Source organism: Ruminococcus albus AD2013 (assembly GCF_000526775.1).
GTDB classification, from domain to species: Bacteria; Bacillota; Clostridia; order Oscillospirales; family Ruminococcaceae; genus Hominimerdicola; species Hominimerdicola alba_A.
Genome location: NZ_JAGS01000001.1, coordinates 1,557,131 through 1,672,473, shown reverse-complemented (window position 1 = coordinate 1,672,473; position 115,343 = coordinate 1,557,131). Strand labels below are relative to the sequence as shown.

At 43.7% G+C, this 115,343-nt stretch carries 89 protein-coding genes, 3 tRNA genes, 3 rRNA genes and 1 riboswitch (1 of these 96 cut by a window edge); of the genes, 73 read left to right on the top strand and 22 right to left on the bottom strand.

The genetic code is table 11. The features are described 5' to 3' along the window. Both N773_RS0107345 and N773_RS0107340 read left to right on the top strand, forming a co-directional pair. Positions 1–1,207: the 3' portion of an ABC transporter ATP-binding protein gene (locus N773_RS0107345; protein ID WP_024857182.1), read on the top strand. Its footprint begins 533 nt before the window's first position; only the last 1,207 of its 1,740 coding nucleotides appear in the window; its start codon lies beyond the left edge, outside the window; it ends in the stop codon at positions 1,205–1,207. After that, positions 1,200–2,957: an ABC transporter ATP-binding protein gene (locus tag N773_RS0107340; RefSeq protein ID WP_024857181.1), complete on the top strand. Its 1,758-nt coding sequence runs from the start codon at positions 1,200–1,202 to the stop codon at positions 2,955–2,957. Before N773_RS0107345 ends, N773_RS0107340 begins: the two co-directional genes overlap by 8 nt. Before the next feature lie 46 nt (positions 2,958–3,003). On the opposite strand, the gene N773_RS0107335 is transcribed toward N773_RS0107340, so the two are convergent. Then, positions 3,004–3,816, bottom strand: a complete 813-nt coding sequence (locus tag N773_RS0107335) for a hypothetical protein (RefSeq protein WP_024857180.1) — start codon at positions 3,814–3,816, stop codon at positions 3,004–3,006. Positions 3,817–4,208: 392 nt separating this feature from the next. Here N773_RS0107335 and N773_RS0107330 point away from each other — a divergent pair, with 392 nt between their 5' ends. The 22 genes from N773_RS0107330 (at position 4,209) to thrC (ending at position 25,622) form a co-directional block, all read left to right on the top strand. Further along, the gene (locus N773_RS0107330) at positions 4,209–4,691 is read left to right on the top strand and encodes a hypothetical protein (RefSeq protein ID WP_024857179.1); all 483 of its coding nucleotides are present in this window, start codon (positions 4,209–4,211) and stop codon (positions 4,689–4,691) included. A 247-nt stretch (positions 4,692–4,938) separates the two neighbouring features. Continuing rightward, the gene (locus N773_RS0107325) at positions 4,939–5,649 is read left to right on the top strand and encodes a response regulator transcription factor (RefSeq protein ID WP_024857178.1); all 711 of its coding nucleotides are present in this window, start codon (positions 4,939–4,941) and stop codon (positions 5,647–5,649) included. A gap of 22 nt (positions 5,650–5,671) precedes the next feature. Beyond that, on the top strand, positions 5,672–8,104 hold the full coding sequence (locus N773_RS21145; RefSeq protein WP_024857177.1) for a sensor histidine kinase: 2,433 nt from the start codon (positions 5,672–5,674) through the stop codon (positions 8,102–8,104). Positions 8,105–8,125: 21 nt separating this feature from the next. Beyond that, entirely contained in the window at positions 8,126–8,986 is an 861-nt protein-coding gene (locus N773_RS21140) for a M15 family metallopeptidase (protein WP_024857176.1), read from the top strand. A gap of 520 nt (positions 8,987–9,506) precedes the next feature. Then, positions 9,507–9,869 (top strand): hypothetical protein, encoded by a 363-nt coding sequence (locus tag N773_RS0107310; protein ID WP_024857175.1) that lies wholly within the window; start codon positions 9,507–9,509, stop codon positions 9,867–9,869. A gap of 90 nt (positions 9,870–9,959) precedes the next feature. Then, positions 9,960–12,056: a hypothetical protein gene (locus N773_RS0107305; protein ID WP_024857174.1), complete on the top strand. Its 2,097-nt coding sequence runs from the start codon at positions 9,960–9,962 to the stop codon at positions 12,054–12,056. A gap of 2 nt (positions 12,057–12,058) precedes the next feature. Next, positions 12,059–12,691 (top strand): ABC transporter ATP-binding protein, encoded by a 633-nt coding sequence (locus N773_RS0107300; RefSeq protein WP_024857173.1) that lies wholly within the window; start codon positions 12,059–12,061, stop codon positions 12,689–12,691. A 233-nt stretch (positions 12,692–12,924) separates the two neighbouring features. After that, positions 12,925–13,905, top strand: coding sequence for a MobQ family relaxase (mobQ, locus tag N773_RS19930; RefSeq protein WP_347495436.1), 981 nt, complete (start codon positions 12,925–12,927; stop codon positions 13,903–13,905). 321 nt (positions 13,906–14,226) lie between these two features. Then, complete coding sequence (locus tag N773_RS0107290) at positions 14,227–14,652, top strand: hypothetical protein (protein WP_024857171.1); 426 nt, start codon at positions 14,227–14,229, stop codon at positions 14,650–14,652. 225 nt (positions 14,653–14,877) lie between these two features. Beyond that, positions 14,878–15,066 carry a transposon-encoded TnpW family protein gene (locus N773_RS0107285; protein ID WP_043537838.1) on the top strand — a complete coding sequence of 63 codons (189 nt, stop codon included), beginning with the start codon at positions 14,878–14,880 and terminating at the stop codon, positions 15,064–15,066. A 115-nt stretch (positions 15,067–15,181) separates the two neighbouring features. Next, positions 15,182–16,267, top strand: a complete 1,086-nt coding sequence (locus N773_RS19925) for a recombinase family protein (RefSeq protein ID WP_347495410.1) — start codon at positions 15,182–15,184, stop codon at positions 16,265–16,267. A gap of 18 nt (positions 16,268–16,285) precedes the next feature. Further along, entirely contained in the window at positions 16,286–16,813 is a 528-nt protein-coding gene (locus N773_RS23400) for a DUF4368 domain-containing protein (protein WP_347495409.1), read from the top strand. A 329-nt stretch (positions 16,814–17,142) separates the two neighbouring features. Then, entirely contained in the window at positions 17,143–17,304 is a 162-nt protein-coding gene (locus N773_RS22550) for a hypothetical protein (RefSeq protein ID WP_196231608.1), read from the top strand. Further along, a complete protein-coding gene (locus N773_RS0107275; RefSeq protein ID WP_043537835.1) occupies positions 17,292–19,157 on the top strand; it encodes a TIGR03960 family B12-binding radical SAM protein in 1,866 nt (621 codons plus the stop codon). The genes N773_RS22550 and N773_RS0107275 overlap by 13 nt, the downstream gene beginning before the upstream one ends. Continuing rightward, positions 19,132–19,839 (top strand): TIGR03936 family radical SAM-associated protein, encoded by a 708-nt coding sequence (locus tag N773_RS0107270; protein WP_024857168.1) that lies wholly within the window; start codon positions 19,132–19,134, stop codon positions 19,837–19,839. The genes N773_RS0107275 and N773_RS0107270 overlap by 26 nt, the downstream gene beginning before the upstream one ends. A gap of 170 nt (positions 19,840–20,009) precedes the next feature. Continuing rightward, entirely contained in the window at positions 20,010–20,354 is a 345-nt protein-coding gene (rplS, locus tag N773_RS0107265) for a 50S ribosomal protein L19 (RefSeq protein ID WP_024857167.1), read from the top strand. A 196-nt stretch (positions 20,355–20,550) separates the two neighbouring features. Further along, a complete protein-coding gene (lepB, locus tag N773_RS19920) occupies positions 20,551–21,600 on the top strand; it encodes a signal peptidase I (protein WP_024857166.1) in 1,050 nt (349 codons plus the stop codon). Positions 21,601–21,602: 2 nt separating this feature from the next. After that, complete coding sequence (lepB, locus tag N773_RS0107255; RefSeq protein ID WP_024857165.1) at positions 21,603–22,178, top strand: signal peptidase I; 576 nt, start codon at positions 21,603–21,605, stop codon at positions 22,176–22,178. Positions 22,179–22,215: 37 nt separating this feature from the next. Next, positions 22,216–23,112, top strand: coding sequence for a ribosome biogenesis GTPase YlqF (gene ylqF / locus N773_RS0107250; protein ID WP_024857164.1), 897 nt, complete (start codon positions 22,216–22,218; stop codon positions 23,110–23,112). A gap of 1 nt (position 23,113) precedes the next feature. Further along, positions 23,114–23,728, top strand: a complete 615-nt coding sequence (locus tag N773_RS0107245) for a ribonuclease HII (protein ID WP_024857163.1) — start codon at positions 23,114–23,116, stop codon at positions 23,726–23,728. Beyond that, positions 23,703–24,080 carry a YraN family protein gene (locus tag N773_RS0107240; RefSeq protein WP_024857162.1) on the top strand — a complete coding sequence of 126 codons (378 nt, stop codon included), beginning with the start codon at positions 23,703–23,705 and terminating at the stop codon, positions 24,078–24,080. The genes N773_RS0107245 and N773_RS0107240 overlap by 26 nt, the downstream gene beginning before the upstream one ends. A 48-nt stretch (positions 24,081–24,128) precedes the next feature. Beyond that, positions 24,129–25,622, top strand: a complete 1,494-nt coding sequence (thrC, locus tag N773_RS0107235; protein WP_024857161.1) for a threonine synthase — start codon at positions 24,129–24,131, stop codon at positions 25,620–25,622. 26 nt (positions 25,623–25,648) lie between these two features. On the opposite strand, the gene N773_RS21805 is transcribed toward thrC, so the two are convergent. Further along, a complete protein-coding gene (locus N773_RS21805; protein WP_080678320.1) occupies positions 25,649–25,816 on the bottom strand; it encodes a DUF1540 domain-containing protein in 168 nt (55 codons plus the stop codon). 92 nt (positions 25,817–25,908) lie between these two features. Between N773_RS21805 and N773_RS0107225 the strand changes: the two genes are divergently transcribed. The 4 genes from N773_RS0107225 (at position 25,909) to clpX (ending at position 29,927) form a co-directional block, all read left to right on the top strand. Then, complete coding sequence (locus N773_RS0107225) at positions 25,909–26,619, top strand: metallophosphoesterase (RefSeq protein WP_024857160.1); 711 nt, start codon at positions 25,909–25,911, stop codon at positions 26,617–26,619. 72 nt (positions 26,620–26,691) lie between these two features. Then, positions 26,692–27,972: a trigger factor gene (gene tig, locus N773_RS0107220; protein WP_024857159.1), complete on the top strand. Its 1,281-nt coding sequence runs from the start codon at positions 26,692–26,694 to the stop codon at positions 27,970–27,972. A gap of 81 nt (positions 27,973–28,053) precedes the next feature. Next, positions 28,054–28,644: an ATP-dependent Clp endopeptidase proteolytic subunit ClpP gene (clpP, locus tag N773_RS0107215; RefSeq protein ID WP_024857158.1), complete on the top strand. Its 591-nt coding sequence runs from the start codon at positions 28,054–28,056 to the stop codon at positions 28,642–28,644. Between the two features lie 11 nt (positions 28,645–28,655). Beyond that, positions 28,656–29,927, top strand: a complete 1,272-nt coding sequence (gene clpX / locus N773_RS0107210; RefSeq protein ID WP_024857157.1) for an ATP-dependent Clp protease ATP-binding subunit ClpX — start codon at positions 28,656–28,658, stop codon at positions 29,925–29,927. Positions 29,928–29,981: 54 nt separating this feature from the next. Here clpX and N773_RS0107205 read toward each other — a convergent pair whose 3' ends face one another. Continuing rightward, positions 29,982–30,479 carry a hypothetical protein gene (locus N773_RS0107205; RefSeq protein ID WP_024857156.1) on the bottom strand — a complete coding sequence of 166 codons (498 nt, stop codon included), beginning with the start codon at positions 30,477–30,479 and terminating at the stop codon, positions 29,982–29,984. Positions 30,480–30,575: 96 nt separating this feature from the next. Then, positions 30,576–31,373 (bottom strand): hypothetical protein, encoded by a 798-nt coding sequence (locus N773_RS0107200; RefSeq protein ID WP_024857155.1) that lies wholly within the window; start codon positions 31,371–31,373, stop codon positions 30,576–30,578. Positions 31,374–31,750: 377 nt separating this feature from the next. Between N773_RS0107200 and N773_RS0107195 the strand changes: the two genes are divergently transcribed. Together N773_RS0107195 and N773_RS0107190 are read left to right on the top strand one after the other, a co-directional pair. Then, complete coding sequence (locus N773_RS0107195; RefSeq protein WP_024857154.1) at positions 31,751–32,707, top strand: hypothetical protein; 957 nt, start codon at positions 31,751–31,753, stop codon at positions 32,705–32,707. A gap of 16 nt (positions 32,708–32,723) precedes the next feature. Further along, the gene (locus N773_RS0107190) at positions 32,724–33,383 is read left to right on the top strand and encodes a GGDEF domain-containing protein (protein WP_024857153.1); all 660 of its coding nucleotides are present in this window, start codon (positions 32,724–32,726) and stop codon (positions 33,381–33,383) included. Positions 33,384–33,551: 168 nt separating this feature from the next. Here N773_RS0107190 and N773_RS0107185 read toward each other — a convergent pair whose 3' ends face one another. The 8 genes from N773_RS0107185 to N773_RS0107150 all read right to left on the bottom strand — a co-directional run bounded on the left by N773_RS0107185 (position 33,552) and on the right by N773_RS0107150 (position 42,829). Continuing rightward, the gene (locus N773_RS0107185; RefSeq protein WP_043537833.1) at positions 33,552–35,090 is read right to left on the bottom strand and encodes an IS1182 family transposase; all 1,539 of its coding nucleotides are present in this window, start codon (positions 35,088–35,090) and stop codon (positions 33,552–33,554) included. A gap of 165 nt (positions 35,091–35,255) precedes the next feature. Further along, positions 35,256–35,480 carry a hypothetical protein gene (locus N773_RS0107180; protein WP_002851980.1) on the bottom strand — a complete coding sequence of 75 codons (225 nt, stop codon included), beginning with the start codon at positions 35,478–35,480 and terminating at the stop codon, positions 35,256–35,258. A gap of 12 nt (positions 35,481–35,492) precedes the next feature. Continuing rightward, positions 35,493–35,948 carry a hypothetical protein gene (locus N773_RS0107175; RefSeq protein ID WP_024857151.1) on the bottom strand — a complete coding sequence of 152 codons (456 nt, stop codon included), beginning with the start codon at positions 35,946–35,948 and terminating at the stop codon, positions 35,493–35,495. Beyond that, positions 35,920–38,883, bottom strand: coding sequence for a signal peptidase I (locus N773_RS0107170; RefSeq protein ID WP_242840362.1), 2,964 nt, complete (start codon positions 38,881–38,883; stop codon positions 35,920–35,922). The genes N773_RS0107175 and N773_RS0107170 overlap by 29 nt, the downstream gene beginning before the upstream one ends. A gap of 64 nt (positions 38,884–38,947) precedes the next feature. Further along, the gene (locus N773_RS0107165) at positions 38,948–40,531 is read right to left on the bottom strand and encodes a hypothetical protein (protein ID WP_024857149.1); all 1,584 of its coding nucleotides are present in this window, start codon (positions 40,529–40,531) and stop codon (positions 38,948–38,950) included. Between the two features lie 51 nt (positions 40,532–40,582). Then, a complete protein-coding gene (locus N773_RS0107160) occupies positions 40,583–41,272 on the bottom strand; it encodes a signal peptidase I (protein WP_024857148.1) in 690 nt (229 codons plus the stop codon). A gap of 18 nt (positions 41,273–41,290) precedes the next feature. Next, on the bottom strand, positions 41,291–42,022 hold the full coding sequence (locus N773_RS0107155; protein ID WP_242840361.1) for a hypothetical protein: 732 nt from the start codon (positions 42,020–42,022) through the stop codon (positions 41,291–41,293). A 48-nt stretch (positions 42,023–42,070) separates the two neighbouring features. Beyond that, positions 42,071–42,829 (bottom strand): EAL domain-containing protein, encoded by a 759-nt coding sequence (locus N773_RS0107150; protein WP_024857146.1) that lies wholly within the window; start codon positions 42,827–42,829, stop codon positions 42,071–42,073. A gap of 505 nt (positions 42,830–43,334) precedes the next feature. Here N773_RS0107150 and N773_RS0107145 point away from each other — a divergent pair. The 7 genes from N773_RS0107145 (at position 43,335) to N773_RS19915 (ending at position 60,745) form a co-directional block, all read left to right on the top strand. Continuing rightward, positions 43,335–44,336: a hypothetical protein gene (locus N773_RS0107145; RefSeq protein WP_024857145.1), complete on the top strand. Its 1,002-nt coding sequence runs from the start codon at positions 43,335–43,337 to the stop codon at positions 44,334–44,336. A 661-nt stretch (positions 44,337–44,997) separates the two neighbouring features. After that, positions 44,998–46,107 carry a hypothetical protein gene (locus tag N773_RS0107140; RefSeq protein ID WP_024857144.1) on the top strand — a complete coding sequence of 370 codons (1,110 nt, stop codon included), beginning with the start codon at positions 44,998–45,000 and terminating at the stop codon, positions 46,105–46,107. Between the two features lie 20 nt (positions 46,108–46,127). After that, positions 46,128–46,961 carry a hypothetical protein gene (locus tag N773_RS0107135; protein ID WP_155250865.1) on the top strand — a complete coding sequence of 278 codons (834 nt, stop codon included), beginning with the start codon at positions 46,128–46,130 and terminating at the stop codon, positions 46,959–46,961. Positions 46,962–47,002: 41 nt separating this feature from the next. Next, entirely contained in the window at positions 47,003–48,076 is a 1,074-nt protein-coding gene (locus N773_RS0107130; protein WP_024857142.1) for a hypothetical protein, read from the top strand. 60 nt (positions 48,077–48,136) lie between these two features. Beyond that, positions 48,137–58,510, top strand: a complete 10,374-nt coding sequence (locus tag N773_RS0107125; RefSeq protein ID WP_024857141.1) for a hypothetical protein — start codon at positions 48,137–48,139, stop codon at positions 58,508–58,510. A 374-nt stretch (positions 58,511–58,884) separates the two neighbouring features. Continuing rightward, positions 58,885–59,040: a hypothetical protein gene (locus N773_RS22200; protein ID WP_155250864.1), complete on the top strand. Its 156-nt coding sequence runs from the start codon at positions 58,885–58,887 to the stop codon at positions 59,038–59,040. A gap of 550 nt (positions 59,041–59,590) precedes the next feature. Next, positions 59,591–60,745 (top strand): ATP-binding protein, encoded by a 1,155-nt coding sequence (locus tag N773_RS19915; RefSeq protein WP_347495408.1) that lies wholly within the window; start codon positions 59,591–59,593, stop codon positions 60,743–60,745. A 634-nt stretch (positions 60,746–61,379) separates the two neighbouring features. Here the strand turns inward: N773_RS19915 and N773_RS0107105 are convergent. The 3 genes from N773_RS0107105 to N773_RS0107100 form a co-directional block, all read right to left on the bottom strand. Continuing rightward, complete coding sequence (locus N773_RS0107105; protein WP_024857139.1) at positions 61,380–63,461, bottom strand: elongation factor G; 2,082 nt, start codon at positions 63,459–63,461, stop codon at positions 61,380–61,382. Between the two features lie 224 nt (positions 63,462–63,685). Further along, the gene (locus N773_RS23255) at positions 63,686–63,820 is read right to left on the bottom strand and encodes a hypothetical protein (protein WP_278245331.1); all 135 of its coding nucleotides are present in this window, start codon (positions 63,818–63,820) and stop codon (positions 63,686–63,688) included. Further along, on the bottom strand, positions 63,817–65,022 hold the full coding sequence (locus tag N773_RS0107100; protein WP_024857138.1) for a cation:proton antiporter: 1,206 nt from the start codon (positions 65,020–65,022) through the stop codon (positions 63,817–63,819). Before N773_RS0107100 ends, N773_RS23255 begins: the two co-directional genes overlap by 4 nt. A gap of 43 nt (positions 65,023–65,065) precedes the next feature. Further along, positions 65,066–65,141: riboswitch (Fluoride riboswitch) on the bottom strand. A gap of 143 nt (positions 65,142–65,284) precedes the next feature. Between N773_RS0107100 and N773_RS0107095 the strand changes: the two genes are divergently transcribed. The 7 genes from N773_RS0107095 (at position 65,285) to aepY (ending at position 71,705) form a co-directional block, all read left to right on the top strand. Next, on the top strand, positions 65,285–65,725 hold the full coding sequence (locus N773_RS0107095; RefSeq protein WP_024857137.1) for a MarR family winged helix-turn-helix transcriptional regulator: 441 nt from the start codon (positions 65,285–65,287) through the stop codon (positions 65,723–65,725). A gap of 28 nt (positions 65,726–65,753) precedes the next feature. Then, positions 65,754–66,845: a radical SAM protein gene (locus tag N773_RS0107090; RefSeq protein ID WP_024857136.1), complete on the top strand. Its 1,092-nt coding sequence runs from the start codon at positions 65,754–65,756 to the stop codon at positions 66,843–66,845. Between the two features lie 27 nt (positions 66,846–66,872). Continuing rightward, positions 66,873–67,022 carry a hypothetical protein gene (locus N773_RS22195; RefSeq protein ID WP_155250863.1) on the top strand — a complete coding sequence of 50 codons (150 nt, stop codon included), beginning with the start codon at positions 66,873–66,875 and terminating at the stop codon, positions 67,020–67,022. A 24-nt stretch (positions 67,023–67,046) separates the two neighbouring features. Then, positions 67,047–68,171: a cation diffusion facilitator family transporter gene (locus N773_RS0107080; RefSeq protein ID WP_024857135.1), complete on the top strand. Its 1,125-nt coding sequence runs from the start codon at positions 67,047–67,049 to the stop codon at positions 68,169–68,171. A gap of 174 nt (positions 68,172–68,345) precedes the next feature. Further along, a complete protein-coding gene (locus tag N773_RS0107075) occupies positions 68,346–68,540 on the top strand; it encodes a hypothetical protein (RefSeq protein WP_024857134.1) in 195 nt (64 codons plus the stop codon). 14 nt (positions 68,541–68,554) lie between these two features. Beyond that, positions 68,555–70,594, top strand: a complete 2,040-nt coding sequence (gene aepX, locus N773_RS0107070; protein ID WP_024857133.1) for a phosphoenolpyruvate mutase — start codon at positions 68,555–68,557, stop codon at positions 70,592–70,594. Beyond that, complete coding sequence (gene aepY / locus N773_RS0107065) at positions 70,584–71,705, top strand: phosphonopyruvate decarboxylase (RefSeq protein WP_024857132.1); 1,122 nt, start codon at positions 70,584–70,586, stop codon at positions 71,703–71,705. The genes aepX and aepY overlap by 11 nt, the downstream gene beginning before the upstream one ends. Positions 71,706–71,707: 2 nt before the next feature. Here the strand turns inward: aepY and N773_RS0107060 are convergent, their stop codons facing one another. After that, positions 71,708–72,250 (bottom strand): alpha/beta hydrolase, encoded by a 543-nt coding sequence (locus N773_RS0107060; protein WP_024857131.1) that lies wholly within the window; start codon positions 72,248–72,250, stop codon positions 71,708–71,710. Positions 72,251–72,424: 174 nt separating this feature from the next. On the opposite strand from N773_RS0107060, the gene add reads away from it, so the two are divergent. The 11 genes from add (at position 72,425) to N773_RS0107000 (ending at position 84,245) form a co-directional block, all read left to right on the top strand. Further along, complete coding sequence (gene add, locus N773_RS0107055; protein WP_024857130.1) at positions 72,425–73,435, top strand: adenosine deaminase; 1,011 nt, start codon at positions 72,425–72,427, stop codon at positions 73,433–73,435. Beyond that, on the top strand, positions 73,432–74,754 hold the full coding sequence (locus N773_RS0107050; protein ID WP_024857129.1) for an ATP-binding cassette domain-containing protein: 1,323 nt from the start codon (positions 73,432–73,434) through the stop codon (positions 74,752–74,754). The genes add and N773_RS0107050 overlap by 4 nt, the downstream gene beginning before the upstream one ends. Continuing rightward, positions 74,754–75,692 (top strand): ABC transporter permease, encoded by a 939-nt coding sequence (locus N773_RS0107045; protein ID WP_024857128.1) that lies wholly within the window; start codon positions 74,754–74,756, stop codon positions 75,690–75,692. Before N773_RS0107050 ends, N773_RS0107045 begins: the two co-directional genes overlap by 1 nt. Before the next feature lie 552 nt (positions 75,693–76,244). Further along, positions 76,245–77,711 carry a DUF1846 domain-containing protein gene (locus N773_RS0107040; RefSeq protein WP_024857127.1) on the top strand — a complete coding sequence of 489 codons (1,467 nt, stop codon included), beginning with the start codon at positions 76,245–76,247 and terminating at the stop codon, positions 77,709–77,711. 67 nt (positions 77,712–77,778) lie between these two features. Further along, on the top strand, positions 77,779–78,453 hold the full coding sequence (locus N773_RS0107035; RefSeq protein ID WP_024857126.1) for a metallophosphoesterase: 675 nt from the start codon (positions 77,779–77,781) through the stop codon (positions 78,451–78,453). A gap of 660 nt (positions 78,454–79,113) precedes the next feature. Continuing rightward, positions 79,114–80,624: ribosomal RNA gene (locus tag N773_RS0107025) — 16S ribosomal RNA — on the top strand. A 127-nt stretch (positions 80,625–80,751) separates the two neighbouring features. Continuing rightward, a tRNA-Ala gene (locus tag N773_RS0107020) sits at positions 80,752–80,827 on the top strand. Positions 80,828–80,907: 80 nt separating this feature from the next. Further along, positions 80,908–80,981: transfer RNA gene (locus tag N773_RS0107015), tRNA-Ile, on the top strand. Between the two features lie 142 nt (positions 80,982–81,123). Continuing rightward, positions 81,124–83,955: ribosomal RNA gene (locus N773_RS0107010) — 23S ribosomal RNA — on the top strand. A 64-nt stretch (positions 83,956–84,019) separates the two neighbouring features. Then, positions 84,020–84,136 (top strand): 5S ribosomal RNA (rrf, locus tag N773_RS0107005). The 16S, 23S and 5S rRNA genes sit together here with 3 tRNA genes alongside, the layout of an rRNA operon. 36 nt (positions 84,137–84,172) lie before the next feature. Further along, positions 84,173–84,245, top strand: a tRNA-Asn gene (locus tag N773_RS0107000). A 330-nt stretch (positions 84,246–84,575) separates the two neighbouring features. Here the strand turns inward: N773_RS0107000 and N773_RS0106995 are convergent. After that, positions 84,576–85,442 carry a hypothetical protein gene (locus N773_RS0106995; protein WP_024857124.1) on the bottom strand — a complete coding sequence of 289 codons (867 nt, stop codon included), beginning with the start codon at positions 85,440–85,442 and terminating at the stop codon, positions 84,576–84,578. 740 nt (positions 85,443–86,182) lie between these two features. Between N773_RS0106995 and N773_RS0106990 the strand changes: the two genes are divergently transcribed. The 5 genes from N773_RS0106990 to N773_RS0106970 are packed head-to-tail and all read left to right on the top strand — an operon-like array spanning position 86,183 to position 89,277. Continuing rightward, the gene (locus N773_RS0106990; protein ID WP_024857123.1) at positions 86,183–88,144 is read left to right on the top strand and encodes a carbohydrate binding domain-containing protein; all 1,962 of its coding nucleotides are present in this window, start codon (positions 86,183–86,185) and stop codon (positions 88,142–88,144) included. 44 nt (positions 88,145–88,188) lie between these two features. Continuing rightward, on the top strand, positions 88,189–88,467 hold the full coding sequence (locus tag N773_RS0106985) for a hypothetical protein (protein WP_024857122.1): 279 nt from the start codon (positions 88,189–88,191) through the stop codon (positions 88,465–88,467). Beyond that, a complete protein-coding gene (locus N773_RS0106980) occupies positions 88,460–88,834 on the top strand; it encodes a hypothetical protein (protein ID WP_024857121.1) in 375 nt (124 codons plus the stop codon). Before N773_RS0106985 ends, N773_RS0106980 begins: the two co-directional genes overlap by 8 nt. 3 nt (positions 88,835–88,837) lie before the next feature. Further along, positions 88,838–89,074, top strand: a complete 237-nt coding sequence (locus N773_RS0106975) for a hypothetical protein (protein WP_024857120.1) — start codon at positions 88,838–88,840, stop codon at positions 89,072–89,074. Positions 89,075–89,076: 2 nt separating this feature from the next. Beyond that, on the top strand, positions 89,077–89,277 hold the full coding sequence (locus N773_RS0106970) for a hypothetical protein (RefSeq protein WP_024857119.1): 201 nt from the start codon (positions 89,077–89,079) through the stop codon (positions 89,275–89,277). 139 nt (positions 89,278–89,416) lie between these two features. On the opposite strand, the gene N773_RS0106965 is transcribed toward N773_RS0106970, so the two are convergent. Beyond that, the gene (locus tag N773_RS0106965) at positions 89,417–92,065 is read right to left on the bottom strand and encodes a glycoside hydrolase family 48 protein (protein ID WP_024857118.1); all 2,649 of its coding nucleotides are present in this window, start codon (positions 92,063–92,065) and stop codon (positions 89,417–89,419) included. Between the two features lie 724 nt (positions 92,066–92,789). On the opposite strand from N773_RS0106965, the gene N773_RS0106960 reads away from it, so the two are divergent. The 7 genes from N773_RS0106960 (at position 92,790) to N773_RS0106935 (ending at position 102,874) form a co-directional block, all read left to right on the top strand. After that, positions 92,790–93,746: an ABC transporter ATP-binding protein gene (locus N773_RS0106960; protein WP_024857117.1), complete on the top strand. Its 957-nt coding sequence runs from the start codon at positions 92,790–92,792 to the stop codon at positions 93,744–93,746. 18 nt (positions 93,747–93,764) lie between these two features. Beyond that, complete coding sequence (locus N773_RS0106955) at positions 93,765–94,496, top strand: ABC transporter permease (protein ID WP_024857116.1); 732 nt, start codon at positions 93,765–93,767, stop codon at positions 94,494–94,496. Positions 94,497–94,512: 16 nt separating this feature from the next. Then, entirely contained in the window at positions 94,513–96,018 is a 1,506-nt protein-coding gene (locus N773_RS0106950) for a Gldg family protein (RefSeq protein ID WP_024857115.1), read from the top strand. After that, the gene (locus tag N773_RS0106945; protein WP_024857114.1) at positions 96,015–97,424 is read left to right on the top strand and encodes a DUF4340 domain-containing protein; all 1,410 of its coding nucleotides are present in this window, start codon (positions 96,015–96,017) and stop codon (positions 97,422–97,424) included. Before N773_RS0106950 ends, N773_RS0106945 begins: the two co-directional genes overlap by 4 nt. Positions 97,425–97,904: 480 nt before the next feature. Further along, positions 97,905–100,664, top strand: a complete 2,760-nt coding sequence (locus N773_RS21135; RefSeq protein ID WP_024857113.1) for an endo-1,4-beta-xylanase — start codon at positions 97,905–97,907, stop codon at positions 100,662–100,664. 746 nt (positions 100,665–101,410) lie between these two features. Further along, a complete protein-coding gene (locus tag N773_RS23485; protein WP_080678386.1) occupies positions 101,411–101,530 on the top strand; it encodes a transposase in 120 nt (39 codons plus the stop codon). Positions 101,531–101,548: 18 nt separating this feature from the next. Next, positions 101,549–102,874 carry an IS200/IS605 family element transposase accessory protein TnpB gene (locus N773_RS0106935; protein WP_024857112.1) on the top strand — a complete coding sequence of 442 codons (1,326 nt, stop codon included), beginning with the start codon at positions 101,549–101,551 and terminating at the stop codon, positions 102,872–102,874. A 125-nt stretch (positions 102,875–102,999) separates the two neighbouring features. Here N773_RS0106935 and N773_RS0106930 read toward each other — a convergent pair whose 3' ends face one another. After that, a complete protein-coding gene (locus tag N773_RS0106930; RefSeq protein WP_024857111.1) occupies positions 103,000–104,421 on the bottom strand; it encodes a GGDEF domain-containing protein in 1,422 nt (473 codons plus the stop codon). Positions 104,422–104,612: 191 nt separating this feature from the next. Between N773_RS0106930 and N773_RS0106925 the strand changes: the two genes are divergently transcribed. The 4 genes from N773_RS0106925 (at position 104,613) to N773_RS0106910 (ending at position 107,906) form a co-directional block, all read left to right on the top strand. After that, the gene (locus tag N773_RS0106925) at positions 104,613–105,272 is read left to right on the top strand and encodes a response regulator transcription factor (RefSeq protein WP_024857110.1); all 660 of its coding nucleotides are present in this window, start codon (positions 104,613–104,615) and stop codon (positions 105,270–105,272) included. A 78-nt stretch (positions 105,273–105,350) separates the two neighbouring features. Beyond that, complete coding sequence (locus N773_RS0106920; protein ID WP_024857109.1) at positions 105,351–106,268, top strand: ABC transporter ATP-binding protein; 918 nt, start codon at positions 105,351–105,353, stop codon at positions 106,266–106,268. Beyond that, entirely contained in the window at positions 106,261–107,025 is a 765-nt protein-coding gene (locus tag N773_RS0106915) for an ABC transporter permease subunit (protein WP_024857108.1), read from the top strand. Before N773_RS0106920 ends, N773_RS0106915 begins: the two co-directional genes overlap by 8 nt. A gap of 8 nt (positions 107,026–107,033) precedes the next feature. Further along, on the top strand, positions 107,034–107,906 hold the full coding sequence (locus N773_RS0106910; protein ID WP_024857107.1) for a sensor histidine kinase: 873 nt from the start codon (positions 107,034–107,036) through the stop codon (positions 107,904–107,906). A 150-nt stretch (positions 107,907–108,056) separates the two neighbouring features. Here N773_RS0106910 and N773_RS0106905 read toward each other — a convergent pair whose 3' ends face one another. Next, positions 108,057–108,653 (bottom strand): haloacid dehalogenase-like hydrolase, encoded by a 597-nt coding sequence (locus N773_RS0106905; protein WP_051454266.1) that lies wholly within the window; start codon positions 108,651–108,653, stop codon positions 108,057–108,059. A gap of 308 nt (positions 108,654–108,961) precedes the next feature. Here N773_RS0106905 and N773_RS0106900 point away from each other — a divergent pair, with 308 nt between their 5' ends. After that, positions 108,962–111,835, top strand: a complete 2,874-nt coding sequence (locus tag N773_RS0106900; RefSeq protein ID WP_024857105.1) for an ABC transporter ATP-binding protein/permease — start codon at positions 108,962–108,964, stop codon at positions 111,833–111,835. 307 nt (positions 111,836–112,142) lie between these two features. Then, the gene (locus N773_RS0106895; RefSeq protein WP_024857104.1) at positions 112,143–113,162 is read left to right on the top strand and encodes a hypothetical protein; all 1,020 of its coding nucleotides are present in this window, start codon (positions 112,143–112,145) and stop codon (positions 113,160–113,162) included. Between the two features lie 192 nt (positions 113,163–113,354). Here N773_RS0106895 and N773_RS0106890 read toward each other — a convergent pair whose 3' ends face one another. Together N773_RS0106890 and N773_RS0106885 are read right to left on the bottom strand one after the other, a co-directional pair. After that, positions 113,355–114,524, bottom strand: a complete 1,170-nt coding sequence (locus N773_RS0106890; protein ID WP_024857103.1) for an FprA family A-type flavoprotein — start codon at positions 114,522–114,524, stop codon at positions 113,355–113,357. 90 nt (positions 114,525–114,614) lie between these two features. Further along, complete coding sequence (locus N773_RS0106885; protein ID WP_024857102.1) at positions 114,615–115,277, bottom strand: hypothetical protein; 663 nt, start codon at positions 115,275–115,277, stop codon at positions 114,615–114,617. Between the last annotated feature and the right edge of the window lie 66 nt (positions 115,278–115,343).

The following is a 115,343-nucleotide window of genomic DNA, read 5'->3' as shown; positions in this document are numbered from 1 at the left end:
ACCGAGATATAAGCATATCCAGAAGACCCTTGACCGCACTAACCTGCTTACGGGAGAATCCCTTTCGGGCGCAAGAGTGATACGTGCTTTTTCAAGACAGCAGGACGAGGAAAAGGACTTCGATAAGCTGACAGAGGAACTCACAGACCTGCAGATAAAGGCCGGCAGGATAAACGCCCTGATGAATCCCCTGACCTACGTTATCGTGAATCTCGGTATAGCCGTGCTTTTAAAGGCGAGCGCACATCAGGTGTATAACGGCGTTATCACTCAGGGTGAGGTCATTGCACTTATAAACTATATGAACCAGATACTGCTGGCACTACTTGCCATGGCGATACTCGTCACCAATATCACCAAGATGCAGGCTTCCGCAATGCGTATCAACGATGTTTTCGATATCGACCCCACCGTGACCGACGACGGCAATACCGAGGTGACAGCAGATACCTCAGCACCCGCGGTCGAATTCCGCGGAGTAAGCTTCTCATATCACGACAGCGAGGAATATGCCCTTGAGGATATAAGCTTCACAGTGAACAGGGGAGAGACCATCGGTATCATCGGCGGTACAGGTTCTGGAAAATCTTCCGTAATAAACCTTATACCCAGATTTTACGACGCTTCAAAAGGCGAGGTTCTGGTGGACGGCGTTGACGTCAAGAGATACCCTTTCAGACAGCTTCGCCATAAGATAGGTATCGTGCCACAGAGGGCTGTTCTTTTCAAGGGCACTGTCCGTGATAATATGAAATGGCGCGACAGTTCCGCCGACGATGAGGAGATAATCAAGGCTTTGAAGCTTGCACAGGCTTACGATTTCGTCATGGAAAAGCCCGATAAGCTTGATGAGATGATACATCAGGGGGGCAAGAACCTTTCAGGTGGACAAAGACAGCGCCTGACCATCGCAAGGGCTTTTGTAGGTCACCCCGAAATAGTTATCCTCGATGATTCGGCTTCCGCCCTTGATCTTGCCACCGATGCAAGGCTTAGAAAAGCCATCGCCGAACAGACAGGGGATATGACCGTGTTCATCGTTTCACAGAGAATATCTTCTATCAAAAATGTGGATAAGATAATCGTCCTTGATGACGGAAAAATAGCTGGGACAGGCACTCACAGGGAACTTTATCAGTCCTGTGATATCTACCGCGAGATATGTCTGTCACAGCTTTCCGAAAAGGAGGTGAGGGAGATTGGCTGATACTAAAAAAGTACAAAAACCTGTACTCAAGCCCCTGCTTTCCTATGCAAGACCCTATATCGGTCTGTTCGGAATTTCGATGCTGCTGGCAGTTATCACGGTAGCCACCACCCTTTATGCGCCCATACTTATCGGTCAGGGCGTTGACCTTATAGTAGGCGAGAAAAACGTCGATTTCGGGGCGCTTGTGCCGATAATCATAAAGCTGTGCATGACCGTTTCCCTGACAGCTTTGTCACAGTGGCTTATGTCCCTGTGTACCAACAAGATAACCTTCAATGTGGTGAGGGATATCCGCCGCAAGGCTTTTGCAAAGCTTGGCAGACTTCCTCTTTCCTACATCGATTCCCACCCTCACGGCGATATCATAAGCCGTATCATCACCGATATCGACCAGATATCCGACGGTCTGCTGATGGGTTTTGCACAGCTGTTTACGGGTATCTGTACAATAATCGGTACAATTGTTTTTATGCTGACCATAAATGTAAAGATATCACTGGTCGTTATCCTGCTGACACCCCTTTCGCTGTTCGTAGCGAGGTTCATAGCGAAGAACACATTCGACCTTTTCAGAAAGCAGTCCATAGCCCGCGGCGAAATGACCTCACTGGTCGAGGAGATAACAGGCGACCTGAAAACCGTTCAGGCTTTCGGCTACGAAGACGAGGGAGAAGCGAGGTTTGAGGTCTGCAACAGGAAATTGCAGGAAGTCAGCGTAAAGGCTATATTCTTCTCCTCACTGACAAATCCATGTACCAGATTTGTCAATGGTCTGGTTTATACCTCTGTTGGTATACTGGGTGCGCTGGCGGTGTTCAGCGGCAACGGATTTACAGTGGGAAATCTTTCCAGTTTTCTTTCATATGCAAACCAGTACACCAAGCCTTTCAACGAGATATCGGGTGTTATAACCGAACTCCAGAGCGCACTTGCTTCGGCGGGCCGTGTGTTTGAACTCATCGATGAGACCGAGGAGATACCCGATGCACCCGATGCGGAGGTACTCACCGAGGTTGACGGCACTGTCGATGCTGAACACGTTTATTTCAGCTACGACCCCGAAGTCAAGCTTATCGAGGATTTCAACCTCCACGTAAAGGCAGGCGAGCGCACAGCGATAGTCGGCCCCACGGGCTGCGGAAAGACCACCATGATAAATCTGCTGATGCGCTTTTACGATGCCGACAGCGGCAGTATAAACATAAGCGGCAAGCCCATAAAGAACTGCACCCGCGATTCCATGCGCTCCATGTACGGCATGGTATTGCAGGAAACGTGGCTGAAGACCGCCACTATCCGCGACAATATCCGTTACGGCAAGCCCGATGCCACCGATGAAGAGGTAGTTGCGGCGGCGAAGTCAGCCCACTGCCATGGATTTATCAAGCGTCTGCCAAAGGGCTACGACACGGTGATATCCGATGCTTTCAGCACCTTGTCACAGGGGCAGAAACAGCTTCTCTGCATAGCAAGGGTGATGCTGTCACTTCCGCCAATGCTTATACTCGACGAAGCTACATCTTCAATAGATACCCGTACCGAGATAATAATACAGCGTGCTTTCGCTAAGATGATGAAAGGCAGAACGAGCTTCATCATAGCCCACCGCCTATCCACCATCAAGGAAGCGGAGAATATCATAGTGATGCGTTCGGGTCACATCATCGAACAGGGCACCCACGAAAGTCTTATGGCAAAAGGCGGTTTTTACAGCGAACTCTACAACTCCCAGTTCGCGGCGGAATAACAAAAAACGGCACGCCCGAGTTTTTCAGGCGTGCCGTGACTTTTTATTATTCAAGTGTATCGATGTTGTAGATGTAGGGCAGGTAGCTGTCAAGCCAGATGGTGATAATGCCGTGGTTCTGGTCGATGCTTAATTCTATAACTTCGCCGTTGTCGAACATCTTCTGTGCCAGAGCGGAAGCTTCTTTGAGAGCGGCTTCTTTCTTGTCATCGGGGATGATGCCTGTATTATCCCTGTACTTGGCATCTATCTTCATGAAGTCGTCGGTGACTTTTCTCAGCTTGTCGAAATCGTCGTTGTCAAGTTCGTCATACAGGCGAACTCTGACGGTTTCGGTCTCGATAGCGCCTATCTTGGCGGTCAGATCGTATGTAGCCGCTTTTTTGCTCTTGGGTTTGAAGAAACAGCTGTAGATATTATCACCTGCGGTCTTGTCGGGCTTGCCGCTGCCGTCATCAAGCATATCAGCGACCTTTTCGCCCTTATCATCATATAGGGCAACATTTATTCCCGAATCAGCCTCGGTGGGAGATAACTCAACTTCAAAATAAAAACCGTTCTTGTCATCAAGGGCAGCGAAACGCTGGCTGCATTTCAGTATGTGTATGCCATCTTCCTGTTCAGCGTTGGGGTCGGCTACTGTTTCTTCATCGGTAACGGCAGATTCCTCGGCTGTGGTCTCAGTGTCGGTAGTTTCGTCATCTGTCACAACATCGTCGATGTCATTGCCTTTCTCACCCGAAACAGTTTCCTTGGGAGAAACAGATCTGTCGGCAGTTGTTTTTTCGGATTCGCTGCATCCGCAGATACAGGTGCTCATTGTCAGTGCAAGAGCTGCAGCAAGAATTCTCTTATTCATGATAAAATCTCCTTTTATTCTTATCGGCAGTTAGATTAAACGATATTCCGTACTCACAACGGTAATTATTATATCAGCCTGTGTCGGATATGTCAATGAATCGCAGGATTTTTCGACGTTTTGCATAAATGGCAGTAATACTGAAAAAGTCGGATTTGTATCCCGCGTTGTGACCTTATTAATATATTAAAGCATGGCTGTTAAATTTATGTGATATGATGTGACGGAGATTTGAAATACTTATAAAGCCGAACTGAAAATACTGTGTATCCGCCGCGGGGATTGATTTTGGGGAAGAAATATGGTAAGATAAGAAAGCAGGATATGTTTATACCTGAAAATGCACATTTTCTGAATGAGGGAACTCAAATGAGTTTGCGGTGGGGTGCGGTATGAAAAGTGACAACAGATATATTACTAAAGCTGAATACGAACTTGGTTATGCAAGGCTTGGTATCATATTTGCGGTTATACTTATTGCAGTCAGATCAATAATTGCGATAGTATGCGGATATGATATATTGGAATATGCTGTGACATCTTTTGGAACAATATTTTTACTAACTGCAATAAGTGGAACTTTGATCTTGTTGAGTTGTGTAACTAGCGGAAGATACATAGTTCGCAAGTATATTGTATTAAGAAAAGGTGTATGTAAAACGGGGCAGATAGTTGGCAAAGAATTAAAACGTGATTTCGGCATTTATGATACTTACACTTTTACGATCAGCGTAAAAGACGATGACAGCGGTGAAGATTTTACGTTTAAAAGCGTGCCTTATATGGCTAGAATGGTTATAGATTTGTCTTCTGTGAAATATTGTGACGTATACTGCTACAAAGGTAAATACATACTTGATAATTTCAGAAGTTAGTTATGTTAAATTTCGGATTTTATTTTTGGATAGGCGGCTCGGCTTGGTGTCGGGCTTTATTTTTTGTTTATATCAAGCTTTTTCAGCATTGCATTTTCGGTTAAAATATGTTATTCTTTTATATAGTATAGGTGAAGATGAAGTATTGGTTTAGTCTGGAAAATTAAGCTAATCTTAAGAATTACATTCACCTGATTTTAAGAATGATGTATTATCATATATGCATACAAGGAAAGGACATAACGTTATGGAAGATATCACAGCAACTATTCTTGTAGTGGACGATGACAGAGACATCGTGGCAGCTATCGCGAAGCTGCTTGAACTGGAAGGCTACAAAACGGTCAGGGCGTATGACGGTATAGAAGCACTGGAGAAGCTTTCGGAGAACGACATACAGCTTATACTGATAGACGTTATGATGCCGAGGCTTGACGGGCTTTCGGCTATAATGAAGATAAGAGACAGGCGAAATATCCCGATAATAGTGCTGTCGGCAAAATCCGAGGATACAGACAAGATACTCGGGCTTTCGATGGGGGCTGACGACTATATCACAAAACCATATAATCCCATGGAGCTTACCGCCCGTGTGAAGAGCAGTCTGAGGCGGTATATGCAGCTGGGGGATATAGGGAACATCAACAAAACGGACGTTATAAAAATAGGCGGTCTGGAGCTTGACAAGGGTGCGAAGTCAATTACGGTGGACGGCGCACCCGTAAAACTGACCGCAACGGAACTGAAGATACTTGAACTGCTGATGGAGAACGCGGGTCGGGTATTTTCGGCAGAAGAGATATACCGCAAGGTTTGGAACGAAGACGCTTACGCGGTGGAGAACACGGTAATGGTACATATAAGGCATATTCGGGAGAAGATCGAGATCGATCCGAAGGAGCCGAGATATCTGAAAGTGGTGTGGGGCATTGGGTACAAGATCGAAAAAAATATCTAAGTTATTTCCGAAGGCTGTCAGGGTGACGGCCTTCATCACGGCTTGTGTGGCGGCGGGTATAGCGCTGTTCGGTGAGATGAATGTGAGCCGCGTAAAAGGCAGACTTTCGGATATGGGCGGAACGCCCTGGGAAGGATTTGGGCAATCGGAGAAATACCGCACCGAGCTGAAAAATATGTATGAACAGCTTTGCATACTTGGCGTGTGCGAGCTTGCGAATATGGACGAAAACGGTAAATACACGGGAAATAAATATGTGCAGTCCGATCTTTTGTACTATTTTGATTTCAACGAATACCGCTACAAAAAGACAGGCGAGGGCATAGTGCCATATTCAGATATATTCGACTACTATGTTTCCTATACTGTTCCCGAAGAAATGGCGGATGAAGTCCTGACCGATGATGAAACGACAGCAGAGGAGGAAAGGGCTGAGAGGACGGTAACACATTTTGTCACGAATATATCGGAGGATATCATAAATGATAAAATGACCGAGCAGGAGCGTATAAATGCGCTGACTTCAAATAAATACGGAGGATATATCCTGCGCTCGGAAGATGTGATATCATCGAAGTATGTATCATCGGGGGTGATGGATAATTACAGTTATCAGGTAGCGGAGAAGAACGGAAAACTCAGGAATGTGAATGAATCCTATCCCGATAACTATCTGCCTCTGGGCGGCTGGTACAGTGATAATTACGGAAGGCACGTTTTCAGTTTCTGCAATGATTCGCCGATAAAGTTTTATGAATATCCCGAAAATACCGAGGAAGGATTTACGGCAAGGCGGGAATGGGTGGATATAGAGTCAAACACAGCAGAAGGTTCCGGTATATATTATTCTACTCTGCCTATATGTGATATGCCCGACTATAAAGCGACAGCAGGGGATACCGAGGGGCTGACGGTATATATTGAACCGGAGGATTATTATTTCGATTCGATATACAGGGAGTACGAGGATCTGTATAGCGAGTATCACGAAACAAGATCGTTATCTTTGCAGTGCGGGATACTGGCACTGGTGCTGATAGCTTATCTTATCGCGGGGGCTGTTGTGAGAGGGCTGGCAGGAGAGCATGAAAGTTCCTTTGCTGATAAGCTGCCATTTGAACTGTACATTGGGGCATGGCTTCTGATACTTTTGGGGACAGCAGTGATAGGTCATATGTATTGGGGTATGGTCTACTCCGCTGATGAACGGGCAGAGGAGACGGCTTACTGGTATCTGACATACGGTGCTATATTTGCGGTTATGACAGGTATAGCTGTACACAGCATCATTCACGGTATAAAGCTGATATCACTAAGGAAATTCGGGAGCAGTTTCCTGCTGCCTAAGCTGATGGGCAAGCTTAGTGAGAGATACCGCACTACTACACTTTACGAGACACGGAGGAACAGACCTGCGGGAAGCGGTCTTATGTGGCGCTCGGTGAGAAGCCTTGGGGCATTTCTCGCGGCGGTGTTAATGCTTCCAAGCTCACTTTATGGAAACAAAGATGCTTTACAGATAGCTGCCGTTGTGATATGCGTGGCGGCATCGGTATACTTTATATATTCACAGATAAGGGCGATATTTCTCGCACGTGACCTTACTAAACTGGACAGGCGTATCACGGCACTAAACCGAAACACGCCCTTTGAGGTAGAGATATCACCTCTTTCGGAGCTGAGCAGACCTTCGGATATGCTGAAAAATATATCCGATACCGTCAGTGATGCGGTGGAGGAACAGATAAAGTCCGAGAGAATGAAGATAGAACTGGTGGCGAATGTATCTCACGACCTGAAAACTCCTCTGACTTCAATAATAAGCTACATCGACCTGCTGAAAAAGACGGAGCTGGACGATGAGGCTATGGGCTATGTTCAGATACTGGATAAGAAATCACAGAAGCTTAAAGGCATAGTTGCCGATGTTTTCAGCCTGGCAAAGGCGACCAGCGGCATAGATGTGAACATGGAAGAGCTGGACTTTGTAAGGCTTTTCAACCAGAGCCTTGCAGATGCGGACGACAAGATAAAGGGAAGCGGAAGGACGTTAAAGATAAATGTCACCGAGGATACCGCACCTGTTATGGGCGACGGAAACAAGCTTTACCGCGTACTGCAGAACATCATAGACAATGCGCTGAAATACTCTTTGGAGGGTTCGCGCATATTCCTGGAGCTTAAAAGTGACGGCGGGAACATAGTATTCACCGCCAAGAACATTTCTTCTTACCCTATCGACTTTACCGCGGACGAGATAACAGAAAGATTTGTCCGCGGGGATAAGTCGAGGACGGACGGCGGAAGCGGGCTTGGGCTTTCAATAGCAAAAAGCTTCACGGAAGCCTGCGGCGGAGGGTTTGAGATAGAATTGGACGGCGATATGTTCAAGGCTATCATGACCATGCCTATCATCAATAAAGAAAAAAACGAAGAAAAAGAAACGATAGAATAACATAGAAACGGAGACAACATTATGAAAAAAAGAAGATCGGCTGTGACACCTTTAGTTACAGTCCTGATAATTGTACTCATTGTGATATCGGCGATGGTAGTTATCATCAAGCCCGACAAATTCAACATTGCAGGACAGGTGACCGCGCTTTTCCGCGGCAGGGTGGAGTATCACCTTGACGAAGTGCCTGCCGATGAACTTTCGCTCAGGACTGCATCTGTGGGAGATCTGAAAATAGGGACGACGATGGTGCTTGTTAACAAAGATCACCCGCTGGATCCGTACTTTGAGCCTTCAATATGCGAATACAAGGATTCAGGGGTGATGATGTCAACGGCTTCGGTGGACAGCTATGCGGCACTGTCGAAAGCGGTGATGGACAACTGCGGAGAACCGCTGTACGTTATGTCATCATACCGCACGCCCGAGGAACAGCAGGAACTGTATGAAGATCAGGGCAGCAGCGAGGCTATGCCGCCCCACTGTTCGGAGCATGAAACTGGTCTGGCACAGGATCTGTATTTCAGCGGGTTTGCGGGCAAGAATATCATCGATTGTCCTGCGGGAAAATACCTCACGGAACACGCACCCGAGTATGGTTTTATTGTGAGATACCCATCTTTCGGCAGAATGGTGACCGGTATAAAATACGAACCCTGGCATTTCAGGTATGTGGGTCAGCCCCATGCAGAGATAATAACTGCGAACGGTCTTACTTTTGAAGAATATATCGACGGTCTGGAGTACGGCAGTTTTTATGCATATGAGGATTACATCATATCAAGACAGAAAGGAGACAGCCTGCTTCTGCCCGAAAACTGTACCTGTGATATCTCGACAGATAACTGCGGCGGGTATATCATCACGGCAAAAAAACAGTAAATACGATAACAAAGCGGCGGGTTTTTAATTCATAATTGTTGGCAGGGCAACCACGTAGTGTGGTAAGTATGCCAAGGAGGGGAGCTTTATCTGACTAGCGCTAAAGAAGTAATCTATCCATACCAAAACAATTGATACAGACGACACAGCGGATCAGTAGTAATATTTTTGATATAATCCCTTTAGAGTTGACACACTTAAAAGAGTGTCAAAACTCTAGGGGGTATTTCAATCATTAGGATGTGGATATTATTATGTGTTAAATTTTCTTTAAAGTTTAATTGTTGATATTGACTCATTAGCCAATATATGATAAACTTAAATATAGCTAATTATTCAATTCAATTTGTTCAAGTGTTAAACATCAATTCAATTTTCATATTCATTACAATGTCATCGAATGACGTTTGACATAATGCATACTGCAAAATAGGGGTGGTAATAGTATATAATATATCTCAAACGGATATGCGGTACGAATTGAACATTTAGTTCAAAAAACATATAAGGAGTAATTAAAATGAACAAACTCGGAAAGAAAGTATTAACATTTGCAGTAACAACTATAATGGCAACAGCAACAGTATTTGCAGCATCAGCTGACTATATGTCTGGTATTGGATTAGGTCATAAAGCCGATGAATGGGAATATGGCAACCAATGGGGTTTGAACGGAAACTACCAGTATTCATATTTTTATTGTAAAAATGAAAGGCATACCGCTACTGCTATTATAAGAAGAGCTGGAGGTCCTGGAGTTGGAAAGATTGATGATACTGTCAGAATAGAGGGTAAAAAGGGAAAATGGGCAAAAGCAAAGACTAAAAGACATAATAGCTATGATGAATGGCATTCACATTATAATCATCCAGATATGAAGTAATATAATAATTTGAAAACAGAATACGAAATTTATACAGTAAAGAGCGATTAAAATTCGCTCTTTACTTTCTGTTTTAGTAAAGGGAATGAAATGAAAAAAATAGTATATTTTCTATTGTTTATAATTATTACTTGTACTGTATTTATTAACAATTATGTGCAAGAGAAAAATGCTTATCTTCTTGAACTTAACAAAATAGGCGAAAAGAATACAACTGCCTGTCATGTCTTTTTATCTTCAAAAGAAGATAAAAAGACTGTATATAGCACACTTGATGATGCACTGAAACAATATGTCGGAAATTTATATTGCAGCAGTGTTGACAAAGACGGTATTTACACTAAAAACGTTCTTGTATATAACTATAACGTTTTTGAAGACATTTCTCTAGCAGAAGGACACTTTTTTGAGGATGCGGATCGTTCTTCAGACAAGTATCTCACGACCCTAAAAACAGATGATCCGAACTGTATAGGCAGGATCAACATCTTCGGAAAAGATATGTCATTCAGTATCGGAACAATGAAAACATATTTTGATAATTCTGCAGATCCGTTAAATAAATCCTTTATTATATGTATGGCTAATTATGGCGATTATGAAAACTTTAAAAATCACCTTAATGCTAACGGTATTAAAGTAACTGAAGACACGTCTGAACAGGGTGAAGCGGGCGAAACAAAAAGTATAATGATAATAGTTTACATTACTATAATTATTCTTGGTGTTCTGACATTTTATGACATTATAATGTCTTCAAAAAATTTTGCAGTAAAAAAATTACTTGGATATAATAATACAGATCTTTGTATTAGCAGTATTACAGCTATTGCATTGTTTGAGGTGTTGGCTTTCGCATTATCTTCCATTGTTTTATCAATAATGCTTTTTTCTGAAATAAACAACTTATATCGGGATTTTATCCTGCATATATTAAAAAGTAATGGCATTGTGCTGATACTTACAATTATTCTAAATGCTGTTCCTTTTATTTATTTAAGGTGCATTTCTATCAGTGATGCCATCAAAAACAGACTGCCTATTAAAATCATAAATCGTTTCAATATTATTATAAAAAGTGTACTCAGCATTGTTGTCATAGGTTTTTCTATCGGTGTTATTACGCAGATACACTCATATTATAATCTGAATCATAACAAATATGATGATTGGGAAAAGATTCATGACTACGCGTATATTACGAATTACGAAATATATGATGGAAATTCTTGGACAGGCGAAACAGATGAGGATTATAGCAATTTCAAAGAACTATATAAAGAACTGAATAGTAAAGGCGGTATATATGCAGATTTCAGCTATTTTTCACCTTTGTACACAGAAGAATTCAAGCAAACGGATTTTGTTCCGAGAATGAGTGTCGGAGTAAACACCAATTATCTGAAAATGTTCCCTGTTAAGGACGAGAACGGGAATAAAATAGAAATATCCGAAGAAGAAATGGATACAGTGGTTATCGTTCCGCTAAAATATAAGGACATGCTTGATGAGATAACCGAATATTACAGCTCCGACTTTTCGCCGACAAATAAGTTCAAACTGATATGGGCAGAAAACGATCAGGCGTACTTTACAATGCTTGTTGATACAGCTGTAGATAATTATAACAGGATCAAAGATCCAATACTGTATGTATTGACCGAAAACAATGGCATTGATTACGATTATCAGATAGTTGCACAAAGTAATTATTTCATTCACGTCGATGATTACAAGGATAGCCAGGCTGAGATAAATAATATTTTCGGCAAATACTATAGCCTTGATGAAGTTAAGTTTGTTTCATGCAGTGTTTACCAGGCTGTTGAAGACCAGGTAGCACAGAACAGCCTGATGATAAAAATATATAGCATGATGTTACTGTTGACACTTATAGCAGTGATAATGATAACTATTCAGAATATCACTATACATATAAAATACTATGTAGTTCATATAGCAGTTAAAAAGACTCTGGGATTTGGATTTATCAGTCGGTACTCGGATATTTTTATGGATATGATTATGTCAAATGTCGGTGTTATAATTGTATCAATAGCACTATTCAGAAATTGGCTTGTCCTGCCGATCGGTATCATAATGATAATTCTGGATGCTTTACTGACTTCTATATTTATCAGTTATAAGGACAAAAAAAGCATAGTTGAATATACAAAGAGAGGATAGTTATGATAGTATTAAAAAAGATATGCAAGAAATATGGCAGAAAAGTGATCTACGATAATTTCTCACTAACAATAAATGACGGCGAATTTGTTGCAATAATCGGTGCAAGCGGAAGTGGTAAAAGTACACTTCTTAATATTATAGGTCTTCTTGAGCCCGTCGATAAAGGTAGGGTGTCAATAGATGATTTCACGGATATTACTCCTCAAAGTAATAAAGCAATATCAATAATACGATATAAATTCAACTATCTTTTTCAGAATTATGCGTTGATAGACGAGGAAACCGTAGAATATAACTTGAAACTAGCCTTACGTTTTACAAAAGGAAACAAAAAAGAATTAATCAGGAATGCGCTTAAAAGGGTAGGTCTTGATGGATATGAAAAGGCGAAGATATATCAGCTCAGCGGTGGCGAACAGCAACGAGTTGCCCTAGCGAGAGTTATTCTTAAGCCTTCCAAATATATTCTGGCTGATGAACCTACCGGCTCCTTAGATCCCAATAATAGAGATATCGTAATTAAAACATTGAGAAAGCTCAATAAAGAAGACGACAAAACCGTGATAATAGTTACTCACGATATGTATGTTGCAAATCAATGTGATAGGATCATCAATATCGGAAATGAATAACTGTTCCAGATAAAATTTTACGTGCGTGCAGCAGACAAACATCTGCTGCACTTTTGTTATACCCGAGAACGATAATATCGGCTCCTAATAAATCGAGTTCATACAGAATTGAAATTGTAAATTTCAAACAAACGTTCCGAAAACTATCGACAAATCAGAACATCTGTGCTATAATCTATTATGTAATCGAACGTATGTGCATATTAAGATTGATCCAAACAGAAAGAATGTAGATAAAAGCAATATATCATTTCAACGTCAAAATGGTCACTAGAACGAGTGGCGGAAGTTGTGTAGCTAGTGCCGCGTACATCGCAGGTGAAAAGATCAAGAATGAGCGTGACGGTAAGATCCACGACTACCGTAATAAGCATGAAGTTGTCCATAAGGAGATATTGCTACCTGCAAATGCGCCACCCGAATACAGCAGCAGAGCCAAACTATGGAATGCTGCCGAGTGTGTCGAAAAGCGCAAGAATTCCCAAACCGCCCGGAGTATCAATGCGGCATTACCGAGGGAGCTGTCGAGAGAAGACCAGATTGATTTGGTCAGACAGTTCTGCGAGCAGTGTTTTGTCAGCAAGGGAATGTGCTGTGATTTTGCTATTCATGATAAGGACGATGGAAATCCCCACATCCATATTTTGCTGACGACGCGAAAGGTCAACAAATCTGGTTTCACCCAAAAGGAACGAGCGTGGAATGTCCGAAAGCTTTTGTTGGAGTGGCGGGAGCGTTGGGCGGATTGGTGTAACCACAAATTATATTTCGTTTCGGATGCTCGTGTCGATCATCGAAGCTACAAGGAGCAAGGAATTGACCGCCTACCGCAGATACATCTGGGTGTCGAGGTCTGCGCTGTTGAGCGAAAGGGCTTCAAGACCGACAAGGGAAATAAGAACAGAAGAATCAGGCGGCGCAATCTTGAAGTCGAGATTCAAGAGCTTGAACAGCAAATGCGGGCTATTCGTGCAGAACATAAGCAGGATACTATTGACTATATCGAATCCAATATCGGCTGCAAGGTGTCTGATGCTTTCGCAATACATGACAAAATGCCTGTGCTGGAACAATATGAGAAATACTTGCAGGAGCGAGGTGTGCCGTGTGAGTTTATTTTCTACAATAAGGACAAGTACGAATTGTTCATACCGAAGTCCGAAAAGGAAAAAGCTATTGGTCTGCTTACCCAGTTTCGGAAACAGAACCCTTAAAGGGACGACCGGAGTAATACGCAACAGAAATCTGCACCGTCCAAAAAGCCGAAGCGGTAATTATAGCAGCATATTCAAACACGTGCTGTATGGCACCCCAGCGGTATCGCTTGCATAAGGGAGAGTCCAGAGAGGGAGTTTTCCCTCTTTGGCGCACTTCAAACTCGAAGAGTTTGTATAAGTGCGCCCTACGGGGTTATGGTGGGTAATGACTATCGAATAAAAAATTCGCAAAACTTATCGCCCTGTCAAACTTTCGCGTATGCGAATAGCTGCGTATGCAGCAGGGGCAGAATTGCCATCAAGGAAAGGAGAATGCCATTGAGTAACAAGAAGCTGACAACAGAAGAAAAAATTGTGAAGTCAAAAGAGTATGAAGATGAGATGACACGGCTGCAAAATAAAATGAAAACCATGCGGACAGCTAAAAAGAAGCTCGATGCCGAAATTGCCGATGAACTGGAGAAAGCCGAAATAGTGACTAATCAGGCAGTCGGCAAGAAGTTCAGGAGCAAAATGACTGTTGATCTGCCGCTGGACAAATATGGTGAGATCATCGATTTCATGTTCATGCATGAGGACTGCGTTGAGTTCATCGATGATATTATTGCCAAGCACCGGAAGGAACAGGAAGCTGCTAAAGCTAAAAAGCAGGAAGAACAGTCTGCCGAAGAAAATAGTAATGCGGCTGAAACTGCATCAGCGGACGAAGTCGTTCATTCAGACGGCAGCAGCGAATCAGCGTAAATAAATGAGTAAAGGAAAGGTCGGGTGATACCTATGCACAATTATCCGCTGTCGGCAGGAGCCGTTCGTCCATGCTATTGCTGACAATGTTTCGGGAACAGATTCGGGGTCTCATCAGCCTTGATAATTATTTGTAAAATCTTCAAATACCTGCCGTCACTCCTTACGGCAGGAAAACGGATCCACTTCAAAAACATCATCTTCTCAAACGAGAGGAGAATGAATTTGAAAACAACATTTACAAAAGAAGAACAGAAGAACCCGAGCTACGAGCTGAATTTGGTGCGAGAGTACAAGATCGGTCACACGACCTACATCGTCAAGACCTACTTCGATCTTGAATGCGGAGAATCACTGGAAGATCTGCTCCAGCGTTTGGTAACAAAAGAGATATGCAAAGCGATGTCGTCTTAACGGCATATAATAATCCGAAGGAACAGCGGGTCATTGCACATTTGGTATTGACAATCACGAACATTTGTGCTATAATTAACATGATCCGCTGTGATCGTCGGAAAGAGAGGAATGAATGAAAGACAAGATCACAGCATTGTATTGCCGCCTTAGCAACGACGATGACTTGCAGGGCGAGAGCAATAGCATAACAAATCAGAAAGCCATGCTTCTGGACTACGCAAAGAAGAATGGTTTCCATAACACCGAGTTCTATGTCGATGACGGCTGGTCGGGAACGAATTTCGACAGACCCGATTTTCAGAGCATGGTCAGAGATATGGAGAACAGAAAAATAGGTACGGTTATAACAAAAGACCTTTCGAGATTAGGCAGAGATTACCTAATCACGGGTCAATATATTGAAATGATATTCCCTGACCATGATGTGCGATACATTGCCATCAATGATAATGTAGATACTCAAAAGTCCGAAAATGACATGATGGTGTTCCGAAATGTTTTCAACGATTTTTACGCTAGGGACACTTCTAAGAAGATTAAGGCGGTATTCAAGGCGAAAGGTATGTCAGGTAAACCTTTGTCACCTATCGCACCATATGGGTACAAGAAGTCTGAGCATGACAAAGATCAGTGGGTGATCGATGAAGAAACCGCACCTGTTGTGAAGAAGATATTTCGTTTATGCATCGAGGGCTACGGTCCGATGAAGATCGCAAATATCCTGACAGACGAGAAGATACTTCGACCAACAGCTTATAATGAGCTGAGATCGACAGGTCAGATAACCTGCGAAAAGCCTTATCGCTGGAACTGTAAGTCGGTTGTGGGAATACTTGAAAGGCAGGAATATCTTGGCAAGATCGTGAATTTCAAGACACGCCAGAAGTCCTACAAGTGCCACAAGACGCTGACAAATCCGGTTGAAGACCGAATGATTTTCGAGAACGCCCATGAGCCGATAATCAGCCAGCAGGATTTCGACGTAGTTCAGGAGATACGCAAAAACAGAAGGCGCAAGCAGAAGACTAATCAAATAAACCCGTTTTCAGGGATAGTCTACTGTGCCGACTGCGGCAAGCTGATGTACATCTGCCGCCACTCGAAAGAGGGCAAAAGCACCGAGCATTTTAAATGCGGGAGCTATTCGTATGACAGCAAGGTATGCTCCGCGCATTACATTCGCACTGTAGTGCTCTAACAGGTCGTCCTCGCTGAAATGAACAGCATTCTCGACACAGTCACCAAAAACGAAGAGGAGTTCGTTCGCACAACTATTGACAGCAGAAATGCCGAATATCTGAGCGAAGTCAAGAATGCGAAAAAACTTCTTACTAAGTCTGAAAAGCGCATAGCTGAGCTGGACAGGTTTTTTACAAGGCTCTACGAGGACAATGTTTCGGACAAGATCAGCGATGCTCGATTTGAAGTGATGTCCAAGAACTACGAGAATGAGCAGGAACAGCTCAGGATCAAGGTCGCAGAGCTCACTAAGTTCATTGAGGATAAAGAGCAGAAATGCTCGGATATTCACGATTTCATCGAGCTAGTCAAGAAGATAAAGCACATCGACGAACTGACACCTAAAAGCTTGCGTGAAATGATCGAACGGATAATAGTCCATGAGCCAGACAAATCCAGCGGTCACAGGACGCAGGAGATCGAGATCATTTTCAGGTTCAATGTCGTTAAATCAAGGTTAGTCCTTGACGGCAGAGATTTCGACAGGCGCAAAAAAGCCGCATAAGGCGGTATTCGTGCTTTATCGCTAGTGAACATTGGCTCAAGCCTTTCGCGAAAGGCTTGCGGGGAGCCACAATCAGCGAAACTTCCCGCCTAAAAAGGCGCGGCAATAAAGACATTCAGAGCGTGGACAAAATGACTGTCCACGCTCTTTCTATCTGCGTAAATTATTGTCGCGCCCGAAATCGGACAGCGATAGCGAATCCGATTTCTCGACCCGAGGGCGCTGCCGACGCAGTCGCAGCTGAGGGGCGAAAACACGCAAACCAATGAATACGGCAAATATCCGACTATACCAACAAAGTCTGCGAAAGTATAAATGACCCTCATATCATGCAGATGTTTATTAATATCTCGCAGTTGATTTTGGGGGCGGAGTATGTTATAATTATTTTTAATATCAGGCTTTCATCGGACAGAAAGCCACAGACCGCCATGTTCTGTGTGGTGCGGTTGGTCATGACTGCTACGGGAGGTAATATATGGAAGAGATAAAAAACAAACTCGAAAAGATACTGCTTAAAGCCACCAAACCCGCACGCTATATCGGCGGCGAGATAGGCAGTGTTGTCAAGGACAGGGACAAGGTCGATGTGCGATTTGCGTTCTGCTTTCCCGATACCTACGATGTGGGTATGTCTCACCTTGGTATGAAGATCCTCTACGGGCTGAAAAATCAGGTGCCCAACTGGTGGTGCGAGAGAGTGTTCATGCCCGAAAAGGACTTTGAGACTCTTATGCGGGAGAATGATATACCGCTGTACGGGCTGGAAAGTCTTGACCCCATAAAGGATTTCGATTTCATCGGGTTTACTTTACAGTACGAATTATCGTACAATAACGTTTTGCAGATGCTCGACCTTGCAGGTCTGCCTGTGCTGGCAAAAGACCGTAAATCACTGACACCTCTGGTTGTGGGGGGAGGCCCCTGCGTGTGCAATCCCGAGCCTATGTCGGATTTCTTTGACCTGTTTATACTGGGTGAGGGCGAGGAAGTCAACCTTGAACTTCTGAGACTATACGAAAAGATGAAGCCCTCAAATCCTACGAAAGAGGAATTTCTGCGGGAGGCTGTGAAGATAGAGGGCATATATGTGCCGAGCTTTTATGACGTTGACTACAACGAGGACGGCACGGTAAAGAGCATAACCCCGAATGTGCCCGAAGCACCTGCACGTATAAAAAAGCGCATCATCGCGGATTTTGACAAGGTGTACTACCCTGATAGCTTTGTTGTGCCTTTCAGCGAGATAGTACATGACCGCTCGGTGGTGGAAGTGCTTCGCGGCTGTATCCGCGGATGCAGGTTCTGTCAGGCGGGATTTATTTACAGACCTTTCCGTGAGAAGAATATCGATACGATAAAGAATGAAACTAAGTCGCTGTGTGAACAGACGGGGTATGAGGAAGTGTCGCTTTCGTCACTTTCCACCAGTGACCATACCAAGATAAACGAGCTCCTTCTCAGCCTTTCGGAGTATACCGACGGCGAGAATGTTAATCTTGCTTTGCCGTCTTTAAGACTTGACAGCTTTAACGAGGAACTTCTGGAAAGGATACAAGCTGTACGAAAAAGCGGACTGACATTCGCTCCCGAGGCGGGAACACAGCGTTTGCGTGACGTTATAAACAAGAACATCACCGAGGACGAGATAATCAATACCTGCAAGATGGCTTTCGAGTGGGGGTATACTCAGGTGAAGCTGTACTTCATGATGGGTCAGCCCACGGAGACAGACGATGATATCCGCGGTATTGCGGAACTTTCGGATAAGATACTTCAGCTGTATTTTGAAACGCCCAAGGAGAAGCGGGGACGGTCGGTGCAGATAGCGGTATCGACCGCGACTTTTGTGCCAAAGCCTTTCACGCCCTTTGAGTTTGAACCTCAGGCGACGGAAGAACAGATAAAGCACAAGCAGGAGATACTGAAATCCGCTGTGACCAGCAAGAAGATAAAACTTAGCCTGCACTATTCAAATACCTCGGTGCTGGAGGCTGTTCTGGCAAGGGGCGACAGGCGTGTGTGCAAGGCGGTGTATGCGGCTTGGAAAAAGGGCTGTTACATGGATAGCTGGGACGAGCATTTTCAGTTTGACAAATGGCTGGAAGCCTTTGAGGAAACGGGCATAGATACGGCGTTCTACGCTAACAGGACGAGAAGCTACGATGAGGTGGCGCCCTGGTCGCATCTGGATTATCTGGTATCTCACGAATTTCTTGTGAGAGAGAACAAAAAAGCCCATCTTGCACAGACTACAAGAAACTGTAAGGAAGGCTGTTCGGGCTGCGGAATAAAGCCCGAATGCGGAGGTGTTTACTGTGGCGGAAAAAAGACTTCAACCTAAAAATGTAGACCTGCGCCCCGACAGGTATGACAAGCGGGTGGTATATGAAAAGTGCGGCAGGGCGAAGTATATCTCACACCTTGACCTGATGCGTGCCATGCAGAGGGCGATAAAGCGGGCGAAACTGCCGATATGGTATACACAGGGCTTCAACCCGCATATATATATAATGTTCCCCCTGACCCTTTCGCTGGGGTTTGAAAGCAGGGTGGAAGTCATGGATTTCGCGCTTCTGGAGGATCTGCCCGATGAAGAGGTGCTTAAAGCCCTTGATGCCCAGATGCCCGAGGGCATGAGGATAGTCAGCTGTTCGGCACCTGTACACAGCCATACGGAGATAACCCATGCGGAGTACATTATACGAATATCGGCGGATAAGACACCTGCGGAAATGGCAGAGATGTTCAAGGATTTTATGGGCAGGGAAGTAATAGAGATACAGAAGCGTACAAAAAAAGGTACATATAAACCTGTGGATATAAGACCGTCGCTGGAACTTATCTCGATGGAAGCGGGGGAGAAGTATCTTGAACTCACCATGAAGCTGCCTGCGGGGGGAAGCTTCAACCTTAATGCAAATGTGGCGGCGGAGGCTTTTCTTGATATGTATGGCATGACTGCCGATGAGATTTGTGTGGAACGCACAAAAATACTTATTGAGAATGGTGAAGATTTTTGCTGAGAGGTACTTGAAATCCTGAGCGCGATATGGTATAATATTCAAGCATGAATACCGTCGGTATCCCCGACGAGAGTTAATGCCAGCCAAAAGGCACGACATTAAAGAGACGGTCCACTGGCTGCCAAAGCGGCAGTGTATGAACGTCCGGAAAATCAAAGGAGGAATTTAAAGTGGACGCTTTAAAACAGATCGCACAGTCAAGCATGAAGGAAAACGCACCCGTAGTTAACGTAGGTGATACCGTAAAGGTACACGTTCTGATCACAGAGGGTGACAAGTCCAGAATCCAGGTATTCGAGGGCACAGTTATCGCCAAGAAGCACGGCGGCATCAGCGAGACCTTCACTGTAAGAAGAGTAGCACACGGCTGCGGTATCGAGAGAGTATTCCCCGTACATTCACCTGCTGTATCTAAGGTAGAGATAGTTAGAAGCGGTAAAGTTCGCAGAGCTAAGCTGTACTATCTCCGCGACAGAGTTGGTAAGGCAGCTAAGGTCAAGGAAGCAATCAGATAATTCTTCTGATAAAAGAGTCGGCGCAAGTCGGCTCTTTTTATTTATATAAGTAAACAAAATAAGTATAAAAATAATTTTTTTTGAAAAAACCCTTGTAATTTCGGAACATATTTGCTATAATATAGTGTATATGAGTAGTCGCCAAAATAAAGTATCATCGCGATTACAGCATCTATCACGAAAAGAGGTAGTATCTATGAGTGAACCAAACGAAAAGACAACAAATGGAAATATCAGCGGGGCTGATGATGATCTCGAAAGACTTCTGAACGAGACCGACCCCAATGTTACAGGCGGATCCGACGCTGATGAGAGCGGCGAGGATTTTAATGTATTCGGCACCACCGATGAAGATATCACGGAAGACGCAGCAGAACTGGAGCAGATACTGAATGAGCAGTTCCCTGATGGCGTGGGCAGTGTTCATGTTGTGACACCCGGCGATGATGAGGGCCCCATCAATGTTGAGGCGCTTGTAAATCGCGGTGAAACCGTGGCTGTGACTGCAGAAGATATCAAGAGAGTTACGGAAGCTTCAAAGGCAGTTGAAGAAGATATCAAGGATGTTTCGGAAAAGGCTGAAACGGCAGAGGAAGATGCCGAGGAAGAAACCGAGAAAATATCCGAGACTGCAGAAGTCAGTGAAGAGGATATCGAAAAGGCAAAGGAAGCCGAGCCTGAGGATATAAAGGAAAAAGAGCCTTTCAATATAGGCAGGGAGATACTGGAGTGGTTTGAATCGCTGGTGTTCGCACTGCTTATCGTTCAGCTGGTACTGACATTCCTGCTGAGGATCGTAATGGTTGACGGCGAATCCATGACAAATACTCTGCAGAACGGCGATAGACTTATAATGACTCACGTTGCTTACGAACCTGAAAGAGATGACATCGTGGTGCTTGACAGCGAAGCTGCCAACAAAGTACTTATCAAGCGAGTTATCGGTATAGAGGGTGACAAGGTCGTTGTTGACTACAATAAGAACCATGTATATGTAAATGATGAAGAGATATCAAATGAACATATCAGGGAAGTCATGTTAGACAGCTTCTATTTTGACCCTCAGTACAGTGTTGACGCAGGCGTATACGAATATGAAGTGCCCGAGGATACGGTGTTCGTTATGGGCGATAACAGAAACGATTCAAAGGACAGCCGAAGCATCGGTTTTATTCCCAAGAGCGAGATAATGGGCAAGGCGATATTCCGTGTATACCCATTCAAAAGTCTTGGCCGTGTTGACTGATAATGGCTGAAAAGAACGGGGATATTCCCCGATTTACAGATAACGTTCTGGAATGGGCGCTGGTCATAGTGAATTCGGTAACGGCGGTACTTATCGCTACAACACTTTTCTTCAGCCGTGTGGGCGTTGAGGGAGAGTCAATGGAGAACACACTGTTCGACGGCGATAGACTGGTGATATCCTGGTTTATGTATCAGCCCGAAAACGGAGATATAGTTATCTGCGACAGCAAAGCGCTGGGCAAGCTTATCGTCAAGCGTGTGATAGCCGTGGGCGGACAGAAAGTCACGGTGGATTACAATGCAGGCACTGTAAGTGTTGACGGCGAAGTGCTTGATGAACCTTATACGAAGTATCACGCTCTTGACTATATGGGCGGGTATGATATGGCTTATTACGACCCCGAAAGGGACGTGTACGAATATGATGTGCCCGAGGGAGAAGTTTTTCTTCTGGGGGACAACCGGGATCATTCTTCGGACAGTCGATTATTCGGTGCGGTGCCGGAAGATGATATAATCGGAAAAGCAGTTTACAGATTCCGTTCAAGCGAAGCAAAGACGGGCTTTGTGAACTGAAAACGATACTTACAAATAACGAAAGGAGGCGGCTGATATGAGCGAAGCTGCCAAGGTGCAGTGGTTTCCGGGACATATGGCGAAAACAAGGCGTATAATGGCTTCAAACCTGAAGCTTGTTGACGCGGTGGTTGAGATAACCGATGCGAGGATACCTTTTTCAAGCCGCAATCCCGAGATAAAGAAGATATGCGGCAGCAAGCCCAGGCTTGTTCTGCTGAACAAGGCGGATTCTGCCGACCCGAATGTAACTTCAATGTGGATAGAGTACTACAAACAGCAGGGAGTAGCCGCACTCGCCACGGATTGCAGGAGCGGCAGGAACGTGAATAAATTCTATCCCATGCTGAAAGAACTGCTTTCTGACCAGATAGAAAAATGGGATACCCGCGGAATGACGGGACGCCCCATAAGAATGATGATAGTGGGAATACCAAATGTTGGTAAATCCTCATTCATAAACAGGATGGCCGGTGCAAAGCTGGCTAAGGTTGAAGACAGACCCGGCGTTACCCGAGGAAAACAGTGGGTAGCACTGGAGGACGGTTTTGAACTTCTGGATATGCCCGGTGTTCTCTGGCCGAAATTTGATGATAAGCTTGTGGGTGAAAGACTTGCATTCACAGGTGCTGTCAAGGACGTTATACTCGATGTTGAGTATCTGGCGTGCAGACTGCTGGAATATCTGGCGGAGGATTATCCCGAACTGCTTACCGAGAGATATGGGATATCTCTTGAAGACCTGCCCGAACCTATGGACGATATGCAGGGCTGTGTAAAGGGATATGAACTGCTGGAAAGAGTTGGTAGAAAGCGCGGCTTCCTTGTATCGGGCGGCGAGATAAATACCGAAAGGGCGGCTAATACCGTGCTTGACGAATTCCGCGGCGGCAAGCTTGGCAGACTTTCTCTTGAAAAGCCGAAAGGTCGATGATATGACGCTTAAAGAGTTTGACGATAGCTACCGCGATAAGTATGAGGTAGTCTGCGGCTGTGATGAAGCGGGCAGAGGACCTCTTGCGGGCGATGTTTTTGCGGCGGCAGTGGTATTCGATAAGGATACGGTCATCGAGGGCATAAACGACAGCAAAAAGCTGACCGCAAAAAAGCGCGAGAAGCTTTTTGATGAGATAATCGAAAAGGCGCTGGATTTTTCCATACAGTGCGCTACGGTGGCGGAGATAGAGGAGATAAATATCCTCAACTGCGCGATGCTGGCGATGAAGCGTTCGGTGGAAGCCATGAAGATAAAGCCGAATGTCTGCCTGATAGACGGCAATAAGACTCCCGACCTGGAATGTGATGCGATAGCTGTTGTAAAGGGCGATGCACAGTCACAGGCGATAGCGGCGGCTTCGATACTTGCTAAGGTCGCAAGGGACAGATATATGCTGCAAATGGCTGAAAAATACCCCGAATGGCAGTTTGAGAAGCACAAGGGCTACGGGACTAAGCTTCACTATCAGATGATAGATAAGTACGGGGAAAGTCCGATACACAGACCCAGCTTTCTGAAAAAGTATTATGCAAAAAAATCAGAACAGCCGTAGTATCGGGGATATCGGCGAGGACTATGTCTGCGGATATCTGAGAGAGAATGGCTATGAGATACTCGAACGCAACTTCACAGTAAGGGGCGGCGAGATAGATATTATAGCTTCACAAGGCAATAAGATAGCTTTCGTTGAGGTCAAGACCCGAAAAGTCGGGGCGCTGACCACAGGCGAATCAGCCATCACATATACGAAGAAGCAAAGGCTGATAAAGACAGCAAGGATATACCTTGCAAAGAAGAATATCAGAGCCTTCTGCCGATTCGATGTTGCAGTCGTGCATCACGACGGCGGTAATGTGGTATTTTTCAAGTACTACAAGTCCGCATTTGATGCAAGCAGTAAGTAAAGTAAAAAAATACCCGTATGGGGAATAAAATAGAAGGGTTGTTGTTTTATGTTTTACAGAAGTACAAGAAACAGCGGTGTAAATGTTACATCGGCACAGGCTATTGCACAGGGCATTTCAGAGGACGGCGGTCTGTTCGTTCCTTCCGAGATACCTTCCATATCCATGGAGGATATCAAAAAGCTGGGAGATATGACCTATGCAGAGAGAGCTTTCTTTGTTTTCTCAAAGTTCCTTACCGATTACACAGAGGCTGAGATACGCTACTGTGTTGAGGGCGCTTACAATACCAAGAACTTCGATACCGAGAATATCGCTGAACTGGCACACCTGTTCGACGGCACTTATATGCTTGAACTGTGGCACGGTCCTACCTGCGCATTCAAGGATATGGCTCTCCAGATACTGCCTTATCTTCTGACAACAGCAACCAAGAAGATAAACCTCGATAAGAAGGTGGTTATCCTCGTTGCTACTTCGGGCGACACAGGCAAGGCTGCGCTGGAAGGCTTCAAGGACGTTCCCGGCACCGAGATACTGGTATTCTATCCCGATAACGGCGTATCTGCTATGCAGAAGAAGCAGATGACCACTCAGGAGGGTCAGAACGTTGGTGTTTGCGCTATCAAGGGCAACTTCGACGATGCACAGAACGGCGTTAAGGCTATCTTCACAAACAAGGAGATCGGCGAAAAGCTGGCTGAGAACGGCATGATGTTCTCCTCTGCAAACTCCATCAACTGGGGCAGACTGGCACCTCAGATCATCTACTATGTATCCAGCTACGCACAGCTGCTGAAGGACGGCGAGATCAAGGAAGGCGACAAGATCAACATCGTTGTTCCAACAGGTAACTTCGGCAATATCCTTGCAGGCTACTATGCAAAGAAGATGGGTATCCCCGTAAACAAGCTGATCTGCGCTTCAAACTCCAACAACGTTCTGACAGATTTCATCAAGACAGGCGTTTATGACAGAAACAGACAGTTCTATGCAACTATCTCACCTTCTATGGATATACTGATCTCCTCCAACCTTGAAAGACTTCTCTATCACCTCTGCGGCGAAGATGATGCACAGATCAGAGAGTGGTTCGGCAAGCTGGCAAGCGAGGGCAGATATGAGGTAACTGACGCAGTTAAGGCAGTTCTCGCTGACGAGTTCTATGCTGGCTGCTGCGACGATGCAAAGACAAAGGCTACCATCAAGGAGTATTACGACAAGTATTCCTACACCTGCGATACTCATACCGCGGTTGCAGTTTCCGTTTATGAGGAATACGTAAAGGCAACAGGCGATAAGACCAAGACAGTTATCGCTTCCACCGCAAGCCCCTACAAGTTCTCGGGTTCTGTACTCAGCGCACTTGGCAAGGATACAGGCAGCGACGAGTTCACTCTCGTTGAAGAACTGGGCGAAGCTTCGGGTATGCCCGTACCTGCTTCTCTGGCATCTCTCAAGAACAAGGAGATCCGCTTCTCTGAAGTTATCGCTAAGGACGAGATGAAGGACTTCGTATTCAAGGCACTTAATGTAAAATAATATGTACCGCCCGAGGGCGGCACAGTTCAGTGGCAGCCATCGCAGGGTTTGAAAGTCTTGCAGATGGTCTCGTCACAGCAGTTCGGGTCGGAACAGGTGCTGCACACCTGTATGCTGTCTGCGGTGCATTCGCAGCCCTTGTGGTTGTGGACACAGTTTTCAACATCGCAGCTGATACCTCTGATCTTATCCATTTTGTATCACTCCTTTTCGTCTTGTGAGAATAGTTTTTGCAGTACGATGGCTGATATTACCGGAAATATATACCAATAGACTGGAGCGAGATATGAAGCTTTACACCATAGCCGATCTGCATCTTTCCTTTGGTGTCCATAAGCCGATGAATATTTTCGGCGGCTGGGACGACCATGTGCAGAGGCTTGAAAAGAACTGGCAGGATAAGATATGTCCCGATGATATAGTAGTTCTCCCCGGGGATCTTTCGTGGGGGATGAACTTTGAAGAGACCGAAAAGGATCTTGCTTTCCTTGACAGTCTCAACGGCACCAAGATAATATCCAAAGGCAACCACGATTACTGGTGGAACACCGTGTCGAAAATGCAGAGATTTTTTGATGAAAAGGGCTTCAAAAGCCTGAATATACTTCATCTGAACCACTATCAGTTCGGCAGTATCGGTATATGCGGCACACGCGGCTGGGTAAATGATAATTCGGAACCCGCAAGCGCAAAGGTAATAGCCCGCGAAGCCATAAGGCTGGAAATGTCGGTGAAATCTGCAATATCGGCAGGGCTGACACCCGTGGTGTTCCTGCACTATCCGCCTGTATTCGGGGAGAGCAGAAATTTCGAGATACTTGATGTACTGTATAAATACGGCGTGAAAAAGGTCTTTTACGGACATCTTCACGGCAAAGCCCACGGCTATGCCGTAAACGGTATGTATGACGGTATAGAGTACCGGCTGATATCAAGTGATTTTTTGCATTTTGACCCATTAGACATCACTGGAATTGTGCAAAGTGACAATTATTGAAAAAGTACTGGAAATACAGGTAAAAGTGTGCTATAATATTAAAGATATATTTTATTTTGGAGGAATTAGAAAATGAGTTTAAAAGCTACAAATAATGTTGGCACTAACAGCTACGAGCTGGAGATCGAGATACCCGCAAAGGATTTTGAAGATGCACTTCAGAAGGCATACATGAGAGCAAGAAAGAACATTGCTCTGCCTGGTTTCCGTAAGGGTAAGGCTCCCAGAAAGCTGATCGAGAAGACCTACGGTGAAGAGGTATTCTTCGAGGACGCTATCAATCTGCTGTACGCTCCCGTTGTTAACGGTGCTATCGATGAGTCAGGTCTTGACCTCGTTTGTCAGCCTACTATCGAAGTTACCGAGATCAACAAGGAGAACGGCGTTAAGCTGACAGCTAAGTGCACAACCAGACCCGAAGTTGAAGTTAAGGATTACAAGGGTATAGAGGTTGAGAAAACTGTCAATGCTGTAACTGACGAGGATGTTCAGAAGAAGCTTGACGAGCTGAGAGAGAAGAACGCAAGGATCGTTACTGTTGACGACAGAGCAGCAGAGAAGGGCGATACCGTTAAGATCGACTTCGAGGGCTTCAAGGACGGCGTTGCATTCGACGGCGGCAAGGCTGAGGACTTCGATCTTGAGCTGGGCAGCGGTCAGTTCATCCCCGGTTTTGAGGATCAGATCGTAGGTCACAGCACAGGCGAAGAGTTCGAGATCAACGTTACTTTCCCTGAGGAGTATCAGGTAAAGGATCTCGCAGGCGCTCCCGCAGTATTCAAGATCAACCTCAAGAGCATCTCCAAGAAGGAGCTGCCCGAGCTGGACGATGATATGGTAAAGGATTCCACAGATTTCGATACCGTTGACGAGTACAAGGCTGACGTTAAGACCAAGCTGGAAGAGGCTGCTGAGAAGGCTGCTGACGCTAAGGTCGAGGGCGATCTCTTTGACAAGGTAGTTGAGAACATGACTGCTGAGATCCCTGATGTTATGTATGACAACAGAGTAAACGAGATGGTAGCTGAGCTGGAGCAGAGAATGGCTCCTCAGGGCATCTCTCTGGATATGTATATGCAGTTCACAGGTCAGACTATCGACACCATCAAGAGAGGCTATGCTGAGCAGGCTGAGAAGCAGGTCAAGCTGAGACTGGCTCTTGAGAAGATCGCTGAGGTAGAGAATGTAGAAGTTACCGATGAGGATCTTGAGAACGAGTTCAAGAACCTGGCTGAGACTTACAGAATGGAAGTTGAGCAGGTAAAGAGCTACATACGCGCAGAAGATCTGAAGAAGGATCTGGCTGTCGGCAAGGCAGTTGATCTTATCAAGGAATCTGCTGTTATCAAGTAAGTAAAACATACATCGCCTGCACTAGTCGGGGTATCCCGACCTTTGCGGGCGAATACTTATATTTGTTTAGGAGGCATTACAATGGCACTTGTACCTTATGTAGTAGAACAGACCAGCAGGGGAGAGAGAAGTTTTGATATATTCTCCCGTTTGCTGAACGACAGGATAATCATGCTCTGCGAGGCCATAGACGATCATGTTGCCAGCCTCGTGATCTCACAGCTGCTTTATCTTGAAAGCCAGGATCCCGAGAAGGATATCGATCTGTATATCAACAGCCCCGGAGGTTCCGTAACCGCAGGTATGGCTATATATGATACCATACAGTATATCAGATGCGATGTAAATACCATCTGTATCGGTATGGCAGCATCTATGGGTGCGTTCCTGCTTTCAAGCGGTACAAAGGGCAAGAGATTCTCACTGCCCAACAGTGAGATCATGATACACCAGCCTCTTATCGGCGGAAACGGTATTTCGGGACAGTGCACCGATGTTAAGATACACTCCGATCATCTGGTCGCTACAAGAGAAAAGCTCAACAGGATACTTGCTGAAAACTCAGGCAAGAGCATAGAACAGGTAGCAGTGGATACCGAGCGCGATAATTATCTCACAGCTCAGGAAGCACTGGAATACGGACTGATCGACAAAGTTATCACTAAAAGGTAGGTTAGATCTTAATGGCTAATGATACTATGAAAAAATGTCTTTTCTGTGGTAAGCCCGAAAACAAGGTAAGGAATATGTTCTCTGCAGGTAATAACCATATCTGCGATGAATGTGTCCTCTTCTGCTATGATATCCTTGAAGAGCAGGGCAGCGTTAGCCCCAGGGCTAAGGTCACTGAAAAGAAAAAGAACAAGACAGCTGATAACGGCGGTATCACTCTTAAAAAGCCTGCCGAGATAAAGGCTGTACTTGATGAATACGTTATCGGTCAGGACGACGCTAAGATCGCGCTGTCCGTGGCTGTGTACAATCACTACAAGCGTATACTGACCCTTGAAGACGATAGCGACGACGTTGAGATACAGAAGAGCAATGTTCTGCTGCTGGGACCCACGGGTACAGGCAAGACACTTCTTGCACAGACACTTGCCAGACTTCTGAATGTTCCTTTTGCTATCGCTGATGCTACCACACTTACCGAAGCAGGTTACGTGGGCGATGATGTTGAGAACGTGCTGACACGTCTGATACAGGCTGCCAACTACAATGTTGAGGAAGCTTCCCACGGTATCATCTATATCGATGAGATAGATAAGATCGCCAGAAAGTCCGAGAACACCTCTATTACAAGAGATGTCAGCGGTGAAGGCGTTCAGCAGGCTCTGCTGAAGATAGTTGAGGGCACAGTATCCAACGTTCCTCCCCAGGGCGGAAGAAAGCATCCTCATCAGGAGTTTATCCAGATAGATACCAAGAATATCCTGTTCATCTGCGGCGGCGCATTTGACGGACTTGAAGCCGTTATCAAGAAGCGTACAGATTCTTCATCTATGGGCTTCGGCGGCAAGGTAAAGGATAAGAGCTCCGATTATAATATACTCAAAAAGGTCGTTCCTCACGATCTGGTAAAATTCGGCATTGTGCCCGAGCTTGTTGGTCGTCTGCCTGTTATCACAGTACTTGACGAGCTTGATGAGCCTGCACTTTGCAGGATACTCACCGAGCCTAAGAACTCGCTTATCAAGCAGTACACCAAGCTCTTTGAGTTTGATAATATCGACTTCGAGGTTACACCAGAAGCACTCACCGAGATCGCTAAGGTTACTATCGAGCAGAAAACAGGCGCAAGAGGTTTGCGAGCAGTTGTTGAGAGCATTCTCACAAAGCTCATGTTCGATGCTCCCTCCGACTCCAGCATCACAGGTATCAAAATTACTGCTGAGTGCGTAAGAGGCGAGGCAGAACCCGAGATCACCAGAGGTCAGGAAAAAGACGTGGTTTGATATTTTGAGCAAATAAATGATCCCGAAAGCAGTTGACGCTTTCGGGATTTTTAGTTAATTGAAATTTCTGTTCCCCTGAATTTCGGCAAGTTTATCGAAGAATCTTGTCATAGCTACTGTCTGATCGGTTATCTGTGAGCGGTCGATCTCCATTTCAAAGGATATGCCGTTTTTGAAACCGCATTCGCTGTTCTTGAACTTTCCTCTAACAGTGCATCTGCCCGATTCATCGAAGGTGAAAACAAGTTCACTTCGGCAGATATCGCCGTAGTTCCTAAGCACGGCTTTGGCATTCCTGCCGAAATGTATATCCCACGCGGTGTCGAGGTCGTAGTTAAAATAATATAGATTCCCGATGGTGAGGTCGATGTCAAAACAGCAGTTCATACCTCTGCATTTGTATTCGGCTTTGAAGATTCCCGAAAGACCGTTGTTTTGTATCGAATGTTCGGTCTGTCCCTCGTCAAACCTGTCAAAGAAAAGCTTGAAACTTTCGTCGCTGTCACCTATATCTATCATCGTGCATGGAAGTTTGATAATATCAATATTCATTGTGCTGACCGCCTCCTTATTTAGTGTTTGTTCTGACAAGAAAGCGCCGCAGTACCAGACCACGGCGCATTATCCTATAATATTGCAGACCTCTGTTTAATCCTCATCGTCATTGTTTCTGTTGCAGATAGCCCTGATTACGCGGAGATAATCGTCGGTCTTTCTTACCGAGTAAGTAAGATGACCCTCACCCCTCAGCGTCTTGAAGTTCGCAGAAGGATAAGCCTCAATCAGGTGCTTGAAACACGATTTGAAGTTCTTCTCATCCGAAGCATAAACAAAGAAGATGTTCTCCTGCATCTCATCGGGCAGGTAAGGGAAGTTGAAAGTATATCTTGCCTCAGTCTCGTTCTTGATACTGCCGTCAGTAATAACAGGGGCAGTCTTTACCATTGATTCGATAACAGGGCGCATAGTTGCGGTGTCGTCCTTAGTGAACTGGTCAACCGATTTCCAGTTGACAACTTCATCTACGCTCTGATTTTTCATCTTATTCATCATGGACTTGTGCTTGAAGTTCATGATAGCCTTGTAAAGCTTGGGCTGTTTCAGGAAAGTACCGCCGTCAAAGAAAGCGGATTCGATGGTGATGTGCTGTTTGAGACACTGTGCTATCAGTACCATACCTATCTCAGCACCCATAGCCTGTCCGTAGATCAGGCACAGATGACCGATACCGTTTTCTTTGAGAAATCCGACAATCTCCTTAGCCTCCTGCTGGCTTGTGGTGAAATCACTGCTGCCCTCGTAGTGACCGTTGTATTCGGGTACGATTATATAATAATCGTTCGTCAGTTCTTCATAAAGATATGACAAAGAATCCGCAGAACAGAAAGAACTTGTTAGCATGATTATTATAGGATTACTTCTGTTGCCATAGGTATTAAAACGCATATTCATTCTCCTCCATCAATAGTATAATTTTTTAGCTTATTTATATGTTATAAAATTGAAGAAATAATCAAACTATATGTTGTATATATTATACCATAAAAACACAGATTAGTCAATCACCGGGATAACTTTTTATAAATTTTTGGGCATATTTTTTTGGCACGGAAAGTACTGTTCTTGTGAGAACAAATAGGCAGAAAAACGCGTATTATCGCTTTTTATGATAAAAACACCATTTTTATTTCGTGAAATGAATTTGTAATTATTCTAATTAATTACAATAAAATTTTCAAAAATCTATTTAAGAATTTGTGATGATATGTTATAATATATATGGGATATTATATTTTAATTCTGTCCGAAAAGGAGAGTACCCTATGAAATTTCTGGAAAAGAGGTATATCGGACTATATCTGTTCAGTATAATGATAATAGTGTTGATACTTGCTTTTTCTATCGATAAAGATGTTCCTGTGGGTAAAGACTTTAATGTAAAAAAAGTTGACGCTGATTGGACATATGAGCGTGCAAAACATGAAGATGAAGATGGAAATAGTACTCTTCGTCTTGTTATGCGGCATCCTGTCAGCGAGGATATAAATGGTAAGGTCTTGTCTTTCAAGACTTATGATTCCTATGTTGACGCTTATCTCAGCAATGAGCCGGGCGGTACATCGGTAATGAATGTATACCATTTTGGTGAAAAACCTATCTTCGGAGATTCTCCGGGAACATATACCCACTTTATACACCTGCCGCCTGACAGCGGCGGAAAATACCTGAACATCGTCGTTGATACTGTTTATAACCATAAATATATGCCAAGTTATCAGGTGTATTCAGCCGAAGAGAACGAGCTGGTGTATTTCTACCTTAAAAAGGAATTTAAGCTGTCACTGATGAATATCATAATGGTGGCTTTCGGCATACTGCTGATGGTCATACACTTTGTGGGTTCATTCAAAAAGATAGACACCCCCGAGACTTTCTCACTGGGTTCGCTGTCGCTGCTTTTTGCGGTATATCTGACGTGTCCGCTGTTTTTCCACCAGTTTATTTGCTGTAACCCCGTGGCGCAGTACTACATGATATATTTCTCGCTGTATATGCTGCCGCTGGCTGCTATGCTGTACTTTGAGGATATAGTTCCGACCCTGAATATGAAATGGATGTTCTACGGCTTTGTAGCACTGGAGTTAGGTCTGTCCGCATTACATTTTATTGGGATAGCTTCCTATACCAGGACGGTTGTAGTATTTACAGCAGCAGTCGGTTTTTTTTGCAATAGTATCAAGCTTCCTGATAATACAGCGTTTCAGGCTGATAGACATTGAATACAGGATAGGTTTGATGTGCCTGCTGGGCTTTGCATTTGCAAATGTTGTTTTCTATATGTTCATATCCACCACCGGAGACCAGTCTTTCCTTATCAGGATAGGTTTCATCATCTATCTTGCATTTGAGATAGTCAACGGTCTGCGAAAGATAATGAACGAAGTTAACCGCGAGCGCGAAACTCAGCTGCTGCATAATCTTGCTTACACCGACCAGCTTACAGGTCTTGGCAACAGGTACGCACTTGAAAGAGATGCCGAAGCTATACCGCTGGAGAATATCAGCGTTATGTCTATGGATCTCAACCTGCTGAAGACCACCAACGACAGCTTTGGCCATTTCGGCGGAGATATGCTGCTGGTATCGGCGGCAAAGTGTATGCTGTCTGTTTTCGATAAGGTTTACAGAGTCGGCGGTGATGAATTTATCGCCCTGCTCAGTGATAAGAGCGAAGATGAACTCAAAGAGCTTCACGCAACTCTCCACGATATGATGGATAGGATGAATATCGACCGAAGCGAGTACGGCGAGTTCGCATACGAAAAAGAGTTCCTGCTCAGTATAGCAGTAGGCTACGCTTCATTTGCCGAGGGTGATGAGAATTTTGAGCGTATACTGTCCCGTGCAGATAAAGCAATGTACAATGAAAAAAAGCGCATGCACAGCAGTAAGTAATTTATGATCACATAATTTGAGGGGGTGTTGCAATCGCAGCACCCTCTAACCATATCCGAACATCAGAGTAAAAAAACATATTTATTGGTGAAATAAGCTGTTTCAGTGCGCACACCCCCAAGCCCTCTTCAAAAAAGAGGACTCGGGGGTGTTATGTTCTGCTGGTTTTTATGCCGTTTTCAGTTCAAAAAGAGAAATTCCAAGTCGGTTTTCTGAGATCTTAGCAAAAAGCTTCTTTATGTTGTATGCAAGTCCCAGCAAAAGGAACTCAGTTCTGATGTTATTTTTGCCCCTGCACAGGAATCTTCTGAAGCCATGATCCTGTTTCAGCACTCCGAATACGCCTTCAGCCTGTATGCTTCGGTTCATTCTGAGCTGTTTTCCGAATTCGGTCGTTATATTTTCCAGGCTTTCTGTTCTCAGTTCTTTGAACTTATGCGATATAGACAGCGTCTTGTTTCCTTTTGCTTTTGTACAGTTCTGTTTGTAGGGACAACCTTCGCAGCTTTCACATCTGTACATAGCTTTTTCGGAAACGAATCCCGTCTTGCTTTTTTCGTGTTTAGTCCCTACTCTCCAAAGTATCCTGCCGGCTTTGCATACGAAAATATCGCCCATTTCGTGGTATTCCATATTCTCGGGTCTGCCGTATTTTGTACGATAATTCCGCTTTTTGCTCTGCTCATAATTTACGGGTTTTATGTATGAGGTCATGTTATGTGATCTGAGATAAAGATAGTTCTCCTCGCTCTCATAACCCGCATCACAGATAATGTTTTTCAATACAAACAACTCAAGACTGTTAAGCTTTTCAAGAAACGGGATCAGCGTATTTACATCGCTTCGTTCGCTTGAAACGTCTATACCTACAATATACTCACCTTCCACCGCTGCCTGTATGTTGTATCCGGGTTTCAGCTGACCGTTTCTCATATGGTCTTCCTTCATGTGCATGAATGTTGCATCGGTATCTGTCTTTGAAAAGCTGTTTCTTCCGTCAAAAAGGCTGTTATATTGTTCGTACTGCTGTATTTTCTGCTGATATCCCTCAAGCTTTTCAAGTGCTTTCTGATATACTGATTTATGATGTCCTTTTCCGTAAACTCGTTCAATACCGAATTTTATTATAAGAGATGACAAGGTCGAGATCATATCCGATACTCCTGTATTTTCGGGGAATCTCACACCATAAGCATAATTTATCTCATCAAGTATCTCAGGCAGTTTGGTACGAAGTTTCAGCTCGTTTTTTGAGACCGCCTTTTTCCAGACGAATGTATATCTGTTTGCATTAGCTTCGATCTTGGTGCCATCAATGAACAGGTTCTCACCGCTTATCTCTTTCATATTCAAAAGATACTTTACAACAGCGTAAAACACACGCTCGATCTGTTCTCCCATTTTCTGTCGAAATCTTGAGATAGTGCTGTGATCCGGAGCTCCAAAGCCATCGAGAAGCCACATGAAATGGATATCCCTTTTGCAGAGCTGTTCAATCTTACGGCTTGAAAAAGAGTCGTTCATGTAGCCGTAGATGAGTATCTTCATCATGATATCCTCGGGTATGGCGCCATTCCACTTGCTTACTATCGTGTATTCTTCTTTTTGATAGATCTCATCTATAACATTGCTCAATACTCTGACAGGTGAGCTTTCTTCGATGTAGATCTCATAATTCATGTTAAGACGCACTTGACAATTTCTCATTTTTGTGGTACAATCCTTTCGTTGGTTTGATGTTATATTTGCAATTACATTATACCACAAAATGAGACGCCTGGCACTACCTTTTTGGTGTGTCAGGCGTCTTTTTCTTTGTTGGGGCTGCAACAGCCCCTCGATTTTTTATATACTGACCTGATATACATTCTGTTACAGAGAATTAAGCTTCTTCTGCAGTTCGATCATGTGATTTCTGCAAGCGGTGATCTCACCTGTATACTTGTTGAACCACTCAACGTCGTTCTCATCGGGTTCTTCCTGCAAAAGCACTGCCTGTACAAGTGCCGACTGAGATCTTGAACGCTTGCGCTCTATTTCCTCGATAGTCTGTCGGCATATCTTGATCTCACGTTTGAGTTTTCTCTTTTCGTTCATATTTGACCACTCCTAATTACCTAATTTGTCCACAGAATCGACTACTGCCTGAGCTTCCTCATAGCCTTTGTCAAGGTTTGCGCCTATGTCATCAAAAGCCTGTTTAAGGTCTTCCAGCTTAGTACCCATTTGTTCGGGATACTTTATCAGGCAGGTGTTGACCTCATTTATGACTTTCTGCTCCTCGGCAAAACCTTCGTCGATGAGGAACGCGAAGGAACTCGCACAGGTAACATAGCTGGTTATGCGCTTGTAGCGCAGTGCTGTATCGCCCTGATTCAGCAGATAGGAATCTATCTCCTTGCTGGCATGGCTGAGCTCCACCTTATACTGTTTCCTGTACGTTTCCTGTACACGCCTTGTTTCATCGATGTATAGTCCGATAAATACCAGAAGACCGATCAGCGTGATCATCCAGAGGATCAGAAATGTCAGTACTCTACGTTTCAGTATCTTCTCTTGGTTCATCCGCTGTCACCTCTTCCTCGGGCTGATAGTTTTCCTCTGCCAGCCTTAGTTTTTCTTTCTCGATAGCTTCTCTGATAAGCTCCTGACGGCGTTCCTCGTAGGATACATTTTCTGCCTCGCTGACTTTCTTGCTGAGTTTGGCAAGGCTCTTCAGTTCATAGATGAAGATCGCAAATACAGGTATGATGACAAGTATCATCAGCAGTTTCCTCGGGCTTGCAAATGAGTTCACCCATATGAAAAATCTCGCTTTGCCTGTGTATTTTCCTACTATCCTATCGGGCTTTACAGCAACGCTGTCCTCAATGGGGTTGGCATCGCCCTTTGTTATGAACGTTCCGTCTTCCTGTATATCGACTATCCTGTGGGTCACGAGCATACCGTAGATATCGGTCTGCTCGGAATAGAAAGATATGATATCTCCATTTTTGAGAGCTGATCTATCGACCTTTTCCACCACGATGTATTCGCCAACATTTATCGAAGGCTCCATACTTCCAGTGACGACTTTCAGCACGCTCTTTCCGAATACATCTACTGCCTTGTGCCTTGCCGCACATATCATCACATAAGCCGTGAATACAATTGCTGCAATAAGTATGATGCTTGTAATGATGTTAGCAGCACGGCGTAAGCCGCTTTCTTCATTTTCATTGATCTCACCGCCGTTGTTTATGCGTTCCATAAGCTCATCTGATCTTGCCTTGCGCTTGTTCTTATGGGTGAGATCGTAATTTCGCCTGCTTTCTTCAATATGCCTGCGGAGCTTCTCGAAAATGCTTACGTGGTACTCCTTGTACAGACGCTTCATCTCTGTATCGATAGCATTCTGTTCTTCGGGAGTACGCTCAGGCGGTGTGTATACGGGTTTCGGCTTGCCCTTCATTTCAAGACGCTTGCGCTTCTTGAACTTTCGGTCTGCCAGCTTTCTCATGAAGCGGTACTTGAAGGTCTGTGCATACTTCTTGTAGTATGCTTCCATCTCGTTGTGCTTTTCCAGCTCTTCCTGTTTCTGGCGCTTCTTCGCTTCTTTCTCGTTGCGCCTGCGCTCGTAATCTGGATTATCTGTATATTTCGGGATTATGCCGAACCATATGACCAGCAGATAGGTGATAAATCTCGGTATAACGTATATCGGGTTCCTGGAGTATTCTTTGTATATAGTCCAAAACGGCTTGCTCTCGAAGTACTCTCGCTCCGCTTTGAGTCTTGCGGCACGTTCAGCTTCACGTCGTTCTTTTTCCCTTTGCTGCTGTTCCAGTTTGAGCCTTGCAGCCACTGCACGGGGATCTTCAAATTCAGCCGACTTTTCTTCGTCTTCCTGCTCTTCCATAGCAGCTTTGACTTCTTCGATCTCTTCTTCGGTGACTTCAGCATATGCCTGTTTTTGCAGTTCTTCTTCACTGGGACCGTTATTTATCTCGCTGCTGTCAAGACCTTCAGCCTCGCCCAGCTCGTTGAGCATCTTCGTTTTGTTCAGGCTGATACGCTCACGCTCAGCGGCGGCACGTTCTTCTTCCTCGCGGCGCTTCCGCTCTTCTTCTTCGCGTCTGCGCATATCTTCAAGACGTGCCTGACGTTCGGCTTCCTCAGCCTGCCTGCGGCGTTCTTCTTCTTCCTGCTCACGCCGCTTCTGCGCCAGCATCTCTTCCAGTCTTCGGTCTTCCTCTTCGCGGCGCTTGCGTATCTTTTCCAGAGCTTCTGCCCTTGCCGCCTCGATACGGCGCTGTTCTTCCAGCCTTGCTTCTTCTTCAAGACGCTGCTGCTCGGCTTTCTGTCTTTCAGCCTCCAGCTGTGCGATGAAGGCTCGCTCGATGTCGATAACATTGTTTACCTCATCGAATACCTTTCGTATATCCTCGGGCAGAGATTTCTTTACCTTAAATTCACCCTCGGAAGCCACAAAACCCGCAACTCCCTCGGCGTAAATATTGTAATCCCCTGAAAGTTCGCTGTTGAACCGCTTGACCACTTTAGGTGCGGCTTTTTTCAGCTTCTGTGTCTTCAGTTCAGGGAGCTCTCTGCCTTTTTCGTCGGTATAAGACCTGAAAAGCAGAAGATTGAGTATCACCAGCTTGTAGAAATCCTCAATGTAATTATCCTGAGGCTTTACAGCTGTATCCTCAACGTTTATCTCATAACCCACCTTTTCATACCCTACTATGTACTGCCAAAGGGTAAGGCAGGCTTTGAGGTCAACGTTTTTCATTATTGCGTTGGTACGCATTATAGGCGGTCTGACGAAAGTGTTTCCAAGTGCCTGACATAGTTCGGAGCCTTTATAGCCCTCGATTATCTTTTTAAGCTTTTCAACTCTCTGCCATACGGTGTAACCGCTTTTATTGTAGCTGTCAAGACTGGAAGTTGTTTCCAGCTTGACCTGTATCTTCATTTTCCCTCCTGCGCCGTCATCAATGGAGGTATCGTACCCCAGTGTGAAGACTTCCTCATCACGGGCTACCTGCGCAAGTTTTTCATATCTGGTGGTAATGAATATGTATAGCCTGTCAACAAGCGTATTCACGAACTTGTTCTCGTAGGTCATAAGGCTTTCTTCCTTATGTACATTCAAAACCTTTGATGGCGTTACTTTGCCTGTCTTTTTGTCGAAGCTCTGTATAAGGTCGGTGTGCTGTGCCAAATGTTTTACCGATTCAACGGTTATTTTCCTTGAAAGGGCTATGGGCACTATCTCCTCAACGTCCTCTATGGTACGTCTTGGATTTCTGAGCACATTGTCAAGATGTACAAGTCCGTTTTCGATAGCCTCTACCCAGCTGACATCTATCGCTTTTGCCATGAGCTTTTTGTTCATCGCAAAGGTGTTCCTGCTGGAATGTAACAGGGTATCCAGCGATCCGAAAAGCTCATCATCATCAAAAAGTCCCGTGGACTCCTTAAAATCCTCATACCACTTGCCGTACAAGCTATCCAATCGCCTCACCTGCCTTTGCATGAATGATAATTAGTGACTGTGCAAAAAGTACGGGAATAAGCTGTCAGAACAGCTTCTGCAGTCTTTCAAGATATTCGATGGATTCTTTCATCTTGTTCTTTCCGAAGGACTTGTTCATATAGTTTACCAGTTCTCTGAGTTCATCTCTGAGCATTGCAAGGTTCAGCGATTCAAATTTTCTGAATATCTTGGTAGCCAGAACGTAGTCAACGCCTTCAAGTTCCTCACCGCCGCAAGCGACGTAAACAGGAACGAACAGACCCATCTGCTTGAGTATACGGTTACCGAAAGCCACACGCAGCTTTTCAATTACCCAGAGGTCAAGCTGCTGTATCTTTTTGAGAGTTTCCTGAGATATGGGGTACTTGTCGAAAGCTTCCTTGAAAAGCTGATCGAGATGATCGAAGCCCAGATCGATAGGACCTGTATCGGGTGCATCAAAAGCTACGCCCTTAGCGTCCAGATTTATAGGCTGAGCACGGTCGTATACCTTATCGGATATAGCATAGGTCGAGTCATCGTTGTTCGCTGTACCGATGTACCATACGTTCTGAGGTATTTTCAGTTTGCCTCTGTTGAGGTTTACAGGGTCGGTGCTCCATACGTTGGGAACAAGGTCAAGCTCCCATTCATCTGCGTTAGGCATTTCAAGTATAGAAAGCATCTCCGCGAAGTAGTACTCGACACGGGCGATGTTCATCTCATCGAGAAGCACCAGGTTGATGTCGTTGTTGTAGCTTGAAGAGTATATCCTTTTAAGAACTTCCGTCTCGTTGAAGTTCTTTGTGAATTCGTTGAAGTATCCGAAAAGCTCTGTTCTGTCACGCCATGATGGCTGTACAGAAGCGATGGTGGTATCATGCTGTAAAAACTTACCGAAAGAGTAGGGAAGTGACGTTTTACCTGTACCGGAGATACCCTGCAGGATTATCAGCTTTGTAGAAGCCATGCCCGCAATGAAAAGTCTGATAGTCTTAGGCTCATAGAACAGGTGCATACGCGAGCAGGCGAAATTCCTGTAGGTATCGCAAAGCTCTTCCAGCGTGATGGTGTTGTTGTACTCGGGAGGAGTGTATGAGCGGTAGAAGCTGTCCACTTCCATAAGTCTCGAGAATCTTCTGTCGGCTGTCTGGATAACACCGTCGTCTCCGGTCTCTCCGACTGCCGCCACCGCAGCATCGCCGCCCTCCATGCCAAGGGCGGGCATACCATCTGCCCCGGCAAGAGACAGCGCACCCGTAGTAGGTATGCCCATCTGTGCCACCTTCATCGCCATGATCTCGTCCTTTTCCTTAGTCATCTTCAGTACCTGTCTCTGAAGATCTGATATCTCTTCCAGCAGATCTTCATTGCTGACGATGGAATGCCTGAACCTGATGTACTTTCTTATTGCCAGCACTATCATCAGACCCAGCAGCACGAATACGCCAGCCACCAGGATTATCGCAAGTATAGACAGTATCCAGCCCAAGGCACCGAAATCGGTGGAATAGGTCTTGAATATCTGAATGTAATTCTTTATGTTGAAGATCTGTTTTATGCCGTTCCAGAGCCCTTTGAAGATCATGGAAAAGCCTTTCAGCATCTCTGTCATAAATACAAAAAACCATTTGAGAAATCCTGTCATAGCCTTTCTCCTTATCGATTAATAAGCTTAGCTTTTCATGCTGTACTATGTTTACTTTTCAGCTGCGGCGGACTTATCCTCGCCGCTTACAGACTGCTCAGCTTTATTCTTGTTTTCTTCTTCCTGTTTCTGTGTCGCAAGGTATTCCTCGATAGCACGTTTCTTGATCTCTTCTTCGTCCTCATCGGTAAGCGCGGGCTTTTTAAATTCCACAAGTGTAACGATGAATTTGTAAAGCTCTACCAGGAAGAACACTGCCATAGGTATAACTATACATATAAAGAAACCTGTCTTTGTTCTGAGAAAGTTCATCACCTTGCCAAAGCCGCCAAGCTTTACATCTGTCCATTTGCCGATGATATCGTTGGCAGAAGCAGGTACTGTATCGTCCTGAGGGTTGTTATCGCCTCGTGTAACGAAGCTTCTTGTGTTGTCGATCTCGTTTATCGCCACGATACGGTGGGTATTTTTTACTCTCTGACCGTCGATTATCGTCCAGAAAGTGATGACATCGCCTTCCTGCAGTGCGTATACGTCGTCAACTTCCTTGCAGATTATCAGGTCGTCTTTCTTGAATGTGGGTTTCATGGAGTCCGATTCAACAGTCATGGGGATATATCCCAGCAGATTTGCCACACCGTTGTTTCTTCCCGATGAGAATACCATTATAGTTACCAGCAAAGCAAGGATAAGTATTATCCAGACTAATACATTTGCAGTGATCTTAAGAACTTTTTTCATATATCTTTTCTCCTAACATTAAGTAGTTTCAACTATCTTGAAGTCCATGCCAAGCTTGAGAGTGCCGCCGATAAGTTCATCTGTACAGTCGGGGTCGTTGCCCTCCAGCCAGATGACCACAGTATACTTATCTTTAGCCTTAGGCTCGAACTTTTCACGCTTATTTCTCATTACCACGGTGGCTGACGTAAATTCACTGTCGCAGTCACTTTCCTTGCCCGTGCCGTTGGATTTCGTCTTACCGTATACCGTTTTTTCACCGTTTACGTAAAGCGCAACTCTTACGGCTTCGTCAACGTTGTTGGTCACATTTTCTATCGACATCTCACCCTCATAGCTTATGGTGTCATCACCGCCATTAATAAGGTAGAAGGTGTAGGCTATGTAACTCTCACCGTTGTGACTTCCGTTTATCATATCCAGATTATCAGGAAGATCATCGCCGCTGATGTTGGTCATGTCGTAGACTATATTCGCATTCAGTACCGAGTTCGTTTTGTCGTATTCGGGAGTCTCGGAAAGTGTTAGACCTTGACGCATCATATCGTATTTATTGATCTTTACTGTAAAGCTCCCATACTTGTCGTAGAAGTACGATATCGCATAGGCGATGGCTATGATAGCGACCAGTATTATCACCAGAAGCCCCAATACCCTCATTACAATGACGTGCCGTTTAGCTTCCTTGGCAGTACGCCGAAGTGTCAGCACATCTATAACTTTGGTATTATTGTTATTATTGTCTGCCAAATCAGATACCCCATTCCTTTATAAAAATGTAATATAATATATTGAATGTCAATCTTCTTTGCTCTTGCGCCTGATATACCTTTCAGCCATGTACTTTCCCGCAAGCTCGCCTGCGCAGTAGTGACATTCAAACTCGTAAAGTATTTCAGCTTGATGCACATTTGAGATGCCGTCTGCCACAGGTTCTGCACCAAGACCCGTCACAAAGTCGATAAGGGATTTCACCGCACTGTCCGACCTTTCGCCCTTGCCGATATACTGCGTGAGCTCGGGGCTGAGCATTACATAATCGACCTCATACTCCGAAAGCTTCATTATCGGACTGCTTATACTGCCAAAATCCATCAGCATAAAATGGAAACCTCTGTTGCGCAGTTTTTTGATGTTGTCAGCTACGATGTGCTCAGTTTCCTCGAAAAGCTTCTCCGAAAGTGTAAAGCACAGCTGAGAGGAATTCACACCCATCTTTTCGCTCGCTTCCATTATCCTGCTCTCCGCATCGATATCACGCAGATACTTCGCCGGCATATATACCGATATCCAGTTGAACAGCAGTTCGCGCTCATTAAATGTAGTCACCGCCTGCATCGCCTGAAAGAGTTCCAGCTCAAACAGGTTCAGGCACTGCTGAGTTATCTCGGAAACGTCCCTGAAATTCTCGGGCATCAGCACCCCCAGACCCGGTGAGTTCAGCCTTGTCTGGGACTGATAAAAGGCGGTGTTTCCTGCGGAAATATTCCTTATCGGTCTGTAATAAAGCTCGACAGCACGCATACCGCCAACAGTAGTTTGAACATTGGATCTCATTACGCCGCCCTCCTTGTGTCTTTTATTCTATTTTATTATACAACATATTATGAATAATGTCAATTGAAATTGGGTATTTTTTATAGATTTAATTAATTATTATTTAACAGCTGAGTTAAAACAATATTTAATGAATACGGGCGCAGAATACAATAAATTTAATTGTTAATATTTATTAAACGACGATATATGGCGCTTAACAATTTCTGTCTCGGCTGATCATAGGGCTCACGAGGTTAAATTCGGGGTAAAATTACGACATTTTGTAGTTAGATAACATTAATTTAAGTTATTAACCAGTAAAAATGCACAAAGCGAAAAATATCATTTGTGCACTTGACTGATTTTCAAAGTTAAAAATATGAATAAAATCCAAAACTCTTGACAGGTCAAACAAAATCATGTATAATAAGTTCAAGTTAAGAAACAAAAACAATCTATTTCGTGGAAGTTTCGAGTCATCGGCGAGATTCACGCCGAAATTTGGTATGAAAGGAAAATGCATATGAAAAATACAAAGAAAAAGGGAAATCCCGCAAAGAAACTAATACCCGCTGCCGGCTCGCTGATGGTTTCGGCAGTAATGCTTGCAACATCGACTTATGCATGGTTTACGATGAATAAGACGGTTACGGTAACAGGAATGGAAGTTAAGACTAAGGTTGGATCGAACCTGCTTATCTCTGAAACACCGAGCGATTCAGCTTTTGCAAAATCCCTTTCGCAAACTAGACAGGCTTTATTGGAGCCTACCTCTACTGTAGATGGCATTCAGTATTTCTATACTGTTAATGCAGGTTCTAATGGTGATGCTTTGGAAGAAAACTATACAGCCTATAATGAAGCTAATGGCACATCTCAGAACGACACTGCTGCTGCTAAAACCAAGTACGATGCTGCATTTAATACAGCTTATGGCGCTTCTCCAAGCACTACCGCATTTGATACAGCATATGGTTATATTGATTATGCTTTTTATCTGAAAGCTACCAATACTAATGGTTCAGATACTGGAACTCTTGTAATGTCAAAGTGTAATCTCTTATACAACACCACTGGTGATACTTGGGCTGCTCCGACAGATAAGGCGTGGAGAGTTGCAATGTTTGTTCAAGAGTTAGGTTCAAGTGTTAGTGCAGGAACAGCTCCTACAGTTGATACTTCCGGTCAGACTCCGTCATATAGTGGAGCGCTTAAAAAGACCATTCTTAGAATAAGTGGTGCAGGAAATCAGAGTGGAACAAATGCGGTTGATTCAACAAATACATTATCTGCTGCTACCTATGACACAGCTGCAACCGTAGATTCTACAATTGCCAGCAATGCAACAGAATACTATTATGTTGTAATTAGATTGTGGCTTGAAGGTGAAGATACTACTTGTACATCTCAGACATATGCTGCACTGACCAATAAGTATAAGCTTGATCTTCAGTTTGATCTTAACGGCGGTGATGGTACAACAGCTGCGACAGCTGCAACGAATATTACTACTGCTACTTCATAATCAAACCTAAGAAATTAACAACTAACTAAACAACCACATTCCCCAATCTCATAAAATAGAAATATTAACCCCTATCATTAAATAAAACCCTCTCTAAAAACTCCTTTCCCCCCACCCCACCCAGGTGGGGGATTCTTTTTGTCCGATCACTTTTGTACAGCGGCAATTACGCATATCGACGCTTATCTGCATGAAAAACACGGAATGACAGGTCAGGAGATTCAATTCTAACTTTATTCAAAAACAATATTAACTAACTGTAAACTAGATCTTTTTGCAAAACTCGGATTTTCTATTATTGTGACTTAATTAACAATTGATTATTCGGATAACAATTTCCGGGACCAGTCAATTTAAAAATGGAAATACACTGGAAAATACGCTGTAATTTCAGAAGGCGATGTTCTTTTTCTACATGACCGATCTGTATGTGCTTTTGATTAAATATTTATTTATCTTTCTAATTTATTAACGGATTTTAATGTCAAAACAATTGACATCACCGTGGCGTTGTGATATAATAAAATAGGAAAGATATATGAACTTTTATTTTATATATTATTACTAAAACACATTAATTTAAACATAACACCATCGAATAGTCCTGAAAACAACGTCTGTATTATAGTATCAAACGGCCGACAGCAAGGAGGTGAAGCAGATGGAAAACAATGTTTTTGATGTGAAAAAACTATTGGATACAGGCGAATCTGCTTCATTGACAGCTGAAAATATAATCGCCGTAGAAGAACAGCAGCGCTCGAAAAAGACGAAGCTTATAAAACTGGGTACGGCATCGGCTTTTAGTGCAATTATCCTTATCTTTGTGACGATCGCGTGGTTTACTATGAATAGGGAAGTCGGGACAGGGGGGATGTCTGTAAAAACTGCTACAATGCCGTTTGAAATCGCCGTTAAGGGTTCGACTGTGCGTAATGACACCGAGTTCATTAAAGCGGACAACACATACACATATGGTGACGATGAAGTTATTTCCGGTTATTATTTGACCGGTAGTAACGATACCCAGATTAAAATCAGGTATACTCCATCTGCTGAAGAAGAAACTGATTTTGGGCCCGGCAGTAGCGGAATAATTGAATTCTATGTTGTTCCAAAGCAGGATGGGGATCTGACAGTTCAGATCGATCTCAATGTGATAGGTTTTAGGGAACTGGGTGAAACAAACACTACAATAAAGCGTGTTTCGGAGCTTACGGTAGCTAATTCTGGACTGGAACAATCGGTTATTGATCAATACCAAGAAGCAGAGAATTATCTTAAAGGACACATAATGTTCTTTGAAGAAGAAGGCGATACTGATGAGAATACTCTGGAGGGTTCTCGGTATTATTATGAGAAGCCGATAACCACCAGAACATTAAATAAGACTTTTTTAAATGCAAGAAAAAATGTTCCGAAGAAGGTGACTATATACTGGATGTGGACGAACACTTTAGGACAGATAGCATTAAGAAATAATACGACAGGATACAGAAGCGATTATCCAATAGTCAAGGATGTTGCTAATGGAACTTCGGATATTTCAAATACGGATAAAGGCAAAGTAATTCAGTATCTGAAAGACAATAAGAATCTTGTTTTTACGAACTATTCTGAAATAACTGATGCCATAATAGATGATGCGAATAATGCCGGAGATAAAACCAGCTTCAAGAAATTGAGCGACGGCTATAACGATGCGGATTTTTTGATCGGATCCAGTCTGAGTTATTTTATTGTTGATATAAATGTTGGATTGCCCGACTGAATGTTTTAGGAGTGTGGCATATGAAAACTTTGTTTAGAAAATTTAATAATATGCCAATAAAGAGAAGGATAGCCTTAATAACAGCTTTTAGTTTGACACTGTTGTTGTTTTGCTCTATTCCGGTTCTTGCATGGTTTTATATGCAAAGGAAAACAGCGGAAATGTATAAGATCGAATTCCCTAATTCATTGTATCTCAATGCGGCTCAGCGTGAGGATCGAATGTATTTTAATATGAATGCGATCAGCCCTTACAAAACTGATCCTGTGACCGGAGGATTGGTACATGATGATGATGGAAAGCTGATTCCTGTAACAAGGCAGTTATATGTTTTTTCAGTTTCAGGATCAAACACAAAGAGTTATAAACTTCAGATGGCTCATACAAATAATAATCAATTCACTTATACTATATACCCTGCTACTCAATACGATGATCAGTCAAGTATTCCTGCCGGTACAGATGAAAACGATATTGTGCTATATGCTATGCATGCTGGTAGTCATACCGAAAATACTATTCCGGTTTCTGATGACATGTACAGTGAGAGTGGTTCGAAGTATTATGTGAAATCCGCAACAGCGTTGAGCGGAGAATACAAAAATAATGAAACAAGCAATCCTATGAAAGCCAAAGATGACGATGCGTTTTATGTTGAAAATTATGGTGATAAAACAAATGTTGAGGAGAATGATATCCCATCTTACTGGCACTCGGATTCAATATCTGTTTCTTTGGACTCAAATAAAAAATTCTGCGATTATTACATTATTGAAGTAACGTGGGAAAAAAGAGCAAACAGAACGTTTGAAGATAAAGAAACGGACATGATATACATAACAGCATCAAGATAAACCAAATGATATAGATTATTTAAGGAAAGGAGCGACTGAATATGAAAAACAGAATAATAAAATTCATGAAAAGACAGTGGCTTCTTGTCTGGATAGTCTCTGTTACACTGGCGCTGTGCACGATTGTTGCATTTGCTGAGTATCCTGGAACAAATAACTTTGTTAAGAGAGTTGTTCTGTTTGATGATTCAAGTGATTCGATGTTCTCGTCAAATCTTCTGACTTATATTGAGAATAACAGGATTTCATTTCAGCCTTATTATGTTAAGGAATTGACTGTGAATGATTTGGCTCAGACTTATGATGTTGATGTTTTTGTGTGGAATTATGATATAGACGGTAGCGGAGATTACTATAAAAGACAAATTGAATATGATCTTGAAATTTCCGTTGTTGATAACCAAGGCAATGTAATCAGCAGTATGGATGCCGGAAAATATATTCAAATTGCTAAGAATGACAGTTCTACTGCATTGGTTACTTTTAACAGTGGTAGCGCTTCTTATACCTATTCCAGTCCTCAGGTTGAAACACTTGCGACAAATGCAAGAAGCCAGAACAAGTATACCATCAAGTTTTCAAAAAACTGGGATTTAAAAAATGATGCAAACAAGCGTGTGATGATTAAAGCCACTCCGACTTCGAGTTTTCCCGACCTTAAGCCTCTTGCAGCAGCAATTGGTTTGAAGGAAGAGCAGGGGTCTTCTTCGACAGGATGGAAATACTATATCAATGAGCAACGACTTAATACATCAGCGCTACCTTCCGCATATGATGCATATAACCTGGTGTTAACAGGTACGGGCAGTGAAACTATTGAAATAGAATGGGATCCAACCAAGATTGCTCTGAATAAAGATTTTTATGAAAGTAATGGCGCGTTTCCATTTGTATCCGGTGAGGTTGTATATACTCAAGGCGGAGGAACAACAACTGGGTGGAATAAGCTAGTAATAAATGCTGATTCGTACAGTTCAACGAAAGAGTATAGAAACAGATATGATATACAGTTGTATAAAATCAACGGAGAAGTGAGTTCGTCGTGGAACTTCATAAGCGATACAGTTTCGGGTAATGTATGTATAAAGATAAATATACCTGCCGACTCGGACTAACGAACCTTTAGCTAACATAATATATTGGACATAATTTCATACTTCAGGAGATCGATGCGTATGAAAAACAGAAACAGAAATAAAATCAAAATAGGAAAGCGTGTGGTAAGTGCCTTTATGGCTCTTGTCATGCTTCTTTATGCTTTCCCGATTACAGATATAGGCAATAAGATGGGTGTGAACAATCCGTTCGTTCTTAATGTTCAGGCAGCTGATAATGATACACCACCGGAGAACTATGAGTTTTTACATGATGAGAACGGGGAAATTTCACTTACAATTGAGGAATTCTATAAGTATTCTCAGAGCTATAGTAGATACCCTGGTTATCATCAATATGATAAGATCACAATTAAAACGTCAAGTGGCGGAACCGCTTACTATGAAAGGGGCTTTAAAGGGCTAGGAACAAGCACAAAGCCCTTCGCCGGTTCTATTGAGATAGAGGCAAATAAAGATATCATTCTTAATCTTGATGCACCTCTGTTTAGCTATGTTACTGATACTGCTGTTTTAAACAATGAGGATACTTTAAAGATAGCTCGATTCTATGGCTTTAAAATTCCGAGTGGTGAAACAATCAATGATACAACACCGCTCGTAGCGGAAAATGTTGTCCTTGATTCAGAGAATCCAAGTAAACCTAAGGCAACTTGGAATATTTCTGTTGTAAAGCCATCTGCAACTGACGATGAGTTGCTTGACGGTACTCTTGGTGCGTTTGGTGGAATGATAGGAAAAATGGCTGCCAATACCCAGCTTACACTGAACGTTACTATGGATCAGCAGACTGGTGATACTGATTCCATAGAAATGAAATCAAAATCCAATCTTGGATTAGCTTGTGGTCTGATTAAGCAGAATGCTATTCTGAATTTCTCTATCGGAGCATCCGAAGGCGGCACAATTAGAAATATCAGCAAAATTGGAACATCTTCTGGCAATGTTGGCGGTCTTGTTGGCGAAATGGAATCCGGGTCGACATTCAACTATATTGGAACTAACATCCAGGAGGATAATACTGTCATTGAGACTGCTAAGAGTGGATATGCAGGGGGACTTGTTGGTAAAATAGACAGTGCCACTATCACTTTTTCTGACGCTACATATAATATAAAGCAACATATATCTGGAACTATAGGCGTTGGAGGAATATATGGTTATTATAAACCTGGTTCAAATGAAAACACTATTGATTTAGGAAAATATAGTATCGATGGACAAGTAAATTGTTCTGCTAAAGCTAATATTGGCGGTCTGTTCGGAGAATTTGTTTGTAATCATAGTTATACCATTGATACAGACACGACTGTTAAATCCAAACATGCAAGCGGTGAAGCTGCTTCTTATGGTGGTCTTATTGGAAAGTACACGAATACATCCCTTTCGAACACATTGACGATTGGCGGTGTTACCACAGAAACTAAAAATGAGTCCGGTAAGGGAGTAGTATATGGTGGTGCGATAGGTATTGCTGATGATACAACTGCAAACTATATCAAGTTCGATGGTTTTAAAGTTGATAAAGCATATAATGCAAACGCATTGACCTTTGGTGGGCTTGTTGGCTTTGCCAAGAAATCTTTTGTCGACGCCAATGATGTAACTATAAAAGTGAATGGGACTTTTTATGGCGGCGGTCTAATTGGCGATCTTGGAAACGGTTCTTTAAAAATGACCGGTACTACAGATCTCTCAAATGCAAAATCAGTTGCACCTACCAGTGATGCATATAAATATGGCCAGATAGTAGGAAACAGAGATAACGCAATTGTTTTTTCTGAAACGGGATGGGTATTAAAGCGTAGCGAAGCAGTAGAGGCTGATGACATTGGTGCCTGGGGCGAAGTTATTAGATTTGATTCAAAAGATACTGATCAAGAAACCGATGAAGATATAACCTATGATCTTACATATGAGCAATTTGACAGCTATACAGTTTTGACAATTAATGAGACTACCCACACTATTTCAATCGCCGATTCACCTGATACCATAAGTACTACTGCAGATTTTGCTGCAACTGCACTGAGTTTACAGATAAGTAGCGGCAGTATAGTTACTTCTGGAGCTGGTGTTGATAACATTACTCTGGAGGACGATATATCTTTATCAGGAACAGGATTAACTGGCTTTACTAGAGATAATAATGCGGGTTCGAGTCTGGATTTATATGATACACACTGTGTTTTTGATGGATCGTTTAGTGCTTCGGGGTATACTGTTACCTTGGCAATAGGTGAGCCGTATGGTTATAGAGGAGAAAGTAATCTGAAAGATGCTGAGACCAGAACTAGCGGTGATGGAAGAATCTATAATCACAGATTCAATGGTTTGTTTGGCATTTTAAAGGGTACGGATGATACTTCTTTTGGTTCTGTTGATGATGACGCAATAACTATTGACGGAACATGCAGTGTTTCACCGAAGGCAAACAGTATTTATGTTGGTGCAGTTGCGGCTGTTGCTAAAGAAAAAGTCAATGTTTATAAGACTGATGTAAGTACAACATTTGATTTTGGCGGAAGTGAAAATGTATATCTCGGAGGACTTATTGGCGAGATTAACGACCCGACTGCAATTGAAGATGAGGGAACGTCTGAAGTAGAGATTACTGACTGCATTTTCTCAGGTTCAATATCCGGTGAAAATAACAGTGATGGGACTTGTTTAGGCGGCATTGCCGGAAAAATCTACCACACAGAAAATGAAGAACAGTATTGGGCTATCAGAGAGATTTCTGTTTCAGGAACTGTTGAAAACAAAGCTACAAAAACCGAACAGATGGTTGGCGGACTGATAGCCGTGATTGCAGGATACTCTGCAACTAGTAACTATAATAGTAGAACATTAGAACTCAGTAATGTAACAACCACAAATCTGGAGATAAAAGGTGGAGCAGCTACCTCTATGGGTGGACTGCTTGGTTATCGTTGGCAAAATACAGACGTTGTGCTCGGTGTGGTTGATGAAGATACCAATGTTACTATTGGTAGTGGCTCCAAAGTAACCGCTTCCGGTACAGTTAAGGATATGGCAGGTCTGGTCTATAATGCTACAGGCAAGTGGACAGTAAATGACCTTGACATAACTGCTATTAATATAGCTGCAAATAGTCCCAGATCATTTGGTATGATTGTCAATAAGGGTTGGTATTGCGATAGTGGAAAGAATTATAAAAGTGATGGTAGTTCTTCGGCAATATATCTTATGCTTACTTCAACTGAATGCTACGAGATTTCATCTGCAACGATCAGTTCTCTTTCGTCTGCCGCTGTTTTTGATGAATTGGTAGCTTATAGTGCTTATTACAGAGATGAAGGCAATACTAGGAATGCAACCGATGACGATGGAGATGAGTATATTCTCAAAAACGGTAACGGCATAGTGTCGATACATATTGCTGCAGAACCTGAAGAAGAGGGTGATGTACCTACTCTCGGTCTTGTTATGGAAGAAGGAAGTGAAAGTAATAGTTACAAGGCACAAACCTCTCTCGGTGCAAAACCAAATCCATGGACAAGATATTATTATGACCTTGATGTAATTACCAATACAGAATATGGTTATTCTGGGCAAAATGCTGGAAAACTTATGCTTTGGGGACTGAACAAATATGCGCATCAAAGCATTAAATCGAATTTTGTAGATCCTTTTACTAACAATAGCATTAGTGTAAATAATGTGGATTATGACATGACAGGTTATAGCTGGTATCCTGTTGATGTTGATTTTTCTGTTTCTGTAAAAGGAAATTTCAAATTTGTAAACAAAGAATTTGAACTAAGCGAAGCCGAAAATGCTGGAACATACAATTCGCAGAAGTCTTCTATTTCAACAACGTACGATAACGTAGACTACAAAACACAGCATTATCTTATGCATTGCGGTTTGTTTCGAAATGTTTACAGCGGAAAGACAGTAACGATAAATGGTAATACAAAATTACGAGGAAATGTTGCAAAAGTCGATAAGTATTGTGGCATGCTTATTTGCGGTACTGTTGATGGGAGCTCGGATACCAATAAGGCTAATATCACCATTAATAATCTCGAATTACAAGGTGCGTATATTCATAATATCGAAAACTTGACTGGTGATTCCGTGACTTATGCGCCACTGCTTATCAATAGGATTACAAAATATACAAATCTGACGGTGAAAAATGTTAAGACAAGTACAAGTTCTCCATATAGATATATAGATAGTATTCCATATATCCAAATGGATAGTGGCGGTTTTCCAAAAGCAGGAAGCAGCCTTATTGGTGAAGTGGGTTCGTCAACTGCAAAGGGTTTAAACCTTGTCTTTGAAACGATACAACTTGACGGCAGAACGGCAGCTCTTGCAACAGGTGATAGTAAGCTTAATGAAAAATATAGAACAAACCGTACAATCTTTACCAAAGCAACATTGCTTGATAAGTTTGAATTTGAATCCGGTTCTAAAGGCAAGTATACTTATACATGGACACATGACTGGGGTTCAAGTTCTCAGAAGAAAGTCACCTATGGTAAAGAAGTAGGCTATATAACCGAGGGTGAGTTTCCAAATCAAGAGCGTCAATATTTTGAAGGTTCAACTGCAGATGCGGAAGAATACACCAACCCGGGTGTTGATAATGATGCTGATGGAGCAACTGTTTCTACCATACTGAAAAACAGTTTTCTTCCGTACGTAGCTACGCCGTATGATGCTGATGGTACAACCCATCAGCTTGAAGTAAACCACAGAACATCGAATGCTGAAGGTTGCGGCACATATAATGACCCATATATAATAAAGAAGGCTTCTGAACTTCAAAATATTGCGCTTATCATTAATGGTGGGGCAACAACCGGAACTAAAATTACTCTACCAAATTCAACTGAAAGAACAGCTTTTTGGTGTGATGATAAATCAGGAAAAAGTCATCACATGGTTTTTGAGTGTAATGGTTCAAATTTCGTTAATGGTGATATTTCATTAACAACGCAAGAGGTCAGAACGTATTTGGCAAGTGCTTACTATAAGCTTGGTGATAATATAACTCTTGATAGTTTTGATGGTATAAGTAATTTTACTGCAATAGATAGCACAAACAACTTTGCAGTGTTCAGAGGCGTTATTGACGGGGGCGAATTAACGATAATAAACAAAAGCGCATCACCGTTAATTGTTAACAGTTATGGTTGCGTGATTAAGAATCTTACGGTAAGTGTTGAAAAAGAGTCACAGCCTATTTCTTTGACTCAGGCAAATGCAACTGACACTTTTCCGACTTGTAAAAGCTATGGAGGACTTATAGCAAATGTTCTTGGCGGGGACAATATAATTGATGGGACATCTGTCAATTATAGCAACATGAAAAAAGGATTTACAATAGGAAACAGCACTTATGGCCATCTTATCCCAATTGGCGGTTATGTTGGTGTTGTAGTTAATGGAGCGGTTGTCTTTAAGAACATGACCAATAGCACTCAGGGTCTAACTACGATATCGAGCAGTTATTTACCGCAACTTACTAATCAAAAATACCTTTATGTCAACCCGATCATAGGCAGGGTTATAAATGGTTATGCAGTGACCGAAAGCTCGAGTTATAAAACATCGGAAAATGACGTAACTATGCATAACGGCAGGAAGAATTATTCTATTGCTGATATAACAAAGAGCAACGACATTGCTATGCTTTCCACCGGAGCATATACTTCGATTGGTACATCATCATATAGCACTGACGTTAGTATCCCTAACGCACAGGCTTTGTTCGTTATGTCTTTATTGACACAGAGTAGTACCACGGTTGGCGATCCGAGCACTTTGGCTCTTGGTTCTAGTGACAGTTATGGAGGAACATATCATAGGATGCGTTGTGCAGATTATAGTGCCGTAGGTACAAACGCTGCAAATGACAATAAGCCTGCAGATTATACAGTTGCTGTTGCGGACCACACTTCAACCAGTGTTCCGTTCCTAGTAAAGAACTATACTAATGTTATTAGCGGAACGACAAACTATGGCGTTCTTGCTTTGACCAATAATAACACGGTCTGCAATTTCAATCTTGGAGGAACAGAAACTGAATGGACTCTTCCTGATGGTTTCAGAGGCATCGGGTGTATTGGATTTAAGAGATCAAATCTCACCAACAGAACTATCAGCCTGCATAAGTTTAATGGTAAAAATAATTATGGTGAAGGCGATGAAGTTACCATTAAATTGAACATGTCACTTCAGCATTATGAGAGAGACCAAAAGAATTCAGTTGACTATGAGAATTACTATCCTGTCAACAATGGTCAGGGCGGTTTTGGTTTGTTCAATACCCTTCATCATAACAGAGCTGATCAGGGAACAATAGAAGATGAATATAAGATTAGTAATCTGAATATCACAGGTAAAATTGATTACTTTGTTTTTAAACATAGCGATAATAATGGCGTGATGACATATAATAAGACATACATTCCATATGCTTCATATTTGAATTGTGGTGGCATTTCTGGCTATGCGGGCTTTGGCGGTGATGATAGTATTACTGTAGAAGCTATAGGTGTTTCAGGGCTTACTGTAAATGGTTTTGAAACGGCTGGCGGTTTCTTTGGCAATCTTCAGCTCTCTGCTAATAGTGCGACATCGCATCAGGTGTCCATATCAGATATTGATGCGCAAGAGGCCTTTACAGTTCATAGCAAACGCTATGCTGGAGGAATAATCGGATACTTTAAACAAGGGAATCTGAGCATCAGTGATGTAAAAATATTATTGCCAACGGTGCTTAATGAATACGTCGGAAGTAGTATAACTGATTTTGATAATGGTGTTGGTGGATTAATAGGCTATTGTCAAAATGTTAACGGAAACAGTCCTATAGTATTAACCGATATCCAGCTTGGTCAATTAAGCAGTAATGTTACATCACGAATAGGATATATTGATGGATACCCTTGCACATCTGCTACCACGGCAACTGTTGTTGCTGGTGGTATAATCGGAAGAAATAATACGTATAAAGGAAGTAATGATTACTCCTTAAAAATAGAAAATTGTAACGTTTATAATATCAGTATTTATGGTCACAGAGTCGGTGGACTGATCGGAAGTGATGCCGCAGATAATAATACAAATACTCAGTCGAAAATACTTATTTATAACTCTAATGTTAAAAGTAATAATGAATCTGAATTATATGGTTTATTTCCATCTAATTCTAATTCCAATAATTTAAAGCACAGAGCGTGTGGAGGTATTTTTGGCGGTGCACGAGCTGCAAATGGAGTTATCATAGATACATGCAGCGTAGAGGGTTATACTTTACAAGGATACCAAGACACTGCAGGAATATGTGCTAATGTTGATGGTGGTGGTTTTGGTGTTCGTAATTTTATGATTAAGGACGTTGTTTTAAAGTCTGATTATTCTGCTGCATTATTTGGATGGCTACCTAAGCCATTAACTGGATATAATATTCTTTGTGATAATGTTCAATTTCAGGATAGAAACGGCGGAACAAGCTACAATTCTGCTCAGCATGGATACTTGGTTTCCAAAAACAATGGTAATAGTATTAAGATAGCAGGACTATCTATACAGAATGCCACTCCAAAATCATTGGCATATTTTATTCCGCCAAGATTATCAGGAACAAACGATTATAATGCTAATGCTGGATATGTTATATTTGCAGACTATAAAGGCACCGCATCTAGCGGTAATAAGGTTTTCTCTAATATAAATAGCTCTGCGAACGTTAAGGATTATAAAAACCAAGATGTTACAGATAACAATCCTTATGTAACTTCAAGTCCAAAGTTGTTTATTGGTGATAATCAGTTTTTAACTGGAGATGCAGTTAGTTCGACAACATACGATGGATCCGCATTTGAGCAGATTATTCTTGACAAGCAAGATACTCAAAAAAGCCAGAATGGTGCGCAATCATACCAGACAGCTCCTGCTGTAAATACGAATCAGCTTAAGGATGTAACCGATCATCTAAAAACAACTAGGGAGGAGTTTGGATCCGCATTTCCTTACAATTTCCCACTTCTTGAGGTTGAGGATTCGGATAGAACTAAGGTGACTAACTATATCAACTACTATCTGAGAAACCTGACGAACACCAATTATGATTTTTCTTTGGCTTCGAATAATAGTGCAATAAAGGATATATTCAAAGTAACACTTCACTCATGCGTTTATGACAAGACAACACGAACGTTTACAGTAGATCCTGCTGAAAATTCTGGATCCTTAAAACACTATGCAGGGGCTTTTCAGATGGAACCGGGGAGTATTGATAATGCTGACCCCTCCACTCCACAGTTTACACTGATGGATGTTCAATTCTTTGACCCGGATGATAAAACAAAGATTGCTTATCATCTTTATGTGCCTATATACGTTAAAAAGGAGATTAACTATAAGTTTAATGCTCAAATAGCTTCCGGAACCAATTACTATGAAGATGCCTATACAGGTATTAGCAGTAAGACTCTTTTTGAGAATCTCGGTAATCCTGTTACTGCTAGAATTGAATACACTTATGACAGAACTGCTACTGATTGGGCAGATGCTATAAACGGTGGTGAAAATGTTCTCTATGGTTCAAACTATTTTAAAGAGCTTAAGATGTCAATGAACAGTAACGGCTGGGCTCCTGATTCCAGACTCGTTCTTGTGGATGCAAATAATAATGATAAACATTATTATCTGGATTCTTCGATTGTAACGGCGGATTCAAATGGCATTTATCACATTCCTTTTGACAGCTTTACTGCAAACGGTGCATCAGGTGGAGCAGCATATAAGCCGGTTGCGATGAGTTCGTTACTTGAATACACTGTCTCGGCGACGAATAATGGACCACTTGTTGTTACGACAGATGCAACTAAGGCTACAGTTAAATCTCCTGATGGTAACACAATGTATATGCCGCGCCCGGAAGGGAATTCCGCTCAAGGTTATACTGTGGATGTAACCGAGGTCAACCCGGAAGTATACTATCTGAGCTTCTTCACAAACAAAAACTCCGGTAATGATAAGGTCTATCATTATGAGATTAATTCTGTGGAGAGATTTGAGCAGCATAGTACAGATAATGATAACTGGAAGCCGAATAAGATTATCAGAAGTTATAATAATCCTGTTCACCTAATAATTGGTAATCTCTATACGAATAATAATCTTGAGTTGTCTGTTACTCCTCGTGTGGCAAGTACTTATGAAATGACCAAGAGTAATAATGTGCTGACCATCACTATGACATCTCATATCAGTCTGACACAGGCGGCAAAGGATGAAAAGATTCCGCAGAATCTAGCTCAAAACGTGAATTCTACCATCTACCAGACATTCCTGATGAATTATGACATGATGGAAAAGGACGCACTGACATCCAAGATAGGAGTTGATACATCAGCGATTCAATCTGTTACTATTACAGATTACAAAATTTACTATGGATTGACGGTTCCAACCGAAGCAGCGGATATTGAAGCAAATCCTGGTGAGGACGTACGGTCAAATGCATCTGATCCTGAGGATCTTATGAATAGCAACTATATTGAGTTGAGAAACAATAAAAATCTGAATGAGTACTTAAGAAACTCTACTGCAGGGCATGATAATGCAGCTACTATTCATGTTACCTTTGCCATTGAATATTCTGAAAAGAATCTTTCTAAGCAGTTTCCTGAAAGAAAAGATGAGAGTGACTCAACCATCGGCTCATTGGTACGTGGGTTCTCTAATATCTCTTCAGTGGCCGAAAGCGGAGCATACAGTGCGATTTCTTTACCGGCGAGTGATACTCACAGATACTATACCAAAAATATTTCATCAGCTAAGCTGACATATACTGCTAATAAAACACCAAGCAGTCCTAACGGTCAGTATAGTTCGCTTGGTATTAATCCGTTTGATGAACAAACCGCTAAAGTTGTAACAAACAAAGGCCATATTGATTCAACGGCGATATATAGCTATGTGGATATTGTGGATCCCGGAGAGTACATTGAGTTTAATCTGACACTTACATGTAAGAATGATGGTGGTTACGATAAAGTACCACTTGTTATAAGTGATTATCTGAATAACTTAACCATAAAAGCGAATAATACTACTTTGTTTACGCAAGGCAGCTCGTCAGATACCGCACTGTTAAAAGCATATACGAGTGTTGACGGAACGATGATTACTTTAAGGGCGCATAAGAGTAAATTGAAAGAAATAGCTGATAAGATTTACACTATTGATATTTCCTATGACATATTGACCGGTGAGGTTAATGGCTTTGGAAAAACAAAGGCTTATTCGAATTATAAAGTATCGCTGACAGCAGATCTTTATGATGCCATCGGTACCACGGTTACTCCGGATAATCCAACGCATGCATGGGATCACATCATTTATACGAACTCAAAGCTTCAGTATAATATGATATCGGAATAGGGATGCGAGTAAGAGAATATCATACAAACACAATAATGAACCCCATAAGACGTTATTAATCTAATAGCGTCTTAGGAATCATTCCCAATCATCTCAAAACAAGCAAACGCCCCCACCCACCTTTGAACACACCCAATGTGGTTAGAAGGAAACGGGCTGGGGGTGATAAGAGCATAAGTTTTGGTGATAAAACCATGCGATTATTGATTGTAACCACAGGTTTGGGGATTGTCAGTAAAGTGATCAAAAAGATAACACCTTGGATTAAGATATTAATCTGAGGTGTTATTTCTTGAAATGAGCGCTTTAGAAATGTAAAGTGATGAAGCAAACGGCGGAAGTGTGGCTGTATAGCAGGAGTGTGGCTGGGAGCTGTGAGAGACTGCGGTAGCGTGAATGAATACTATTGTTGCCTGTTTTCCTATCAGGCTCTTGATGCCCACGGTGTGGAGGGCAGTAGTGTTGATGCCCACAGTGTGGGTGGTAGTAGATCGGGAACTGGTTTCTCCGTAGTAATCGTAAAGGTTTGATGTGCTATAATTGTATAAAAAAACATCAACAGGATAGGTGCTGGTGTTTCTAGCTTCGCCAGTATAAGCAGATACATATTTGGCTTGATAGTTATTATCTCCATTTGGTATAAGGTAGTTTGAAGAAAACATCTGTCCTTGATCTGCAGTTGCACGACTACCTTTTTCATACAATGCTGAATACCAGGGATTTCACAAGCTCCCATCTGATAGACGGCGTGAATTACGAGGGTGCAGGTGCAAGGTGAATCTGCTCCTTAGTCACTGTTTGTGCATAAAACATCTTGCTTTATATGCAGAAAAGAAATTGTATATACATATAAATTGATGTAAAAATGTGCAGATAACCGATGAATAGGATTATTTGGCATGGTTCTGCACATGATATTTATATGTAGTCTGCTTTCTCTGATGATATGAGATGTAAAAAAATATGTCCATTCTGCAAAAATTTCACGAGAGAACTTGGCTTTCACTTTTTACATGGCTATAATTAAATAGCAGAAGTGAAAAATGCGTTCCATCCTGCAAAAAAATCAGAGGTGATAAGATGCTGCCAAGAAACCAGTATTTAAAAAAATTGATTGACCTTAAGGATAATGGTCGTGTTAAGATTATAACAGGTCTTCGCAGAAGCGGAAAGTCTGTACTGTTACTTGAAATATACAGGGACTATCTGATCGGTGAAGGCATTCAGCCGGAACAGATTATCAGTGTTGCACTTGATGATTTGAGTAATGCCAGGTATAGAAATCCAATGGAACTCGATGATTTCTTCCGAAAAAAGATTACTGATGGTACAAAAAAATACTATCTGTTTATTGATGAAATACAGATGGTATCGGAAATCCAGAATCCGTACGTGGATGATCCTGATGCTAAGATCGGGTTTGTAGATGTTGTGATCGGACTGATGAAAATCCGTAATGCTGATGTTTATATTACCGGAAGTAATTCCAAAATGCTTTCATCGGATATCCTTACTCAGTTCAGGGATAGAGGAGATGAAATAAGAGTATTTCCATTATCATTTGCAGAGTTTTATGATGCTTATGAAGGTGACAAGCGTGAGGCATGGCAGGACTATTATACCTACGGCGGAATGCCGGTTGTTCTTTCTCTGGATACTCATGAAAAAAAGAGTAAATATCTGCGTGATTTATTTGAGAGAACTTATTTGAAGGATATTATTGAGAGAAACAAGATTCTGAACAATGAAGAAGTTCTTGCTACCCTGCTGGATGTGATTGCATCGGGGGTTGGTGCCCTTACAAACCCAAGCAAGCTGTCAAATATTTTTAAAAGTGAAAGAGGTGTAACTGTTGCACCGGATACTGTCGACAGGTATCTCGGATTCTTTATAGATTCGTATTTGATTCAAAAAGCTGTAAGATATGATGTGAAAGGAAGAAAATATATCAAAACCCCTTCAAAGTATTATTACACAGATCCGGGGCTGAGAAATGCCAGACTTGGGTTTCGTCAGATAGAGGAAACACATCTGATGGAGAACGTCCTTTATAATGATCTTATTAGAAGAGGATATGATGTGGATGTCGGAGTAGTTGAAATTGCTACTATGGAGGATGGAAAGAAAGTAAGAAAACAGTTGGAAGTTGATTTTGTGGTCAACAGGGGAAATGACAGATATTATATTCAGTCTGCGCTTACCATTGCAGATCCAGAAAAGAAAAAAAGGAAATAGCGTCATTGTTGAGAATACCGGATTCTTTCAAGAAGATTGTTGTTGTCAGGGATTATCTAAAACCTTATAAAGACGAGAACGGAATTCAGTATGTAGGCATTGAACATTTTTTAAGAGATGAAAGCATTTTGACCGGCTGAAAATGAAAATGCTGTTAGATTTGATACCTCACTGGTAAATCAGTGGGGTGTTTTTTTGCCCTTTTTCAGCTTCACGGTGATTATATTTCTTTGTCGGATAACTACAAATACAAGGGCTTTATCCTTTCAATATTTCTAACGGGAACAGGGGGAATGTTATCCGTTTATTCGTTGACTTACGGGGCTAAAAGAGTGATGTATAGACTACCCTATTCAGCAACACAGCCAACGGAGCGAAAGCAAGTGCAGTGCTGTACTCGATCATTTCAACCGCACAGGCAAATGGTCTTGATGCGGAAAAATATCTGACCGAGCTGTTTTCACAGCCGATGTGATGAGGTCTTATTATTATAGCATATCATTTCCTATTGTTAGCATTATACCACTTTTCAAAAAAATAAGTCAATTCTTTGAGTACAAAAATATGTACTTAATTTTTTGACTCAAAAAAAGCCGCAAGCTATTGCTTACGGCTCTCTTTATCATATCATAAATTAATCACTAACAGCGTTCTTAGCGATAACATCAGCTACCAGATTTGCGGGGAGGGGCTCGTATCTCACTTTCTCAAATGTGAATGAACCTCTGCCCTGGGTCATCTGTCTCAGTGTCAGCGTGAAGTCCTGCATCTCTGCCATGGGAACTTCTGCAACTATCTCGGTAAGTCCGTGCTTGTCGGTGGGGTTCATGCCGAGAACTCTGCCGCGGCGCTTGTTCAGCTCGCCCATCATATCGCCTGTGTTGTCATCGGGAACGATAACGTTCAGCGCACCGATAGGTTCAAGCAGTATAGGCTCAGCCTGTCTCAGACCTTCCTTGTATGCGATGGAAGCAGCCATCTTGAATGCCATTTCCGAAGAGTCAACAGGGTGATACGAACCGTCTACCAGTATAGCTTTAAGTCCCACAACAGGGAAGCCTGCCAGCACGCCCTTCTTTACGCTCTCCTGAAGTCCCTTTTCAACTGCGGGGAAGAAGTTCTTGGGCACAGCACCGCCGAATACCTTCTCCTCGAATATCAGTTCGTCTGATACACAAGGCTCGAACTCTATCCATACATCACCGTACTGACCGTGACCGCCTGACTGTTTCTTGTGTCTGCCCTGTACCTTGACTTTCTTGCGGATAGTCTCGCGGTAGCTTATCTTAGGTGCGGCAACTTCCATATCAACGCCGAAATCGCTCTTCAATCTGCCCTGTACCGAATCCAGATGCAGACCGCCCAGTGTGGAGAGTATCATCTCATTGGTAGAAGTATCCATCTCGTAGCTGAGGGTCAGGTCTTCTTCAAGCAGTCTTGCGATAGCGGCGGATATCTTGCTCTCATCACCCTGCTTTGTAGCCTTTACAGCCATCCTGTAGCAAGGCTTCGGGAATTCGATAGCACTGAACTTTACAACTCTCGATGCATCGCATATGGTGTCGTTTGTGTTGACGTTCATCTTGCTTGCAACAACGATGTCGCCTGCGCCAGCTTCGGTGATATCTATCTGCTTCTTGCCCACAAGGGTCATCAGCTTGCCGACTTTCTCGGTGCTGCCTGTGGTAGCGTTGACTATCTCCATATTAGGCTTGAGTACGCCTGCAAATACTTTGATGAAAGACATCTTGCCAACGAAAGGATCGGCAACGGTCTTGAATACGAATGCAGCCAGAGGATCGGACTCTTTACACTCGACTTCGATCGTATCACCGTTAGCGGTCTCACCGATCATAGCGTCCTTCTCAGAGGGAGGAGGCAGCAGCAGGTCGATCTCTTTCAGAAGCATATCAACACCCGAAAGATCAGTTGAGGATACACAGGTAACAGGTGTGATAACGCCTGCATTCATACCTCTGTGTATGCCGTCGATCAGTTCTTTCTGTGTGAAGGATTCGCCCGAGAAGAACTTGTCCATCAGTTCCTCATCGGTCTCTGCGACCGCTTCCGATACAGCCTCGATCAGACCGTCGATACGGTATTCCATTTTTTCGGAAACTTCTGCAGTAGGCATATCTGTCTCAACAGCCTTGCCGTCAACGTATTTGTATGCTTTCATCTCAATGAGATTGATGTAGCTTACTATCTTTCTGTCGGCGATAACGGGTACAACAACAGGGCAAACTGTAGGACCGAATTCGCTCTTTAACTGTGTCAGCACGTTGTTGAAGTTAGCGTTCTCGTCATCTATCTTTGTTACAACGAACATGGTGGGCTTGCCGAATTTCTTTGCGCACTCGTAAGCCTTGTGAGTGCCGACCTTAACGCCCGACTTAGCCGATACGGTTATCAGCACACAGCCACTTGCGTAGATGCCCTCTACCATGCCGCTCTCATAATCGAACAGACCGGGAGTATCCAGAAGGTTAACTTTCAGATCGCTTGTTTCCATAACGGAAAGGGAAGTGTATACAGAACACTTTCTCTTTATCTCGTCAGCAGTGTAGTCTGATACCGTTGTGCCTTCAAGCACCTTGCCAAGTCTGTCAACTGTTCCGCTCTTATATAACAAAGCCTCTGTCAGTGAGGTCTTACCTGACCCTGCGTGACCTGCAACGGCAATATTCTTGATCTTTGTACTGTCAAACTTTTTCAATGTGATTCGCTCCTATCTGTGACCTTAGTCTTTATATTTTCAGCAGAAGTTTCGTGATGGTAATTATACACAAAAACCTCAACTGCATAACATAATTATATATTATTTTAGTCAAAATAGCAATAGCATTATCGAAAAAAGTTTTCGTGATTATGAACAAAATTTAAAACAGATATTTTACGTTTAAGTCAGAAACGTGTCTTTTTGACATATTTTCAGGAATTTCACTCTCCTGAAAGCAGTTTTTCATAAGTTCGTTCTGACCTGACAGCACCCATCTGCAAGGTCAGTATCATGCCCAAAACCGCCGCTAAACTCACCGCACCTCCGTGCTGTTTGTCAGTTTCGACATATCTCAAGATTTTCGGTCATCTGTCAGCAGTTTTTCACAACTCATATCGATACCTATCGCCCCAAGAGGTGCAGTCAGTATTATACCCAACACAGCCACCGAAAGCACTGCCTTTCCACAGGCAAGCCCTGCCGCCAGCGGCACCGAACCTATCGCCGCCTGTACAGTTGCTTTCGGCAGGTAAGCGATAACGCAGAATAACCTTTCTTTGAAGTTCAGCTTTGTTCCAGCCATGCATATCACTACGCCCAGCGCACGGAATATCAGCGCAATAAATATCATGCACACCGCCGATACCCCCGCCGAAAGCGTGTACCTTATATCAACAGCCGCACCGACCATCACAAAAAGTATCACCTCAGCCGCTATCCATATTTTACCGAACTTCTCCGAAAGCCGATTTGAAACTTCCACATTGCTCTTTTTCTTTATAACACAAGCCATCGCGATAACAGCCAGCAATCCCGAAACAGCCACGTAAGGCTTTACCGAACTCTCCAGAGTCATCAGCAGAAACGCTGCCGAAAGCATTATGATCAGCTTCATGCTGCTGCGTATCTTCTTTCCGTGTCTGAAAGCCACTTCAAACAGACCGTATACCAGAAATCCGGATATACCTCCGATCATCAGCCCCAGCACTATCGATACGGGGATATTGATCAGCCCAGAAAGTTCAGCTTTTCCACCCTGCGCCATAGTCAGAAAAGTTGAGAACAGCACCAGTACGAAGACATCATCGCATGAAGCCCCCGCCAGTATCATCTGCGGAACACCTTTTTCAGTGCCCCGATTTTTTTCGATAAGAGATACCATTCGCGGCACCACCACAGCAGGGGATACCGCACTAAGCACAGCACCCATCAAAGCTGATTCTATCCGCGAAGTCCCCAGAAGCATCGGCGCGAACACCATGTACCCCGACATCTCAAAACAAGCAGGAAGAAAACTCATCATCACCGCCGAACGCCCAACTTTTTTCAGGTCTGAAAGTTCCAGTGCCAGTCCAGCTTTGATAAGGATTATTATCAGCGCCGTCTGACGAAGTTCCGACGATACCGACAGCACCTTGTCATCAAGAAGTCCCAGTGCAAAAGGCCCCACGACTATCCCCGCCGCCAGCATACCTATCACCCGCGGCAGCTTCATCATCTGAAAAAGCGCTCCCGCACCAAGTCCTGCAAGAAATATCACTGCAAAAGAAAATAGCATAACTGCACCTCCGAACAAAATAAAAAAAGCCGACAGCATCTGCGTAAAAACAGACGTCATCAGCTTGAAATAAGCGGTTCAGGTAAAAACCTCGGGAGATCATCATTCCCATAAATTATTCTTTTCTGTAAATACTATAACATAGCTGTGCCCTTTTGTCAAGTATAAAAATATTTTGTGAACTTTCATTTTCCTCTTGACAAAATAGTTTATGTGTGATAAAATATATTTGTACACAAATAATATGAGAGGAGGGATATCAATGGACATAGATTGCAGTGAACTTCTCAAACTTGATAATCAGCTCTGTTTCCCGATATACGCCGCTTCAAGGGCGATCACTTCTCTATATACCCCCTACCTTAAACCACTGGGGCTGACCTATACCCAGTACATCTTCTTCCTTGTACTGTGGGAAAAGGACGGAATTACAGTCGGTGAGATATGCAAGCGTCTTATGCTGGACTGCGGCACACTTTCACCGATAATCAAAAAACTCCGTCAGCAGGGGTATATCGAAAAACATCAGAGCCTGATGGATGAACGTTCATTCATCATAACTCTCACCGATAAGGGCAGGGAACTCCGCCAGCAGGCAAAGGATATCCCGCTGCGGATCGGGAAATGTGTCGATATCGCACCCGAAAAAGCCATACAGCTTCGGGAACTTCTTTATGAACTACTGGATAACACAAACCGTTAACGATGTTTATTATCATGGGGTGATAATTATGAACGAAGGATTTGATTTACAAAACTATCTGACCGCAGGCGTTGAACGTATAGTTTCCGAAGCGGTAAAAGCCACTCTCAAAAATCCGAAGGAAAGTGTGTTCATGCTTCGCTTTGCTGCTGCCAGCAGTGCAGCTTCAAAAAAGCGCCGCAAAGCCGAGGATAACGGCGAGCATATCCCGCCATTCATCATCGCAAGTATAACCAGCAGCTGCAATCTCCACTGTGCAGGCTGTTATTCCCGCTGTAACCATGCAACTGTCGATGCGGAGCCCGTTAAACAGCTCACCGATGAGGAATGGCAGAAAGTGTTCGATGAAGCCGAAGAACTGGGTATAAGCTTCATTCTGTTAGCGGGCGGTGAACCCATGCTGCGACGCGGTGTTATCGAAGCCGCAGGCAGAAAGCCGAATATACTTTTTCCTATATTTACCAACGGCACTTACCTTGATGAAAGATATCTTGAACTATTTTCAAACTGCCGCAACCTTGTGCCGATAATGAGCATCGAGGGCGACCGTCAGCGGACCGATGAAAGGCGTGGCAAAGGCATATACGATAAGCTGATTTCCAATATGGACGAAATAAAAAAGCGGGGTCTTATATTCGGTGCTTCCGTGACTGTGACCACGAAGAATTACAAGGAAGTTACCTCTCGGGAATTTCTCGACAACCTTTCGGAAAGGGGCTGTAAAGCTGTTATATATGTTGAGTACGTCCCCGTTTCCGAGGAAAGCAAAGATCTCGCCCCGACTGATACCGAGCGTGAATTCATGCAGGCTGAGATAAAACGCCTTAGAGAGACTCGACCGGAGATGGTATACGTATCATTCCCCGGTGATGAAAAAAGTTCTGGTGGATGTGTTGCCGCAGGCAGAGGATTCTTCCATATAAATTCCCACGGCGGTGCAGAACCTTGTCCCTTCTCGCCCTTCTCTGATATCAACGTCAGGGATTCATCACTGCGTGAAGCAATGGATTCACCGCTGTTCAAGACTCTCCGTGATGAGGGATATCTTCTGGAAGACCACGACGGTGGCTGTATACTTTACGAAAAACGTGAGCTTATCCAGCAGCTCATAAACGCTTAAACTATATATCATAAGGAGGAAATGACCATGAAAGGTACTGTTGTTCTGTTAGTTGTCATCGCAGCTGTCGGATGCTGTTGTTTTACTCACCGTCGGGTGATAAAAGCACTTATCAGGCATGAACCCATGCCACCTGCACCCAAGTGGCATTTCTGGTGCAAAAATCGAAGGAGCTGATCTCCGAAGAAAGGTCGTGAGCATATGACTCAGGATACAGATAACCGAAGTAAGGTAATAGTACGCACAAGCATAACAGGGATAGTAGCAAACGTCTTCCTTGCCGCTTTCAAAGCAGTGATAGGTGCTCTGACCCACTCAATAGCTATCGTACTAGATGCAGTAAACAATATCTCCGATGCGGGAAGTTCGCTGATAACCATAATCGGCACAAAGCTTGCAGGTCGTCAGCCCGACAAGAAACATCCTTTTGGCTACGGGCGTATAGAGTATCTCAGTGCTATGCTGATATCGGTGATAGTTCTCTATGCGGGCATAACTTCATTCGTTGAATCCGTGAAGAAGATAATCAAGCCTGCTACCCCTGATTATAACTTTGTATCCCTTATAATAGTAGGTGTTGCGGTAGCAGTCAAGATAGTTCTGGGCAGATATGTAAAAAGCGTTGGCGAAAAGGTCAACTCTGATTCGCTGATAAATTCGGGCGAGGACGCTACTCTCGATTCTGTTATATCCGCATCGACCCTTGTTGCCGCTATAATTTTCATGGTCACCGGGCTTTCGCTTGAAGCTTGGCTGGGTGCTGTCATATCCCTTGTAATAATCAAGTCGGGCATCGAGATGCTGAAAGATACCATGTCACGTATTCTCGGTGAACGCAGTGATCCTGAACTTGCGGCAAGCATCAAGAAGACCGTCACCGAATTCGACGGAGTGCAGGGCGCTTACGACCTTGTGTTGAACAACTACGGTCCCGATGCATGGAACGGTTCTATCCATATTGAAGTACCCGACACTTTTTCGGCTGACAGGATAGACCGCCTTATCAGGGAGATACAGATAGCCGTGAACAGAGAACACAGGGTGATACTCACAGCAGTAGGTGTGTACTCTGTCAACACTAAGGACGAAGAGGCAAAAGCGGTAGAGGAGAAAGTCCGCGAGATAGTTTTCTCTCACGACCATGTATTGCAGATGCACGGTTTTTATCTTACCAAGGAGACCGATACTATCCGCTTTGATGTGGTAGTAAGCTTCGATGCCAAAGACCGCGGTGAAGTATATAAAAGTATAAAAGCTGATGTACAAAAAGCTTTTCCCAATCATAAACTCCAGATCGCTCTTGATACAGATTTCTCTGAAGAATAGAAATAATCATCCCCTGTGTAACAGCAGTAACGCTGAATAACAGGGGATGTTTTTGTCTGAAATATTACCTGCCATCAACACACAGCACACACTTTCCGCCCTTGATTTTTTGACAATTATGTGCTATCATAATGTAGAAGTTATGAACAAAATTTTCATAGGGAGAGATCATTCATGATGCATAAAATAACCGACCTCATCGAACCCGATAACGGATGTGAGGGCTTTGCAGAGGGCGAAGAACCAATGGTAACACTTATCCTCGATGATGGCAGGAGTGTGAAGATACCCGATATGACCGCCTATAAAAAGGGCTGGGATACGGGTGCGGAGATATCCGACGAGGATATCGCTGAGTTTGCAAAATAAGACGGAGAGAATATATGACACTGCTTATACTTGATTCGGGCAGAGGTTCACGCATGGGCGATATCACCGACAGTCACCCGAAGTGCATGACGGAGATATCCGCTGGTGAAACTATCCTCAGCCGACAGCTTGCCCTTGCGGTCTCGGCGGGGCTTAAAAATGTGGTGATAACCACGGGATATCTGGGAGAGGTGCTGGAAGACTACGTCAGAAGCCTTGATATGCCACTTGATATCACCTTTGTACGCAATGATGAGTTTGATAAGACAAACTATATATGGTCGATATACCTTGCAAGACATATTCTCGATGACGATATAATACTTATGCACGGTGACCTGGTTTTTGACAGCCTTGTTCTCGATGAAGTCATAGCCCATGAGGGCAGCTGCATGACGGTATCGGCATCTGCGCCATTGCCCGAAAAGGACTTCAAAGCTGTAATTGAAGATGGGAAGATAGTCAAAGTCGGCATTGAATTTTTTAATAACGCCGCGGCTGCACAGCCCCTTTATAAGCTGACGAAGCAAGACTTCCGCACATGGCTTGATAATATCATAGCCTACTGCGAAAGCGGTATTGATGAAAAGCGCACCTGCTATGCGGAGAAAGCCCTGAACGAGATATCGTGTGAGTGCGAGATACGTCCCCTTGATGTGGGTGAACTGCTTTGCAGTGAGATAGATAACGCCGATGATCTTGAAGAAGTGTCCCGAAAACTGGATAGCATAAAACACAGAAGCGTTTATATGTGCTTCTCAACCGATGTTATTCACAGCGGACATATCGCCATAATCAGAAAAGCCGCAAACCTTGGCAGGCTGACCATAGGTGTGCTTTCAGATGCAGCTGTTGCGGGATACAAGCGGTTTCCGCTTTTGCCTTTTGAGGAACGAAAGACGATGTTCGAGAACATAAGCGGAGTATCCCGCGTGGTAGATCAGCAGGAACTTTCTTACAGGGAGAATATCATGCGTTTGCGCCCCGATATCGTTGTACACGGAGATGACTGGAGAAGCGGTGTACAGCGTACAGTCCGTGAGGAAACTATTGCCCTGCTGAAAGAATACGGCGGCAGACTTGTGGAGTATCCTTATGCTTATGATGAAAAATATATCGAGTTGGAACGGCGTTCTCTGGCTGAACTTTCCACACCCGCTATCAGGCGAAGCAGGCTGAAAAAGATGCTTTCCATCAAAGGGATTGTGACTGCAATAGAAGCCCACAGTGGACTTACGGGTCTGATAGCGGAAAAGACTGTGGTATACGAAAATGGCGGTGCAAGGCAGTTTGATGCCATGTGGATAAGCTCTCTCTGTGATTCTACTGCGAGGGGCAAGCCAGATATCGAGCTTGTGGATATGACCAGCCGATACAGGACTGTTGATGAGATAATGGAAGTAACTACCAAGCCCATAATATTCGACGGCGATACGGGGGGACTGACAGAACACTTTGTGTATAATGTACGTACATTGGAACGAATGGGCGTATCAATGGTGGTGATCGAGGACAAGACAGGTCTGAAAAAGAACAGCCTTTTCGGAAATGAAGTCGTACAGACACAGGCTGACATCAAGGACTTCTGTGCAAAGATAAACGCGGGAAAGCGGGCGCAGAAGACTTCCGATTTTATGATATGCGCACGCATAGAAAGTCTTATACTTGAAAAAGGTGTTGAGGACGCGCTTGAAAGGGCTTTTGCCTACACCGAAGCGGGTGCTGATGCCATAATGATACACAGCCGAAAAAAAGACCCCGCCGAAGTTTTTGAGTTTGTTGAAAAATTCAGAGCGCAGGACGCTGACACTCCTATCGTTGTAGTGCCTACGGCTTTTGATTCTGTTACGGAGGAAGAATTCAAGGCGAGAGGCGTGAACGTTGTGATATATGCAAATCAGCTGACAAGAAGCAGTTTTCCCGCAATGAAAAAAGCGGCGGAAATGATACTGAAAAATCACCGCGCACAGGAATGTGATGATATATGTATGCCCTTCGGGGAGATAATCAGGCTGATACCCGATGATATAAAGGAAGATAATTATGGACGTTAAAATACTTGATCGTATAATAGGCGCAGACTTCTATACAGGAGTACCTGACAGCCTTTTAAGACCGCTTTGCGACTATCTTATGGATACTTATTCCACCGACCCCGCACACCATATAATAGCGGCAAACGAGGGCAACTGTACCGCCTTAGCCGCGGGATATCATCTTGCCACGGGGAAAGTGCCTGTGGTGTATATGCAGAATTCGGGGGAGGGGAATATCATCAATCCTGCCGCAAGCCTGCTTAACAGAAAGGTATACGCTATACCAATGCTTTTCATAATAGGCTGGCGTGGAGAACCGGGAGTTCATGATGAACCACAGCACATATATCAGGGAGAAGTAACGCTGAAACTGCTTGAAGATATGGATATAGAAAGTTTCGTTATAAGCAGGGATACCACGGAAGATGAAGTGCGCGGCGCTTTTGCGGAGTTTGAAAAAGCCTTTTCAGAGGGCAGACAGGCAGCCTTTGTTATACGAAAAGGCGCACTCACCTATGAGAAGAAAATATCCTATAAAAACAGCTATGCCATGTCCAGAGAGGAAGTCATAAGGCATATAGTATCCTTTACCGCTGATGAGCCGATAGTATCCACCACGGGAAAAGCAAGCCGTGAACTATTTGAGATAAGAGAACAGAATGGTCAGGGGCACAGCAGAGATTTCCTGACGGTTGGTTCAATGGGACATACTTCATCTATCGCACTGGGGATAGCCCTTAATAAAAAGGAGAGAAAAGTCTGGTGCATAGACGGCGACGGTTCAATGCTTATGCACATGGGAAGTCTTGCGGTAACAGGGCAGATATCTCCCGATAACCTTGTGCATATCGTGATAAACAATTCTGCCCATGAGACTGTGGGTGGACTGCCGACAGCTGCGGGGACGGCGGATATAACAGGTATAGCCCGTGCCTGCGGTTACGGCAGGGTGTTCGCGGCGGAGAATTATGATGACCTTGACAAAGCGCTTGCAGAAGCCCGTGATGGCAGTGGGCTGACATTCATCGAGGTGAAATGTGCATTGGGGGCCCGCGATGATCTGGGCAGACCCACAACCACTGCTATTGAAAACAAGGAGCATTTCATGGCACATCTTGCAAAGGTATGATATCAGAGCAATTCGGCTATTTTTTCGGTAACATCAAGTACGGTTCGGATATCGGTGAAAGTATCGCCTGTTTCGAGGGAATGGTTAGCGTTTTCATACTCATGCAGGGGGACTAAATGCTTTCTGCAAAGCTTGCGGATAGCTTCGGTTTCTGCCCATTGGTCGGCAGTGCCGTGGAAAGCTGTACAGCGGTGAGAAAGGCTATCGAAAGTCATTTCAAGAGGTGTCAGCAGTATGCAGGAGGCATTGACGCCCGATGTTTCGCGGTAAGCAAGGCAGGCTATCGTGCCTATGCTTTTGCCGATGAATACTACTTTTTCGTACTGAGAAAAATCGATATCGGAAAGCTGTTCCGCGGCGAGGGCAATAGCGTGCCCTGCCGCGCGGGACATTTTTTCTTCGTTGCCCTTTGCTGAGTTATCGAACCCCGAAAATTTAAGAGGTATCACATCATAGCCCTTGCTTTTGGCGAGTTTTGCCGGATAATAAAGCAGGGGCTTTTCACAGTGATAGCCTATGCCGGGGAAAAGTACACATAGTTTCATATAAGTTATCTCCTTTCGGTGTGTTGATGATATAATGATTATAGCACAAGCATTATAGCAAGTCAATCTTAATATTTGGTAACAATGAGCAAAAACTGTGTTGACAAACCTTGAAAGTGGTAGTACAATATAATAAATGACATTTGTTTTAACTAATGAAAGGGAGTCATTTAAATGGGAAAAACTGAAAGGATATTTCCGGATAAGTATATAGACCTTCATCTTCATCTTGATGGGGCTGTAACTTCTGATATAGCGAAGCATCTTGCTGATATGCAGGGGATAGAACTGCCTGCCGAGGGTGAAGCACTTGAAAAACTGCTTTCGGTGGGTGATGATTGCAAGGATCTCAACGAGTTCCTTGAATGTTTTGAACTTCCGCTGAAGCTTTTGCAGACGGCTGAAGCTTTGGAGGAGTGCGCATTCCTGGTGGCTGAGAAAATGCGTGAACAGGGCGTGATCTATGCCGAAGTAAGGTTTGCGCCGCAGCTGCACTGTGAGAAAGAACTTACTCAGCGCGACGCTGTAAAGGCTGTCATCAAAGGACTTTCGCGCAGTGAATTAAAAACAGGGCTGATACTCTGCTGTATGCGGGGCGAGGGTATAGAAGAAAAAAATCTTGAAACGGCTGAACTGGCGGAGGAATATCTCGGTAAAGGAGTATGCGCTCTTGACCTTGCAGGTGCGGAGGGACTTTTTCCGACGGAGAATTTTGCGGAGCTTTTTGCTAAAGTGCGGGAAAGCGGTGTGCCTTTCACGATACACGCAGGAGAAGCAGACGGTGCGAAGAGCGTCAGAAAAGCGATAGAATTCGGTGCGGCGCGTATCGGTCACGGGGTAAGGATATACGAAGACCCTGAGCTGGTATCTATGATCGCCGAACGCGGCATACCTCTGGAGATGTGCCCTAACAGCAACAGGCTGACCCATGCGGTGGAGGATATGGAAAATTATCCCTTTACGGAATATCTCAGACGCGGTATAAAAGTTACTATAAACACCGATGACCCTGCAATCGAGCGTACCGATATCGCGGCAGAATTCAGGTATATGGAGCGTCGTTTTGGACTGACTGCGGAGCAGAAGCGTCAAGTTCTGCTTAATGCGGCTGATGCTTCTTTTGCAGCCGAAGATATCAAAAAAATGCTCAGAGATCAGATCGCCCCGGGGGTGAATGAAAAATGATGGAGTATAAAAATACCATAATTGCCGCAATTGCGATATCCGAGATCATCGAAATGATAGGTGCGTACGGGATATTCAAAAAATGCGGCAGACGTCCCTGGCTGGCGTTCATACCTTTTCTGAGACACGACCGAATGGGCAAATGCGCGGGCAGAGTACAGGAAGGACGCTCGCTGGCTCTTATAAGTCTGGGTATCGTTGTAATGATAACGACGATATGTATGTTTAAGCCTAACAGCCTGCAAAGCATGATATCAATGTTTTTGCTGATGCTTATGATGATACCGTGTGTGATATACAGCATACGTGTATATTTCGGGCTTGCAGATGCTTTCGGGCGGAACAGGCTGTGGGTAATACCATGGCTGATACTGAGGTGTCTTTGTGCGCTGCTGTGGGGCTGTTCAAAGAGGTTCAAAACAGCGGAGGGCTATCCCTTTGACGAGGAAGAAGCTGCCCCCGAGGTCAGCGGACTTGAAGCTGAATCTCTTGATGAGGGTCTTTCGATAAACATAACAAAGCGGACGGCTATGAATTTTTTGCAGAGAAAGGTACTTCTCAGGGATATACACCTCAGCATACCCAAGGGGCATATGGTGCTTCTGCTGGGCGGTTCCGGTTCGGGAAAGACTACTTTTCTCAATGCTGTGACGGGATATGAGAAGGCTAAGGCTGTTATAACGCTGGCGGGAAGCAACGTCTATAAGGACTATAAAAGCATGAAGTACGATATCGGATTTGTACCTCAGCAGGACCTTGTACGCGGAAGTGACACGGTATACCGAACCCTGTCGGATGCGGCTCTGCTCAGACTTCCATCAGATATGAAAGGCGATGTAAGGCGGGACAGGATAAACGATGTTCTGGATACTTTCGGACTTACGCCTGTTAAAAGCAGTCTTGTGGACAAGCTTTCGGGCGGTCAGCGTAAAAGGCTTTCCATTGCGATAGAGTATATTTCAGACCCTACACTTTTTATATTGGACGAGCCCGATTCGGGACTTGACGGAGTAATGGCGAGAGCGCTTTTTGAGAAGCTTCGTGCTATTGCGGACAGCGGAAAGATAGTAATAGTTATAACCCATACTCCCGACCGTGTGGCTGACCTTTTTGATGATGTGATAGTTGTTGCAAAGGACGCAAACCGTACAGGCAGACTTGCTTACTATGGTGCGAGAGAAAAGTCTTACGGATTTTTCGGGAAGAAATCGATGGAAGAGATACTTATGTCAGTCAACCGCCGCGAAGAGGGCGGCGAGGGCAAGGCTGACGAATTTGTCAGAAAGTACACGGCTGCCGTGGCAGGAGGTGAGCTTTGATGGATACTGCTGTAAAGCACACAGGCAGGGTAAAGCAGACTTTTGTATACCTTGGCAAGCTGTTCAGAATGTTTATATTCAGAAACGACTGGAAGGTCATGCCGATGGCGGCTGTAATATCGGGGCTTGTATCTTTTGTTGTGGGCAAGAAGATGAACGTTTCGATGGAGGGCACGCTCAGAGGTGCGTTTGCATTCTCATGCATATGCATATGGAACGGATTTTTCAATTCGATACAGGTAATATGCCGTGAAAGACCTATAATCAAGCGTGAACACCGTTCGGGTCTGCACATGACGGCTTATGTGTTCGCACACATGATATATCAGGCGTTTTTGTGCGCCAGTCAGGTCATAATCATGATATTTGTTATGATAGTTGCCAAGGTGCGTATGCCTGAAAACGGTCTGGTATTCGATGCGGGTTTTGATATGTTTGTGACCATGTTCCTTATAACCTATGCGGCGGATATGATATCGCTTTTCATATCCTCGGTGGTTAAGAACACGACTACTGCTATGACATTCGTGCCATTTCTGCTGATATTCCAGCTGATATTCTCGGGAGGATTTTTCTCTCTGGAGGGCAAGGCTTACAAGATGTCCTATCTGACGGTATCAAAATGGGGTCTGACCTCACTTTGTGCTCAGGGACATTACAACGACCTGCCTATGACCTCGCTGTGGACTTCAATGAGCAAGATGCGAAGTCTTGAAGTCGAGGGGGAGAAACCTGTTGATGATATGCTGGACTACATAACAGCTTCAAACCGCAAGGACGAGCTGATGCTGAAATGCGGAAGCAACAATCAGGAGAAAAAGTACGAATCATCGACAAAGAACGTTTTGAAATGCTGGGGAAATCTCGGTATATTCATAATTGGATTTGCATTCCTTTCTATAGTATCGCTGGAGTTTATCGACCAGGACAGAAGATAGTTTTATTACAGAGAACGGCGGCAGTCGTTCTCTGTTTTTTGTTGTTTTGTCATGGGGCTGGCAGAGATGTTCCGAATTACTGTTTCTGTGAGCCACATAGTGATATTTAACTTTATGCAGTATGACACGCCGCCTCATATCCCGTAGTAATAGTCGGCGACTGCCTGCCATCGTGCGCATAATGATAAATTATCCTGATGGTGCTCGGGTGGATTGGTAATTTTTCGATCGGATGAAAAAGGTGCTTTCACTATCACCCTTTTTGGGGTCAAAAGTTGTACGTTTTTGTACAACTCTTGCAGAAATATGTCTGAGTTAAATTATAAAACGTATGTTTGCATAAAGTAGGATGTATGGCGCTGTGGATATCTCACAAAGGGTGATGTGCCGATGCAGGTGAGTTGAAAGGTATGATTTTTTATGGGTTTCTTTATTGACAACACGGGTTTCGCGTGGTATAATTAAAAAGTATGAAAATCAAGGTAATTTGAAATCTTACAGCGAAGCGGCTGCAAAGTGCGGTCGCGGCTGGAGAAGGAAAAGGGTTGTTTTATGAGTAATAAGATAGGATTCGATAATGACAAATACCTGAAGATGCAGTCGGAACGTATCCGTGAGAGGATAGCAGATTTCGGCAGCAAGCTGTATCTGGAATTCGGCGGAAAGCTTTATGATGATTTCCACGCTTCGAGAGTTCTCCCCGGTTTTAAGCCTGACAGTAAGCTCCAGATGCTTTTACAGCTTAAAGATGAGGCTGAGATTGTTATTGTCATCAATGCAAACGACATCGAGAAGAACAAGATAAGAGGCGACCTCGGCATCACTTATGATGTTGATGTTATACGTCTGTATAATGTGTTCACAAAGATAGGTCTTTATGTAAGCTCCGTAGTTCTGACAAGGTATGACGGTCAGCGTTCGGCTGTTGCTTTCCAGAAGAGACTTGAAGCACTGGGCGTTAAGGTTTATCACCACTATGCTATCGAGGGTTATCCTGCTAATCTTCAGCTTATAATGAGCGATGAGGGTTACGGAAAGAACGACTATATCGAGACTACACGCAAGCTGGTAGTTATAACTGCTCCCGGTCCCGGAAGCGGAAAGATGGCTACCTGCCTTTCTCAGCTTTACCATGAGCACAAGAGGGGCGTAAATGCGGGCTATGCAAAGTTCGAGACATTCCCGATATGGAACATTCCGCTGAAACACCCTGTAAATCTGGCATATGAGGCTGCTACCTCGGATTTGAACGATGTTAACATGATCGACCCGTTCCATCTTGAAGCATACGGACAGACAACAGTCAACTACAACCGTGATGTGGAGATATTCCCTGTACTGAATGCGATGTTCGAGAATATCCTGGGTTCTTCGCCCTACAAGTCACCGACTGACATGGGCGTTAATATGGCAGGCAACTGCATAATCGACGATGAAGCAGTACGTGAGGCTGCAAAGCAGGAGATAATCCGCCGTTACTATGTTGCTCTTTGTGACAGAAAGAAGGGCACTTGCTCCGAGGAAGATACATACAAACTTGAAATGCTGATGAATCAGGCAAAGGTAAGTCCTGCTGACAGAAAGGTAGTGGCTGCGGCTCTTGCAAAGGAGCAGGAGACAGGTTCTCCCGCGGCAGCTATGGAACTTCCCGACGGTACTATTATAACGGGCAAGACTTCAAATCTGCTGGGTGCCTGCTCGGCGCTGATACTCAACGCACTTAAATACTTCGGCGAGATAGATGATGATACTCTGCTGATGTCGCCCCATGTTATTGAGCCTATACAGAATCTGAAGACAAATCATCTCGGAAACAACAACCCAAGGATACATACAGATGAGACACTGATAGCGCTGTCTATCTGTGCTGCGACCGACGAGAATGCAAAGCGTGCCATGGATCAGCTTGAAAAGCTCCGCGGCTGTGAGGTACATTCAACGGTAATACTCAGCGCGGTAGATGAAAGGATCTTCAAGCGTCTGGGCATCAATCTCACCTGCGAACCTAAATTCAGCTAAAGAGGCATTGAGAGGACTGTGGAATGCAGTCCTCTTTTTTATACATACTATATAAGGAGGGATCGAGATGATATTTGTCACGGGTGATACTCATGGTGAATATAATGATACGGTGAGACGATTTGCGGAAAACGGTGTCGGTAAAGGTGACACCGTGATAGTGTGCGGAGATTTCGGCTTTGTGGGAAGGATAGGCGGCAAGCATCAGTACTATCTGAAACAGCTGGCTAAGGAAGAATTCACGATACTGTTTGCGGACGGTAATCACGAGAATTTTGATGTTCTGGAAACATATCCAGTGGTGGATTACTGCGGAGGTAAGGCGCATAAGGTGGCGGATAATATATATCATCTGATGCGTGGGCAGATCTTCGACATAGAAGGGAAGAGCTACTTTACATTCGGCGGCGCTTATTCGATAGATAAATATATGCGTAAAGAGGGAAGAAGCTGGTGGAAACAGGAGCTGCCGACAAAAGAGGATTATGATGAAGCGGCAAAGAATCTGGAAAAGGCTGGATATAAGGTGGACTATGTGCTGACACATACGATACCCGATTCGATGATATACCGTATAGGAAAGAATACAGATGTACATGATGCTGAATTGACAGGGTATTTTGAATGGCTGTATAGAAACCTTGAATTCAAGAAGTGGTTTGCAGGGCATTGGCACGTAAATAGGTGCTTTGATGATAAGATATATATATTGTATGATGAGATGTACAAGCTGATTATTTAGGTTCAGAAATTCTAATTGTCAAAATGCATATAATATTGTCGAAACATCGAAAATCGTTTTACGTCGAAAAGTGTTGACAAACGGGCCAAAAGGTGCTATAATAATTAAGCTGTCAACGAGAGAGCACGAAAGAACGAATAAAGCGCGGGAAACTTAGGGATAAGAGAACGAGGACCGGAACAGTTCAGAAGAGCGAAACTCAGAAGCAGCAAAAATTTATCACGAAAAGCACTTGACAAAAGAGCAAAAAAGTGATATAATAAAAAATACCGCACAAGAGAGAAGTTCAATAAAAAAGAACTAAGCTCGGAAATAAAACTTCAAAAAAGTTCTGAAAAGGGCTTGACAAACGAAGAAAAATGTGGTATAATAAAACAGCTTATAACGCACAAAGAACTCTGAAAAGAGTTCAAAAAAATCTTCAAAAAACTTCTGAAAAGGGGTTGACAAACGAAGAAAAGTGTGGTATAATAAATGAGTTGTCTGACAAAGACAGACAACGAAAAGGCATCTTGAAAATTGAACAACCAAGAATACGAAAACCCTTGAAAATACTTTGAGGTAATCGAAGTAAGAGTCAAGCAAAGACTATAAAATGCAAACGTTCAGTGAAACGAAACTGAGATCATAATTACTCTGAAGAGAGTATTAGGATACAACTTAATTAAGAGTTTGATCCTGGCTCAGGACGAACGCTGGCGGCACGCTTAACACATGCAAGTCGAACGAGCGAAAGAGTGCTTGCACTTTCAAGCTAGTGGCGGACGGGTGAGTAACACGTGAGCAATCTGCCTTTCGGTGGGGGATACCAATTGGAAACGATTGTTAATACCCCATAACATAGATAAGCCGCATGACCTATCTATCAAAGATTTATTGCCGGAAGATGAGCTCGCGTCTGATTAGGTAGTTGGTGAGGTAACGGCCCACCAAGCCGACGATCAGTAGCCGGACTGAGAGGTTGAACGGCCACATTGGGACTGAGACACGGCCCAGACTCCTACGGGAGGCAGCAGTGGGGAATATTGCACAATGGGCGAAAGCCTGATGCAGCGATGCCGCGTGAGGGAAGAAGGTTTTAGGATTGTAAACCTCTGTCTTTGGGGACGATAATGACGGTACCCAAGGAGGAAGCTCCGGCTAACTACGTGCCAGCAGCCGCGGTAATACGTAGGGAGCGAGCGTTGTCCGGAATTACTGGGTGTAAAGGGAGCGTAGGCGGGATTGCAAGTCAGGTGTGAAATTTAGGGGCTTAACCCCTGAACTGCACTTGAAACTGTAGTTCTTGAGTGAAGTAGAGGTAAGCGGAATTCCTAGTGTAGCGGTGAAATGCGTAGATATTAGGAGGAACATCAGTGGCGAAGGCGGCTTACTGGGCTTTAACTGACGCTGAGGCTCGAAAGCGTGGGGAGCAAACAGGATTAGATACCCTGGTAGTCCACGCCGTAAACGATGATTACTAGGTGTGGGGGGACTGACCCCTTCCGTGCCGCAGTTAACACAATAAGTAATCCACCTGGGGAGTACGGCCGCAAGGCTGAAACTCAAAGGAATTGACGGGGGCCCGCACAAGCAGTGGAGTATGTGGTTTAATTCGAAGCAACGCGAAGAACCTTACCAGGTCTTGACATCGTACGCACAGCATAGAGATATGTGAAATCCCTTCGGGGACGTATAGACAGGTGGTGCATGGTTGTCGTCAGCTCGTGTCGTGAGATGTTGGGTTAAGTCCCGCAACGAGCGCAACCCTTACTGTTAGTTGCTACGCAAGAGCACTCTAGCAGGACTGCCGTTGACAAAACGGAGGAAGGTGGGGATGACGTCAAATCATCATGCCCCTTATGACCTGGGCTACACACGTACTACAATGGCTGTTAACAGAGGGAAGCAAAACAGTGATGTGGAGCAAAACCCTAAAAGCAGTCTTAGTTCGGATTGTAGGCTGCAACCCGCCTACATGAAGTCGGAATTGCTAGTAATCGCGGATCAGCATGCCGCGGTGAATACGTTCCCGGGCCTTGTACACACCGCCCGTCACGCCATGGGAGTCGGTAACACCCGAAGCCTGTGTTCTAACCGCAAGGAGGAAGCAGTCGAAGGTGGGATTGATGACTGGGGTGAAGTCGTAACAAGGTAGCCGTATCGGAAGGTGCGGCTGGATCACCTCCTTTCTATGGAGAACCGAGAAGTAAAATTCTCATAAAAAAAATCTCCGGTCAGCAAGTGGTGGAAACAGTCGGTTGTTCAATTTTGAAGATGTCTAAAGCATCTTTAAAAGAGCATAAGAGTCCCTTAAACGGGGGTGTAGCTCAGCTGGGAGAGCACCTGCTTTGCAAGCAGGGGGTCAGGAGTTCGATCCTCCTCATCTCCACCATGGGACGAGGACGCAATCACACAGCTGAACTAAGACGAGAACTAAAAGCTCGTTGCCAAAACATCGCTTTAGCGATTTTTGGGCGCATAGCTCAGGTGGTTAGAGCGCACGCCTGATAAGCGTGAGGTCGGTGGTTCGAGTCCACTTGTGCCCACTGAGGACGAAAGTCCTCTGACAGTAACTTGAAAATTGAATAATGAAGCAATATTAAAAGTAATGCAAATGAGGAAAACGACTAAAAGAAATTAGTCGGGAAAACTACAATCAGCATAACATTAAGGATAACATAATTCTAAGGTTAAGCTAATAAGAGCGTAGGGAGAATGCCTTGGCATTAGGAGCCGATGAAGGACGTGATAAGCTGCGATAAGCTGCGGGGAAGAGCAAGTATCTAGTGATCCGCAGATTTCCGAATGGAGCAATCCGCATGAGTATGCTCATGCACTGTACAGTGAATAAAATAGCTGTATGGGGGGAACCGCCTGAACTGAAACATCTAAGTAGGGCGAGGAAGAGAAATCAACCGAGATTCTGTGAGTAGTGGCGAGCGAAAGCGGAAGAGGCTAAACCAGAGGTAGCAATACCTTTGGGGTTTTGGACAGCATTTAGCATTGTAATGATTTAGTTGAATCGTGTGGGAAAACGAACCGTAGAGTGTGAGAGTCACGTAAGCGAAAAGTCAGAGCAGCGAGCTGTATCCGGAGTACCGCGGGACACGTGAAACCCCGTGGGAAGATGGGGGGACCATCCTCCAAGCCTAAATACTACCTAATGACCGATAGCGAATAGTACTGTGAAGGAACGGTGAAAAGAACCCCGGGAGGGGAGTGAAAAAGAACCTGAAACCCTATGCTTACAAGCACCGAGAGCCCGTCAATGGGTGATCGGGTACCTTTTGTAGAATGGTCCGGCGAGTTATTGTATGCGGCAAGGTTAAGTGCTTAAGGCACGGAGCCGAAGCGAGAGCGAGTCTGAATAGGGCGAATAAGTCGTATGCAATAGACCCGAAACCGAGTGACCTAACCATGTCCAGGCTGAAGTGGAGGTAAAACTCCATGGAGGGCCGAACCCACGTCCGTTGAAAAGGCCGGGGATGAGGTGTGGTTAGCGGTGAAATTCCAATCGAACTCGGATATAGCTGGTTCTCTCCGAAATAGCTTTAGGGCTAGCCTCATGACAGATTACCGGAGGTAAAGCACTGAATGGGCTAGGGGTCGAAAGATTACTGAACCTTATCAAACTAAGAATGCCGGATAATCGATTCATGGGAGTCAGACTGTGTGAGATAAGTCTCACAGTCAAAAGGGAAACAGCCCAGACCCACAGCTAAGGTCCCAAAGTACATTTAAGTGGAAAAGGATGTGGGGTTGCATAAACAACCAGGATGTTGGCTTAGAAGCAGCCACTCATTAAAAGAGTGCGTAATAGCTCACTGGTCGAGTGACCCTGCGCCGAAAATTCAACGGGGCTAAAATGTACACCGAAGCTTGGGATTGTCAGTAATGACAGTGGTAGGAGAGCGTCGAATAAGGGGTGAAGTCAGAGCGGAAGCGCTGGTGGACTTTATTCGAGTGAGAATGCCGGAATGAGTAGCGAGAATTATGTGAGAATCATAATGGCCGAAAATCTAAGGTTTCCTGAGGAAGGTTCGTCCGCTCAGGGTAAGCCGGGGGCTAAGGTCAGGCCGAAAGGCGTAGCCGATGCACATACGGTTGAAATTCCGTAGCCACCGAAAGATTTAAGTATAGGGACGCTTCGAAAGTGATGAAGCCGGGCGATGGTTGACCCGGTCGTAAGGGATCGAAAATAAGTAGAGAAGTCATCATAGACGGAGACAAGAAAAGCTATATGTATATCTAAGGTGCCCGTACCGCAAACCGACACAGGTAGATAGGAAGAAGATTCTAAGGCCAACGGGAGAAGGGTTGTTAAGGAACTCGGCAAGTTGACCCCGTAACTTAGGGATAAGGGGTGCTTGAGTGATCAAGCCGCAGAGAATAGGCCCAGGCGACTGTTTAGCAAAAACACAGGTCTCTGCTAAATCGAAAGATGACGTATAGGGGCTGACACCTGCCCGGTGCCGGAAGGTTAAGAGGAGATGTGAGAGCATCGAATTGAAGCCCCGGTAAACGGCGGCCGTAACTATAACGGTCCTAAGGTAGCGAAATTCCTTGTCAGGTAAGTTCTGACCCGCACGAATGGTGTAACGATCTGGGCACTGTCTCAACAACCCGCCCGGCGAAATTGTAGTACCGGTGAAGATGCCGGTTACCCGCGACTAGACGGAAAGACCCCATGGAGCTTTACTGTAGCCTAATATTGGATTTCGGTATTTCATGTACAGGATAGGTGGGAGACTGGGAAGCATTGGCGTCAGCTGATGTGGAGTCACTGTTGGGATACCACTCTTGAAGTGCTGGAGTTCTAACCTGCGGCTTTGAATCAAGTCGGGGGACATTGTTAGGTGGGCAGTTTGACTGGGGCGGTCGCCTCCTAAAGAGTAACGGAGGCGCTCAAAGGTTCGCTCTGCATGGATGGAAACCATGCGTCAGAGTGTAAACGCAAAAGCGAGCCTAACTGCGAGAATGACGGTTCGAGCAGTAACGAAAGTTGGAGTTAGTGATCCGGCGGTATGTGAATGGAAATGCCGTCGCTCAACGGATAAAAGCTACCCTGGGGATAACAGGCTGATCTCCCCCAAGAGTCCACATCGACGGGGAGGTTTGGCACCTCGATGTCGGCTCATCGCATCCTGGGGCTGAATTCGGTCCCAAGGGTTTGGCTGTTCGCCAATTAAAGCGGTACGCGAGCTGGGTTCAGAACGTCGTGAGACAGTTCGGTCCCTATCTGTCGTGGGCGTAGGATATTTGCAAGGAGCTGTCCCTAGTACGAGAGGACCGGGATGGACGCACCTCTGGTGCACCAGTTGTCACGCCAGTGGCACAGCTGGGCAGCTATGTGCGGAACGGATAAACGCTGAAGGCATCTAAGCGTGAAGCCGCCCTTAAGATAAGATATCCCATCTTTATGAGTAAGACCCCTTGAAGACTACAAGGTTGATAGGCACAAAGTGTAAGTGCAGTGATGCATTAAGCTAGCGTGTACTAATTGGTCGAGGGCTTATCCTAAATTATGTTAATCCTTAAATTACCCTTCATTATTCAATTTTGAGGTTATTGTCCTCAATTAATAGTCGGTGATCATTGAGATGAGGTCACACCTGTTCCCATGCCGAACACAGAAGTTAAGCTCATCTTCGCTGAAAATACTCGGCGGGCGACCGCCCGGGAAAATAAGTTGTCGCCGGCTCTCCCAAAACACTCTTCGGAGTGTTTTGGCATATCTGCCTCCTTAGCTCAGTCGGTAGAGCATGCGGCTGTTAACCGCAGGGTCGTTGGTTCGAGTCCAACAGGTGGCGCTTAGTTAATAGCTCTGAAATGACGTTAATCCGTTGTTTCAGAGCTTTTTATTATGCATCGTTTCTTCGCTTGGTCTTTGTTTGGTCATTATTATTGTTATTGAAATGAATAGTTTTTAGCTTATCGATACAGATAAAATAATCATTGCCGCAACGGCGTGATCGTCTATGGAGTTCGATCTGCGAGTGGTGAATTTTAAAACACCCAGTGGACTTTTTCAATTAAATAAAGAGTGGACGCCCTTAAAAGGATCGTCCACTGAATATGGCTCATTATTAGTTTTCAACAGACTGAACAGCCGTATTTACACGACCGCTCTACGTTTTGTTTTACAGATCCTGAACGCTGTCTATCTGCCAGCTGTCAGTACCGTTTACCTTCTTCAGTGTTATCACACACTTTCTGCCCTCGCCTGAAATATTCATAGCGTCCTTGTGCATAGCATCTACAGTATAGGTATCAGCATCTATCACATTGATGCTGCCTTCGATACACTCGAACAGATCATAATTGCCTGTTCCCATATAGTTAGCATCATAATAATACAGACCGTCATGTTCTACTATAGCGTTCTCTGCTTTGTACAAGCCATATGTGTTGCAAATGTTCTCACTCAGATATCCGCCGTAGAGATTATCTCTGATTGTCTGCAGGTAATCTGCACCATAATCACCTATATTATAATATCTAAACGAACCGAGAATTCCTTCACAAGGTTCAAAATTCTCGTCACTGGTTCCATTAGCCCACCTTACCTGAAGTCCGCTGGCATTATAGCCTGCAGAATTAAGTGCTTCCACTGCTGTGGAAGCGTACTGATAAAGTACAGATGTATCCACATCAGCAGTATTTTCCTGCTCGATTGTAACTTCAGGTGTTGTCTCGTTATGTTGCTGAACAGGCGCAGGGCTGTCCTGAACAGGGTGAACGGGTACAGAGCTCTCCTCACCATTTGAAAAGTTATTCTCTTCCGCTTTGTCCTCGGTTGCCGATGATGTCTCGGCAGTAATCTCTTCTTTCACATCCGCATCATATGCAGGAGTTGACTGCGCTGCATTTTTTGCCTCTGCAGGGCTGATGTTCACAGCGCCTGTTTTTTCATCTACCGAATATGTACCGCTGCATCCTGTTAATGCTGCCATTGATACTACTGCTATTGCAGCTGCGATGATAATTCTTGTCTTTTTTGTCTTCATTGTGATTTCCTCCATTTTTTCGAGTCATTTCATTTTACCCGGGTCATTGTTTTTGTCTTACATATATTAGACGGTACATCTCATACCAAGGTTACATTTTATTGAAAAAATTTTTTTTACTCTTGAACCCGAAATTCTGCCGCTTCTTATGTGTTCATTTTTGACTGTTACGCTCACTTGCTTCATACCGATTAATACTGGATGACCGGTTGAGCAGTCTGTACCAATCCTGATATTATCCGTCGTCAGTTTTTATTGTCGCAACGTTAACTTTGTGAAACAGATGAGAATGTGTATTTGGAAACATTGTGAGTTCCGATTTGAGTATTATAGGAGAGCATTTACGCCGTGATCTTTTATATGAGGAGTATTTTTATGTATAGTAATATATTTATATATAGTACTGAGGTTGAAATGTGTTAATTGATTTAACACAAATCAGGTTCATTTAAAAAGATAATATATTTATCATTATTTCGCAAAATATTTAACCAAATATTGCGATATACATATCAAATATTGCGGCGGTAGAAAACTCCTGTTTACTTTTGTTGAAAAATATTGTATACTTACTATAAGAGGCTATGTATTTATGTTATGTATTAGTTAATATTACATATTTTGGAAGAATGAAATTTTTAAAAGTCTCGTATTCCTCAGTTATATTTCAGAGGAACTCGTCCTGTTTCTTATTTTTATATTATCGTTTCAGGACTACAATTTTAAAAGGAGTGATTGGAGTGAAACTTTCAAAAATGAAGAGGGTGCTCAGTGCTACTGTTGCATTGATGATGATCGGTACTTCATTACCTTTTACCGTTAATGCTGCGGGCAGCTCTGCGAACAATTCTACGCTGTACGGTGACGCAAACACCGACGGTGTAGTTGATATATCTGATGCAGTTCTTATTGCTCAGTATGTCAAAAACCCCAGCAAGACTTATATTTCTAAGCAGGGACTTGTTAATGCTGATGTATTCAACGTCGGAAGCGGGGTCACTATAGATGACGCTAATACTATCAAGAAGTACCTTGTCGACCTTATATCCGAACTTCCTGAGGAACCTTCCATTAATGTCACACCTCAGAAAGCTCTTCTGAATTATGATTTTAATTCAGGTTTGAGTTCATGGACAGGAAGAGGACCTGCAACTGTTACAGCTACAGATACTGCATATTACGGTACATCGGGCAAGTCAATGTATGTTTCAGGCAGAACTGCGGAGTGGAATGGTGCGGCAGTAAGCCTCGGTTCTGATTTCAAAGCGGGTCAGACTTACAGCATAAGCTGTGCGGCTCTCCAGACTTCAGGCGGCTCGGCTGAAATACAGATATCTCTCCAGCAGGGTGGCAGCAACGGCACGACTGCTGTATATTCACATATTGCTTCGGCTACCTGCAAGAGCGGTGAATGGACAAAGCTTGAGAATACGTCCTTTACTATCCCCGATAATGCAGGTGATATGACACTTTATGTCGAGACAGTACAGTCTACAGGCGACCTTATGGACTTTTATATCGATGATGTAGTTATTGCGCCTATGGGCACAACGTCTTCTGTTAAGACAGGCGGCACAGGCAAAGTCCCTGCATCTTCATCAGGTGATCCTGTTGATGTTGATCCTACAAAGTGGGACAACTATCAGGAGACAGCTTCTTCGCAGTACATTGATTTCTATAAGAGTTCAATAAAGCACATGGGCAACACATACAGACTCAATCAGAAACTTGCTGCTGCTGAGCAGGGTGCACCTCTGACCGTTGCTTATCTGGGTGGTTCTATCACTGAGGGCAAGAACTATACCACACCATTCTCCAACTATCTGAAGAACACCTTTGCCAAGGGAAGCTTCAGGGAGATTAATGCAGGTCTTTCGGGTACTTCATCCGTTGTCGGACTTGTCCGCAGTGAAGCACAGATAGTTTCTCAGAAACCTGATATCATCTTCCTGGAATTCTCAGTTAATGACCATGAGGATATAATGTACAAAAAGTGCTTTGAGAGCTGTATCAAGAAGTTCCTGGAGATGCCGAATGCTCCTGCGGTAGGTATCATAATCACTCGTGCAAAGGGCGGATTCTCCAGCCAGAATCAGATGTATCCCATCGGCAAGAACTTCGATATCCCCGTTATTAGTATGGACGATGCTCTTACAAAGGCGTTCAACAGCAGATTCCTCAATACAAGCGATTACTATACCGACGAGTATCACCCTCATCAGAAGGGAGGTCAGCTGATAGCTGATTGTATGGCATACTATGTTCGTCAGGCATTAAAGAGCCGTAACCAGTCTTCGGGCTATACTCTGCCTTCTTCTTACGTATATGGCGCAGAGTACTCTGACACTGTCAATGTTGATCCCAAGAACCTGAATAATTTCAGCGCAGGTTCATGGACATCTGGCTACGGTTACAATAACTCGGGTCTGAACTATTCATATACTCTCAACGGTGGAAATCCCATGAAGTTCAAGACACAGGGTAAGGGTCTGATAATCGTATTCAAGGCTAACAGCTCGGGCATGGGAAGCATAAATGTTACTGTAAATGGCAAGACTACCAAGATCAGCGGCAACAAGCAGTATACATGGGGCGGCCCTGATGCAGAGCTTGGCTACTATCAGAACACATCAGGTGATCTTGATGTTTCCATCAGCGGAAGCGGTCAGTTCACCATCTGGGGCGTAGGTCTCATTAAATAATTGTTGTTATAAAAGCTCCGACTTCAGGGTTGGAGCTTTTTTGTATGGGGATATACAGGGGTAAGATCAGCGATGATGATATCGTTTCGGCGGTAAAGACGGAAGTTATACCTATCATCGAGCAGATGGAGCAGGCTTTCAACGAGGGTAACTTCATGCAGGCTGATGAGATACGCTACAAGGAAGATATGTCCGCACTCGGTCTGAACTTGATCCGTCTGGGGCTTGAGGATGTTCTGTATGACCCGAAGTCAAAGTCCATATACACATCGAATACCAATGCGTCCGTCAAGGTGAGCGCGGGGTGGTATTGCGGTGAATGATGAACTGCGGTACAACGAAAACCACGACGACAGAGGGCGGTTTACATTCGGGTCAAGCGGTGGAAACGGTTCTGCTCAAAAAGATTGGCACGCTGATGTGTATGGCAAAAAGGGTGCATCTCAAAAGTCCTTGACAAAGTACGAAAATGGTGTTAAACTTGACAGTAACGGAAACCCGTTCAGGTATCCCGAAGTCAGACTTAACGACCCGAAAGATTATGCTGCTTTTATGGATCAGGTAGATTTGAGGTACGATACTCACTATAAAGGCAAGGAATTTTGTCATATTACTTTTACCGATAGAAAAATTCTCTTTGAAAATCACGGTAGAGGGGATTGTAACATTTATTCGGTTTTGGAGGACTAGCTTATGAACAGCATTATGACTGAATTAAAAAAAGCTTTGGAAAATGTTTCGGATTCGTATGAGGATTTTGTAACAGGAAGCCTTCACATGGTAAAGAATGCGCCTGATAGGGCGAGTATGCTTCTTGCTTTTATAACAAAACATCCCGAAGCCAACAGTTCAGACATTACTAAGTTTGAGACAGAACAAATACTGGGCATAAAGCCCGTAATACCCGATGAACAGCCCGAAGGAGAATGAAAATGATAGATTCAATTGAATTATATGAATGCTATACGAAAAGAGTGAAACTTACTACAAACGACGATTACGAATTTACAGGCGTTGTGGATTTTTATGAATCCGAATATGATAGCGGCAGCGGGGTTGCTGAAATAGGTCTTAACAATGTATCAACCATCTTTAGAGCTGATGAGATTAAAAGTATTGAAATATTAGATTAACCGTCTGAATAAGGCGGTTTTTTCATGCCCGAAAAGAGGTGAAAAAATTACCGATATAAAAAATAATAAAAGAAAGAACCGAGATGACCAAAATCATCTCGGTTCTGTTTATGCTTACTAAACTATGTAATTCAATAAATTACTTAACAGTTACAGTGATAGCATTCTTGATAGGATCAGTTGTATTCCACTTACCGTTAACTCTTGCAGCAACTGCTACCTTGTAGGTCATGCCGGGAGTCAGGTTCTTAGGAGTTACATAGCTGTTTGTAGTGATGTTGGAAGTCTGAACTCTCCACTTACCAGCCAGGTATACAGCGATGCCGTATCTGTCAGCGCCACTTACCTTATCCCAAACGAACTGGATCTGGTGATACTGAGTATTGTAATTAGCCTTTACATTCTTAGGATAATCTGTCTTTGTTGTATCATCATCGTGATGATCATCATCAATAATACCAGGCTTCATATCAGGATACAGTGTAGCCATTACACCCATAGCCATCATGTCATCGCCAGCGTGCCAGAATCTGTGGTAGTTCAGGTCAACGTTTGCAATGTTCTTGAACTTAGCAAGCTCTGCCTGACCCTCAGCGTCGGATGCAGAGTACTTGTTGCTCCACTTAGCACCGTTAGCAACGTCCTTCTTGTATGCAGCTCTCAGCTCTTCAACAAGCTTTATGCACTCCTGAGAAGTCTCTGCACCTGCGCAGTTGCCGGTGTACATTGTACGGATGCTCTCGAATGTAGCACCATTCTGCAGCTTGTCGCCGTTAGGCATTGTTCCGTTGTAGCTCTCGGGGATATAAACTTCCTGGCTGAAGAAACGAGCCATAGAACCGTTGTGCTCAGTTCTGGACATACCAAGGTTATCACGACCCTTATTCCAAGCACGGTCGATGAGAGACTTAGCAAGGAACAGAGAAGCCTTAGGCAGAGCAGAATCCTTAGCAGTGTAAGTCTTGGTGCCAGCCTTAGCATTTGAAACGCCGTCGATCTTGTAGTTGAAGGAACCGCCAACAGAGCTTGCAGTCATACCGCTGATATCGCTAGCCTTAACGCCCTTAGCCTTAGCATAGTAAGTAAGAGTGTTTGCCAGAGAAGAGATACAACCAAGGTCAGTGTTGCCGTAGCCTGTGATCTTGCAGGTCAGGCCGCTGTTGCTTGTAGCAGAGCCGTTCCATGTATCAGGTGCACCGCTCCAATCGAGGTTGGAAGGCATATAGAAGTCGCCATCATCAGTGAGGATGGTGTTGTTAACGAACCATGCGCACCACTTGTCAAGGATCTGCTCCAGAGCAGCTTCCATGGTCATTCCGCCGGGTCTTACGCCGGTGTTGTCGCCATTCTTCTTAACCCAGTAATACAGTTCAGCAAGTCTCTGTACTGCCCATACCTGGTTACCAGTCCAGTGGTTGGAACCGGGGTCAGCATATACAGGATGCTCAACGTACATCATACCATAGAAGGTAGGTACGCCGGAAGGATAAGTAAGATAACGGCCCTTATAAGAGTTGGTAGCACCACCAGCGATAGGACCATTAGAGGACTGCAGCCACAGATAGAATTCCAGCTGTCTCTCCAGAGACTTGGTGTAATCCTGCTTAGCGCCGTCAGCCTTCATGTTCATGCTTGTCAGCAGGCCGTAAGCAGCCAGGGGGTTCTGATAGAACTCGTGAGCGTGTGAGCAGCCGATCTGCCAGCACCAGTTCTGACCTGTGCTCTTGAGAGCTCCGCCCCAAGAAGTGTACCAGTTCATCAGATAGTGCTTGGACTTGTCACCAGCGTTGCCGTTGGACCAAGAAGTGTTAGTGGAGATCTCCTGATAGTACTTATCGTACATATTGTTACGGAGTTCGTCACCCATCTCGGAAGCCTTAGCAGTAACGGAAGAATCAGCGACCTTCCACTGGATAGCGTCATATACACCCTGGATAGCTCTGTCTTCTGCGTCAGGAGCGTTGGTGTAAGCCCACTGAGCTGTTACGTTTGAATCACGGTTGAAGATACCCTTCAGACCCTGCTGAGAGTTACCATACTTCTTCTCTTCAACGCAGGGGAAAGGAACAGTTTCCCAACAGGACTCCTGCTCACCACGCTGGAATGTGTTGATGAAGGTGAATTCGGTACCGGAACCGAAACCATACCAGTTATCAACGTCAGCCAGCCAGTGCATCAGATATAGACCGCCATTGCCGTTCTTACCCTGATATACGCTTGTGAACTTGTTGAAGATGGGGTTTTCAGCAGTCTTGCTGGACTCACCTGCCCAAGCATTGGGGCACTGATCGGGAGTATCGTACTCACCGCAGTACTGTGAGCTTACGCTGCTTGCCTGCCAGAAGTTATCCTGAACATCAGGGATCATAACTTCCATTGTCTTCCAAGCCTTAGCAAGGTCGTTAGTGGAAGCGCCGGAGAATTTCTCACCGGAGTTCTTTACGATGTTATCGTGCATTGCTGCAACCCATACCAGATAGGACATAGCCTCGGATGTTGTCTCGTGACCGTAGTCAGGAGCCTCAACGATCAGTTCTTCTCTTGCGTGGTAAGGTACACCGAAGGAACCGGAACCACCGTCGTTCTTTGACAGATAGCCGTTTGTCTGTCCGTTGGTGATAACATCATCATACATGGACATGAAACGCTGTGCATAAGTTTTATCGCCGTACTTGTTTGATTTTGTTCTTGCTGCAGATGCAGGAACTACTGTTGCTGCGATGACATTTGTTGTCATTGCTGCTGTAAGAATACTAGCAACAACAGCCTTTGTTTTCTTAGGAAGCATTTAATATTCCCCTCTCGTAGATAGTTGTGCCGGCATTGTCAGCCGAGCATTGTCTGCAGGTCAAGCCTGCGCTATTCTTTACGGTAACAGTGGTACTGACCATTGTTAACTTCCATAAACAGTTAACCAGAAAAACTTTAACACCCGTGTGTTTCTGCTGCCCACAAAAGCCACACAATTATATCACTGTTTCCACAAATTATTATACACGTTTTTTTTTATTTTTCAAGCTTTTTATCTCACTTAATCGATTAAAAACTTTATTTTCAGCGGTTTGCCTACCTAAAATAAACGGCATTTGTCTATTTTATCTAATATCCTGAGTTTTTGTTCTTTTTGGGGCACTTAATCGTTTACTAACAATTTTTCGGCGCTTTTAACAGCTACTCTGATTATTAATTATTTATTTTATCTGACAATTTCCAAAGAATATGAAAATATAATTAAACCAATATTACAAAAGCTCGATAAAGTCAATTTTTATGAAGAATTTGAAAACAATACAAATCTGAGTACACTCTTCCTACTTTTTTTCGGCTCTGTCGGTTAGGTTTATTAATTCTTACCAAGTGTTATTGAAATGTGCATATTTTGTACATTCCAAGTTCATCTTTATATAGGATAATACAAAATAACGTGTGTTCGTGTTAAAAGGTGTACAGCGGCACATTGACAAACCGGTCTTTTTTGACCTATTTTATAATGAGATGAAAGGAGCCTTTTAATGGTTGAAGTTAAGAACCTGACAAAGCATTACGGTCATGTTACAGCGGTAAATGATCTGAGTTTTGAGATCAGGGATAATGAGATCCTGGGATTTCTCGGACCCAATGGTGCGGGCAAATCCACCACGATGAATATCATCGCAGGCTATCTCCCATCTTCCGAGGGTACTGTGACCGTCTGCGGACACGATATTAAAGAGGATGCGAGAGCCGCAAAGAAATGTATCGGCTATCTCCCCGAGATACCGCCCCTTTACCCCGATATGCGAGTTGAGGAGTATCTGCGCTATTGTGCAGGTATCAAAGGTGTCCGCAGAGGAGAGATCAAAAAGGAGATCGAGAAGGCTATGGAGCGCCTGCAGCTCACTGATATGCGCCGCCGTCTGATCGCTAACCTTTCTAAAGGTTATAAGCAGCGTGTTGGTCTGGCACAGGCTATCATAGGTGATCCCGAACTGCTTATCCTCGATGAGCCCACTGTTGGTCTTGATCCGTCGCAGGTAGCCGAACTGCGTAATTTTATCCGCGAACTGGGAAAAGATCATTCTGTTATACTGTCTTCGCATATCCTTGGTGAGATAAGCGCCGTCTGCAACCGCGTTGTTATCATCAACAAGGGTGAGCTCTGTGCTGTGGATACTATTGAAAATCTTGAGCGCAAGGCAACCGAAGCAGCTGTTCTCAGTCTGACTATCGAGGGTGATCAGCTCGCAGCTTCCTTTGCTCTTGAAGGTATCAGCGGTATTAAAGAAGTCAAGGATATCATTGATATGGATGATGGTACATTTATATTCAAGATCGCTCTTGAAGATGAAAAAGTACGTCAGGATATAATGTCTGCTATGATTACAAACGGCATAAATGTTGTTGAGATGTCGATGGATAAACCCGATCTTGAAAAGGTATTCCTTGATCTCACTCGCAAAAAGCGCAGCCGTTCCAAGTCCGACAAATAAGTAAAAGGAGTGTGCAAAATGTTTTCTTTATATAAAAAGGAGATCCAGTCGTTCTTTTACTCGCCGTTTGCTTATGTACTGTCGGCTTTGTTCATGCTGATCTTCGGATTTGCTTTCGTGAACAGGATCGCAAATATGCAGACCAGCGTGTTCCAGTTCTCCTTCCCTGATATGTTCTATAACAATTTCTTCTATTTTGTGTTTATTATACCGCTTCTTACCATGCGTTCATTTGCTGACGAGCGCCGCGGCGGTACTGAAGTTCAGCTGCTCACCAGCCCGCTGACCATTCCGCAGATCGTATTTGCGAAGTTTTTTGCGATAGTTACAGTGTTCGTATTTATGCTGGTGCTCTCGCTGTTCTTTCCTATATATGTTGCAAACCACGGAACTGTTATATGGCCGTCGCTCATATGCGGATATGCAAGCTTTTTCCTGTGGGGAATGGTCTGCATTGCCATAGGTATGCTGATCTCCGCTATGCAGAGCAGTGCAATAATCGCTGCTATAATCGGTGAGATAGTTATGGAAGGCTTCCTGGCTATCGATCAGTTCGGCGGCTCAAAGATGGTTGAGAGTTATCCTCACCTCAATTCTGTTGTTACATGGTTCTCGATGCAGCGCCGTTTCGTATTCTTTGCGCAGGGTATGTTCCGTCTTGAAGATCTTGTATTCTTCCTGAGTCTGACCGTTCTGGTGCTCTTCTGGATCATACTGCACATCGAAAAGCGCCGCCGCAGCCATCACTGATTGGAGGGAATGATACATGGCACAGAATGAAACCAAAAAGACGAAAAAGTCACACGGCTTTACTGCCGTTGCACTTGTTTTTGCTGCTATATCGCTGGCGATAGTTGTCCTTATCAATCTGATGGTATCACGTCTTAATATCACATGGGATATGACATCCAGTGGTATGTACAAACTCACGGATTCCACCAGAGATTATCTTGATTCATTGGACAAGGAGGTAAATTTCTACTTCCTGTTCGATATGGACGTGCTTTCGACTGATACTGACAGTATGCCGCTCTACAATGCTATGAAAGAGTATTCAAAATACGATTGCATCAATTTTCAGGCTTTTGATCCCGATGATGATCCCGACAAGATCAAGGAGTTTAAGGATATGGGCTTATCGGTCAAGCAGGGTGACGTAGTGATCGAGTGTGATGGCAGGGTCAAGCGCCTTGCCGCAAACTCCATGTTCCAGACTCATATCGATGAAAACAAGTCCACGGGAACTATGTATTTCACCGGTGAGAACATCATCACAGGTGCGATAAATGCTGTTGTGACAGGCAGAGAGATAAAGATGTATTTCCTGACAGGTCACGGCGAAAAACAGCTTGACACAGATTACACCAAGCTGAAAAGGGATCTTGCGGCACGTAACTATATTGCCGAGACTCTTGACCTTACCAGCAGTAATTCCGTACCAGATGATGCTGCTATCGTTATACTGGCTGCTCCCAAGAACGATATTTCCGACAGCGAGCTAAAAGCTCTGAACGACTATCTTGACAAGGGCGGAAATATATGCTTCTGGATGTCACCAAACGAAGCTGAACTCGATTATGTCAATATCGAGAAACTTTTGAAGGATTACAACATCGGCATGGATTATGACATCGTTGAAGAAACTGATCAGCGTCTTACTATTCCAAATTATCCAACAAGCTTTAAATGCGCAATCGTTGTTGCAGATGAGTCAACTGATATCGATATTACAAGTGAACTCAGACAGGTCGAAAGTCAAGGCGCTACTCCTATAATGACAGATACCAGAAGTTTTGTACAGATCTACGGAGAAGGCAATAACAGCACTCACGTTTTTGCAGGCGGTCTTCTTGAGACTATCGACATGATAGGCGACGGTTCTTCAACTGCTATAGGTAAGCCTGTGGGCGGTGCAAAGCCCCGCGAAACTCTGGGCAACAGTGTTCTTGAACTTGCGATGTATTCTACCGATACGGCACGTGCGGATTCAAAGGTAATGGTTATCGGTACCGCTGAGTTCATAGATGATGAAAATTATGATCAGGCTTATTCAATCGTGCCTGTAAATCTGCAGCTCTCTGTATTCTCATGGATGTATGATTCCGAACTGGCACTGGATTTCGGTATCGCCGGCAAGGAGCGTACTTTTGATGAGATGAGCATTGAGTCTGCTTCAAAAGCTACTCTCACCAATATAATCTTCATAGCTGTACCTGTTGTTGTCGGACTTATCGGCGGCGCAGTATGGCTCAAGCGGAGGTATACAGAATGAACCGCAGATCAATGATCGCAACAGGTGCTGCACTTGTGCTCCTCCTCGGAGGTGCGGGCGGTGCATATTACTATGTTGATCACAAGAAGTCTTCAGAGGAAGCCGCTGAAAAGGCTGAGACTGATTCACTGAAATTGATGGAATTTGATTCAAATGACGTAAATGCGATAGATATCACCACTGCTGAGGGCTATTTCAAGATCAAGCAGGAAGAGAACGGTGAATGGACTATCGAGGATTCGGATTATCCTTATAAATTCACTCCTTACAGCTATCAGATGAACGTTATCGCATCTGCTATGAGCAGGCTTAAAGCTGATCACAAAGCTGATGTGAAGAAAGAAGATCTGGGCAAGTACGGGCTGGATGATCCTGTTACGGTGGTATGCCACGCTGCTGACAAGGACTATACTGTATACGTCGGCAGTAGCTCGGTAACTGACGAATTCTGCTATGTGATGCTTCCGGACGATGATACTGTATACTGTATCGACAATGCTACGGGTCTTGAACTCAGCGGCGATATCGCCAAGCTGTGCGATCCCTATGTACTTGAATGTGTTGACAACGATATAATGCGTTTTGCACTAGTTCATAACGGCGAAGTTGTTTACGACCTCTCACGAAACGAGGATAATACTGCTATATGGTCTTTCAACGGCCCTGTTACAGATGTTTCCATCGACGCTATCACGGTAAATACTATTCTTACCAATATGGTAAGGATAGAGAGAGCTGATTTTGAGTGTTTCACAAAGGACGAAGCTGAGCTGGCTAAGCATGGGCTTGATGATCCTGCTTACACTTTCACAGTGGAGACCTCTGATAAGACTATCACTCTTGAATTTCCTGAGATAAGCGAGGACGATGAAAAGGTATGGTGCTATGATGCCGATACCTACGAACTATGCACCATATCAAGCGGCAATGCGGCTTTCCTTTCAGGAAAGTGGCAGGATCTTACCACTAAGCAGGTAATGTCTGTTTCGTTCTATGATGCGAAAACCCTGGAAATAGATGTTGACGGTGAGAAACATATTCTGGATATCGACAGAGAAAATTCCGCTTATACATTCGATGATATCGATGTGATGTCCAAGGGAAACGAAGAAGCAGCTAAGGATTTTGAGTACCTGTATGCCTCCGTATCCGAGATCAAACACGGTGATTTCAGGGAGGATATACCCGAAAAGATGGGCGAGCCTACCTGCACATTCACCTATACCCTTACCGATGGCACAAAGCGCAAGCTTGAACTTGTGCCCATAGACGATAGTAATTACTGGGCGTATACTGACGGCAGATGTATCGGTATGACAGTTGAAAGAAGTGCCATTGACGGCACCAACGGCTGTCTGAGTTTCATTGAGAAGCTAAATGCTGATCTTGGAATTGAAAACAAGTAAGCGAACGAAGATTTCCGTTATATGATCAATTATATGATCCCTCTGCTGATGCAGGGGGATCTTTTTTACAGAATAAATCAAATACAATGATAGGATATGTTAAGCGCGGTACTTTAGTACGTTTATGGACAAAACGGCAATAATAAAAATATAGTGAAATTGTACAATGATATAATGAAATTAGATAATAGAAAAGAACAACATTTAGTTAATTACATGACGGAATATGTTACAAAAAAATTAAAAATACGGTTAGAAATATAGTAAAACTGCAATATAGCAATTTTTGAATATTGGAAGCTGATATATAGCAAAAAACGATTTGAATTTATCTCTTAAAAAATATAAAATATTAACAAAAGAAGGGAAGCGGAGTCCGGAGCCGAAAAATGGGGCTTTCGACATTATATAATTGGACTCTGTTGAATTCTTTTGATTTGTTCTTTTAATCTTTAACTATAGGAAAGAGAGGAATTGCTTATGAAAAATTTTGTTCCGAAGCGTGCGGTAAGCGCTCTTATCGCAGGTATGATGATCACTGCACCTGCTGCACCTATGATCAGCAGGACGGTTATAACAGTTTCAGCAGCTAAGCAGCTGACTACAAGCCCTTCTCATACACAGGAAGTAGGCTGGTATAATGATTACCATCACGAGATCTGGCAGGCAGATACTCCTAATTCTTCTACTATGACACTGCACGACAATGACGGCGGTTTCAGCACATCATGGAAGTGCGGTCCTAATAACTCGAGAGGTAACTTCCTTGCTCGTCGTGGTCTGTACTGGGGTCTGAATAACCCTAAGACTTACAAGAACTATGGTAATTTCTACTGTGATTACGATTGCAGCTGGTATGCAGGTTCATCCGGTAACTCCAGAATCTGTATCTACGGCTGGGCTCAGAATCCTCTGGTTGAGTACTACATCATCGAGGACTGGAAGAACTGGTCTCCTGCACAGGATCCCTCTGCACAGTACAAGGGTTCTGTTACTATTGACGGAAGCCAGTACAAGATATACACAAGTGCAAGAAATTCCTACACCATCGAAGGCAACAAGAATTTCACACAGTATATAAGCATACGTCAGAACACAAGAACCAAGGGCACAATAAGCGTTACCGAGCACTTCAAGGCTTGGGAGTCCATGGGCATGAAGATGGGTAACCTGTACGAAGTTGCTTTCAACGTTGAAGGTTGGGAGTCCGACGGTCAGGCTGATGTTAATCTGAAATTCCGTGAAGGCGGAAGCAGCGGCTCAGGTAGCACAGGCGGCACAGGTTCAACAACAACTGTTCCTAACCCCGATTCCAACGGCGATTATTTCACCAGCACATTTGAGAATGGTGCAGGTAACTGGGAAGGCAGAGGTGCTGCATCTGTTGCTGTTGACAGCAAGAACTACTACGGCGGCAGCAAGTCACTGTATGTAAGCGGCAGAACAAGCAACTGGCACGGTGCATCTATCCCCCTGAGCACTTCCACATTCGTTCCCGGCAATTCCTTCAGCTTCAGCACAGGCGTTCTGCAGAAGAGCGGTTCCTCCACAAGCATGAAGATGACTATGCAGTACACTGATTCTTCCGGTACTGAGCAGTATGATGAGGTAGCTTCTGCTACTGCACAGAACGGCAAGTGGACAAAGCTTGAGAATACATCTTACAAGATCCCCAGCGGCGCTTCCAATCTTGTTCTTTATGTTGAAGCTCCCGACAGCCTGACAGATTTCTATATCGACAACGTACAGGCTTCCAAGGCAGGCAAGTCTTCTTCTGTTACCACAGGCGGCGGTAAGGTAGATTCTTCTTCTTCCGGTACCGGTTCAGGCACTGGTTCTTCTAATGTTAATACTTCGGATGCAGGTCTGAAGGACGTATTCTCTACCGAATTCAAGGTAGGTACTGCTGTAAGCTCTTATGAAGTTAGCTCACACCCTGACTTTATCAGAAAGCACTTCAACAGCATCACTCCCGAGAACGAGCTGAAGCCCGATAACATTCTTGACCAGAATGCAAGTAAGTCCTACGGCAACAACGTAAATCCTCAGGTAAAACTGCCCAGCAACTTAAAGACTATCCTTGACTTTGCTGTTAAGTACAATATACCTGTAAGAGGTCATACACTCATCTGGCACAGCCAGACTCCTGACTGGTTCTTCAGACAGAACTTCGACAGCAACGGTTCAGTTGTTTCTCAGTCGGTAATGGATCAGCGTATGGAAAACTTCATCAAGAATACTTTCAAGATGATCAAGGATAATTATCCTACTCTGAAACTCTATGCTTATGACGTTGTTAACGAAGCATTTGAAGTAAGCAACGGCAACCTCAGACAGGCAGGTATGAACGGCGCTTATGGTCAGTCTCCTTATATGGCTATTTACGGCAGCGACAGCTATATGCAGAAGGCATTCGCTTATGCAAGAAAGTATGCTCCTTCTGACTGCAAGCTGTTCTACAACGACTTCAACGAGTATGACGATGGCAAGGTAACTTCCATCTACAACTTCTGCAAGAAGGTTCACGAGGCAGGTAACCTTGACGGTATCGGTATGCAGTCTCACCTGGGTACAAACTATCCTGATGCTTCAAGATATAAGAACGCACTTGATCTGTTCTCTTCTATCCCCGGCATCGAGATCCACGTAACTGAGCTGGACGTTATGCAGAAGGGCGCAAGCGACTCCGCATTTGCTAGCTACTACAAGGGCATCGTTCAGAACATCGTTAACTGCGACGCTGTAACTTCACTGACATGGTGGGGCACCAACGATGGCATGAGCTGGAGAAAATCCGATACTCCTCTGCTGTTCGATTCAAGCTACAAGCCTAAGCAGGCATACAGCTCTGTTATCAGCATCATTCCTACAAGCCTGTGGGGCAAGACCAACGGCAACGAAACCGGTAATGGTAACGGAAATGGCAATGGTAACGGCAACGAAACCGGCAACGGAAATAGCAACACTTATCCTACAAACATCAAGGTAAATTATGATTCTTATTACCATCAGGTACAGTTTGTATGGGATAAGGTACAGGGCGCTGACAAGTACGGCATCGCTGTATACCTGGCTGGTAAGTGGAGAGTTCAGACTTCCAACATCTCTTCAAACAGCTATGTAACTCCTAAGAACCTGACTCCCGGTATGAGCTACAAGGTAGCTATCGCTGCAAGAGTTAACGGTCATTGGGATACCACAAGTGCTATCAATAATGCTGTAAATGTTACTATCAGATAATAGCAGTTTATAAGTACATCAATAGCATAAACAGATACGGGATGACCTATGTGCCATCCCGTATTTTTGTTGGTGCTTTAGCGTAAATAAACCCCCGGTTCTACCGGGGGAGATAAAAAAGCTTTAGCATGAGTGTTTCCCGAAGGGAAACATATGGCGAAGCCAGAAAGTAAAAGCATACCAAAGGATTTACGCATACTTTGACTGATAAATATATTACCCGTTTACGGGTGGCGGTGCAAGTAATGCAATGACAATAATTCAGTACCCACTTTGAGTGGGTTAGCCAGTAATAGCCCCTTTTAGGGGCAGAGCAAACCACCACTTTAGTGGTGGTTCTGATTTATCATATCGGATATACCATAAAGACCTCCTGTGATTTTTTCATACCACGGGAGGTCTTATCTTTTTTTGACGATTTTGCCGCCGCACGCTCGTGACTTTAGTCATGAGTTAGGCGGCATTTCTAGACATTCTGTTGTGCATGGTCGAGGGTATGTATATTCATTGTAATACCATATCGTAAGAACTACCAAATACAGGAAGTCTTGATCATATACTTCGTCTTGTAAACTGTAAGCCTCAATTAAGAATGTCAGATACTATAATTCTTAAGTGAAAGACAGCTAAGTGAGTAAGATTAGCTGTCTTTCTGCATCTTAAACCTCATAAAAAGAAAAATTGAATTCTGTTTGTGTCACGCGTGACACAAACACAGCAAAACTTTTAAGTATATAAAATTTTAAATTCTTAAAAAAATCTACTATAATAAATATATATGGAATCCATCGTATTTTGTAGCAACTGTAAGCGACAGAAGTCTTAAACAGGTAACAGATTACATTAATTCTCAAAAAACCAAGTAGAAGGAGGGAGTCTGCAGTATGCAGATATATACGACTTACAGCGTTAAGATCAAGCATTACAACAACATCTTTAAAGATACCGTTATCGAATACAGACATGCTGTAGATTACCTTATCAGCGTTTGTCTGGATCATTGGGATAACATTGTTACATTCAAAGGGGTGAGTAGACTCACATATATCGAAACACTGATCCATGCTACAAAAGATAATCCCGATCCAATTTATGATTTTGATACAAAATTCTATAAGATGCCAAGCTATCTGCGCCGTGGTGCTATTAACGAGGCTATAGGCAAGGTATCATCTTACAAAACCAATCTCGATAACTGGATCAAAGATCCGGTCGGAAGAGAACCATCGTATCCAAAAGCAGGTTATTCATTCCCGTCTATGTATCGTACAGTAATGTACAATCAGACCGGTGATTATACTGCCCAGATCAAAGTCTACATCCGTAATACATGGGACTGGATAACGATAAACCTTAAAAAGTCTGATATGGATTATATATACAGACATTGCAATTTTCGCAAGCAATGCGCTCCAACACTTCAAAAACGAGGCAAGGAGTGGTTTTTGGAATTTCCATTTGAGGAAAAGGTCAAACTTGCAGATATATCTGTGTATGAACAGACCATTGTTACTGTAGATCTTGGAATAAACACCGCTGCTACGATTTCCGTAATGCGTTCAGATGGCACTATTCTTGGAAGGCATTTTTATAAGCTTCCCAAAGAAACAGACCATCTTATGCATTGTGTTAACCGTATAAAAAAAGCTCAGCAGCATGGTAACTATAAAACACCAAGACTTTGGGCAAAAGCCAAAGGAATCAATCACGACATTGCCACTAAAACTGCTGCCTGCATCGTAGATATAGCCGTTCTTTATAATGCAGATGTTATTGTATTTGAGCATTTAGACAAGAACGGTAAGGTCCGCGGTTCTAAAAAGCAGAAGCTCAAGCTGTGGCGCAGTCAGGAAGTTCAGTCTATTGTAACGAATAAAGCTCACAGACTAGGTATGAGAGTAAGCCATATCTGTGCATGGAATACGTCACGCCTTGCCTACGATGGCAGTGGTTTTGTACTTCGTGGTAAATTCGGTGGTTTCAATACCTATGAGCTATGCAAATTTCAAAATGGCAAGACCTACAACTGTGATCTATCTGCTTCGTATAATATAGGGGCAAGATACTTCATACGTGAAATATTAAAATCCTTGGATGAGAATTCAAGGTTGTTCATTGAGGCTAAAGTACCTCAATGCAGTAAGAGAAGCACCTGCACGTTCTCTACCTTAGTTAACCTGAATGCGGAATTTATTGCTCAAACAGCATAATTTTCTGAGTTCAGGCTTTATGGTAGAAACGTAGTCCACCTGCCTAAAGTGGGCGTGTCCGCTAGGACACTATTGGAAGTACGCGACTTTAGTCGTGTGAGGCTTCACTATGATGATCGATGATATCAAAGATTATTCCGCCAGTTTTTCTCCGGGTGCAAGCGGTAAAAATCTTCCTTGTTCTTATACATACTCAGGTCGGCTGCCTGCATTGCGGTGAAAATGTCGTAGTCGCCATTGAACCATTTTGCACCCGCTGCGAAGCTTACGTTAGGTGTATTTTCGGCAAGTGCGTGTAGTCTTGCAACACATCCATCCAGTTTTTCGGGTGAGATATCAGGGCATAGTACCACGAACTCATCCCCGCCTGAACGGTATATCTCGTATTCATCGAAAGCTATTTTAAGAAGCGCTGCTGCATTCTGTAAAAGTTTGTCTCCCGCAGCATGACCGCTGCCGTCGTTTACCGCTTTCAGACCATTCAGATCGGCAAATACAATGCCGATACATTCCGGCTTTGCAGACTTGTCGTTTGTCAGCTGATCAACACGTTCGTTCATTGCATTGCGGTTCAGCAACTGAGTAAGGCTGTCCGTTCTGCTCATGACTTTCAGTCTGCTGACAAGGTGGTGGTGAGAGATGCTCGCGCCAAGCATGAAAGTCGTCAGCTCCAGTGTTTCTTTGATCTCCATTGTTCTTTCGGTATCGAAATTTATCGCCCAGATAAATCCCACAAGTTCATTATCGTAGCGAATTGAAGTCAGCATAAGGTTTTTAACGTCAAAGTTTACCAGCGATCTGTACCATACAGGGTCGCGCTCTTCGATTATGCTCAGGTCATCAAGCAGCAGACAGTCTGAGCCATTCAGATCCTTTTCCCAGGCAAGCGCAGTTTCATAAGGTGTGCGATCCATACTTTTTGTAAGATCTCTGAGCATTTCGGGCTGATCGCCTTTATCATTGTACAGGTCGAATTTTTCCTCATTTTTGTTGATGGTCAGCATCGCACAGTATTTTGAACGGAATAAACCTTTAAGTTCTCTCATGCACTCTCTCATGGCAATATCAAAGCTTTGCATCCTATTCAGTTTTATGCTCAACTCCATAATAAATGAAGCTATCTCGCCTGAACGCTGTGTCATGGAGTCCGGTTCAGATTCATAGGAACGTGTAGTTAAGTACAAGCAGTACGCTGTTCTCGGTGATGTGTTCGGCTCGCCCTTTTCATTCAGGATATTGCCTTCTTCATCTAAAGGAAGATAAAAACCTTTTATCCACATACCGAAAGCATTTACATATGAATACAGCGGTTCATTGTTTATAGCACTGTTATATATGAAGTTTTCAAGGTTTATCTCTGTGAAGTATCTTCGCAGCGGGACACCGGGATAAAAATCCGGCGCATCGGGCCGCTTTCTGAACATCATTGTGTTGAAATCATTTATCGCCATAATGCGGATCTCGCTCTTGCTGCCATCGGGCAGGATATCAAAAGCATACACTCCCGCAACTATCTTGAATTTGTTGACCAATGCCTGAAGATCCATAAAAGCCTCCTGAAATATCTTCATGATCTGATGTTTTTGTAAACAACATCACTTAATAAAATTATACTATATTTTTAACAGAAAATCAATAGCGAATATAAATCTAAATACAAAATGACAATAATGAACTTATCTGCGGCGGCATTGCATTAAGTTTTGTTTTGTGATATAATAAAAAACGAGGTGAGATCATGGCAAAAATACTTATAACCGATGATGATGTAAACATCAGCGATATGATATCCGAAGCACTAATGAATGAGGGGCATTCCGTTATAAAAGCGTACTCCGGTACGGAAGCGCTGATGGTTCTTTCACACAGCAAGCCCGATCTTGTTTTGCTAGACCTTATGCTGCCGGGACTTACCGGGGAAGAGATACTGCCTAAGATCAAGGATATTCCTGTTATAATCGTCAGCGCAAAAGCCGATATCAGTGACAAAGTCGGGCTGCTGATGGGCGGGGCGGCAGATTATATCACCAAGCCTTTCAATATAAGCGAACTTATTGCTAGGGTCGCTGTTCAGTTAAGGCAGAAAGAACGAAGTATATCTGATTCCATTACCTGCGGAGAGCTTTCTCTCTGCTGTGACAGGCTTTCGGTAACGGTGAATGACATTGAAATTCAGCTTACCCGCACTGAGTGCGCTATACTTAAACTGCTGATGCAGAACCCGGATGTGCCTGTTGGTAAGACTACTATACTCGATAAGATAAGCTATGATACCCCCGACTGCACCGAACGTTCGCTTAAACAGCACATCAGCAATATCCGCCATAAGCTTTCTGCGGTGAATGGCAGGGATTATATCGAAGCAGTTTATGGCATAGGGTTCAGGTTTAAATCTTGACGAAATCTTGACAATTTCTTTGCCGCTGTCTTGACCATTATGTGTTATTATGTTTTCAGAAAGGAAAGGTGATACATCATGAAATATGTTCTGAGAACAAAAGATATCTGCAAGAACTATAAAGATTTCAAAGCGCTGAACGGTCTCACGATGAATGTGCCACAGGGTTCGATCTACGGATTTGTGGGAAAAAACGGTGCCGGCAAGACCACGCTTATCAGACTGGTCTGCGGTATGCAGCTGCCGACAAGCGGTGAACTGGAACTCTACGGTGCTAAGCTAACAGACAACAAGGAGATGTCAAGATCACGCAGAAGAATGGGTGCGGTGGTTGAAACTCCGTCGATATACTATGATATGACTGCGGTGGATAATCTGAAACAGCAGTACCGCATTTTAGGTCTTCCCAGCTTTGATGGCATAGATGAGATACTGAAGCTTGTAGGTCTTGAAGATACAGGAAAGAAAAAAGCTAAGCATTTTTCGCTTGGTATGCGTCAGCGTCTTGGTATTGCAATTGCTCTGTGCGGTGACCCTGATATGCTTGTTCTTGATGAGCCTATCAACGGTCTTGACCCTCAGGGCATAATCGAGATACGCGAACTTATACTGAAGCTCAACCGCGAAAGGAAGATCACGGTGCTGATTTCATCACATATTCTTGATGAGCTTGCAAAACTGGCAACACATTACGGCTTTATCGACAAAGGCAGGATAATCCGTGAGATGAGTGCTGAGGACCTTGAATCTGCCTGCCGCAAGTGTATGCGAATAAACGTTACCGACACGGCTGTTCTTGCAAAGGTGCTTGACGATATGGGTCTGGAATATACCATCATAGATGATTCCCATGCGGATATCTACGCAAAGCCGAATATCACTCAGCTTTCGATGGCTCTGGCAAATGAGAACTGCGAAGTCCTTACTGTGGAAGAGCACGACGAAAGTCTGGAGAGCTTTTATATATCACTTGTGGGAGGTGCGGGAAATGACTAAGCTTCTTAATGCTCAGTTTCACGAGCTGTTCAAATCGAAATATTTTTATATTACATCAATAGTATGCGTTATTATCGGAGCTGGTCTGACAACGGCTATGTATCTTTTCCCGAGTTATAATCAGCCTGAAAATTCAAGAATGATACTTACAAAGGATAACATACTCGGCGTAGTGCCGTCATTTGCTACTATGTTTTTACCCTTTGCGGCGGCTGCGACAGTTGCAGTGCTGTTGGATTCGCAGTACAATCACGGCACTATAAGGAACATGATATGCTGCGGACATACACGCACAGCTATATTCTTTTCAAATCTTATCACCATGAGCGCTGCTGCGGCGATATATTTTGTGTTGTATCAGGTATCAGCAATATTCATGGCGGTATGCGTTTTCGGTTTTGAGGGATATGATCTTAAAGCGACATTGGTATCCCTTTCGGCTATGCTGATAATGCAGATATTTGAAAGTACGGTGATCTCACTTATTCTTGGAAATCTTATGCGGGGCGGAAAGCTTACGATAGTTATACTTGTGGTGCAGTATGTGCTGAATATGTCCGTGGTATTAGGCATGTACAAATACGAGAGCAAGATCGCTGAGATAGCAGAAAAAATATTCCCACAGAGCTGTATATTTTATTTTTCCTGCTTTGCTGTGCCTGAGGGCATATGGAAAAACTTTGCTGTATCAGCGGGACTGATAGCGGTAATGAGTCTGATAGGACTTCATCAATTCAAAAAATGTGACATAAAGTAGGTGAGCAAATGATCTGGTGTCTAGCGGCGGCGATAGCAGTTATAATAATACTCTCGGTGAAAATATATCTGCTGAAAAAATCAGTAAGGGAGATCGTTGACGGATTTTCCGACAAGCTGCAAAAGGACACCAACACGGTAATAGATATTTCAAGCCGTGACAAGGATATGCTTTTTCTGGCTGACAGTATAAACAAACAGCTGAAATTGCTGCGTAAGGAACATTTGCAGTACCACCAGGGAAACACCGAACTGAAAACGGCGATAACCAATATCTCCCACGATATACGCACACCACTTACGGCGATATACGGTTATCTTGATATGCTGCAGCAGACTGACGACCCCGAAAAGCATAAAAAGTATATCGCCATAATGAAAGAACGTGCGGAACTGATGAAGCAGCTTACGGAGGAACTTTTCCGGTATTCGGTAATAGTATCGGAGGAAAGCGAGATGCAGACAGAATCGGTAAATGTGGTGCAGGTGCTGGAAGACAGCATCATGGGATACTTTGCGGCACTGAACGAAAAGGGGATAGTCCCCGAAGTACAGCTTACCGAAGAAGCAGTTATAAGGGAACTCAACAAAGAATATCTTGCGCGGATATTCTCAAATCTTCTGAACAATGCACTGAAATATTCTGACGGCGATCTGCTGATAAAGCTTTCGGCGGAGGGCGTCATAACATTCACAAATACAGCAAATGACTTGTCTGCGGTGGAAGTTGAACAGCTGTTTGACAGATTTTACACCGTGGAAGCAGCGCATCATTCGACGGGTCTGGGGCTGTCCATAGCGCGGACTCTTGTGGAACGAATGGGCGGAACTATCACAGCGGAATACACCGACAGCAAACTGACTATCAGGATAGTGCTGTGAGTAAAATGAGAGATCTGACGGTCAGAAGTTGAACAGAAAAATATCGCCGTGACAGATTAGATAATTACAGATATCAGACAACAAACGGATAACATAATGACAAAAATACAGGCAGTACCTTTGGCGGGTACTGCCTGTTTCAGTTTATTATCAGAGCTTTGCCATGCCCTTTTCGGTCATTCTTTTCAGTCTGCCTTTTTCAACTATGTACACTTTGTTTGCCAGCTTCATCAGGGGTTTATCATTGAATGAGTCGGTATAAAAACTCTCGATGGGGGTATCACCGTATACCTCTTTGTAGCGCTTTGCTTTGTTTTCGCCGAAGTTGAAGTATACTATTTCCCGCTTGTCGGGGTCGATAATGCTGCTGATGATATTATCAGTGCCTAGCTTGTCCTTGATACCGTCTATCAGCATATCGGGACCTGCTGTTATTATAACATCATCTTTTCTGACCCGCTTTATCATATTTTCATCAAGCCTGTAGCTGTTTTCAGCCCAGAAGCTTTCAACTATCTCAGCCGCTTCGTATTTGTCCTTGACTGCGACTTTCAGGAAATCGTTGATCTCCTGTTCAGCTTTTTCCCTGTCAACAAGGCACATTTTGTACTTGGCAAGGTTTATCAATATCGAAGGTACGTAAAGCAGTATCCTTTTGTTTCTGCGTATCAGATAGAAAGCAAGGTCTATCGAACTTTCGCCGTGGTATAGAGTGTTATCGAAATCAAATACTTTTATTTTGTCCACAACCTTTCAGGGTAATAGATTTTATATGGCTGAATTTTAATCCATGTCACAGTTCACTTTTGGCAGGTGATATTCCGTGACTGCCTGTAAATAATTATAGCACAAAATTTCTGTTAAGTAAATACCATATCTGTATCACCTGTTCTTTGATCGATTTCACATGATTATCACATAGTTATTACTTGTAGTTGTTCAAGGTGTGATAAAATAAAATTTATCGAGTTTTTCTCAGCGGGCGGATTTGATCTTGATGCTGTGAAAACTCTGTACTACTAAATATATAAAGACAGACGAAAGAAGGAGAGCAAATGTTAAAGATCAAAGACATCCGAAAGGAGTACATCACAGGTGACCTGAAACAGACCGCGCTGGACGGGGTCAGCCTTAATTTCCGTGACAATGAGTTTGTTGCGATACTGGGCCCTTCGGGTTCGGGCAAGACGACTCTGCTGAATATCGTGGGCGGACTTGACCGCTACGACAGCGGCGACCTGATCATCAACGGGATATCCACAAAAAAGTACAAGGACAGGGACTGGGACAGCTACCGTAACCATACAATAGGTTTCGTGTTCCAAAGCTACAACCTTATCCCGCACCAGAGCGTGCTTTCAAATGTTGAACTTGCCCTGACCATTTCTGGTATCTCAAAGTCCGAAAGAAAAAGACGTGCTAAAGAAGCGCTTGAAAAAGTGGGACTTGGAGAACAGATACACAAGCGTCCCAATCAGATGTCGGGCGGACAGATGCAGCGTGTTGCTATCGCGAGAGCATTGGTAAACGACCCCGATATACTCCTTGCTGACGAACCGACAGGTGCTCTTGATTCCGAGACCAGTGTACAGGTTATGGACTTGCTTGCGGAAGTCGCAAAGGACAGGCTGGTCATAATGGTTACGCATAACCCCGAACTTGCGGAGGAATATGCCAACAGGATAGTAAAACTCAAAGACGGAAAAATGATAAACGATTCCAACCCTTATGAGGTAGATGAGGACGAACTTGCCTCACCCGAGCACAAGAACATGGGCAGATCGTCAATGTCACCGCTGACTTCTCTGGGGCTGAGTTTCAACAATCTGCGTACCAAAAAGGGAAGAACTCTGCTGACCTCTTTTGCAGGCTCTATCGGTATCATCGGTATCGCGATGATACTTTCGCTGTCAAATGGTGTAAACAATTATATCAGTGATGTACAGAAAAGCACCATGGCGTCGTATCCCATAAGTATCGAAGCTCAGACTTTTGATATGAGCGCTGTGATCGAAAACACTCCCATGGGCAGGCAGAGCGAAGAAGAAAAAACTCACGATATGGACGGCGTTTATGCTGACAACTCTGATTTTGAGGACAGGGCGGCTATGACAATGAGCCTCACCCAAAACAACCTGACCGCTTTTAAAAAATATCTTGACGATAAAGACAGTGAGATAAATAAATACGTGGGTGAGAACGGCATAGTTTATTCCTACGATACAAAATTCGGCGTATTCACCTATGATGAAAACGGCGAATTCGTCAACACCGACGGCAGTACCCTCAGTTCCAGAAAGGCAACTCCTCTGGAAGGCAGGGATGTAATGGGTATGATGGGCGGCGCTTATGCATCTGATTTTTCACAGCTTATCGCAGGGGCTGACGGTAATCAGGTCAGCAATGTTATGACTGAGAATTATGAAGTCCTATACGGTAAGTATCCTGAAAATTACGATGAGGTCGTACTTGTACTTGATGAAAACAATGAAGTCTCAGCAACTGTTCTCTATGAACTCGGTATCCTTCCATCACAGGAATATAAAGATATCATGGATCAGATAGATGCAGGTAAAGAGGTCAAAATAGAATCCAAAAAGCTGGATTATGCTGATATCTGTGCTAAGGATTATTATCTTATCCCCCAGTGTGATCTTTTCATAAAGAACGAGAACGGCACATATGATAATATATCGTCTGACAATACAGCCATAGAGGGAATGATAGACAGTGCAATAAAGCTGAAGATAGCCGGTATCATCAAGCCTAACGCTGATTCCGATGTTCAGCTGATCAACACACCGATCGGTTATACCTCGGCGCTGACAAATTACCTGATAGATCATACCAACAACAGCGAAATTGTAAAAGAACAGCTGGCAAACAAGGATATAAATGTCATAAACGGTCTTAGCTTTGAAGCTGCCGATGATAAGCAGAAGATCGAGGATGCAAAGACATATATAAGAAGCCTTAACACAAGTGAAAAAGCTGGTATTTACACTATGATGATGCAGTCCATGGACAGTATGTCCATGATGTCGATGGCAGGAATGTCCATGGATGATCTTTCGGGTATTATACCTGAAATTTCAGGGGAGATCCAGAAACAGAGCAACTCAGAAAAAGCAGATAAAACAGGGGAGTCCGATGATGCTGAAACAACAGAAAACGCAGATATCCCCGATATGCCTGATGCAATGGCAGACCCCGAGAATATGAGCGAGATGGATATGTCGCAATTACTTGATGAATATCTTGAATCTCCCGATGATAATGTAATGCTGATGATATATGATATGTATATCTCAAACGGCAACTATGATGATACACTCTCGACACTTGGGGTTGTAAGTCTAGATGCACCTTCATCAATAGATATTTACGCAGACGATTTTGAATCAAAGGACGCCATAGCACAATGTATCCAGGACTACAACAATGAGGCAGGTGCTGAAGACCAGATAACCTACACCGATTATGTAGGTCTGTTGATGTCCTCGGTGACAACGATAGTAAATACAATATCCTATGTGCTGATAGCTTTTGTTGCTGTGTCGCTGATAGTATCCTCCATAATGATAGGTATTATAACCTATATCTCCGTTCTCGAAAGAACAAAGGAGATAGGTATCCTCCGTGCGATAGGTGCTTCAAAGAGGAATATCTCTCAGGTATTCAATGCTGAAACATTTATCATCGGACTTTGTTCGGGTATTATAGGTATAGGACTTACTCTCCTGATGCTGATACCCGGCAATGCAGTGATACACCAAGTGGCAGAAACAGATGATGTTAATGCATCTCTCCCTGTGCTGAGTGCATTTGTACTGATAGCCCTCAGCATATTCCTGACACTTATAGGCGGCTTTATCCCCGCGAAGAAAGCAGCCAAGAAAGACCCTGTCACGGCACTCAGAACAGAATGATATATAATTTTCCCGCCGATGTGTTTATATTAAGCACATCGGCGGGTTTATATCCTAATGGTAATATATATACTTTCTATATTGAATTGTATAAAAATATTATTGCGGTTATTTTATTAGGATGCACGCAATATCAAGAGACTAAAGCAAAAAAATCACAATTATGCAAATAAGTGAAACGATAAATGTTGATTTAACAAAAATTACTTCCAATTTAAATTATAATATGTTCCAATATGATATTGACAAATATGTGTTTAATTGTTATAATCTTACTATTAAATATTTGTATAAATGGAGGATAACTATGTTCAACAAGAAAAAACTCATATCCGCTGTTATTTCGGCGGTACTTTGTTTTAGCACTGTGACTGTACTTCCTGCACAGGCAGCCTGCTACACTTCCTATAATTATGTATACGGAGTATATGATACATTTGGAAATAGCAAGCTATACTCAATGCAGGGAATGGCTGTGGGAACTTCGTATATCTATTGCGCTAAAGTTACTACCGATAGTAGCAAGGCAGCTATCACAAGATACAGCATCGCTGATAACAAGAATTATCAGCTCAAATATATCGACCAGAATGGTAAATCGCATGACTATTTTACTAATGTACTTGGTCATGCAAATGATATGTTTGCTCATGCTGAAAATGGAAAGACATATCTTTATGTTGCTACCGGATATGAAAGCGGATATCAGCTTGTCAAACTGAAAGTCGATGGCAGAAAGGTCTACAAGGTAGGTCAATTCAACATAAAAAGCAGCACCAACAGCAATAATATAAGCTTTTCGGGTATCACTTATCTTGGAACAACAGATGGTTATGTAAAGATACTCGTGAAGAAAGGCAAGCAGGCTTATTATTTGACAGTCGGTCAGAACTGGGCGAGCGCTACTGTATATGCTATCCCTGTTTTCAAAATAGACACCGATAATGTAAAGATAAACGGTAAAAGCTATCCCATGAATTTTGATTCCAATACGGGCACACACTCTCACCAGGGTATGCACTATACAAAGGGCAAGCTTTATGTTCCTGTTTCAAGAAGATATTCCAACGAGAGTGTTGTTATCGTGTATGATAATATTTCTTCAAAGATAAATAACGCCTTGGATGGCAATGCTAAGGGTACTCAGACCGCTTATTCTTCAAACAATCTTTCTTTCAAGGTGAATGATGGCTGGTATAACAGCCTGTTTGAGATAGAGAGTATCGGTATAAATGACAATGGAATGTATTTCAATACAAACAGCCAGAGAAACGGCAACGGAAACGATGCTGACGCAGTATACAAATTCAACGGTTTTAAAGCCTGATAATATCCTATTGAATGAGATGCCATGATAATGGCATCTTTTTCTTATGGATAGATCACTTCAAAATGGATTAAGAATTTTGAATTGAAATAATTCTACGTGTCTACCCAAATATCTAAAAAACAAAACCGCCATAGTATCCCCGAAAGATAACGGAAATACTATGGCGTAATTTTATATATCAGTTTATTATCACTTAGCGGTCAGCGCGTCTGCAAGTTCTTCCAGAGCCTTTTCGCTCTCGGCGTTCAGTGCGGACTTTATGGTAACAACAGGTTCAACAAGGGTGATATCCTTGAATTTCTCAACATATCCCTTGATGACTCTTGCAGCCGAAGGTGCCCATGAACCGTTCTCAACGATGGCGATCTTTCTGTTTCTGTATGTCTTGTCACGCAGGTGCATCAGCAGTTCTTCCATAGGAGGGAACACGCCGCCGTCATAAGATGAAGACATCAGTACCAGCCTGTCGTAACGGAATGCGTCTTCAACAGCTTCTGCCTGATCGTCGCGGGTAATATCGGAGAGGGAAACCTTTTCAGCGCCCTTTGCTTCCAGCATTTCTTTCAGCTTTTCAGCGGCTGCAAGGGTGTTGCCGTGTATAGAAGCGCAGGCGATGAATATACCCTTGTTCTCGGGTTCGTAGCTTGACCATGTATTGTAAAGATCAATGTAATAACCCAGATTTTCGGTCAGTATCGGGCCGTGGAGTGGGAGTATCATCTTGATATCAAGCGCAGCTGCCTTTTTAAGCACAGCCTGAACCTGTGCGCCGTACTTGCCGACTATATTGAAATAGTATCTTCTTGCTTCGCAAGCCCAGTCCTCATCAGTATCGAGTGTACCGAACTTGCCGAAAGCGTCAGCTGAGAAGAATGCGCCTTCGCTTACTTCATATGTCATCATGACCTCGGGCCAGTGTACCATAGGAGTCATGAAGAATTTCAGGGTGTGGCTGCCCAGTTCAAGGGTATCGCCCTCTTTAACTGTGATAGAACGAGCGCCGATATCTGGAATATCAAAGAACTGTCCCAGCATGGTGAAAGTCTTTGCATTGCCGACAACCTTCATATCGGGATATTCAGCCATCAGCTTTGCGATATTACCTGAATGATCGGGTTCAACGTGCTGAACTACCAGATAGTCAGCCTTTCTGTCGCCCAAAGCCTTTTTGACATTCGCAAGCCATACATCGCTTACTCTCTTGTCGGCTGTATCCATGATACAAACCTTTTCATCGAGTATAGCATAAGAATTGTAAGCCATACCGTTGGGAACATCGTACTGACTTTCAAAGAGATCGATATCCTTGTCGTCAGCACCTATATATACTATGCTTTCGGAAATTTTTACATCTGCCATTGTGATTACCTCCTGATCTTGTATACATTTATTGTATCACATCGCGGGCGGATTGTCAACCTGAATCATACGTGGTAATTCAGAGAAATATCAATCATTGATATTCCCGTCAAAGATATACCCTATGATGAACCGATTGTCGCTGTAAACATCGCTGATGTTTGTAAAAGACCGCACCGATGTATCTTTGCCGTAGAGATTGTAGATGTAAAATCTCCCTGCGCGGTATATATATGCTACGGTATGCAGTCCGCCGCTGAAAAAATCAAGCCCGTGGAATTTTGCTGTTGAACGTTCGTTGTTCCAGAAAGAGATTATACCACAGGATGCTTTTTCTGTTTTTGCGTATTTTGCGAATTGCTCACCGTTGCGGAATGAACGATAGGGCATATCGTGCTTTTTGAAAAAGTACCACAGCTTCTTTGGTGCGGTACCCCAGTAGCCGTTCGGGAAAATATAGTGCATTTTGTTTAACTCAAACTCGAACACAACCTGCGGAAATGTTATCTTTCGTCCGAGAAGAACAGCGCAGTTGTAGCAGGCAATGAGTTCACAGCCGTTCCAGCTGAGGGGGTATGTGCCGTAGCGCATATCGCAGAGTGGTTTTGTACTCTGTCCGTGCAGAAGTCTGCATTTGCTGCCCGCGAATACAGCAGTATTATGCGCCAGATTTTCCATAGTCTGTCTGCCTCTGCCCCTTTTCGGGACTTTTTCTCCCCTGTCAGGCGGAGAGATCAACCAGTTCTTCTTCACGAGAACGCCTCCTTTTTGCGCTGTACCCGCTTTAAATACCTACATCTCAAATATATTTAGGTCCTT

Bases quoted from the DNA above. Each gene is read 5' to 3' on its own strand.
- N773_RS0107335 (WP_024857180.1), bottom strand. From the start codon at position 3,816: ATGAATAAGAGAATTCTTGCTGCAGCTCTTGCACTGACAATGAGCACC.
- N773_RS0107330 (WP_024857179.1), top strand. From the start codon at position 4,209: ATGAAAAGTGACAACAGATATATTACTAAAGCTGAATACGAACTTGGT.
- N773_RS0107325 (WP_024857178.1), top strand. From the start codon at position 4,939: ATGGAAGATATCACAGCAACTATTCTTGTAGTGGACGATGACAGAGAC.
- N773_RS21140 (WP_024857176.1), top strand. From the start codon at position 8,126: ATGAAAAAAAGAAGATCGGCTGTGACACCTTTAGTTACAGTCCTGATA.
- N773_RS0107310 (WP_024857175.1), top strand. From the start codon at position 9,507: ATGAACAAACTCGGAAAGAAAGTATTAACATTTGCAGTAACAACTATA.
- N773_RS0107305 (WP_024857174.1), top strand. From the start codon at position 9,960: ATGAAAAAAATAGTATATTTTCTATTGTTTATAATTATTACTTGTACT.
- N773_RS0107300 (WP_024857173.1), top strand. From the start codon at position 12,059: ATGATAGTATTAAAAAAGATATGCAAGAAATATGGCAGAAAAGTGATC.
- N773_RS19925 (WP_347495410.1), top strand. From the start codon at position 15,182: ATGAAAGACAAGATCACAGCATTGTATTGCCGCCTTAGCAACGACGAT.
- N773_RS23400 (WP_347495409.1), top strand. From the start codon at position 16,286: ATGAACAGCATTCTCGACACAGTCACCAAAAACGAAGAGGAGTTCGTT.
- N773_RS22550 (WP_196231608.1), top strand. From the start codon at position 17,143: ATGCAGATGTTTATTAATATCTCGCAGTTGATTTTGGGGGCGGAGTAT.
- N773_RS0107275 (WP_043537835.1), top strand. From the start codon at position 17,292: ATGGAAGAGATAAAAAACAAACTCGAAAAGATACTGCTTAAAGCCACC.
- lepB (WP_024857166.1), top strand. From the start codon at position 20,551: ATGAGTGAACCAAACGAAAAGACAACAAATGGAAATATCAGCGGGGCT.
- lepB (WP_024857165.1), top strand. From the start codon at position 21,603: ATGGCTGAAAAGAACGGGGATATTCCCCGATTTACAGATAACGTTCTG.
- ylqF (WP_024857164.1), top strand. From the start codon at position 22,216: ATGAGCGAAGCTGCCAAGGTGCAGTGGTTTCCGGGACATATGGCGAAA.
- N773_RS0107245 (WP_024857163.1), top strand. From the start codon at position 23,114: ATGACGCTTAAAGAGTTTGACGATAGCTACCGCGATAAGTATGAGGTA.
- N773_RS0107240 (WP_024857162.1), top strand. From the start codon at position 23,703: ATGCAAAAAAATCAGAACAGCCGTAGTATCGGGGATATCGGCGAGGAC.
- thrC (WP_024857161.1), top strand. From the start codon at position 24,129: ATGTTTTACAGAAGTACAAGAAACAGCGGTGTAAATGTTACATCGGCA.
- N773_RS21805 (WP_080678320.1), bottom strand. From the start codon at position 25,816: ATGGATAAGATCAGAGGTATCAGCTGCGATGTTGAAAACTGTGTCCAC.
- N773_RS0107225 (WP_024857160.1), top strand. From the start codon at position 25,909: ATGAAGCTTTACACCATAGCCGATCTGCATCTTTCCTTTGGTGTCCAT.
- tig (WP_024857159.1), top strand. From the start codon at position 26,692: ATGAGTTTAAAAGCTACAAATAATGTTGGCACTAACAGCTACGAGCTG.
- clpP (WP_024857158.1), top strand. From the start codon at position 28,054: ATGGCACTTGTACCTTATGTAGTAGAACAGACCAGCAGGGGAGAGAGA.
- clpX (WP_024857157.1), top strand. From the start codon at position 28,656: ATGGCTAATGATACTATGAAAAAATGTCTTTTCTGTGGTAAGCCCGAA.
- N773_RS0107205 (WP_024857156.1), bottom strand. From the start codon at position 30,479: ATGAATATTGATATTATCAAACTTCCATGCACGATGATAGATATAGGT.
- N773_RS0107200 (WP_024857155.1), bottom strand. From the start codon at position 31,373: ATGCGTTTTAATACCTATGGCAACAGAAGTAATCCTATAATAATCATG.
- N773_RS0107195 (WP_024857154.1), top strand. From the start codon at position 31,751: ATGAAATTTCTGGAAAAGAGGTATATCGGACTATATCTGTTCAGTATA.
- N773_RS0107190 (WP_024857153.1), top strand. From the start codon at position 32,724: ATGTGCCTGCTGGGCTTTGCATTTGCAAATGTTGTTTTCTATATGTTC.
- N773_RS0107185 (WP_043537833.1), bottom strand. From the start codon at position 35,090: ATGAGAAATTGTCAAGTGCGTCTTAACATGAATTATGAGATCTACATC.
- N773_RS0107180 (WP_002851980.1), bottom strand. From the start codon at position 35,480: ATGAACGAAAAGAGAAAACTCAAACGTGAGATCAAGATATGCCGACAG.
- N773_RS0107175 (WP_024857151.1), bottom strand. From the start codon at position 35,948: ATGAACCAAGAGAAGATACTGAAACGTAGAGTACTGACATTTCTGATC.
- N773_RS0107165 (WP_024857149.1), bottom strand. From the start codon at position 40,531: ATGACAGGATTTCTCAAATGGTTTTTTGTATTTATGACAGAGATGCTG.
- N773_RS0107160 (WP_024857148.1), bottom strand. From the start codon at position 41,272: ATGAAAAAAGTTCTTAAGATCACTGCAAATGTATTAGTCTGGATAATA.
- N773_RS0107150 (WP_024857146.1), bottom strand. From the start codon at position 42,829: ATGAGATCCAATGTTCAAACTACTGTTGGCGGTATGCGTGCTGTCGAG.
- N773_RS0107145 (WP_024857145.1), top strand. From the start codon at position 43,335: ATGAAAAATACAAAGAAAAAGGGAAATCCCGCAAAGAAACTAATACCC.
- N773_RS0107140 (WP_024857144.1), top strand. From the start codon at position 44,998: ATGGAAAACAATGTTTTTGATGTGAAAAAACTATTGGATACAGGCGAA.
- N773_RS0107135 (WP_155250865.1), top strand. From the start codon at position 46,128: ATGAAAACTTTGTTTAGAAAATTTAATAATATGCCAATAAAGAGAAGG.
- N773_RS0107130 (WP_024857142.1), top strand. From the start codon at position 47,003: ATGAAAAACAGAATAATAAAATTCATGAAAAGACAGTGGCTTCTTGTC.
- N773_RS0107125 (WP_024857141.1), top strand. From the start codon at position 48,137: ATGAAAAACAGAAACAGAAATAAAATCAAAATAGGAAAGCGTGTGGTA.
- N773_RS19915 (WP_347495408.1), top strand. From the start codon at position 59,591: ATGCTGCCAAGAAACCAGTATTTAAAAAAATTGATTGACCTTAAGGAT.
- N773_RS0107100 (WP_024857138.1), bottom strand. From the start codon at position 65,022: ATGCTATTTTCTTTTGCAGTGATATTTCTTGCAGGACTTGGTGCGGGA.
- N773_RS0107095 (WP_024857137.1), top strand. From the start codon at position 65,285: ATGGACATAGATTGCAGTGAACTTCTCAAACTTGATAATCAGCTCTGT.
- N773_RS0107090 (WP_024857136.1), top strand. From the start codon at position 65,754: ATGAACGAAGGATTTGATTTACAAAACTATCTGACCGCAGGCGTTGAA.
- N773_RS22195 (WP_155250863.1), top strand. From the start codon at position 66,873: ATGAAAGGTACTGTTGTTCTGTTAGTTGTCATCGCAGCTGTCGGATGC.
- N773_RS0107080 (WP_024857135.1), top strand. From the start codon at position 67,047: ATGACTCAGGATACAGATAACCGAAGTAAGGTAATAGTACGCACAAGC.
- N773_RS0107075 (WP_024857134.1), top strand. From the start codon at position 68,346: ATGATGCATAAAATAACCGACCTCATCGAACCCGATAACGGATGTGAG.
- aepX (WP_024857133.1), top strand. From the start codon at position 68,555: ATGACACTGCTTATACTTGATTCGGGCAGAGGTTCACGCATGGGCGAT.
- aepY (WP_024857132.1), top strand. From the start codon at position 70,584: ATGGACGTTAAAATACTTGATCGTATAATAGGCGCAGACTTCTATACA.
- N773_RS0107060 (WP_024857131.1), bottom strand. From the start codon at position 72,250: ATGAAACTATGTGTACTTTTCCCCGGCATAGGCTATCACTGTGAAAAG.
- add (WP_024857130.1), top strand. From the start codon at position 72,425: ATGGGAAAAACTGAAAGGATATTTCCGGATAAGTATATAGACCTTCAT.
- N773_RS0107050 (WP_024857129.1), top strand. From the start codon at position 73,432: ATGATGGAGTATAAAAATACCATAATTGCCGCAATTGCGATATCCGAG.
- N773_RS0107045 (WP_024857128.1), top strand. From the start codon at position 74,754: ATGGATACTGCTGTAAAGCACACAGGCAGGGTAAAGCAGACTTTTGTA.
- N773_RS0107040 (WP_024857127.1), top strand. From the start codon at position 76,245: ATGAGTAATAAGATAGGATTCGATAATGACAAATACCTGAAGATGCAG.
- N773_RS0107035 (WP_024857126.1), top strand. From the start codon at position 77,779: ATGATATTTGTCACGGGTGATACTCATGGTGAATATAATGATACGGTG.
- N773_RS0106995 (WP_024857124.1), bottom strand. From the start codon at position 85,442: ATGAAGACAAAAAAGACAAGAATTATCATCGCAGCTGCAATAGCAGTA.
- N773_RS0106985 (WP_024857122.1), top strand. From the start codon at position 88,189: ATGGGGATATACAGGGGTAAGATCAGCGATGATGATATCGTTTCGGCG.
- N773_RS0106975 (WP_024857120.1), top strand. From the start codon at position 88,838: ATGAACAGCATTATGACTGAATTAAAAAAAGCTTTGGAAAATGTTTCG.
- N773_RS0106970 (WP_024857119.1), top strand. From the start codon at position 89,077: ATGATAGATTCAATTGAATTATATGAATGCTATACGAAAAGAGTGAAA.
- N773_RS0106965 (WP_024857118.1), bottom strand. From the start codon at position 92,065: ATGCTTCCTAAGAAAACAAAGGCTGTTGTTGCTAGTATTCTTACAGCA.
- N773_RS0106960 (WP_024857117.1), top strand. From the start codon at position 92,790: ATGGTTGAAGTTAAGAACCTGACAAAGCATTACGGTCATGTTACAGCG.
- N773_RS0106955 (WP_024857116.1), top strand. From the start codon at position 93,765: ATGTTTTCTTTATATAAAAAGGAGATCCAGTCGTTCTTTTACTCGCCG.
- N773_RS0106950 (WP_024857115.1), top strand. From the start codon at position 94,513: ATGGCACAGAATGAAACCAAAAAGACGAAAAAGTCACACGGCTTTACT.
- N773_RS0106945 (WP_024857114.1), top strand. From the start codon at position 96,015: ATGAACCGCAGATCAATGATCGCAACAGGTGCTGCACTTGTGCTCCTC.
- N773_RS21135 (WP_024857113.1), top strand. From the start codon at position 97,905: ATGAAAAATTTTGTTCCGAAGCGTGCGGTAAGCGCTCTTATCGCAGGT.
- N773_RS0106935 (WP_024857112.1), top strand. From the start codon at position 101,549: ATGCAGATATATACGACTTACAGCGTTAAGATCAAGCATTACAACAAC.
- N773_RS0106930 (WP_024857111.1), bottom strand. From the start codon at position 104,421: ATGGATCTTCAGGCATTGGTCAACAAATTCAAGATAGTTGCGGGAGTG.
- N773_RS0106925 (WP_024857110.1), top strand. From the start codon at position 104,613: ATGGCAAAAATACTTATAACCGATGATGATGTAAACATCAGCGATATG.
- N773_RS0106920 (WP_024857109.1), top strand. From the start codon at position 105,351: ATGAAATATGTTCTGAGAACAAAAGATATCTGCAAGAACTATAAAGAT.
- N773_RS0106915 (WP_024857108.1), top strand. From the start codon at position 106,261: ATGACTAAGCTTCTTAATGCTCAGTTTCACGAGCTGTTCAAATCGAAA.
- N773_RS0106910 (WP_024857107.1), top strand. From the start codon at position 107,034: ATGATCTGGTGTCTAGCGGCGGCGATAGCAGTTATAATAATACTCTCG.
- N773_RS0106900 (WP_024857105.1), top strand. From the start codon at position 108,962: ATGTTAAAGATCAAAGACATCCGAAAGGAGTACATCACAGGTGACCTG.
- N773_RS0106895 (WP_024857104.1), top strand. From the start codon at position 112,143: ATGTTCAACAAGAAAAAACTCATATCCGCTGTTATTTCGGCGGTACTT.
- N773_RS0106890 (WP_024857103.1), bottom strand. From the start codon at position 114,524: ATGGCAGATGTAAAAATTTCCGAAAGCATAGTATATATAGGTGCTGAC.